Origin of the sequence: Oliverpabstia intestinalis, assembly GCF_009696065.1 — a bacterium.
Taxonomy (GTDB): domain Bacteria; phylum Bacillota; class Clostridia; order Lachnospirales; family Lachnospiraceae; genus Oliverpabstia; species Oliverpabstia intestinalis.
Window position 1 is genome coordinate 57,672 of record NZ_VUMS01000001.1, and the last position, 115,343, is coordinate 173,014.

Sequence of the window (115,343 nt, forward strand, 5' to 3'; positions counted from 1 at the left end):
AGTATAAAAAGGGGAGAAAAGGATGAAGCAGACAGAAAGTCCGGCGATCCGGGCGATACAGGAGATTAAAAAAGCGGTCATCGGAAAGGATGACTGTATCATAAAAGTGATGACTGCGATTCTTGCAGGAGGACATATTCTGATCGAGGATGTGCCGGGAGTGGGAAAGACCACGCTGGCACTGGCTTTTTCCAAAGCGCTGCATCTCGAGCAGAACCGTATTCAGTTCACGCCGGATGTACTGCCGGGAGATGTGACCGGATTTTCATTATATCAGAAAGCGACCGGTACCTTTGAGTATCAGCCGGGGGCTGTTATGTGTAACCTGCTTCTGGCGGATGAGATCAACCGTACTTCACCGAAGACGCAGGCGGCACTTCTGGAAGTCATGGAGGAAGGGAAAGTAACGGTGGATCAGATTACCCATGAGTTGCCCAAACCGTTTGTGGTTATTGCAACCCAGAATCCGGTGGGAAGTGCGGGAACATCCATGCTTCCCCAGTCACAGCTGGATCGTTTTATGATCTGTATGCACATCGGATATCCGGATATGAAATATGAACTGGAAATCGTGAAAGGCAAGATTACGACAGATCCGCTGGATCTGGTAGAACCGGTGATGAATGGAGCACAACTTCTGCGCCTTCAGGATGAGATCCATAAAATTTATATTCATGATGCGGTCTATCAGTATATCGGGAAGCTGGTCAATGCAACAAGAAAACATTCCCTGATCGAGCTTGGAATTAGCCCAAGAGGAACGATCGCACTGGCAAGGATGGTACAGGCACTGGCGTATCTGCGGGGGAGAAATTATGTACTTCCGGTGGATGTCGAGGAGGTTTTTATCGATGTGGAAGCACATCGTATCCAGCTGAATGGAAAAGCACGTGTAAACAGAGTAACCGCTGAACAGATACTGAAAGATATTCTGGAGGGAACGACAAAACCTTCCGTGGTGAGAAAATGAAGAACAAATTACTATATTTCGGACTGTTGGTGGTCACGCTGTATCTGGCCATCCTCTATGACAGTCCCATGCTTCTGGGTTTTGGCCTGATGGAAATGGTACTGCCGGTTATATCCGGCATTCTGATGTTATGGACAGCGGCACATATGAAGGCACAAATCTATCTCCCTATCGGAGTTGCCGAAAAAGAGCAGCCGGTTAATGTGGGGGTGCGGATCGAAAATAAGAGCCGGATCCCGGTATCCAGGCTGGAAGCAAAAATAAAGATACAGAACAGATTTTATCAGCCGGAAAAAGAAGTGATTTTTCAGGGAATGGCTGATGGGAGAGGAACGACCCGCCTGACAACAGCCATTACCAGCAGTCAGTGCGGGTTGGTTGCGTTATGGGTGGAACAGGTAAAAATATGGGATCTGTTTCATCTGTTCGGAAAAAGGATCGAGACAGATGGAAAAGAGGAGCTTTCAGTACTTCCGGAGTATTATGAGGCCTTGCTAGAAATCACACCGCAGATTCGGGAACAGTTGATTGAAAGTGAAGAATATGATGAGAAACGGCCAGGAGATGATCCCTCTCAGATTTTCCAGATCCGGGAGTACCGGGAAGGTGACAGGATGCAGAGGATCCACTGGAAAGCCAGTGCACGTACCAGTCAGCTGATGGTAAAAGATTACAGCATGCCGATCGGACTGGGAGCACTGTTGCTTTTTGATCTTCAGGTTCCGGAAGAATCGGGAGCAGTTTTTCTGGATCAGGCAATAGAGTACGGACTTGCTATTCTGCAGGGATTTTTGAATCAGGAATATCCGCCGCGGGCGGCGTGGTATAACTGTCGGACACAGAATATGGAACAGATAGAGATCAGGGAAACAGAAGATCTGTATCTGCTGACTTCGCGGCTGTTTCAGGCAGGATCTTACCGGGAAGAGATTCTTCTGGAAGAAGCCTATAAACATTCTTATCCGCAGGACGGATACAGTATCTGTCTGCGGATTACTACAGATGGTCAGTGGTGGGAGGATGGGATCCTGAAAGGTGAGCTGACACGTACCGGACTTGAGACAGAGGGGATCAGCGTATGAGACGACAGACAGAAGAGTGGCATCCGACGGGAATCCAGGTGGCAGGAGAGAAAAAAATAAAGATTGAATCCAGGAGACGACAACAAAAGCATGGCGTGCTGCTGCGTTGTGTATATCTGTATCTGTGCATGGTGGGAACAATTCTCACATTCAGACTGGATCTTGGAATGAAGTTCCGGGTACTTCCGGTAGCAGGAGTGTTGTTACTGTTTGTGTTACTTGCAATATTAAAAAGTATCTGGAGACCATGGGGAAGATGGGTATACCGGGGAGCATATCTGTTAATCTTTCTGACGGGAGGTCTGGGATGGAAACATCTGGCCGCAGGATGGCAGGCAGCGGAAAACAGTATCCGGCATCAGTTGTCGGTATATTATGGGGTGACACTGGCAGAAAAAACACCGTTGCTTTCCGGGGAACGGGGAGAACTGTTGCTGATCGTTATTTTTGCACTGTTTTTCTGGAGTATGGAAACAGCGGTGGTACGAAAAGGGCGGGCAGGGCTTTTGGTAGCTTCGGAGATTCTGATCGTGCTTTTGGAACTGATGTGTGGCTGCCGTTTCCTACAGCCGGGAATCTTTCTGATCGGAGGATCTCTGCTGGCATTGCTCGCGATGGGACAAAACCATGGAGTAAGCAATCAGCGGATCCTCTATCGTTCCGGGCTGTGGGCAGGAGGGCTGGTTCTTTGCCTGTCACTTCTGGCAGGACCAGCCGGTTCGATGCTGGCAAAACAGACAAACGGCTGGAATGAATGGCTGTATCAGAAGGTACAGAAAAAAACCAGTGAGATTTCCCGGGCAATGGAAAGCCAGAACGGGTTATTTGGCAATCATAATCCGACGGCGGATGGCAGTCTGAATAACTATCCGGTAGAACAGAAGGATGAGATCGATCTTACAGTACATACCTCCGGGAAACCGGTACATAATATGTATCTGCGGGGATTTACCGGCGGAACATATCAGGGGAATTACTGGAGCGGCGTGGATCAGAAAGATTTTGCGGATGCGTTTTCAGAAGCGGACAGCGGCTGGCAGGTACAGAATATTCTCTACCGTTACATCGGGTCCCGCTCTTCGGAAGGGGAAGGAACTGTGACGGTTACCAGAGAAAATCCGGGCGGTGATTATGGATATATTCCTTACGGCTGTGCGGTGCCGGATGATGAAAATGTGCAGGCGGACGGCTGTTATGCCAGTGCCGGAAAAGAGATCTCGTACCAGGGTTATGTAAACTGGACAGAATGGATGGATCCACAGCCTTCGAAAGATGCGGAGTCAGAGATCGAGAGCGCTTACCGGGAATATGTGGCGAAAGAATATCTGAAAGTTCCTGTGGAAGGACTGGATCATCTGCGTTCGTACTGTGAACAGCAGAATCTGCAGTCGGTACAGGAGGTTATCGATTTTGTGGTACGGGATGTGCAGGAAGGACGTACGTACAGCATGGATCTGGAACCGGTTCCGGCGGATCGGGATTTTGCAGAGTATTTTTTCTTTGATCAGAAAAAAGGATACTGTATTCATTATGCGACAACAGCAACGCTGATGTTCCGTCTGCTTGGTGTGCCGGCGAGATATGTTACCGGATATGTGGTGACACCGGAGGAGTTTACGGAAGATGGAGATGGCTATACGGCACAGGTACCGGATACACAGGCACATGCGTGGGTGGAAGTTTACCGTTCCGGAAAAGGCTGGATCCCGGTAGAAGTGACACCGGGTTATCAGGAGAACACCGGTGGAAATGAAAATCAGGAAGTGACCGGAGAGGAAAGCACACTGACACCGGAACCGACTGCGGAGCAGTCCCAGGATGCAACACCGGAGCTTACCGAAACTCCACAGCCGGAGCAGGAAGAGGCATCGTTGACACCGGAGAGTGAAAACGGTCAGGGAACAGAAGAACAGGAGACAAATACGGAAAATGGATCCGGAGAACAGAGACCGGAGGGAATCGGACATGCATTCCTGAAACTTTTCGTGATACTGTTGATTCTTGTCGGGCTGGCCGGTGGCAGTGTGGGTATAGTTGCTCTTCGCAGAAAACGGATATTGCAGGAGCGAAACAGTTGCTTTTTCCAGAAAGATATCAACAGGGGAATCTGTGAGATTTCCTACGCGATTTATGGGATTTTCCGGGATGCAAAGGAAGCCGGAGTGCTGCAGGAAGTCCCGGAACAGAACGATGACCGGGAATTTGCCCGCCAGACAGAAAAAATTCTCCCGTGGATGGAAGAGGGGACATATACAGCAATTGTGGAACTGGTAGAGCGGGCATCGTTCGGACCGGATCCTCTGACAAAGAAGGATCGGACCCGGTGTTATCAGTTTTATGAGAGTCTGGAGCAGCAGTTCTGGACACAGATGCCGAAACAGAAAAGATTCTGGTGGAAATACATGAAAGCGTATAAAACTTCATAAACTAGGAAAAAGGCATCGGGCAGTCTGTGAAAATATGAAAGAAAAACTTCGTATGATCCTGGCAGTGACAGGGATCTTTCTGTTGCTTCCTCTGCTTCTGACGGTTTTTCTGTCGGGCAGAGAAGTGTTGCGCATAAAAAAACAATGGAATATGGAATCGCTTCTTCCCATGATGATGTGCAGGGAAATCCCCTGGGAGTATGAGGCGGAGATGAAAAAAGTACAGGCTGTTCTTACAAGGAGCAGCCTGTACTTGCGTATAGAAGAGACTGGGATGGATGGGGAAGACTGGGAACAACTGTGGAGGGAAGTGAAAGCAGCGCAGCATCAGAAAGGGTATCAGCAGGCATACCGGAGTATGGAGGCAGCAGCCAAAGATACTGAGGGGGAGATGCTTTTTTACCGGTCGAAGGTTTGTGAGGGTGTGTTTCACCGGATCAGCAGCGGTGCGACCCGTGACGGGCTGGAAGTGTTTGGAAAGATGGAGAAAGGATATCTTCTCAGTGTGGACAGCAACTGGGATATGTATGGGGAGGGCTATCTGAGCGGTCATTATTTTTCGGAGGAAGCACTGCGAAAACAGTTGGAAAAGGCATATCCCGGGCTGGTATTTACGGAAGAATCACTGGAAAAACAGATAAATATGCATAAACGGGACAAAGTGGGACACATTTTGTCCTTGACAGTTGGGAATGAAACAATCTCAGGGGAAGAATTTCGCAAGCTTCTGGAACTGCCGTCGAGTAATTTTACGATGCAGGCGGCAGACGGGAAAATTCGCTTTTTATGTAAAGGACAGGGGCACGGGCTGGGACTTTCGCAGTATGGAGGAAATGTGCTGGCGAAAGAAGGAAAATCGTATCGGGAGATTCTGCGGTATTATTTTCCGGAGTGTGAAGTGAAAAAAGAAGATTCCTGACCGGATAGAAAAACGGTGTATACTTCTGAAAAATCAGGGAATTCTATAGATAAAGAATCTGGATGAGTAACTGGGACTGACGGGGACGGTTACTGGTTTTGTTCTTTAGTATAGAATAGCAGAGGTGAAGATGATGAAAAAAGAAAAGACATTGCGTATGGCAGTTACCGGTGCGTTGCTTCTGACTGTGGTTGCGGCGGGAATCTCCATGTACCGGACGGATACAACGCCGAAAAAAGAAAGTAAAGCACAGCAGGAGGAAGAGAGCAAAGATGTGACGAGTAAAGATGCCGAGGCGCAGGATACCGGAGAACTGGCAAAGAATACCACAGAAAATCAGGAAGCGACTCCGTCGCCAACCATGAATCAGGATAACCCGGACAATGCAATCCCTCCGGCACAGGAAGACGAAAATGGACAGGAAACCGCAGATGCCCGGGAATCTGCCGATACATCCGCAGCTGTGCAGCCGGAACTGAACTTTACCGAGGACAGCCAGATGCTCTGGCCGGTCAACGGTCAGGTAGTGATCGATTACAGCATGGATGCCACCACATATTTTCCGACACTGGATCAGTACAAATATAACGATGCCCTGATGCTTGGCTGCGAAAGCGGTGAGCCGGTACAGGCAGCAGCCAATGGTCAGGTGGTCTCCATCAGCGAAGATGTTGAGACAGGAACTACCATGGTCATGGATCTCGGAAACGGCTATCAGGCAACCTATGGACAGCTGAAAGACATCACCGTAGAACCGGGACAGACCGTGGAGAGCGGAACCATCCTTGGCTACGTCAGTGACCCGACAAAATATTATGTCAAAGAGGGCGCAAACCTGTACTTTGCCATGACCAAAGACGGCAATCCCATCGACCCGATGATCTATATCGAGACGGTGACAGAATAGAAAGATCCGTCTGTCTGGAAATTCGTTTCAGACAGGCGGATTTTGCCGTTACATTTCCTGTATGGACAGGCGGAGGGGAATGTGCTACCATAGAGCAAAGCATTATTATTTCTATCGTCTAGGAAATCTAATATCATATCTTTTTCAATTCCAGATTCCATATCCAGAAATCGGAATGCAGGTAATCAAAACAATCACAAAAACACCAATAAAAATCAAAACAGGAGGAGAGAAAACGAATATGTGTCAGGCAGTGGATGAAATGATAGAAGATGGAAGAAATGAAGGAAGAAAGGAAGCAACTGTGAGAATTCTGACTGGTCTGATAAGAGATGGAATCTTATCAATAGAGGAAGCAGCGAACAGAGCGGGGATGTCAGTGGAAGAATTAAAAATAAATATTGAAAACGCAGCAAAAAATAGTAGGGTAGAAAAAAGAACAAAAGAAAGGAACGTGTATGATGAAAAAAGCATGGTGGAAAGAGGCGATTGTTTATCAGATCTACCCGAGAAGTTTTATGGATTCGAACGGGGATGGAATCGGAGATATTCCCGGCATTATCAGCAAGCTGGATTATCTGAAAGAACTGGGAATTGATGTGGTGTGGCTGTGTCCGTGTTTTAAATCACCGAACGATGACAACGGCTATGATATCTCGGATTACCGGGATATCATGGATGAGTTTGGAACGATGGATGATTTTAAGGAACTGCTGAAACAGACGCATGAACGGGGAATGAAATTGTTGCTGGATCTGGTGGTAAATCACAGTTCCGACGAACATCCCTGGTTTGTGGAATCCAGAAAATCAAAAGATAATCCATACCGGGATTACTACATCTGGCGAGATGGAAAAGACGGAAAAGAGCCAAATAACTGGACCTCTTATTTTTACGGTCCCGCATGGAAATACGATGAGGCGACCGATCAGTATTACCTGCACATCTTCTCGACCAAACAGCCGGATCTAAACTGGGAGAATCCAACCGTACGGCATGAGATCTACGATATGATGAAATTCTGGCTGGATATGGGATGCGACGGTTTTCGGATGGATACGGTAAACATTTATTCCAAAACTCCGGGACTGCCGGATGGAAAACCGGGAGAAAATATCGGGGAAGAATACTTCCAGGATGGTCCGAGGATCCATGAATTCCTGCAGGAGATGAACCGGGAAGTGCTGTCAAAATATGACATCATGACGGTTGGTGAGCTGACCGGCGGATGTATCGAGGAATCTCTGCAGTATGCAAACAATGAGGGAACAGAACTTGGCATGGTCTTCCAGTCCGAACAGAACCTGATGGACTGCGGAGACAAACGATTCAGCTACCGGAAAGTGCCACTGTCAGAATTAAAAGTCTGCTTCAGCAAATGGCAGACGTATTTTCAGGGACGGGCGTGGAACAGCCTGTACTGGACCAACCACGATCAGCCAAGAACGGTATCTCGTCGTGGAAATGACAAAGAATACCGGAAAGAAAGCCAGAAAATGTTATACACCATGCTTCTGACCATGCAGGGAACCCCTTATATTTATCAGGAGGAAGAAATCGGTATGACCAATGTATATTTTGACAATATTGAAGACTATGACGATGTGGAGATCAGAAGCTACTGGGATCGCTATGTGGTTCACGGGGATGAAGACCCGGAAAAAACACTGGACGGTATCCACTACAGAGCCAGAGACAACGCGAGAACCCCGATGCAGTGGGATGATTCGGAAAATGCAGGATTTACCACCGGTACCCCGTGGCTGAAAGTGAATCCAAATTATAAAGAGATCAATATAAAAGAAGCTCTGGAAGATGAGAATTCGATTTTCCACTATATGCAGCGGCTAATCCGGACGCGAAAAGAAAATGAGGTTGCTGTCTACGGTGATTTTATTGAGTATGAACCGGAAAATGAAGAGCTGTATCTGTATGAGCGAAACTTTGAAGGGAAAAAACTGTTTGTGGTACTGAATTTTACGGAGAATCACGCACAGTTCCATCTTCCGGAAGCCATTGATCCGGAAGGTTCACGGCTTCTGATCAGCAATTACGATGAAACTCCTGAATTACAGAGCAGACAGCTGCGACCGTATGAGGCAGCAGTATATCTGTGGGAAAAATAAAGATAAGTGAGGACAACCGGAATCTGTTTTGAATAAAACGATTTCGGTTGTTTTTTTGATTCCCTTTTTGAAAAGGTATGTGTATAATGAATAACGGGAAGTGAACGAAATGAATTATACATATATATTACAATGCAGTGACGGAACTTATTACACCGGCTGGACGAACGATATAGCAAAACGACTGAAAACGCACAATGAGGGGAAAGGTGCAAAATACACAAGAGCCCGTCTGCCGGTGACACTGGCATATTATGAGGCATTTGAGACAAAAGAAGAAGCCATGCGCCGGGAGTGGGAGATCAAACAGCTGACCAGAAAGCAAAAGGAGAAACTGGTTCTGTGATTGCAGAAAAACTGGAATAAGAGGAAATGAAAGGAAGGAACAAATGAAGAAAAGAGGAAAATGGTTGACTGCCATGGGACTTGCGATGCTGCTTACACTTCAGACACCTGTAGCGGCTGTAGTTGAAGCAAGTACAGATGGTGGAATACAACAGGAAATGACTGTGGAAAACCAGAAGGGGACAAAAGAGGATCGAGATGAGTCTGAAGTACAGAGCGAAGAAGAACAGAGTGAAAAACAATCTGATCTGGAAATACAAAAGAATGATATAATTGACGAAGAAAGAACAGAAGTTATACCGCAGGAAGCTTCACAGATGTCGGAATCTGTAAAGAAAGAGCAGATAATCTATACCTGGAAATACGATGCAGAAATCGGCTGGCAGCTATGGAAAAGTGAGGGGGAAGAGGAAGAAAAAATCTGTGCACCGGGAGTTTATATTTTAAAAGATGGTATTTACTATCTGGGTGTGTATGAAACAGAAGATAAAGAAGTAAGCAGAATCAAAGAGGAAGAGCCAGAGCAAGGTGTGTTGAAAGAAGGAATGGTTTCTGTCACAGATACTACACCAGTGATAACGGACGAGGAAAAAGAAATTATTTTGCAGGAAGGTACATATTACTTTTCTTATGAGACCGGGGGAGAAGAGGAGAGTCAACAACCGAGAGATGGAAAATATCTTACCAATACATGGGTGCATCCGGGAGAAGATGTGTCTGTCTGGTATTATGTAAACAAAGAGGGCGTGCAGGAAGATCCTGCATTGCACGAAGGACCTATGCAGAATGAAACGGGTTATTTTTATCTGGATAAACAGGGGAAAAGTCAGTCGGGTAAGTTTAAAATTAATGGCGTTATTTATAACTATGACGGAAAAGGAAACAGAAGTCAGATTCGTGATGGATGGCAGCAGGATGGAAACAACTGGTATTATATAGAAAATGGTCAGCAGGCAACGGGATGGAAAAATCTTCAGAGCAACTGGTATTATTTGAATCCGCAAAATGGAATATTACAAAAAGGAGTTTTCAGAGATTATACAGGAACATTATATTATGCGGACAGTAACGGAAGAATGATTTCCGGAAATGGGTGGAAGCAGATAGGAACGGCCTGGTATTGGCTGCAAGCTGGCGGAGCATTGACAACCGGATGGATCAATACCGGAGGTAACTGGTATTATCTGGATCCCAATACCGGAGCAATGCATACCGGATGGTATCAGGTAAACGGAAGCTGGTATTATTCTGATGGAAGCGGGATGATGCAGTCCGGAGGCTGGATAAACCTTGGAGGAACATGGTACTATCTGGGTGGAAGCGGAGCAATGTATACAGGCTGGTTGAACCTTGGAGGGAAGTGGTATTATCTGGATCCTGGAAGCGGAGCAATGAGAACCGGTTGGTACCGGGATGGGGCAACCTGGTATTATTCTGACGGAAGCGGAGCGATGGTATCCGGAGGCTGGTTGAATCAGGGAGGAACGTGGTACTATCTGAGCGGAAGCGGAGCAATGTACACAGGCTGGTTGAATCTTGGAGGGAAGTGGTATTATCTGGATCCCGGAAGTGGAGCAATGAGAACCGGCTGGTATCGAGATGGAGCAACCTGGTATTATTCTAACGGAAGCGGAGCGATGCAGTCCGGAGGCTGGATAAACCTTGGAGGAACGTGGTACTATCTGAGTGGAAGCGGAGCAATGTATACAGGCTGGTTAAATCAGGGAGGAAGCTGGTATTATCTGGATGGAAACAGTGGAGCAATGCATACCGGTTGGTATCAGGTAAATGGAAGCTGGTATTATTCTGACGGAAGCGGAAAGGTGGAAGCTGGACGTTGGATGAATCAGGGAGAAACCTGGTATTACCTTAGTGGAAGCGGTGCCGCTTTCACAGGATGGCAAAAGATTGGAAATACCTGGTATTATTTCTATGATGATTGCCGTATGGCAGCGAATACCTGGATCAATAATTACTATGTCAATAGCGACGGTGCCTGGAGTGATACGGCTACAGTAATGCCGGGTGCAACATATAATTACGCATTCCCAACAGCACAGACCAAAAAAGGATTACAGGTAAAAGATGGCATGGAAGATGATGCCAGCAATCTTGGGGTGAAACATGCAGTTGTCAATATTGCTTTAAACCATGTGGCATCTGGAAGTGGTATTGAATATCAATATCAGGGGAAAACATATTATATGAATACCGGGTATATCCATGAACTGGATCGTCAGATTAAAGAGCTTCATAACAGAGGCATGGTTCTTACTGCTGTTATCGTTCTTCAATGGAATTACCAGCAACAGGATCTGATTCTTCCTGGAGCACGTAGTTATGGATATAATCTTTATGGATGGAATACGCAGGAGGCAACAGGGAAGCAGCATCTGGAAGCAATTTGCTCTTTCTTGGCAAATCGATATGCGGCACCGGATATGGGCGTGGTAAACTGGATTTGTGGTAATGAAGTTAATGCCTGGAAAGATTATCATTACAGCGGTAGTGTGGGATTTGATCAGTATATGGAATACTATGCGCAGGCATACCAGCTGTTATACAATTGTGTGAAACATGCATACAGTAACGGACGTATCTATATGTCAATTGACCATACATGGACGTATAACCGCAGAGCTAATTGTTATACCAGTAAGAGTGTGTTGGATCGTTTTGCGCAGCTGATGAATCAGAAAGGTATTTCAGACTGGATGATCGCATTTCATCCATATCCGGCACCGGAATTACAGTCAGATTTCTGGAATCGGACACTGGATGTAATTGACAGTGAAAATTCGCCGATTATTACCATGGCCAATCTTTCATATTTTACGGAATATGTAAAGAAAAATTATGGTGCAGGTAAAAGGATTATTCTGTCAGAATGTGGATTTACATCTGTTACAAACGGGAATGACAGACAGGATATTCAGGCTGCAGCGATTGCGTACGGTTATTATCTTGCAGAGACAAATGACATGGTGGATTCTTTTGTTGTACATCGACAGGTAGATCACAGTGCAGAAACACAGCAGGGATTTCATCTTGGATTATGGACATGTAAGCCCGGATCGACAGAAACTGCAGACAGTAAAAAACAGGCATATGATGTGTTCAAATACATGGACACAAAACAGTATATGACATATACAAAATTTGCCCTTCCACTGATTAAAAAAAACAGCTGGGAACAGGCAGTTTCAGGATTTAACCCGGCGAAATTCACCTAAGATCAGACAATAAAAATACAACAAAAAACAATTTTCATATCAAAAAGACAAGTAGTATAATAGGACTGTACCTGAGAACTAAAATTCGGGTACAGTCTTTCTTTATGTATATAACGAGTGAAAGCCTGTGTCTGCAAAAGACATGGACTTGTTTTATAAAAATGTATGGGGAAAAGGAGAAGTAAAACTATGGCAAAAGAAATTCGTATCGAAGAGGGAAAATTAAAAGTAATTTTTGAGATCCGGGATAACGGAGTGGTGGAACTGAAACAGTTTGATCCGGCAGGACGGGCGGATGTGCGGGAGAGAAAACGGGAAACGGAGGATTTTTATCCGATCACCGAAGTGCAGATGACCGGACGGGGCAGCCGCGGGATGCATGCGTATAAGCACAATGTCAGCGGCGGAGCCACAGATTTTACCTATCAGAGCCATGAGATTCTGGAGAATGAAAAAGGAAAAGAACTGGTGATTCACACTGCGACGGAATATGGTGTAAAGGCAGAGTACCATATGCAGTTTTTTACCGGTGTTGCGGCAGTGCAGGTATGGACGGTTCTGAAAAATGAGGGAACCGAAGCCATCGGTCTGGAATATGTCTCTTCCTTTATCTATCAGGGACTCTGCCAGAGCGGGGAAAAACCGTATTTTGAAAAGACGAGTGTGTATACTCCGCACAACAGCTGGGACTGTGAGAGTCAGTGGAGAAAAAATGACTGCCGGGAGATCAATCTGAGCGGCATGGCGATCAACGGGTTCAACACACCGGGATTTGGCATGAACCGGTATTGCTATGGAGGACACAGCTCCTGGTCAACCTGTGAGTATCTGCCGATGGGCATCTGTGAGGATACCGAGTGCAAAGAGACATATTTCTTCCAGATAGAACATTCCGGTCAGTGGCTGATCGAATACGGTCCGAGTAGCGGTGAACGGCTGTATGTGGCACTTTCCGGTGCGACAGAAGCAGAACACGGCTGGTGGAAAAATCTGAAACCGGGCGATACCTTTACTACAGTACCGGCAGGTTTCGGTGTGGCAGACGGTGGAGTCAACGAGGCGATGGCTGAACTGACCGGATACCGGAGAAAGATCCGCCGACCGAACGAGGATGATGAAAAATTAAACGTTGTATTTAACGACTACATGAACTGCCTGATGGGAGATCCTACAGAAGAGAAAGAGAAGGCGATTATTGATAAAGCGGCAGAAATGGGCTGTGAATACTACTGTCTGGACTGCGGCTGGTATGACAAAGGGTTCTGGTGGGACCGCGTCGGTGAGTGGAAAGAATCCCCGGAACGTTTCCCGAACACGCTGAAAGCAGTGTGCGATTACGCGAAAGAAAAAGGCATGGTAATGGGACTGTGGCTGGAGATCGAGGTCATGGGTGTGGCGTGTGAACTGGCAAACAAACTGCCGGATGACTGGTTTATCTGCCGCCACGGAAAACGCCACATCGATAACAAACGATACCTTCTGGACTTCAGAAATTCGGAAGTACGCAAATACTGCATGGATGTGGTAGATCGTCTGATCGAAGATTACGGTGTTGGATATTTCAAGGTGGATTATAACGTGACGATGGGATACGGAAGTGATCTGCATTCCGACAGCTGTGCGGATGCGATCCGGGAGCATTATCTGTATCTGTACGAATGGTATCAGGAAATCTTCCGCAAACATCCGGATCTGGTGATCGAAAACTGTGGCTCCGGCGGACAGCGTATGGATTACGGCATGCTGACACTGCTGAGTCTTCAGTCCACAAGCGACCAGACGGATTATATTTATAACTCCTATATTGCATCCAACGTGGCAAGTGCCGTGACACCGGAACAGGCAGGCATGTGGGTATATCCTTACAAGGACGAACGGGAACATGTCATCTACAACATGGTCAACGGACTGCTCCTGCGCCCGTATATGAGCGGTATGGTCTGGGATATGGGAGAGGAAAGCCTGAAACTGATGCGGGAAGGAATCGCGTTGTATAAAAAGATTCGAAATGATATAAAAGTGGGCGTTCCGGTATTTCCACTTGGATTTACCGACACCAGAGACGATGTGCTGGCGTATGCGGTGAAGACAGAAGAAAAAACGTATCTGGCAGTATTTACCCCGCGGGCAGACCGGGCAGAGATTCTGCTTGCAGCGGCAGGCATTACAGGAACAGAGGCAAAAGTGATCTATCCGGCAAGTGGGGATTGTGAGTATGCCGTTACAGATGGAACGTTGCAGGTAACCATGCCGCAGGTGACCTGTGCACGACTGTTTGAAATTTGCTGAAGATAAAGAAAATGAAGAATGAATAACGAACCCTCCGGGTATAGATGTAAAATCATACCCGGAGGGTTTTTGTAATCAGAATGTATAAAAATTTTATAGTGCCTGACACTAATTCTTCGGGATATTCCGGATTTATGCCAGCATAAACATCGTTACAAAGTGGCATGCGCTTCCGCCCATCACAAACAGGTGGAAGATCTCATGGGAACCGAAGTTTTTATGTTTTGCATTAAAGATCGGCACTTTCAATGCGTAGATGATGCCACCGATGGTATAGATAATGCCTCCTGCGAGAAGCCATCCGAACGCAGGTTTGGACAGTGCGTGAAAGATCTGGGAGAATGCCAGCACACACAGCCATCCCATGCCGATGTAGATCACAGAAGAAAACCACTTCGGACAGGTGATCCAGCAGGCTTTCACGATGATTCCGACCAGTGCCACGCTCCATACCAGGATACATAACAGCTTTCCGGTGTGACCTTTCAGAGCGATCAGACAGATAGGGGTGTAACTTCCGGCGATCAGAACGAAGATCATCATATGATCCATTTTCTGCAGTCGTCGGTTTACCTTTGCACTGATATCCAGTGAATGGTAGGTGGTACTTGCAGTATATAAAAGAAACATACTGAGAGCAAATACAGATAATGCGATCAGGTGCAGCCAGTCCGGTTCTCGGGCTGCTTTGACCAACAGAGGGATGGTTGCAAGCAAAGCCATCATCATACCAATAAAATGAGTAATTGCACTTCCGGGATCTTTTAATTTGAATGTCATATGATCAACTCCTATCTCAAATGAAATTAAAAACTCTGTTATGTAGTTTTTGAAACTACGTTATGATATTATAATATACACTTTGTCAGGAAAATACAACTACTTTTTTAAAAAATGAGAAAAAATTAAGAAGTAGAAGAAAGAAAATGAAAACAAAACCGGGAAATGCATAAAAAAATCCCGTAAATTTCACCAGGAGACAGTTCTCCTGGAAATTTACGGGACAAGTTATTGAGATATCTGTCATAAAACCTTACAGAAACAAAATTAATGATGATTTGTAACTATTCGGCAGATAGAACTGTGAAGGTGCTGAATGGTTACGATAATTTGATATTTGCAAACAGAGAGCCCAGCGTAGTAGTAGCTTCTTCTGTCTCCGGAAGTTCATAAACCTCTTCCTCGATCTCCTGTGCAGCCACATCCTGCAGTGCTTTCATGCTGAGGCTCAGCTTTCCGTCTTTCACAGCGATGACTTTCACTTTTACTTTATCGCCGACTGCCAGAACTGCGGACGGATGTTTGATTCTTTTTTCACTGATCTGGGAGATATGAACCAGACCGGAGAGACCGTTTCCGAGATTGACGAAAGCGCCGTATGGCTGCAGGCTTTCTACCGTACCCTCTGTCACAAGACCTACTTCCACATTGGATACTTTTGCGCGTCTTTCTTCCTCCGCTTTTTCTCTCAGAAGTTCTCTTGCGGAGAGGATCAGACGGTTGTCCTCTTCTTCGACATCAAAAACCTGTACATGTATCTCCTTGTTCAGGTATTCGTTCAGATCTTCCACGTAATTCAGGGAAAGTTTGGAAGCCGGGATAAATCCACGGATTCCTTCTACATATGCGATGACACCTGCGCTGACGATGCCTTTTACGGTAACGTTCAGCACGGTTTTGTCTTCTTTTAACTGACGAAGTTTGTCCCATGCCAGCACATCGTTAGCTTCCACGCGGGATAACAGGATGCAGCCGCGGCGGTTGTCTCTGCCGATCACGGTGGCTGTGACTTCATCGCCCACATGAACCGCTTCTTTTACCATAAAACCAGGCTCTCTGCTGTAATCGGAAACCTTGATGATTCCTTCGGTGTAATAGCGAAGATCCAGTGTGATCTCTTCTTCGTCTACAGCGATCACCGTACCGGTGATCATATCGCCCTCTTCGAGCTTTTTAAAAGAAGCCTCCAGCTCCTTTTCATAATCTGCCATGGAAGTTGCCTCTTCGGCAACCGCTGTTACTTTTTCTTCTTCTGCCATAGTATATTCATCCTTTCTTTGCACGAATCTGCTGTTTCTATTATTATAGCGTTGTTTCCCGGAATCTGGCAACAGAAAATAGAAAGATTCCGACACATACCGGTTGTATGTACGGGGAATAGTACATAGAAAGATAACAAATCTGTTTGCTGATTTTTTTTAAGTATGCTAAGATAAAAACCAGAAATTATAGACCAAGCAGATTCCGGCAGAAGGCAGAAGAGTTGTCTGACAGATGCCGGGAACAACAGTTAGGGGATTATTTGTGAGAAAAGATAATAAAGTTTATGTCATCGGACACAAGAATCCGGACACGGATTCCATCTGTTCTGCGATCGCATATGCCGACATCAAGAATCGAACAACCAAGGGAACGTATGTGGCAAAGAGAGCCGGACAGATCAACGAAGAAACAGAATTTGTACTGAAATATTTCCATGTGCCGGCACCCGGTTATCTGCCGGATGTGGGAACCCAGGTGAAAGACATGGATCTTCATGAGACACCGGGAGCGGCAAACAGCATGTCTGTGAAGCGGGCATGGAAACTGATGCAGGAGCATAATGCGGTAACACTGCCGATCACAGACAAAGAAGGCAAGGTTGAAGGCCTGATCACGACCGGAGACATCGCCAAATCCTATATGGATGCGTATGACAATACATTGCTCGCCCAGGCAAGAACACAGTACCGGAGTATCGCGGATACTGTGGATGGACAGATCATCGTGGGTAATGAACATGGATACTTTATCAAAGGAAAAGTGGTCATGGGATTGTCCCAGCCGGATACGATGGAAAGCTTTATCGATGAAGACGATCTGGTTATTCTCGGAAACCGTGCGGAGGATCAGCTGTGTGCCATCGAAGCCAATGCAAGCTGTCTGATCGTATGTCTGGGAGCCAAAGTCGGAAAAACGATCCAGAAACTTGCAGAGGAGAGAAATCAGGTGATTATTTCCACACCGTACGATTCCTTTACCGTGGCTCGTCTGATCCACCAGAGTATTCCGATCAAGTATTTTATGAAAAAAGACAATCTGGTGATCTTCCGGAGCGATGATTTTACCGACAAGATCAAAGACATTATGACGAAAACCCGTTACCGTGCATTCCCGGTGGTTAATACACGTGGAAAATACATCGGTACCGTTTCCCGTCGAAACTTCATGAGTATCAAGAAAAAACAGCTGATTCTGGTTGACCATAACGAGAGATCTCAGGCGGTCGACAACATCGAAGAGGCAGAAATCCTGGAGATCCTGGATCATCACAGAATCGGTTCACTGGAGACCTTCCAGCCAATCATGTTCCGCAACCAGCCGGTAGGCTGTACCGCAACCATTATGTATGAGATCTACGCGGAAAAATATCTGGAGATCCCGGAAAATATCGCCGGACTTCTGTGTGCAGCGATTCTGTCAGATACGTTGATGTTCCGCTCACCGACCTGTACGGAACGTGATAAAGAGGCAGCACAGGAACTGGCAAAGATCGCCAAGATCGAGATCGAAAGCTTTGCCAATAAAATGTTCCGTGCCGGAAGCAATCTGAGCAGTAAGACACCGGAAGAAATCTTTTATCAGGATTATAAGAAATTTATTGTGGATGACCTGGCATTCGGTGTGGGACAGATCAGCTTCATGTCCGAGGAAGAACTGCAGACGGTCAAAGACCGCCTGATGCCGTATATGGAAAAAGAATGTGGCAAACATGAAATCAAGATGGTGTTCTTCATGCTGACCAACATCATCAAGGAGTCCACGGAACTTCTGTGTTATGGAGAGGGATCGGATGGACTGGTATATGAGGCATTCGGAGAGAAAGTGGAAGACAGTTCCTGTCGTCTGGAAGGTGTGGTATCGAGAAAGAAACAGCTGATTCCGAAGTTTATGAATGCATTACAGCAGTAAAGGAAAAATATATGGCGAAACAACAGTGGAAACCCGGCAACATGCTGTATCCGCTTCCGGCGGTTATGGTCTCGGTGCGGGATAACGAAGGAAAAGACAATATCATTACCGTAGCGTGGGCAGGTACGGTGTGTACCAACCCGCCGATGGTATCCATTTCGGTGCGGCCGGAGCGCTATTCGTATCATATGATCGAAGAGAGCGGTGTTTTTGTGATCAATCTGACTACGGAAGCACTTACGTATGCGACCGATTACTGCGGTGTCCGTTCCGGAAAAGACGTGGACAAATTCAAAGAGATGAAACTGACCTGTGTGGAAGCCTCCCAGGTGAACTGTGGAATGATCGGGGAGTCACCGGTGAATATCGAGTGTAAGGTCGTAAAAACAGAGAAGCTTGGTTCCCATCACATGTTTCTTGCACAGGTAGTTGCTGTTCATGCAGACGAAGATTATATGGATGAAAATGGCCGGTTTGATCTGAACAGCGCACACCCGATGGTGTATTCCCATGGAACGTACTATGGTGTAGGAAAGCAGCTCGGTACTTTCGGGTACAGTGTGAGAAAACGTAAATCCAAGCGAAAAAGTAGGAAATAGGTCGAAAAAACGAAAATTTTTTCTTGTGTTTAACACTTTACCATGCTATAATGTCTGCGTATTCAAAAAGCAATGAGCAAATTCTAAGGAGGAACGTGTAACATGTCTTATGTAGATGAAGTATATGAAAACGTTGTGGCTAAAAATCCTAACGAACCAGAATTCCACCAGGCTGTCAAAGAAGTACTGGATTCTCTGCGTCCGGTAATTGATGCAAATGAAGAAAAGTACAGAAAAGAAGCTTTGCTGGAGCGTATCGTTGAGCCTGAAAGAGTTATTATGTTCCGTGTACCGTGGGTAGATGATCAGGGCCAGGCACATGTAAACAAAGGATATCGTGTACAGTTCAACAGTGCAATCGGACCTTACAAAGGAGGTCTTCGTCTGCATCCATCAGTAAACCTGGGTATCATCAAATTCCTGGGATTTGAGCAGATCTTCAAAAACTCCCTGACCGGACTGCCAATCGGTGGTGGTAAAGGTGGTTCTGATTTCGATCCGAAAGGAAAATCTGATCGTGAAATCATGAAATTCTGCCAGAGCTTTATGACAGAGCTGAGCAAACACATCGGCGCAGATACAGACGTACCGGCTGGTGATATCGGAACCGGCGCAAGAGAGATCGGTTACATGTTTGGTCAGTACAAGAGACTGAGAAACGTATACGAAGGAGTTCTGACAGGTAAAGGACTGACCTATGGTGGATCTCTGGCAAGAACAGAAGCTACCGGTTATGGTCTGCTGTACCTGACACAGGAACTGTTAAAATTAAATGGTATCGACATCGCAGGAAAGACTGCAGTTGTATCCGGTGCAGGTAACGTAGCAATCTACGCAATCCAGAAAGCACAGCAGCTGGGTGTAAAAGTTCTGACCTGTTCTGATTCTACCGGTTGGGTTTACGATCCGGACGGAATCGATGTAGCACTTCTGAAAGAAATTAAAGAAGTGAAGAGAGCAAGACTGACAGAGTATGTAAAAGTTCGCACAAACGCTGAATACCATGAAGGAAGAGGTGTATGGCAGATCAAAGCTGATCTGGCACTGCCATGTGCAACACAGAACGAACTGCATCTGGAAGATGCAAAACAGCTGGTAGCAAACGGAACCATCGCTGTATGCGAAGGTGCTAACATGCCTACCACTCTGGAAGCTACCCAGTATCTGCAGGCAAACAATGTGATCTTTGCTCCTGGTAAAGCAGCAAACGCCGGTGGTGTAGCAACATCCGCACTGGAAATGTCTCAGAACAGCGAGAGACTGAGCTGGACATTCGAAGAAGTAGATGCAAAACTGAAAAACATCATGATCAACATCACCCACAACATGGATGATGCAGCAAAACGTTACGGATTCGAAGGCAACTATGTAGTAGGTGCCAACATTGCCGGATTCGAAAAAGTTGCTGATGCTATGTTAGCACAGGGTATCTGCTAATTTTCAAACGCAAGTAATAAATAATGTTCAAACAATAAACAACAGAAAATCCCCGCAGTGGACGTCAAATATCCGCTACGGGGATTTCTGCATGTAGAAAAATATAACTATTCAGCCGGCAGAATTTCGCAAGGTGATCTGCATATTTAATGGATTCCCTTCTGAATCAGATCTTTCCCAAACTTTTCCCGGATCTTATCCATCGCCCGTTCCATCTTCTGTTCTTTTTCAATCGCTTTCGGGTCATAACTGAACAGATCGAGCTGTACCGGTTCATCAGCATCCGTCAGTTTTCCGGCGCGAACTCCCAGTAAACGGATCGGGTTTCCGTTCCAGAGTGTATCAAAAAGATGACAGGCTGCGTGGTACAGCTTTTTCTCATCCTGCGTCGGGGAGGAAAGCGGCATCTGACGGGTGTATTTGTCAAATGTCGAGTATTTGATCTCCACGCACAGGTTATTGGCAGACTGACCGGCTTTTTCGAGACGGTGCCCTACCTTGGTGGAAAGCTGCAGAAGAATAGAGTACGCTTCCTGTGCGGTCGTAAGATCACTGGCGAGTGTGGTGGAATTGCCGATCCCTTTTGCCTGAGACGGTTCGCTTTCGATGCTGGAATTATCGATTCCGTTTGCATATTCCCACAGCATTTTTCCGTGGCTTTTCAGATGCAGGCTGAGAATCGCCGGATCCATCCGAGCCAGATCGCCAATCGTATGGATATCCAGTTTCTGCAGAACAGCTACGGAAGCATGTCCTGCCATGAACAGACTGCTGATCGGAAGTGGCCACATTTTCTTCTGAATCTCATCAGGGAAAAGTGTGTGCGTCTTGTTCGGCTTTTCAAAGTCAGAAGCCATCTTTGCCAGCACCTTATTGGAAGAGATCCCCACATTGACCGTAAAACCAAAATGGCTGTAAATATAGTTGCGAATATAGGCGGCTCCTTCTTCGGGTGAGGAGAAGCGGGAGGCAATTGTGGTATAGTCCAGATAACATTCATCCACACTGACCTGTTCAATCTCCGATGTCAGTGAGCGGAGAAAACCGACAAACTGTTTGCTGTGGCGGCTGTAAGAGTCGTGGTCAGGAGGAATGATGGTGAGCGTCGGACATTTTTTCAGAGCATTTGCCACCGGTTCCGCAGTATGAATATGGTAAATATTTTTCGCTGACAGAGACTTTGCCAGAACGATCCCATGACGGGTCTTCCGGTTACCGCCGATGATCGCAGGAATCGTCCGGATATCCACACTGTCCGGATCTGCTTTTAAGAGATCAATTGCGCTCCAGCTCAGATATGCGGAATTGACATCGATATGAAAAATGATGCGATCCATGAATTTCCTCCTTTCTGCAAATATAATAACGCATTTTATATAAACATATAATCCACCTCTGTTATCAGAAAATATGTTCTTATATAAAATTAAGTATACGTTAGTTATGTCTCTGACGCAATCCATAACTTGATTATTTGGAAAAAGGGAAGTATAATAGTTACTATTTAAGTGTAATATTTTGCGAAACGTGTTATCGGACATGTAAATAATAGAAGAATCGAGACTGCACAGAAAAAGAGGACAAATCATGGATGGAATCAGTAAAAAAATATACCTGGAACTGAATGTTCCGACGGAAGAGGACAACCGATCGGATCAGAGACGGATTCTAGATGGATTAAGAGAACAGGGAACAGAGGCAAAGTTAAGTCTGCGGGTGCTGCGAAAGCTGTATTCGCTGTGTGAAGAGGCAGAGTGGAAAGTGACACTTTCTCTGGCATGGGATGGTCAGGAGTGGCATGGCGTGGATCTGGAAGCGGGAGATACCACCGGGGCACATTACGGTGTGGCGGTGGATCTTGGAAGTACCACGGTGGTAGCGCGTTTGGTGGATTGTGGTACGGGAAAGGTTCTGGGAGAAACCAGCACGTTTAACGGGCAGATCCCTTATGGAACGGATATTCTGACACGAATCTTTCACTGTCAGGAAGACCGTGGAACGCTGGAGATTCTCCGGAAAGCAGCGGTAAACAGTATTACCACCTGCGTGAGAGAACTGGAAGCACGACAGCAGTTGCCGGAAAACAGCTGTATCGCCATGACCATCGGCGGCAATACAACGATGATTCATTTCCTGCTTGGCATGGATGCGTTCTGTGTGTTTCACACCCCGTATGCGGTGCACGCAGATCAGCCTGGATTTCTCCCGGCAAAAGATCTGGAACTGCCGGTGAAGGGATATGTTTACATTTATCCGGCAAAGTCTAACTACCTGGGCGGCGATATCATCAGCGGTATGGTGGCTACGGGGATCTATAAAAAAGAGAAGATTAACGCTTTCTTTGATATCGGAACGAACGGAGAACTTGTGCTGGGAAACCGGGATTTCCTGTTATGTGGAGCAGGAGCTGCGGGACCGGCACTGGAAGGCGGTGTGGTAAAGACGGGTATGCGCGCGATGAAAGGCGCGGTGGACCGGGTAAAACTGGAAGATGGCAAACTGCACTGTCATGTGATTGGGGAGAAGACGGCGAGAGGAATCTGTGGATCCGGTATCGTGGATCTTCTGGCGGAACTGTTTTTACATGGATGGATTGATATCCGCGGGATCTTACAGCCGGAGAAAAGCCGATGGATCGTGGAGAAAGACGGGATGCTGGCGGTGAACTATGCACCGGAGCTGTATTTTTACCAGAGTGACATCGAAGAATTTATCCGGACAAAAGCGGCAGCGTACACGATGGTGGCGATCATGCTGCGGGAGTCCGGGATCGAACTTTCGGAACTGGAAGGATTCTATATGGCGGGTGCTTTCGGAAAACATGTGTCCAAAGAATCCGCGATCGCTATCGGCATGTACCCGGATATGGACCGGGATCGGATCATCCACGCGGGCAATTCTTCCCTGGAAGGTGCGGTATGTGCACTGCTGGATCGCAGTGTGGCAAAAGAAGTGGAGGAAATCCTGGAAAAAATGGTATATATCCAGTTTGCAACGGTGGAAGATTTCCTGAACACGATGGTGGCAGCACAGGCACTTCCCCATACCGATCTGGAGCGGTATCCTACGGTGAAGGAGAAACTGGAACGGATCAGAGAAGAAGAAAAAGCAGCAGATATTCAGAATTAGGAAGATTCAAATGAAAAACAAAAAACTTCAGCAGACGGAAGACAATTGTGCCTGCTGAAGTTTTTAATTTACGGGGAAATGCTTCTCTGTAAAGAAATACATTCTTTATTTTATGGAGTAACGATGATGGGTTGATTAATGTTGCTGTAAATTTACTAGGAAGTCCGATCACTGAAGTTATGTAAATTAATGGCTGGAATTTTCCTTCGCGATTCTTTTCAGCTCCGGCATTACCGTACACAGCATCACGATGAAGCAGGCGCTTCCGCCGAGTACATTGGACACCGGCTCTGCCAGAAAGACACCGTCGCTTCCCATATGGAACAGATACGGGAAGATGTAAGTAAGCGGAACCACGATGATGACCTTACGAAGCAGAGAAAAGAAAATTGCGAATTTCTTCTTTCCCAGTGATTTGAACATTGTCTGCCCCACATACTGAAGTGCCTGGAAAACAAAGGCTCCGAAGTACAGCTTCAGTGCCGGGATTGCATCGGTGATCAGCGCCTGGTCGGAACTGAAGATACCGATCAGGAAACGCGGCGCAAACAGGATCACACCCCAGGCAAGCAGGGTATACAGGATTGCCATCACACTCATGGTGAGCCAGGACTGGAACACTCTCTTAGGACGGCGGGCGCCATAGTTATAACTGATGACCGGGGAGGATCCCTCAGTAATTGCATGGATCGGTGTATCAATGATCTGACGGATACTGGATACAATCGTCATCACAGAGATATACAGATCTCCACCGGTGACAGAAAGTACATTGTTGCAGCAGATCGTTACCAGACTGTTGGTAAGCTGCATGATAAAACCGGCAGTTCCCAGACTGATAATATTTTTTGCCCGGTCCCGGCAGTTACGGATCTCTTTCCGGGATAAAAGACAGACTTTTAATTCTGTCTTTTTCCGCAGAAAATACAGAACAAATGCTGCAGAAAGAGTCTGCGACAACACAGTGGCGATCGCCGCACCGCGGATGCCGAGTGCGAATACAAAAATAAAAACCGGATCCAGGATCAGGTTGGCAATTGCACCGATCGCAACAGATAACATACCTGTAGTGGCGTATCCCTGAGCGTTGATAAAAGGATTCATACCGGTGGACACCATGGAAGGAAAGGTTCCGAGCAGGTAAATCATCAGATAAGGATACGCATAGATCAGACCACTTTCAGAACTTCCGAACAGGATCAGGATCGGTTTTGCAAATATCATACCGATCGTCATCAGAAGCAGGGCACAGACACAGATCAGAAAGAATGACGTATTCATGATCATTGAAGCTTCTTTTGTATCTTTTCTTCCGCGCGCAATCGAAAAAAGTGGTGCACCGCCGGAACCGAAGAGGTTACTGAAAGCAAGAATAATGGTAATGATCGGAAAACACAGCCCGACAGCCCCAAGTGCTGTGGTCCCCACATCCGGGATCCTTGCAATATAGATCCGGTCTACAATGTTATAGAGAAGACTCAAAACCTCCGCCACAAGCATCGGAATGGAAGCCCGCAGAATGTTATCGGTGATTTTTCCATGTTCAAAGTCGATTTGTTTCATGATAAAACTCCTTTGTGTATGATGTAGACGACGCAAACAACCGCCGCAGGCTCAGGAATATGTGAAAGCACATTCGTTGTTCTACTGTCATGCATCTGTGTAAAATATAAGTAAATTACTGTTGTGCTTTTAGTGTAGCACATATTATAATATATGAAAAATATTCTTTTTCTATAAATAAACAATCATTTTTATATTTTTATATGGAAACAGAAAAATGAGGAGAACTATGGAGATCAAACAGCTGGAATATTTTCGTGCAATCGTAGATGAGGGAACCATCAGTGGTGCGGCCAGAGCCCTGCATATGACACAGCCGCCGCTTAGTTACCAGATGAAAATGCTGGAAGAAGAACTGCAGGTACGCCTGTTTGCGCGGGGAAGTAAACATATCCGATTGACAGAGGCTGGAAAAGCACTGTATGTGCGGGCAGAAAGTCTTCTGACCATGACGGATCTACCTTTACACTGAAAGATGAGCTGGAAAACGGAATCCTTGATGTGACTACACTTCGTACGCCAATCGCCTTAAACGGATTCTGTTCCAAACTACTGCGACAGGAACAATTAATGGCTATGGTTCCGCAGGGACAGGAAGAAGAAGGTCTTCGGGAACTGACACTGGAAGAACTGGCCGGACATCATCTGATCCTTTCCAAACGTCACAGAAAGTATGTGTTGTCCATTTTTGAAAAACATGGTCTTTCCTGTGATGTTTATTATGAATGTGAGGATGCTAGAGCGTGTCTGAAAAATCATTTCCGCAATCTGCAAGCCCCACTTTGCGGTATATTTTACCCTCATTCGGTTGCCGTAGCCCGCTACGCCGCCCTCATTCGGATAAAATCTCCCACAAACTGGGACTCGCAGCTCACGAAAAGCCTTTTTCAGACACGCTCTAGAACAGCCATGAGTCTGGCAGCCAGTGGATTGGGAACAGCGATTCTTCCGGCTTCCATGAGAGGACAGTCGGAAAAGATCTGTCCGATTCCGATCGCAGAAAAGGAACTGATCACCGATGTGTTGCTGGTCTGGAGAAATGAAGAACATTCGGATGTAGTAGAATCCTTTATTCGTGAGTTTTAAGTTCCCTTACATGGAAAATTGTGGTATGATGAAAACAATGTGCCAGGGCACATTGTTTGTTTTCGAATAACAAACAGGAATAAAAACTTGTATTAACTAAGATAATATGATAAAATGATAAGCTGCGATAAGGATGAGAGATATGAAGAATATAGTGTTAATTGGAATGCCAGGAGTTGGAAAAAGTACAATTGGTGTAATACTTGCAAAAGAGTTAGGTTATCAGTTTGTAGATGCAGACCTTCTGATTCAGAAGCAGGAAAAGAGATTATTAAAAGAAATTATCAGTGAAGAGGGTATCGAAGGCTTTATTGCAATTGAAAATCAAGTAAACGCTTCTATTGAAGCGAATCGCACAGTAATTGCCACAGGAGGCAGCGTGGTGTACGGAAGAGAAGCTATGGAGCATCTTGGAGAGATCGCCACGGTCATTTATCTGAAATTGTCCTACAAAGCTCTGAGGAAACGGCTGGGCAACCTGAAAAACCGTGGAGTGGTTTTGCGGGACGGACAGACATTAAAAGATTTATATGAAGAACGTGTGGTATTGTATGAAAAATATGCAGATATCACAATTGATGAGGAAAACAAAAATTTAGAGGAGACTTTACAGAGTATTGTAGACAGTCTGGAACTAAACAGTGAAGGTACTGAATAGTCACGATATTCTGTAAAATTATTTGAAAAATTCAGTGGACAATATGAACAAAAAGGTAAGAAATCTTTAAAATTTATTTACAAAAGCATTGATTTGTTATAACATAAAAATCAATGAGAGAGATTATCGGGACTTGTATTGGCTGAATATAAACATAGAGGTGAACTATGGATCAGTATATTATTAAGGGTGGAAACCCGTTAGTTGGTGAAGTAGAGATTGGTGGAGCGAAGAATGCAGCACTTGCGATTCTTGCAGCCGCTATTATGACAGATGATACCGTCCGGCTGGAAAACCTTCCGGATGTCAATGATATAAATGTACTTTTAGAGGCCATCGGAGGAATCGGAGCAAAAGTGGAGCGGGTAGACCGTCACACTGCAGTGATCAACGGTTCCACTATCGGTGATATCAGTGTAGATTACGAATATATTAAGAAAATCCGTGCATCCTATTATCTGCTGGGTGCGCTTCTCGGAAAATATAAAAAAGCAGAAGTACCTCTGCCGGGTGGCTGTAACATCGGAAGCCGCCCGATCGATCTGCATCTGAAAGGCTTCCGTGCACTGGGTGCAACCGTCGATATCAAATACGGTGCCATCGTGGCATCTGCACCGGACGGACTTCATGGAACTCATATTTTCATGGATACTGTATCGGTAGGTGCAACCATTAATATTATGATGGCAGCATCTATGGCAAAAGGAAATACCATTATTGAAAATGCGGCAAAAGAGCCACACGTTGTAGATACAGCAAACTTCCTGAACAGCATGGGTGCAAATATCAAGGGTGCCGGTACGGATGTGATCCGTATCCGAGGTGTGGAGATGCTGCACAGTACAAATTATTCGATTGTGCCGGATATGATCGAGGCAGGAACCTATATGTTCGCTGCAGCGGCAACACGCGGCGATATTCTGATCAAAAATGTAATTCCGAAACATCTGGAAGCGATTACAGCCAAATTAGAAGAAATCGGATGTGAAGTGGAAGAATTTGATGATGCAGTACGCGTGATCTCTGCAAAGAAACTGCGCAGAACGCATGTAAAAACCTTACCGTATCCGGGATATCCTACGGATATGCAGCCACAGATCGCAGTAGCACTGGCTCTGGCATCAGGAACCAGCATTGTTACAGAAAGCATTTTTGAGAACCGTTTCAAATATGCGGACGAGCTGACCCGTATGGGTGCCTGTGTAAAAGTGGAAGGTAATACAGCCATCATTGATGGTGTGGACAAACTGACAGGCGCAAGAGTCAGTGCACCGGATCTTCGTGCAGGCGCGGCACTGGTAATTGCCGGACTGGCTGCAGAGGGTATTACAATTGTGGATGATATCGTATATATCCAGCGTGGATATGAGGATTTTGAAGGAAAACTGAAGAGTCTGGGCGCAGAGATTGAGCGTGTGACCAGTGAAAAAGAAATTCAGAAGTTTAAACTGAGAATCGGGTGACAGAAGAACCAAAAGGGGGACTGACTCCCGTATACATAAGAGGGGTGTTGTCGGAGGGCGGCATCCCTTTGTTCGTTCATACACATCATTTTATCCAATAACTGTCTCGGTCAGAGGACAGTTATATTTTGACAAGAAACAGGCAGTATGGTACACTTAGAACAATTATGGGTAACTGTTCAGTACTTTAACAGTTACGGGTATAAACAACTGAAAACAGATAACTGTGAAAGTATCAGACAGTTATAAATTTGATAGAAAAAGCAGAGGTGAGTACAGTGGATAAGACAGAATACCATTTGAAATTGGAGGAAATCAACAGACTTGTGGATGCACAGGATTATGAAGGGGCTCTTACGGTAGCGGATTCTATCGACTGGCGTAGAGTGAAGAGTGTGCGGACCTTGTGTATGGTAGCAGATATCTACGAAGTGAATGGTGAACTGGAAAAGAGTATGCAGATGCTGCAGCTGGCGCGTAAACGTTCATCTATCGGCAAGATGATTCTGTACCGTCAGGTGGAACTGGCTTTGAAGATGGGGTTATATGATGATGCTGTAAAATATTATAATGAATATCTGGAGACCGCTTCCAACGATACTTCCAAATATATTCTGAAATATAAGATTTACAAAGCACAGAAAGCGCCTCTGGAAAATCGGATTGCGATTCTGGAGGAATATAAAGAGCGGGAATACACAGAACGCTGGGTATATGAACTGGCAAAACTGTATAAAAAAGCAGGACAGGAAAAGAAATGTGTTGAAACCTGTGATGATCTGATTCTGTGGTTTGGTGAAGGCAAATATGTAACCAAAGCGATGGAACTTAAGATGACATACACGCCACTGTCACCGTCTCAGAAAGAAAAATATGAGAAAGCGAAGGCGGCAGGAAAGGTTGCAAAACCAACAGCAGGACCGAAACTGACAGAAGAAGTAAAAAATACAATTCTGCCGGGTGTGTCAGCAGCTGCAATGGCGGGTCTTCAGAAAGTGGAAGAAGAAAAAGAACAGGCCCAGGAAGAAGCGGCAGCAACAGCAGAGATTCCGCAGGAATCTGCAGGAACAACCGTGGAAGAAACTCCGGTGACGGAGGAAGAGCCGGTGAAACCGGAAACAGAGATTCCGCATATCGATACCGAAAAACTTCAGGAACGTCTTTCCAGAAGTTTTCAGGAGATTCTTTCCGGTTTTAACCGTACCAAGGCAGTAGATGCTTTTGAGGCACTGGGAAGAGCAGCAGGAGCAGAAGTTCTGCAGGAACCTGAAGCACAAGAAGAAAATATGGAAGAATATCACGTACAGGATCTGGAGCCGGAAGCTGTAAATGAAGGCATCATCTCTGCGGACAGCGGAGTTGCCGGAGTGAGCAGAACCGAGATGGACGAACTGGAAATGATGGAAAAACCGAAGGTGGAAAAACCGGAGGATAAAGAAATTATCAGTGTTCAGGAAGTGGATCTGGATGCATTATTTGCAGAGACTTCGTCTTCCCTGGCGAAAGAAGCAGGCGAGGATGCCGCAGAAAAAGCTGAGGAAGAACCGGCTGTGGAGAAAGTAACAGCAGAAGAAATCATCGGTGAACCGGAAGAAGTAGTTGCAGAAGAAACAGTAGATGCAGCCGGTGATGTACTGGAAGAAAGGGTTGAGGGAGCGGTTGAGACAGTAACGGAAGAAGAGCCGGCAGAAACTCTGACGGATGCGGCGGATGAAGCGATGGCAGCTTTTGAAGCAAGTCTTTCCGGACTTTCTCTGGATTTTGCAGAAGAAACATCGTCTGATGCACCGGAAACTGAAACTTCGGCGGAATCGACAGAAGAGCCGGAAACAGAAGAAGATATTACCGGATCAGAAGCAGCACCGGTGATTGAGATGGAATATCCGGAAGAAACGGAGGAAACAGAACCGGAAATCGAAGATCTGGATGCGACAAGAGTGATTCCGGATGTGACAAAGCAGGATGCATGGCATGCGACACCAGGAGATACACAGGAATTTAATCTGGAAGAAGAACTCAAAGCTGCTCTGAGCGGTATGGATGGGCTCCGGGAACAGGAAGAAGCAGAACGGTCTGCAAGCCTGGATCCGGAACCGGAGACAGCATCTGAGGAAGAAATTGCTTTTGAAGAAAAGACAGAACCGATGACAGAAGAGAATACCACAGAGGAATCTGTTGTGGAAGAAGGTTCTGAAACGGAGGCAGAGGAACCGGAAGGTGATCATATCGATAAGATGCTGGAAGAAGCAGAGATACAGCCAGATATCAGCGAGATGACTTTGGAACGGGAGACACCCGAAGAAAAACGCCAGAGGATTCTGAACAATACCAGACCGGAACGTCTGACGGCAGAACAGAAACAGCTGTTTTCATACTTTGCTAAAGTGCCGGGCATGGATGATCAGATTCTGGATGCGATTCACGGGGCATATGAATATGCCAGTGAGAAAACATCTCATCGTGGAAATATCGCAATCATGGGAAGTCACGGAACAGGAAAAACCAGACTGAGTGAAGGGCTTGTAAAAGCAATCTGCAAAGAACTGGGACTGAAAGCTGTCAAGTATGCAAATCTGGATGCATCGGATATTAACAGGAAAGATCCGGCAACAATTATCAGCAAGATGGCAGGAGGCTTTCTTCTGATCGAGAGAGCAAGTTTTATGACGCCGGAGACGATCGAAAAACTTTCTCAGGCGATGGATTTCCGTACAGACAGTATGATTCTTCTGATTGAAGATGATAAAGCAAATATGCGTAAGATGCTGGCGGATTATCCGGAATTTGCAGAAAAATTCGAAACCGTTATTTCGATTCCGGTCTTTACCAATGACGAGCTGGTAACATTTGCAAGAACGTATGCGAGAGAAAATGGTTTCCGCATGGATGAGATGGGTGTGCTTGCTCTGTACACCATGATCGGAGATAACCAGAAAGAGGATGAACCGATTACTATCGGAAAAGTAAAAGAGATGGTAGACGGTGCGATCCGTAAGGCAAGTGGCGTAAAGCTGGGAAGAAAACTTTCCAAACGTCATACAGATGCAGACGGTCGAATTCTTCTTTATGAAAAGGATTTTGATTTATAAAAGAGCATGACAACATGGGGCATGGCGACAGAAAGCTATGCCCTTTTTACACGTTTTGGAAAACAACAGGAAAGGAAGAACTATGAGTAAGAGAGAGCCTTATCTTGGCAATCCCCAGGCAACCATTGCTGTGTTGAACAAATACGGCTTTACATTTCAGAAAAAGTTTGGACAGAACTTTCTGATCGATCCTCATGTGCTGGATAAAATTATCCGTGCGGCGGAGATCACAGAGGATGATTTTGTTCTGGAGATCGGACCGGGTATGGGAACGATGACACAGTATCTGGCATATGCAGCCAGAGAGGTATATGCGGTGGAGATTGATAAAAGTCTGATCCCGATCCTGGAGGATACGCTGAGCGATTATGACAATGTAACGGTGATCAATGAAGATATCCTGAAAGTGGATATTGCAAAGCTGGCAGAAGAGAAAAATGGAGGCCGCCCGATCAAAGTGGTTGCAAATCTTCCATATTATATCACGACACCGATCATTATGGGTCTGTTTGAAAGCCATGTGCCTGTAGAATCCATTACTGTCATGGTACAGAAAGAAGTAGCGGATCGTATGCAGGTGGGCCCGGGAACGAAAGATTACGGTGCACTATCTCTGGCAGTGCAGTACTATGCAAAACCTTATATTGTTGCCAATGTTCCACCGAACTGTTTTATGCCGAGACCGAAAGTGGGAAGTGCGGTGATTCGTCTGACCCGCCATGCTGAGACACCGGTACAGGTAGACGATGAAAAACTGTTGTTTCAGATTATTCGGGCATCGTTTAATCAGAGAAGAAAAACGCTGGCAAACGGTCTGAAGAATTATGAGGGGTTGTCTTTTGAAAAAGAGACAATAGAGGCTGCAATCGCAGAGTGCGGATTTTCACCATCGGTGAGAGGAGAGGCATTGTCTTTGGAAGAATTTGCGAAACTGGCAAATGTATTGGGACGTGCAAAATAAAAAGTAACGTAAAAACGTGTTGACCAGAATGAGGAAATTCCGGTCAACACGTTTTAGTTTTATTTTTAAAGGAAGGAGTGTCGATTTTCATCGACATATGAAAAAGAAAAGTTATAAAATAATTTCTATTAATTATTTTATGGTTATAGTATATCCGGGAATTGTGAGAAAATCGTGTTGAAGTTGTGAAGATTTTATGAATGAACAGGAAAAGATTTATGAATATCTGCATCATGGAAGGAAAGTGTGTTATACTACGGAGTATCAGTCGGGAGAAGACTGAAAAGATTCTGAAAGTATATAAAGAAAAAGAGAGGTAACAGAGATGAAGATAAAGAAAGTTATGGCGGGAATGTTGGCGATGGTAACGGTAATGGGAAGCCTGATGTCACCACTGAGTGCAAAAGCAGATCAGATTGATGCACCGTATCTGGCGCTGGGAGCGGATCTGAATGAAACAGAAAAATCCACAGTACTGAGTCTGCTGGAGATTAATGAAGCGGATCTGAGCAGCTATCAGGTAATTACTGTAACGAATGCGGATGAACACAAATACCTGGATTCTTATCTGGATTCCAGTGTGATCGGAACCAGAGCACTTTCTTCTGTTCTTATTGAAAAAAAGGATAAAGGAAATGGAATTAAAGTGACAACCAGTAATATTACTTACTGTACCACAGGTATGTATCAGAATGCGCTGGCAACTGCAGGCGTCACCGATGCGGATGTACGTGTGGCTGGACCGTTTAATATCTCCGGAACAGCGGCGCTGGTAGGTGCAATGGAAGCTTACAGTAATATGACCGGCGAGACCCTGAAGGCAGAGAATGCAGATGCGGCTACAGAAGAACTGGTAACCACCAGTGATCTGGGTGAAGCTATCGGGGATAAAGAGCAGGCGGAGGAACTGGTAGGTGCAGTAAAAGAAGCTGTCGTCTCTCAGGACCTGTCTGATCCGGAAGAAATAGAAGCTGTCGTAGACGATGCAGCAAAAGAGATGAATATTCAGTTGTCTGATGAGGATAAGCAGAAGATTGTAAGTCTGATGGAGAAAATCAGCAGCCTGGATCTGGATGTGGATTCCCTGAAAGAGCAGGCGAAAGATCTGTACAACAAGCTGGAGAGTCTGGATCTGAACATTAACCAGGAACAGGTCAAAGGGTTCTTTGACAGGATAGTAAGCTGGTGTAAAAATATATGGAATTCTATTTTTGGATAAGATGTCGGGGAATAAAAAGAAATAACAGAATAACTTGATGAATCAGCACAAGAACAGGAAAAGAAAAAATGATAAAACAGTGTAAAATGGTATAAAAATAAAATAAAAATAAAATCAAATTGTGCAAATTAACTATAAGTTCATATTATGTTCATAAATTATTCATAAACTATTGATATGATAAATACAGTTCCGAAAGGAACATCTCAAAAAAGTTTGTAATGGGTTCATTACACATAGAATTTTTTCATAATAATAGCCCGGGTATCGAGAGGTATCCGGGCACTCCTCATGTTAGAGGGAAATTTTTGTTTGTTGTCTGTGTAAAGAGGAGTAACTGTTTTTTAACAGTTACTCCTCTTTTTTTGAATCCGGCTTCTCTGCTTTGCGAAGTGCCTCACTTTGGATCGCTTCGTTCAGAGAAAGCATCTTATCATCCAGTTCAGCTACAAATTCTGCGCAGGCACGGAGATCTTTGCTGATATATTCCGGTGCGCTGCCCTCGAACTTGTAGTAAATCTTATGCTCCAGGCTGGCCCAGAAGTCCTGGGCGATGGTTCGAATCTGTACTTCTACGATGATATCCACCACACGGTCTGACAGATGTACCGGGACAGCCACCAACATATGATAGCTACGGTATCCGCTGACTTTCGGGTGGGTGATGTAGTCGGTAAGTTCCACAACGCGCAGATCCGACTGCTTTGCCAGCATATCAGCGATCCGGTAAATATCCTGAGTAAAGGAACAGATGATACGAATACCGGCGATGTCGGTGATATACTTTAACATATTCTCCAGAGTCACTTCGTGACCGTGGCGTTTTAATTTTTTGACGATACTTTTCGGTTCTTTGATCCGGGACTTCACGTGTTCGATTGGATTGTAATTATGAATGTGAATAAATTCCCCATTCAAAATGTCAATTTTTGTGGACATCTGGCGAAGGGCAGCATCATAGAGAAACATCATGGTTTCCCAGGAATCCGCATCGTCAAGAATCTGTGATACATATTTTAATGCGTCCATATAATTTTCTCTGTACTTTCTGATTTATTTTATTTCGTAACTGTTCAGTACCTTCACAGTTACGAGCCAAAATGCATTTAAACGATAAAAACACGCTTTGCGAGTTTTTATCGTTATCGCGGCACTCCTCAAGGTTCCGTGCAAGCATGGACTTTGACTCGTTGCTCGCGTAAATCACCTTCGGTGATGGCATTTTGGCTTGTATGTCTCGGGATTTTGACATATTCATGTCAAAACACCTCGCGGGACAGTGGCTACTGAATAGTTACTTTATTTCATTTATTTTTCAATTCCGGGACGGGCGGGAAGACCCTGATCAAAGGGATGTTTGATTTTACGAATCTCCGAAACATAGTCTGCAAGAGCCACCAGTTCTTCACTGGGCTGCTGACCGGTCAGAATAACTTCCAGATGTGCCGGTTTCTCATTCTTCAGATAATCCAGCAGAATCTGCTCGTCGAAAAGACCCGCGCGGATCGTATAGATCAGTTCATCAAAAAACAGCAAGTCATAATTTTCTTCTGCCGCTTTTGCAGTGATTTTGCGGAATTGTTTTTCATAGTAAGTTTTCCGTTCCAGTTTTTCGGAAATTGTCATCTGGAAACTGAACTTTTCCTGTTCCAGCCCATCAACAAAAGTGATATTCGGAATCTGTTGCAGAATCTTCCGTTCACTGGTTTTGTTATTTTTCATAAACTGATAGATCAGAACTTTATATCCATAACCTGCAGCGCGGGTACAAAGTCCCATTGCAGTAGTAGTTTTTCCCTTTCCATCTCCGCAATATACATGTACATAACCTAAGTTGTCTTTCATGATCAACACCTCCAAACAGTAATATGTCACGTCCATCGTTGTTAATATTCAGTATACAGGAAAAGAGAAAAAGATGCCAGTGAAAGGAGAGAAGAACAGAAAGGTTTAAGAAAATTTTTAGAATGTGGTCTGCACAATAAGATTACGAAGGGGTTGTCTGCATAAAATACCCGCGGTTGAACAGCTGTTCAACCGCGGGTATCTTATACCGATATAGAATCTGTAGATAAATCTTAGCCGAAATATCTTTTCAGCAGACCTTCGAATGCTTTTCCGTGTCGAGCCTCGTCGCGAGCCATTTCATGAACGGTATCATGGATTGCATCCAGGTTAGCTGCTTTTGCACGTTTAGCCAGATCGAATTTTCCTTCGGTTGCACCGTGCTCAGCATCTACACGCATTTCCAGATTTTTCTTTGTGCTGTCGGTTACAACTTCACCAAGCAGTTCAGCGAATTTTGCTGCATGTTCAGCTTCTTCGTAAGCAGCTTTTTCCCAGTACAGACCGATTTCCGGATATCCTTCTCTGTGAGCTACACGAGCCATAGCCAGATACATACCGACTTCAGAGCATTCACCTTCGAAGTTTGCTCTCAGATCAGCCAGAATATCTTCCGGAACACCTTTTGCTACACCTACAACATGTTCAGCAGCCCATGTTTTTTCTCCGCTCTGCTCTTTGAACTTGGAAGCCGGTGCTTTACATACCGGACAGACTTCCGGTGCAGTTTCTCCTTCATAAACATATCCACATACAGTACAAACAAATTTCTTCATAGTGTCAGTCTCCTTTTCTTTTTTGGTAGTTTATCTTGAAAACGAATATTCTATGCAATTCGTCTTCTTGAGTTTAAATTAATAATAGTAATTATTACTGATATTAGGTTAACATATTGCTTCCTGATTGTCAAGATGATTTTAAAAATCTTTTGATTTTCGATCTTGTTTCTGACAATTCTGACAACGCAGGAAGCGTTTACATCGTATCTTTTTTCAGACAGTCGGGGCAGATGCCATAGAAGTTTGTGACATGTCCCAGAATCTTTCCTTCAAAATGTTCCGCGGCCAGAGCCTCCGGCTCTTTCATGTAATCCAGATCCAGATCCAGATCCATCACTTGATGGCAGCGGGTACAGATCACATGGTAATGAGGTCTGACCTGTCCGTCGAAGCGGTCAGCACCATCTCCGGTACAGATCTTCTGAATCTCCCCGATATCGGCCAGCAGAGCCAGGTTGCGGTAGACAGTTCCAAGACTGATATTAGGATAAATCTTGCGCAGCTGATGGTATACGGTATCAGCCGTAGGATGATCAGTACGTGTCATCAGAAACTCTTTGATAGATTCCCGCTGACGGCTGTATTTCAGAGAGGCCATAGAGATCCTCCTTTCCATAAATAATAACAGTAATTATTACTGATATTAATATAAAATAAAACGGAGAAAAAGTCAAGAGTTTTCTCCGCTTTATTAATACTCAGTAACTGTTCAGTTCCTTCACGGCAGTTACTGAATAATTACAATATTTGTAACTGTGAAGGTACTGAATAGTTACCAATATTTATTCAAAATCATTGCGTTCACAGAACAGATCAAATACGGCATTGATGAGGTCCTCGTCGTCCAGACCTTCGAATTCCATTTCATCCAGATCCAGATTTTCAGAAGTGATTCGCAGGATATGAACAGGTTCATCGTCTCCGCCGTCCGCAGGATAAAGAACAGCAAATTCCTGGTCTTCGTATTCTACAATATCCAGAAGTTCAAAGCGGACAGATTCGCCGTACTGGTCAGTCAGAGTAATAATATTTGGTTCCATAAGAGCCTCCTTTATATACAATATACAGTTTGTTTTATTGATTATAATACAGATTTAATATTTTGAAAAGTACTAGAGCGTGTCTGAAAAATCATTTCCGCAATCTGCAAGCCCCACTTAGCGGTATATTTTACCCTCATTCGGTTGCCGTAGCCCGCTACGCCTACGTTTTTAAAGCTGCACACTCGAATCTGTATCCTGCGTGTATGGTATAGTTATTTATGAAACGCTGTACCGGGGAAAATACAGGTTATAAAATGTCGAGGAAAAGATAGAAGAACATCGAGAAACAAGTAGTATTTAAGGCATATTTCTGTTATATTAAAAAAGAAAAAAGAACAGGGAGGGGTTGAGGGCTTATTAATAAGAAAAAAAGACAGGATCTGGCCAGAAATTATGTAGGGGCGATGTCAGTGTTTATTCTGGCGGTAGGAATCGGACTGATATTCTTTTATGTAGCTGCACAGAAAACGATTGACAGTAGTTCACAGGAGAGAATGAAAACAAATGTAGCCAGACAGAGCGAACATCTCCGTACAATTTTAAATATTCATTATTTATATCTGGAAGGGATTGCTGAGAAGATAGCGGAAAGCAATGAACTTATGAATGAAGAAAATAAGGAAGTACTTACTGTTTTTCAAAAAAATACATCACTGGACCGGCTGGCATTGATCGATCCGGAGGGAAATGCATATTACGATAATGGAGTAGAGAAAAATGTTTCACACCGGCGGTATTTTAAAGAGGGAATCAGTGGGAACCGGACTTTAAGCGATCCACTGGAGAGTAGTGTGGACCAGGAGACGAGAGTGGTACTGGGTGTTCCTGTATTTCATGAGGATGAAGTGATTGGTATTCTGTGTGGTTCCTGTAATGTCGGTGAACTGAGCCAGATGTTGTTTGATGATTTGTTTTCCGGCAATGGATATAGTCTGATCGTTACTAAAGAAGGAAAAATAGTTGCTCATACCGGAGAGCCGGTGGATCATAAGTTTTCTTACGGAGAAGATATATTTACTTTTTATAATTCAAAGACGACACGGGAAGGGCATAGCATCAGTGAGGTAAAACAGAACTTTGCTATGGGAGAGGACGGGCTGGTTCGGCTGTCTGGTTATGCCGATGGTTCTGATCGATATCTGGCATATGCCCCACTTGGAATCAATGACTGGATGATCTGCTATGTTGCATCGGTAACGGTTGCGCAGCAGTCTTACGCATTCGTGGAAAAGTACGAGATGGTATTTCTTGGATGCTTTGGAATTCTGGTCTGTCTTCTGATCTTATATATTATCCGAAAGAATCGTCAGAAGACGGAAGCGATTCTCCATTCTGCACAGACGGACGAACTGACACAGGTGTACAGCCGTAAATATGCGGAACAGTTTGCCGAAAATGCACTGGAAGAGGCGAAAGACGGAAGTATCCATGCGTTTTTCATCATGGATATAGACAAGTTTAAAGAAGTCAATGATGTCTACGGACATGCGGTGGGAGATGTGGTACTTCGTACTTTCGGTGTGTTGCTGGGAAGACGGTTTCGTGGGGATGATATTGTGGGACGAATCGGTGGCGATGAGTTTATTATCCTGATGCGAAATGTAACTACAAAAGAGGCCGTCAGAACAAAGGCGGATCAGTTGATGGCAGAGACGAAAAAGCTGGTGTTTGACGAGATGGATGGAAAGGGTATCACGATCAGTGTGGGAATCGCACTGGCTCCGGAGCATGGAAAAACCTATATGAATCTGTACCGAAGCGCAGACCAGGCATTATATGAGACGAAACGGAACGGACGAAATGGATTTACAATTTATGGAGAAAACCGAGATATCACGGAAAACAGATAAATTTATCGAAGTAACGTAAAAAAGGGATTGCACAGAGAAAAAAGAAGTGGTATGATATAGAAAAGCAGAACAAGGGGGTTCGAATAGTATCCTTGTTCTGCTTTTTTGTTGCATAGGAGACTCATAGTCAGTCTGAAATGAGAGGAGAGGATTAGTATGAAAAAATTCATGGAAAGATTCATAGAGGCTGTAAGAAAATATGAGGAGCTGTTATCATATGCGCAGGGAGAATTCATTCTTCCGTATCATTCCGGTGCGGGGATGATTGGGTATTATTATAGCCCGATTCCGCTTGTAAAGTAGTCTCGTAAAGGAATGCCAGGAGGCAAGGCATTATTTTTGAATCACCTGAAAATTAATTCTGTATAAATAATGGTTGAGCAAATGCAATGATTATTATTCAGAAACGAGACAGATAGAAAAATGCGCAAGAAACATCTGATTTTAATAAATATAATTACGTGAAAAACCAGCGGAAAGGCTCCCGGTTCCCGGGAGCCTTTCCGCGTCCGCTTTAGCAAAAATAACGTCTCTCTTACCAAAGCTCCGCCAGTTCATAAATCAATTTCTCGGTTTTCTCCCAACCCAGACAAGGATCCGTAATCGATTTTCCATAACAGTGTTCGCTCACTTTCTGAGCACCGTCCTCGATATAACTCTCGATCATCAGTCCCTTCACCAGTTTATGAACATCTTCTGAAACCTTACAGCTGTGCATAACATCCTTACTGATACGGATCTGTTCCGCAAACCGTTTTCCGGAGTTGGAATGATTGGTGTCTATGATAACAGCAGGATTTACCAGCTTTGTCTGAGCGGATTCGTTGACTTCCTGATAGTGTTCCAGGAGATTCTGCAGATCTTCGTAATGATAGTTCGGCATATTTCTTCCGAATTTGTCCACATAACCACGCAGAATCGCATGTGCGTAAGGATTACCGGGAGTTTTTACTTCCCAGCCGCGGTACAGGAACATATGACCATGCTGTGCGGCGATGATAGAATTCATCATGACAGAAATATCTCCGCCGGTCGGATTCTTCATACCTGCCGGGATGCCAACGCCGCTGGCGGTCAGACGGTGCTGCTGGTCTTCGACAGAACGGGCACCGATGGCAACGTAAGACAACAGATCCGATAGATATCTGTGATTTTCCGGGTACAGCATCTCATCGGCACAGGTAAATCCCGTCTCATTGACTGCTCTGGTATGCAGGTCACGGATCGCGATGATACCCTTTAACATGTCTTCTTTTTTTTCCGGATCCGGCTGATGCAACATACCCTTGTAGCCCATACCGATGGTTCTCGGTTTGTTTGTGTAGATACGGGGAATCATAAAAATCTTATCTGCGACCTTATCCTGTACGGTGCGGAGACGACTGATGTAATCGATCACCGCATCTTCATTATCCGCAGAACATGGTCCGATGATCAGCAGAAGACGGCCATCTTTCCCCTCGAAGATTTCGCGGATCTGTCTGTCACGGTCCGCTTTGATTGCTGCTATTTTTTCACTTACCGGAAACTGTTCTTTTAACTCCTTCGGGGTTGGTAGTTTCCGTAAGAATTCCATATCCATTTCCATAATTTCAAAAGCCTCCATAAAAAATAAAGAATTTTACACTTCAACGCGTTGCAGTGCGAATCTGTTTATAATCATACTTGGTTACAGACGATTCGTCAACCCTTTTTTGAAATTTAATTACTCAATCTGCCATTTACAAATTTCGTAACTCTTCAGTACCCTCACAGTTACGAGCCAAAATGCATTTCTAATCACCTTCGGTGATGGCATTTTGACTTGTATGTCTCGGAATTTTGGCAAAAAACATGGCCACCGACTGAATTGTTACCTGTTTTCTTCAAAATCATGTTCATAAAAAATACCGGGAGCTTTTCAGATTTTACAGAGAAAAGCATCCGGTGGGACAAACATATTATGCTTTTTTCCCGGAGGGAAGCTGTGCCAGAATGATCGCTGCAAACATCAGCACACATCCTGATAACTCTCGTGCGGAAAGCTTCTGATTCAGAAGGATCCAGCCTGCCAGTACCGAGATGCAGGATTCCAGACTTAAGATCAGAGAAGCCACAGTCGGGTTCATATCTTTCTGTCCGATGATCTGCAGGGTGTACGCAACACCGCAGGACATCACACCGGCATAAAGAATCGGTGCCCAGGCGGCAAAGATATCTGCCAATACGATATGTTCCGTAAAGACAGCCGGGATCGCACATAAGAATCCGCAGACAAAAAACTGGATACAGGACATTTTCACACCGTCAACCTTGGGCGAAAAATAGTCGATTACCAGAATATGTAAGGAAAACAGCAGGGAACATACCATGACCAGCAGATCCCCTTTTCCAACGGAAAAACCGTCTGTGATGCAAAGCAGATACAGTCCTGCCAGTGCAAGTGCAACAGCGATCCAGATGGTGGCGCCGCATTTTTTCCTCAGAAAGAAATGGCCAAGAATCGGAACGATAACAATATAGCAGGCAGTGATAAATCCTGCACGTCCGACCGTTGTATACTGGATGCCCATCTGCTGAAAACTGCTGGCAAGTGCCAGAAGAATACCGCAGCAGACACCGCCGAGAATCAGTGCACCGGTCTGTTCTGCCTGTTGTTGAGGCGATAGCAGTTCCTCTTTTTGGGCAGATTTTCTGTGATCCAGAAAGAAAATGCATGGAATCAGGACGATTCCTCCGATGATGCTTCGAACAGCGTTGAAAGTAAACGGACCCACGTGATCCATACCAACGCTCTGGGCTACGAAAGCCACACCCCAGATGGTGGCTGTCAGCAGCAGAAGCAGAGAATTTTTAAGCTGTGTCTTTTTCATAAAATCCCTTCCCTTCATAGTAATATCGGTAAAAGACAACTGTTCAACAGACACACAGATACCAAACAGCGTAACATATGCAATCATATCATGAGAAAAGAAAAAAAGGAAGCAAGAATAAGGAGGGTTCAGATACTTTTTGGAGATTTTTGGGGGTTTTCTATTGATAAATATTATCATTAAGGATAAAATCTACATAGTTGTCGGGAGGATTTTGAGATTCTGGAAACCTTCGGACGGATGACAGCAAGAAAATAAAGAAAAGAGGAATGCAGTCATGACATTAAGAGATTTACCGGTAGGAAAGACAGCAACGATTCGCTCGGTAGGCGGAGAAGGGGCGCTGCGTCAGCATTTTCTGGATATGGGACTGATTCCACAGGGAGAGGTAACAGTAGTAAAGTACGCTCCCATGGGAGATCCGATGGAACTGCGGATTCACAGTTATGAACTGACACTGCGTCTTGCAGATGCGGAGAAAATCGAGATTGAAAATATACGGGATGCCGGACAGGTAAAACCGGAAAAAAAAGAACGAACAGTAATCCCCCATCCGGGACTTGGAGAGGGTGGTAAATATCATGAGAAGGAAACGGAACATCCTTTGCCGGATACAGAGGTGCTGACATTTGCACTTGCAGGGAATCAGAACTGTGGAAAAACCACACTGTTTAATCAGCTGACCGGATCCAGTCAGCATGTGGGTAACTTTCCGGGAGTAACGGTGGACCGAAAAGATGGAACTATCAGGGGAAAAGAAAACACACTGGTGACCGATCTTCCGGGAATCTATTCCATGTCCCCATATTCCAGTGAGGAGATCGTTACAAGAAATTTTGTGCTGAATGAACATCCGAAAGGAATCATCAACATTGTGGATGCTACCAATATTGAGCGGAATCTGTATCTGACCATGCAGCTGATGGAGCTGGATATTCCGATGGTGCTTGCCCTGAATATGATGGATGAGGTACGGGAAAACGGCGGATCGATTCTGGTCAACCAGATGGAAGAGATGCTGGGGATACCTGTGGTTCCTATTTCGGCGGCGAAGAATGAAGGTATTGATGAACTGGTAGCCCATGCTCTGCATGTGGCAAAATATCAGGAACGGCCAAAGGAGACAGATTACTGTGATGCCAATGAAGATGGTGGTGCGGTACATAGATGTCTGCATGCGATCATGCATCTGATCGAAGATCATGCAAAGGCAACACAGATACCTGTCCGTTTTGCGGCGGCGAAGCTGGCAGAAGGGGATACGCTGATTCTCGAGGCATTGAAACTGGATCAGAATGAAAAAGAGATGCTGGAGCATATCGTGAAACAGATGGAAACAGAGCGTGGTCTTGACCGGGCGGCGGCAATTGCGCACATGCGATTTGATTTCATTGAAAATGTCTGCGATGAGACAGTGGTCAAACCACGGGAGAGTAAAGAGCATCTGCGAAGTGTGAAGATCGATAAGATACTCACCGGAAAATACACGGCGATTCCGTGTTTTATCGGGATCATGGGTCTGGTATTTTTCCTGACTTTTGGAGTAATCGGTGCTTTTTTACAGAATATCCTGGAAGTAAGTATCGATGCGCTGGGAGGTCTGGTGGATCAGTGGATGGGGGCAGCGAATGTCAACAGTGTCCTTCGGTCTCTGGTAATGGATGGAATCTTTACCGGCGTGGGAAGTGTCCTGAGTTTCCTGCCGATCATCGTTACACTGTTTTTCTTTTTATCCATGCTGGAAGACAGCGGATATATGGCAAGGGTGGCTTTTGTGATGGACAAGCTGCTCAGAAAGATCGGACTTTCCGGAAGAAGTATCGTACCGATGCTGGTAGGCTTTGGATGTACAGTACCGGGAGTTATGGCGAGCAGAACGTTGCCTTCGGAACGTGACCGTAAGATGACGATTCTTCTGACACCGTTTATGAGTTGTTCGGCGAAGCTTCCCATCTATGCGTTTTTTGCGGCGGCATTTTTCCCGAAGCATGGCACACTGGTGATGATCGCTTTGTATTTTGGCGGTATTCTGATGGGTATCCTGATGGCACTGGTATTCCGTGGGACTCTTTTTAAAGGCAATGCTGTACCGTTCGTGATGGAACTGCCCAATTACCGGATGCCGGGAGCCAAGAATGTGGGACACCTTCTGTGGGATAAGGCAAAAGACTTTTTGCAGCGTGCGTTTACTGTGATCTTTATGGCAACACTGGTGATCTGGTTCTTACAGACCTTTGATGGTCATCTGAATATCGTCAGTGATTCGCAGGAGAGTATCCTGGCGACGGTGGCCAGTGTGATCGCACCGGTTTTTGCACCGATGGGATTTGGCGACTGGAGGATATCCACAGCACTGATCACCGGATTCATGGCAAAAGAGAGTGTGGTATCTACGTTATCCGTTCTTTTCGGACAGACTTCGGTGCTGCTTGGCTGTATCACACCGGTATCGGCAGCCAGCCTGCTGGTGTTCTGTCTTCTGTATACACCATGTGTGGCGGCAATTGCATCCATTAAGAGGGAGCTTGGAAGCAAATGGGCGGTCGGTGTGGTGATCGGACAGTGCGTGATCGCCTGGGTGGCTGCGTTTGTGGTGTATTTGGTGGGAAGTATTTTATAGGATTGTGAGAGTGCAAAGTACGGAACAATCCGGTATCAGAGAAAGAAGCTGTACTGACAGAGAAAGTTGGTGCAGCTTCTTTCTGTCCGGAGATTGTTTTCCGGAAACATGTTGGAGACAGTTGACCGGAAGAACATACAACAGGTAAAATTAAAGTAATAAAAATGAGAAAAGAGAGGGTAATCGAATGAACAAATTACTGTATGGGGTGGCATATTATGATGAGTATATGCCGTGTGACCGACTGGCCAAAGATGTGGAGATGATGAAGGCAGCAGGGATCAATTTGGTGCGTATCGCAGAGTCCACCTGGAGTACCTGTGAACCGCAGGAGGGCGTGTTTGATTTCAGCCACGTGATACGGGTACTGGATGCGATGGAAGAAGCGGGCATCTCTGTGATCATCGGAACACCGACCTATGCGATCCCGACCTGGATGGTAAAATCTCATCCGGATGTACTGGCAACCACAAAGAAGGGACCAGGCATCTATGGGGCGCGTCAGATCATGGATATCACACATCCGGTATATCGTTATTATGGGGAACGGGTGATCCGGAAACTGATGGAGGTGTCTGCACACAGAAAATGTGTCATCGGCTTCCAGCTGGATAATGAGACAAAATATTATGACACTGCGGGAAAAAATGTGCAGGAACAGTTCGTCAAATACTTGCGGACAAAGTTTAACGATGATCTGGATGCGATGAATCAGGCGTTTGGATTGGACTACTGGAGCAACCGGATCAATGCGTGGGAAGATTTTCCGGATGTGCGTGGAACAATTAACGGAAGTCTTGGTGCGGAGTTCCAGAAGTTTCAGAGAACGCTGGTGGATGATTATCTGCAGTGGCAGGCGGATATTGTGAAAGAGTATGCAAGGGAAGATCAGTTCATCACCCATAACTTCGATTTTGACTGGCGGGGATATTCCTACGGAGTACAGCCGATGGTAGATCACAAACATGCAGCAAGGGCACTGACAGTAGCAGGGGTGGATATCTATCATCCGACACAGGACGAACTGACCGGTGCAGAGATTTCCTATGGCGGAGACAGTACCCGTTCACTGAAAGCAGATAATTATTTTGTTCTGGAGACAGAGGCACAGGGATTCCCGGGATGGGTTCCTTACGACGGACAGCTTCGTCTGCAGGCATTCAGTCATCTGGCTTCCGGGGCAAATATGGTGGAATACTGGCACTGGCATTCGATCCACAATTCTTTTGAGACATACTGGAAAGGACTGTTGAGTCACGACTTTAAGGAAAACGATACGTATCGTTCTGCGAAAGTGATTGGTAAGGAGTTTGCGGAGCTGGGAAACCATCTGGTGAATCTGAAAAAACACAATAAAGTCGGTTTCCTTGTGAGCAATGAAGCACAGACGGCTCTGGACTGGTTCCCGATTGACGGAACCGCAGGCGGTGGTGGCGGATGCAAATATAACGATGTGGTCCGGTATGTCTATGATCAGTTATATAAACTGAATGTGGAATGCGATTTCCTGTGGCCGGAAACAGAAAGTTTTGCGCAGTATGATCTGCTGGTAGTGCCGGCACTGTACGCAGCACCGGAAGCCCTGCTTCAGAAAATCAATGACTATGTGGCAGCAGGCGGTCATCTGTTTACCACATTCAAGACCGGTTTCACGGATGAGAATCTGAAGGTGTTCCATGACAGCCAGCCACATATTCTGGACCGGTGTCTGGGTATTTCCTACAGCCATTTTACGTTCCCGAAACAGGTAAAACTGTCAGGAGAGACGTATCACTGTGAAGATAATGAGTTGAAAAATTTTATGGAACTGGTGAACCCGGAAGGGGCACAGGTGCTTGCTTCTTATGATCATTATAATTGGAAGCGGTATGCGGCAGTGACGAGAAATGCGTATGGAAAGGGAACGGCTACTTATCTCGGCTGCTGGACCGGTGATGCGATGCTTCGGGAGATCCTTACGGATGTGCTGAAGGATGCAGGATTGTGGGGTATGGAACAGGAAGTGGAGTTCCCGGTGATTATCAAGAAGGGGACAAATGATCTTGGAAAAGAAGTTGTATATTATCTGAACTATTCGCCGGAAGTACGGAATGTGATTTATCATGGCACTGATGGAGAGGAATTGTTTGGAAAGGCTGCAGTTACTGATGGACAGGTTTTGGAAATCGGGGGCTGGGATCTGAAGATTGTGGAACGGTAAATAAAAGGGGAGCTGTCCTTCATGGATGAAAACTATGGAGGACGGCTTTTTTTGCTTTGTCTATCCCCCGGATGAGGATATAAAAAAGAAAAAAGTGCGAAAATATCGGTTGAAAAAAGGATAAAAATATAACCCCACAGGGGGCTTGCGAGGAGAGAAAAGACAGGTTATGATAGGCACACAACAGAAGAAGGTTGTAAGTTCGCTCAGACCGTACTGCCTCCTCCGCATCTAAAAGCAGTATGGGTTGGAAAGCAAATAATGTCAGAAGTGAGGAAAGAAATCCGGGAAAGATTCCTTTCCTTTCTTTTTACAGAAATCTGAAAGGGGAAACATATGAAGAAGAAAATGGTTGCGGTATTGCTCGCAGCAGGTCTGGTGATATCGCTGGCGGCCTGTGGGGGTACATCAGAAACAGGTAATACTGCGGATGTGAAGACGGGGAATGAGGAAACAGCAGATGATGAACCTGCAGAAGAAGCAGAAAATACAGAAGAATCTACACTGACATACGGATCCGGAGATTATACACGGATCAATCCTGCGATGGATGAGCACTGCGAGATCAATGTGCTGTTATTTAACGGACTGACTGCTCATGATGCGGATGATCAGGTAGTGCCGGGGCTTGCAGAAAGTTGGGATTATGATGAAGATACTTATACCTATACATTCCACATCAGAGATGGAATTAAATGGCATGATGGGGAACCATTTACGGCAGACGATGTAAAATTTACAATAGAAGCGATCATGGATCCGGACAACGGATCGGAGAATGCACCAAATTATGAAGATGTGCAGGAAATTACAGTCACAGATGACCAGACGATTGCCTTTAAACTGGCAGAACCAAATGTGGCATTTCTGGAATATATGACAATGGCGATTTTGCCAAAACATCTTCTGGATGGAGAAGATATGCAGGAGTCGGATTTCTTCCGTCATCCGATAGGAACAGGTCCATATAAGCTGGAAAGTTGGGATGCAGGGCAGTCAATTGTCATGGTGAAAAATGAAGATTACTACCTTGGCAGTCCGAAAATCGATAAAGTAATCTTTAAGATTGTAGAGGATGACAATACACAGGCAGTACAGTTACAGTCCGGTGAGATTGATATGGCTCTGTTAGATCCGAAAAATGCACAGAGTTTTAAGGATACAGAAGATTATACCTGTTATGATATGACAACTTCGGATTATCGTGGTATTATGTTTAATTTCGGCAACGATTACTGGACGGAAAATAAAGATATTATTCCGGCAGTATGTTATGGTATTGACCGGCAGGCAATTATTGATGCAGTGCTTCTGGGTCAGGGAATGCCGGCCTATGGTCCATTGCAGAGAAATATCTACAATGATGAGAAGGTGGAACATTATGATTATAATCCGGAAAAGGCAAAAGAGATTCTTGAGAATGCGGGATGTACCATGGACGATGATGGTTTCTACGAGAGAAATGGAGAAGAAATCGGCTTTGTAATCAGCGTCATGTCCGGAGAACAGGATCGAATTGATATTGCACAGGCAGCGGCACAGCAGTTGCAGGAGATCGGCATCAACTGTACGGTAGATATTCCGGCACAGATGGACTGGGGAGGACAGATGGCCTGCCTGATCGGCTGGGGAAGCCCGTTTGATGCAGATGATCATACCTACAAAGTTTTCGGAACGGATAAAGGAGCCAATTATTCCGGTTATTCCAATGAAAAAGTGGATGAATATCTGACACTGGCAAGACAGTATGAAGATCAGGAAACCCGTGCGAAATATTATGATCTTTTCCAGGAAGAGCTGGCAAAGGATCCGGCATATGCATTTATCTGTTATATTGATGCCAATTATGTGGCGGATTCGGATATCAAAGGAATCTCCGAAAAGACCGTACTTGGTCATCACGGAGTTGGTATTTTCTGGAATATTCAGGAATGGGAAATCGTGAAATAAAAAGAAAGATGAGAGATGCAAAGAGACTGGTAACAGTCTCTTTATGCAGTTTTGAGAGGTTAGTCATGAATGAGTTACTGAAGGCAGAACATCTGTCAGTAAGCTTTTTTACGGATGCCGGTGAAGTGGAAGCGGTTCGGGATGTAAGTTTTACTGTGGAAAAAGGGGAAGTACTGGCCATTGTGGGAGAATCCGGGTGCGGAAAGAGTGCATTGTGCAAAAGTATTATGAAATTACTTCCGAAGACAGCAAAAATCAAGTCCGGGAAAATACTGGTGAATGGAGCGGATATTACGGACTATACGGAAAAGAATATGTCACGGCTGCGTGGAGAACTTTTTTCGATGGTCTTTCAGGATCCGATGACATCTCTGAATCCGACGATCACGGTTGGAAAACAGATCGGGGAGGCGGTGAGGATCCATAATAAAAAAATGTCGAGAGGACAGATCAGAAAAAGAGTTATAGAACTGATGCAGTTGGTGGAAATAGACAGACCGGAAGAAAGGATCCGTCAGTATCCTCATGAATTTTCCGGGGGTATGCGTCAGAGAGCAGTTATGGCAATTGCCCTTGCCGGTGATCCGAAGATTTTGTTTGCCGACGAACCTACGACTGCGTTGGATGTGACGATTCAGGCGCAGATTCTTGATGTTTTCCGGAGAATCCAGAAAAAAATGGAGATGGCAACCGTCTTTATCAGCCATGATCTTGGTGTTGTAGCAGGAGTGGCAGACCGTGTAGCTGTTATGTATGCGGGAAAGATTGTGGAAATCGGGACAGCAGAGGAAATTTTTTATGATCCAAGGCATCCGTATACCTGGGGACTGCTACAATCACTTCCCATCCTGGCAGGAGAAAAAGAATGGCTTCCGACACTGCCTGGCATGCCGCCTACTCTGATTCATCCGCCAAAGGGTGACGCGTTTGCGGAAAGGAACGTATATGCAATGAGAATAGACTATGAAAAAGAGCCTCCTATGTTTCGGGTTACAGATACTCATTATGCGGCGACCTGGCTGCTGGATGAGCGGGCGCCGAAGGTGAAGGTTCCGACGGGAGGACAAAGGGATGGAGAATGATATTATACTGGATGTGCAGCATCTTTCACATGTGTTCCGGCTGAACCGGAAAACAAAAGTCAAAGCAGTAAACGATGTTTCTTTTCGGATAAAAAAAGGTGAAATTTACGGACTGGTAGGAGAATCCGGATCCGGGAAATCCACAGTGGCACGCTGTGTCATGAATATATACAAACCTTCCGGGGGAGAAGTCTTTTATAAAGGGATTCCTGTCTGTAAAAACAGGGAATTTCAAAAAAACCGGAAAATGTTGCAGATGACGAGGCAGATGATTTTTCAGGACTCAGCTTCCAGTCTGAATCCGGGAATAAAAGTCAGAGATATCGTGGCGGAACCGCTGCGTATTCAGTCACGGAAAATCCGTACAGATAAAAGAGAAATAGAAAAACAGCTGGAGATGGTGGGACTTGACGGTAGTTATCTGGAGAAATATCCGTATGAATTGTCCGGTGGGCAACGACAGAGAGTGGCAATTGCACGGGCACTGTTAGCAAAACCGGATCTGATTGTGGCAGATGAGCCAATCGCATCGCTGGATGTATCTATTCAGGCACAGATGGTCAATTTGTTTCGAAAATTGCAGAAAGAGCAGGGATTTTCCTTTCTTTTTATTGCACATGATCTCTCGATGGTGAGATTCCTGTGCGATCGGACCGGAGTTATGTATCATGGAGGACTGGTTGAAGAAGGAACCACAAAGGATGTGTTTTCACATCCGGAACATAAATATACAAAAGCATTGCTAGAAGCAATTCCCGTACCGGATCCGAGGGAAGAACGAAACAGAAGGGTGATGAAGTGCAATGAGGGGTGAACAGGTATTATATTATGGGAAAAAATTGCTGATTTTTATCATCAGTGTATGGGTACTGTCTCTTGTAACGTTTTATGTGTCCAGACTTGCACCGGGAGATCCGCTGATTTCTTACTATGGAGAACGCGTGGAAAAGATGAGCCCGGAAGAAAGGGAATGGGCAGAGGAGAAAATGGGGCTGAATGAGAAAATATCTGTGCAGTATGCAAGGTGGATCCGTCAGGCATTTCATGGGAATTTTGGAATTTCCTATAAATATAAAATGGATGTACTGGAGGTATTGAAAAGCAGAATCGGCAATACACTGGTTCTCGGAGGAATTGGCTTTCTGGTCATATTTTTCGGATCGTTGTTTCTGGGAGTGGTGTGTGCATGGAAAGAGGGCGGATGGACAGACCGGATGATCTGTAAAGTGGGAACGGTAATCAGCTGTGTACCGGAGTTCTGGCTGGCGCTGGTACTGATTCTTGTATTTTCTGTTTCTCTTCGATGGCTTCCGAGTTCAGGAGCTTATGCGGTAGGCAGGGAAAATAATATTATGGATCGGATTGTACATATGATTCTTCCTCTGACGGTTATTGTGACGGAACATCTCTGGTATTACGGCTATATGATCCGGAATAAAATGCTGGATGAGATCCGGGCAGAGTATGTATTGCTGGCGAAAGCAAAAGGAATGAAAAAGTCCCGGATCATGCTTTTTCATTGCATGAGAAATATCATGCCGGCGTATCTAAGTATTATGGCAATTTCTGTGGCACACATTATGGGTGGAACGTACGTGGTGGAAACGGTTTTTTCCTATCCTGGAATCGGCACACTGGCATATGAAAGTGCCCGCTATAAAGACTATAACCTGCTGATGGTAGTCAGCCTGCTGTCCGGGATTATAGTGATTGTCTGTAATATGGCAGCACAGATTATTAATGAAAGGATCGATCCGAGAATCCGCATCAGCAGACAGCCGGATATGCAGGAGGTGAGGGAATATGAATGATCCGTTTGAAATTGTCGGTATAAGGCAGGAACTTCAGAATCATCAGATGCAGGAACAAGAAAACAGACGGTACCGGGCAATTCCCTGGTTTTCTGTTGTTGTTCTGCTGATAATTGTCGGGGGATGCCTGTTTTGTGAAAAGTTTATGACAAAAGATCCGTCTTATATGGATCTGAAAAATTATACTGTCGCACCATGCAGGGAGTTTCTGTTTGGAACAGATACTATGGGACGGGACATTTTCTCCATGATATGGTATGGTGGACGGCAGTCTCTGTTTATAGGATTTGTGGCAACAATGGTATCCACCGGTATTGCAATTATATTTGGAACAGTCAGTGGTCTGGCACCGGAATGGCTGGATATGTTACTTATGAGAATGACAGAGATTTTGCTGAGCATTCCCAATCTGCTTTTGGTTATTTTTCTGCAGGCGATTCTGGGGAAGGCAAATGTGCTGAGTCTGTCGCTGGTTATAGGAGTTACAAGCTGGACCAGTATAGCGAAAGTAGTAAGAACAGAAGTGCGTCAGCTAAGAAGCAATGAATATGTAGTTGCAGCCAGATGTATGGGTGGCGGCTTTTTCTATATTCTCCGGAAACATCTTGCCCCCAACTTTTTATCTTCTATTATGTTCATGGTAGTTATGAATATTCGAAGTGCGATTGTGGAAGAATCTACGCTGAGCTTTATGGGGATCGGGTTGCCACTGGAGATCATCTCCTGGGGAAGCATGCTGTCACTGTCAGAAAAAGCACTGCTTACCGATGGCTGGTGGATCATTCTGATTCCCGGGGCGTTTCTTGTTGTAACCTTATTGGCCATTACCGGGATAGGAGATTATCTGAGAAAAGAGTTGAATAAGAAAGAGAGTTATCTGTAGAGCGGAAGAAAATGCGATATGACGGATTCTTTTCTGACATTTTTTCTCATTCTGTTGTTTTTGATTGCATCTTTTTTTGAAACAAAGTAAAATACTAATGGAAAAAATGAAATAACGTAACTGTTCAGTACCTTCACAGTTACGAGCCAAAATGCATTTAAACGATAAAATCACGCTTTGCGAGTTTTTATCGTTATCGCGGCACTCCTCAAGGTTCCGTGCAAGCACGGACTTTGACTCGTTGCTCGCGTAAATCACCTTCGGTGATGGCATTTTGGCTTGTATGTCTCGGGATTTTGAAATATTCATGTCAAAACATCTCGTGGGACAGTGGCTACTGAATAGTTACGAAATAACAATATATGCAGGAGGAGAAACATGGATAACAAAGAATTCGCTTTACAGGAACACGAAAAATGGGCTGGAAAAATCGAAGTGATTAGTCGTGCAAAACTGGATACTCCGGAAGATCTGGCTGTCTGCTATACACCGGGTGTTGCGGAACCCTGCATCAAAATATCAGAGGATGTGGATCTTTCTTATAAATATACCCGTCGTCACAACATGGTAGCGGTCGTTACAGACGGAAGTGCCGTACTGGGACTGGGTGATATCGGACCGGAGGCAGGTATGCCGGTTATGGAAGGAAAATGCTGTCTGTTCAAGGCATTTGGCGATGTGGATGCATTTCCGTTGTGTGTGCGCACCAAAGATGTGGACGAGATCGTAAAGACTGTCAGCCTGCTGGCAGGAAGTTTCGGTGGAGTTAATCTGGAAGATATCTCCGCACCGCGTTGTTTTGAGATCGAACGCAAGTTAAAAGAGTGTTGTGATATTCCGATCTTTCATGATGACCAGCACGGAACCGCAGTGGTAACAATGGCAGCTATGCTCAATGCGCTGAAAGTAGTCGGAAAGAAGATTGATGAGATCAAAGTAGTAACTTCCGGAGCAGGTGCAGCCGGTATCGCGATCATCAAACTGCTGATCAGTATGGGCTTGAAAAATGTGATCATGTGTGACCGGAAGGGTGCGATCTACAAAGGCCGTGAAGGACTGAACAAAGAAAAAGAAGAGATGGCTGAGATCTCCAACAGGAACATGGAAAAAGGAAGTCTGGCAGATGTGATCAAGGGGGCAGACGTATTTATCGGTGTATCCGCACCGGGAACGGTGACACAGGAAATGGTTCGCACAATGGCTCCGAATCCGATTCTTTTCCCGATGGCAAACCCGACACCGGAGATTATGCCGGAAGAGGCAAAGGCTGCAGGTGCAGCTGTGATCGGAACTGGAAGAAGTGACTTCCCGAACCAGATCAATAATGTACTGGCATTCCCGGGTATCTTCCGTGGCGCACTGGATGTGAGAGCGAGCGATATCAACGATGAGATGAAGGTAGCCGCTGCATATGCGATCGCAAATATTATCACGGATGAGGAGAGAAATGCAGAGTATATCATTCCCAATCCATTTGACAAACGGGTGGCAAAGGCGGTTGCCGAGGCAGTTGCGAAGGCTGCAAGAGATACGGGAGTTGCAAGAATCTAAGAAATTCAGAAGCTGCTGTGGTGATGGAGTGGCTGTGTGTATAGTTGCTCAGGCGGGAAAGTGATAGAAAAACAGAAAATCAGATGCAGGCTACAGAAATACTGTAACGGCATCTGATTTTTTACTGCAATAGATAACAAAAATTGATCTGTGGATCGATTTTGACTATTTATTTCTGGTGCTTCTGACGATAGGCTCTTGGAGAGACACCTACCAGTTTTTTGAATGCCTGTGTAAAATAGTTCTGCGAAGAAAATCCGCTGGACTCGGCGATCTGTGTGATGGAGTAGTCGGTGTCACACAACAATCGTTTGCTGTGGGTGATCCGCAGTTGTAGCAGGTAGTTGATCGGTGAGACGGAGAAGGCAGCAGAAAACTGATGGGAGAGATAGAATTTATCCCAGTGGACGATGGCTGCGATCCGCTCGAGTGTTACCGGTTCGTGGAAGTGTTCTTCGATGTAGGCTTTGGCGCGCTGACATTCATAGGGGATATCGGTTGGCGGCGCAAAGGAGAATTCTTTTCCGGTGATCCGGTGGAGCTGCAGAAGCAGAATGGACAGATAATGCTGGCAGACTTCCTCATAGGAAGTCTGTTTTTTTTGTAGTTCTTCCAGGATCGTGTGCAGGAGTGAGAGGATCATTTCCCGGTGGGAGGAGAGCTGGAAGATCTGGAAGGGGGAGAAGGTTTCTCCTTCGTGGAAGCGAAACTGTAGGTTATCGATTCCCAGCACAATATAGTGCATTTTCTTTTCCGGTGAGGAGCGCTCGGTGTGGTGGACTTTGGGGTTGACGATGACGAGGTTGTTTTTTCGCAGAGGGATCTGGGTTTCATCGGTGCACAGCCATCCTTCGCCGTCGGTTACGTAGAAGAGTTCGGTACAGTCGTGGGAGTGGAGGACGCCGTTCCAGTCGGAGCCGAAGGAGGAGGAGGTTACGTAGCGGAGGTGTTGGTGGGGCGGCTGGTGTTCGGGGGATAAGTCTGTTAAGGAATAGGATAGGGTGGACATGTGAAAGCCTCCTTGTAGGTTAGTTGATAGACGGACGAAATTGAGCACCTGCTTCTGGGGACAGACAACCGCTGGTAACGCAAATATGAACTAGTCACCAACTCCGACTATGTTCACGAGGGTCGGCTGACCCTCGCGAAAGTCTGCGTAGGTGCCGGATTTCATCTTTGCTAAGGACACCAGCAAAAGGCTGTCTGTCTCCAGAAGCAGGTGCTCAATTTCTGACAGCGGTTATGCTGCAACATTACTGTCGGGTGGACAACACTGGTATGAAAATGAAGTATAATTTCATCTGGGGAAAACAGTGGATGAAATTTTTCCATTTATATATGTCAGTATAGCAAAGAATCGCGTATACAGCAAGATATCTAATGTTTGGAACAAAAGTAGCATAGAAAGAATGGTGGGGATTGGATATAATGAATTTAGTGCAGCGGACGGGAAACAGCCGCCTGTCTGATGCAGACTGGAATAGGACTGCCGGCAGTGAGAGACAGATAGGGGAAAAGGTCATTGTCGGCAGTTGTTTCTGGTGATTTATGATTTGGGATTGGATATAAGCGGAATTGGTAAGGTTCCGAGAGTGATAATAAAGAAAGGGAGAGGTGTGTGTTATGGGTAAAGAGTGTACAACGGGCAGAGTAACGATTCCGACTGATGTGGATGTCGTACCGGAGACACTGGAGCTGGTGAAACGGTGGGGGGCGGATGCGATCCGTGACTGTGACGGAACGGATTACCCGGAAGAACTGAAGAAGGTGGATGCAAAGGTATACGCAACATATTATACAACCAGAAAAGATAATGTATGGGCGAAAGCGAATCCGGATGAGATTCAGCAGATGTATATTATGACATCTTTCCATACGGCAACGAAGGGAGAACTGTCGATTCATCTGATGGAGCATCTGTATCCGGATATGCTGAAGGTGAATTCCCGTGATGATATTACAAGATGGTGGGAAGTTATTGACCGTACGACAGGAAAAGTGGTTCCGGTGACAGAGTGGAGTTACAGTGAGGAGACCGGTGATGTGACCATCAAACCGGCGAAGGCTTTTCATGATTATACGGTAAGTTTTCTGGCTTATATTATGTGGGATCCGGTTCATATGTATAATGCGGTGACTAATGACTGGCAGGGTGTGGAAAAACAGATCACATTTGATGTCCGTCAGCCGAAGACAAAAGAATACTCCAAGAAACGTCTGAGAAAATTCCTGGAGAGTCATCCGTACGTGGACGTGGTTCGTTTTACTACATTTTTCCATCAGTTTACACTGATCTTTGATGAGCTGGCGAGAGAAAAATATGTAGACTGGTATGGTTATTCTGCATCGGTAAGTCCGTATATTCTGGAACAGTTTGAACAGCAAGTAGGTTATAAGTTCCGTCCGGAATTTATCATTGACCAGGGTTACATGAATAACATGTACCGGATTCCGTCCAAGGAACTCATGGATTTTACCGCATTCCAGAGAAGAGAAGTTACGAAGCTTGCAAAAGAGTTTGTGGATATCGTGCATGAGTATGGAAAAGAAGCTATGATGTTCCTCGGCGATCACTGGATCGGCATGGAGCCGTTTATGGATGAGTTTAAGTCCGTAGGTCTGGATGCTGTGGTAGGTTCCGTGGGAAATGGAGCGACGCTTCGTCTGATCAGTGATATTCCTGGTGTCAAATATACCGAGGGACGTTTCCTTCCGTATTTCTTCCCGGATACCTTCCATGAGGGTGGAGATCCGGTAAAAGAAGCAAAAGTCAACTGGGTAACCGCGCGTCGTGCGATCTTAAGAAAACCGATCGACCGTATCGGTTATGGCGGATACCTGAAACTGGCGGTACAGTTCCCGGAATTTATCGATTATGTGGAAAGTGTCTGCAAGGAATTCCGTACCCTGTATGAAAATATCAAAGGAACCACACCGTACTGTGTAAAAACCGTAGCCGTATTAAACTGCTGGGGTAAGATGCGTGCGTGGGGTAATCATATGGTACATCATGCGATTTACCATAAACAGAACTATTCTTATGCGGGCATCATGGAAGCGTTGAGCGGTGCACCGTTTGATGTACGGTTTATCACTTTTGATGATATCCGCAAGAACCCGGATATGCTCAAAGATATCGACGTCATCCTGAATGTGGGCGACGGTGATACCGCATATACCGGTGGGGACAACTGGACGGATGAGACGATTGTTTCTGCGATCAATGAATTTGTATACAACGGCGGCGGATTTATCGGAATCGGTGAGCCGACCGGTCATCAGTGGGAAGGCAAATACATTCAGTTAAGAAGTGTTCTTGGAGTGGAACGCGAAAATGGATTTGACCTGAACAAAGACAAATACAACTGGGAAGAGCATACCCACTTTATCACTGAGGACTGCAAGGGAGATGTGGACTTCGGAGAAGGAAAGAAAAACATGTATGCTCTGCCGGATACTACGATCATCCGCCAGATCGATAAAGAAGTGCAGATGGCAGTCAACTCTTTTGGAGAAGGAAGAGGCGTCTATATCAGCGGTCTGCCATACAGCTTTGAAAACAGCCGTGTGCTGTACCGTGCGATCCTGTGGGCTGCACACGATGAAGAAAACCTGCATCGCTGGTTCAGCAGCAATTACAACGTAGAAGTACATGCCTATGTAAAGAATGGTAAATACTGTATCGTAAACAATACTTATGAACCGCAGGATACGGTTGTTTACAAAGGTGATGGAACAAGTTTTAATCTGCATATGGAAGCAAATGAGATTATCTGGAAGGAAATCTGAGAGTAAATAGAAACTAATGCAAACAGAAACTAAAATGTAAAATATTGACTTTCTGACAGAATACAGGTAAAATAAAGTATGTTTAGCGGCTTGCCGGGAGTCAAGCCGCTATTTTCGTTGCCAAGCATACGACAAAAGGTCCGGTGGACCTTTTTAGTGATATTGTATACGAAGGGAGCTGACAGTGACAGCTTCTGCGGAGGGGATGGTATGCAAAGGCGATTTTGTGGCAAGAATGATTACGTGATGAGATTGTAAGAAAACCACAATGAAGAAGCGTAAGAAACAGGAAACTGTCAACCAGTCTGAATATCTGCAACAATCATGTGCGTGCAGTTATAGATGTTCAGATCTCTCAGGGAAACCCCGGAAAAGTAATGGGAGGAACAAGATGAAGAAAATATGGATTACCGGTGCGGAGGGACATATCGGAACCGCACTGCTCGATCTGCTTGAAGGCGTGGAATACCAGTTGCTGCCGACGGATATCGAGGAAGTGGATATCACAAAGATTGATGAGGTTACACAGTTTGTACATGTCAACCGTCCGGATGTTGTGATCAACTGCGCAGGCCTGACCGATGTACAGGAATGTGAAAACAATGTAGATGAAGCGTATCGTGTCAATGCGATCGGTGTGAGAAATGTGGCACTGGCTGCCAATGAGGTCAATGCGAAAGTGATACAGATTTCTACTGATGATGTCTTTGATAAGGAATCGCGGGTTCCGTATAATGAATTTGACAATGTGCATCCGAGAACGATCTATGGAAAATCAAAAGAAGCGGGAGAAAAGATTTTAACCCAGCTGTTAAACCGGTTTGTGATCATCCGAAGCTCCTGGATCTATGGAATCGGAAGAGATTTTGTGGATGAAGTGCTTCGCAATGTGGGACAGGGAAAGACGATGGAAGTGCCGAACAACCAGTATGCGGTGCCGACCAGCGCGAAAGAACTGGCGAAGGTGATCCGTTATTTTATTGATAATGAAGAGTATGGTCTGTACCATGTGGTCTGCCCGGGAAGCTGCAGCAGATATGAATTTGCAAGAACGATTCTTGAGTATTCCGGAAAAGCCGGAGAACTGGATCTGTATCCGGTTGTGATCGAGGATTCTGCGCGCCCGACATACTCCGTTCTGGACAACATGATGCTTCGGCTGACCGGCATCGAAGAGCCGAAAGACTGGAAGGCAGCCCTGAAAGAATATCTGGATGAGACAGGAGGGCTGGAATAATGGCAAAAAATACTGCAGAAAAAACAAAGAAGAAAATTGGTCTGTCTACGCAGATCTTTATCGCGCTGCTGATCGGAGCTCTGTTTGGAGTTGTGATCCATTACTGGATTCCTTCCAGTTATATCAAAGATACCGTCATCGTAGAAGGGGTTCTCTATGTGGTTGGACAGGGATTCATCCGTTTGATGCAGATGCTGGTTGTACCTCTGGTATTCTGCTCTCTGATCTGCGGAAGTATGGCCATCGGAGATACCAAGACTCTTGGAAAAGTTGGTGTAAAAACCATCGGATTCTATCTGATAACCACAGCCCTGGCTGTATGCGTGGCCCTGGGAAGTGCTCTGCTGATCAATCCGGGCCGGGGTCTTGATATGGATGCTGTTCAGAAAGGAACCGTATCTTCCACTACAGAAGCCACCAGCCTGGTGGATACTCTGTTAAATATCATCCCGAAAAACCCGGTACAGTCCATGGCGAACGGCGATATGCTGCCGATCATCGTATTTGCCCTGTTTGTCGGTATCATGCTGGCAAAACTGGGAACCAGAGGTTCGGTTGTAGCAAACTTCTTCAGCCAGTTTAACGATGTGATGATGGAGATGACCATGGCGATCATGAAGGTCGCACCGATCGGTGTGTTCTGTCTGATCGCGCGTACCTTTGCAACGGTTGGTTTCTCCGCATTTGCTCCGATGTTAAAATATATGGGCAATGTAACTCTGGCTCTGGCGATCCAGTGTCTGGTGGTATATCAGATCCTTTTGTTTGTTTTCACCAGACTGAATCCATTCAAGTTTATCAAGAAATTTCTGCCGGTTATGGGATTTGCATTCTCCACAGCAACATCCAATGCGACGATCCCTATGTCCATCGACACACTGAGTAAGAAAATGGGTGTATCCAAGCAGATATCTTCTTTTACTATCCCTCTGGGTGCCACCATTAACATGGACGGAACATCCATCATGCAGGGCGTGGCAGTAGTATTTATCGCTCAGGCCTACGGCATTCCCCTTACTATGGGTAACCTTGCAACCGTAGTCGTAACTGCCACTCTGGCATCTATCGGTACAGCCGGTGTGCCAAGCGTTGGTCTGGTGACTCTGGCGATGGTACTGAATTCCGTAGGACTTCCGACCGAAGGTATCGCCCTGATCATGGGTATCGACCGTATCCTGGATATGATTCGTACCGCAGTCAACATCACCGGTGATGCTGTATGTACAACGATCGTATGCCATCAGGAAGGCAGCCTGAACAGAGAAGTATTTAACAGAGATTAAGAATAAAACAAAAAAGAAAGGCACGAAGCTGTCGGAATCAGAAAATCCGATGGTTTCGTGCTTTTTTTAGGTGAAAATTTATCAAGAATGAAAGGTGTCTGATGCCAGAGATTACGGAGCGGTGACCGGGAAGGATAGCGTTACCTCGAAGAGCGTATCTGTCTGGAAAACTACAAGCTTTCCACCCATCCGCTCCATATTCCGCGTACTGCTCTTGAGACCGATGCGGTTGCTTTCTACTGCGGAATGTTCCGGTTTCACAGTATTTTTTAAGGCAAGACACAGCGCAGCATCTTTGTTGATTTCCGGCGGAAGCTGCATGGAAAGCGTGACTGTTTCCTGTTTGCTGCCATATTTCAGAATATTGGAAAACAGATTATTCAGGATCCGCTTGCAAAGTTCCGTATCAACCCGGATCGTAAGTGCATCCGGCGAAGCAATGTCGGAAGTGCCAGCATCCGGAAAATGCAGCTCCGTGTGAAACCCGGCAAGTTCCAGAAAATCCATCTGTTCCCGAAAAAGTTCGAGAAGCCGGGAAAGCGAAAAAGAGATCATCCGGATCTGTTCCGGTTCGGACGCGTCGTACACCAGCGCATATTCAAACATCCGGTCGGTGAGCCTGCGGATATCATCGGTTTTTTGCAGGCAGCGGTCGACATAAGTACTCTGCATGGCGGGATTGCGGTTTAATTGCAGGATGTCCAGATACCCGTGGAGAACGGTCAGCGGTGTGCGCAGATCGTGGGAGAGGGCGGCGATCAGTTCCCGGTTGGACTGGTGTGCTTCCTGTTCCTGACGGATATTCTGATCGAGGGTGAGGCGGAGATGGTCAAGTTCCCGGGAGAGAACACCGATCTCGTCGACACCGGAAGATACAAGCGGAGTGGAGAGATCACCGGCGGACATGCGAAGAATCTCCTGCTTTAAAAGCACAACCTGCTTCATTTTCCGGTTGATAAAAAACAGCAGGATCAGAAGGAACAGACCGACCGACACAAACAAAGAGAACAGGAAGTAAGGAAAGATAAATACGGAACTGTGATAAAAGTTGACAATCACGGTTGCGTAGCCATTTTTAAACTTTGTATTCCGTTCATATTGTTGCTCCATCACCCCGTCAGTCAGACGATATCCGATATCAAAGAAGGACTGAAACTGTTCTTTATCCATACAGCGTGGATACTGGCCGGCGCGGTAGATACCGTCTTCCATACCGTAGATAGCGAGACCGGTGTAATCATCCAGCTGATCAAACAATGGCTGTAGTTTTTTTACGGCTTCGGTATCTGCTTCGGAATCAGGAATATCGTAGTTTAAAGCTTCTGTTCCGAGCATGGTCCAGAAATTTTCATCCAGTTGCGGAATGGGGAGGGATATGGGAAGATTTGTTTCTGTGACCAGGTGAAGGACGTACCATTTGTTTGCCCACAGGGTATGAAAAAGACCGAGGCAGAGCAGTGCGGAGGCAAAAAGGAGCAACAGCAGTTTGGTTCGGATATGTCGGATCTTAATCACAGTGATACCCCCTTCCCCATGTGGTTTTTATGTAAACCGGATTCGATGGATCCGGTTCGATCTTCTGACGCAGATTCCGGATATGGACGGTAATCGTGTTGCCGGCGCCGTAATAGTAAGGCTCCTCCCAGATTGCTTCATAGAGCCGCTGTGGAGAGAAAATCTGTCTGCGGTTGGAAAGCAGTAGCTTCAGGATCTGGTACTCGGTGGAGGTGAGAGTTACCGGCTGACCCTTCAGAGTTACTTTTTCCGACCGGGGATCCAGGCACAGATCGCCGCAGGTCAACAGATTGGATGCTGACTGTCTGGCAGTCGGGGATTTTCCCTGATAAATGCGGTAACGGCGAATCAGCGCTCTGGTGCGTCCGAGAAGTTCCGTATAGGAAAAGGGTTTTGCAAGGTAATCGTCCCCGCCACTGGAAAAGCCCATAAGTTTATCGCTGTCGGAAGTCCTGGCGCTTAAAAACAGGATCGGTACGTTGGTCAGCTGCCGGATCTTCTGGCAGGTTTCGTACCCGTTTAACCCCGGCATCATGATATCGAGAATAATCAGATCAAAACTGTCTTTTTCCAGAAAATGAAGGGCTGAACTGCCATCGGAAGCCTCTGTCACCCGGATACCTTCCCCTTCCAGTAAAACATGTATGATATCACGAATTTCCGGGTTGTCGTCTACGACAAGAACCTGTGTGGTTTGCTGCTCCATGTGTTTTCCTCCGCTTTTTCGTAAAACTTCTGGTAACTATTCAGTAGCCACTATCCCGCGAGGTGTTTTGGCATAAATAGATAGTCCAGACTCTGCATTTGCAATTGCATGGTACCGGATGTTGCCCGGTAACTTTCTGCTCCTCATTATACAGGAATTTTACAGATTGTAAAAAAATCTTTAGAAATCTTAGGATTTATCTTTCGTTAATTTTAAGAAACAGGGGGTACAATGCTGAATCGAAGGAATAAAATGGATAAGTATACGTTCTGAAACGGAAAGAGGAGTGAGAGTATGAACCTGATATCAGTGATTGTTCCCTGTTGGAACGAAGAAGAGACCATACCAATCTATTATGAACATATGTGTCCGGTGATGGATGCGATAGATGCGGACTGTGAACTGATCTTTGTGGATGACGGATCACAGGATGCGACACTTTCGGAGATGAAGAAACTGTCAGAGAAGGATGCGCGCTGCCAGTACCTTTCTTTTTCGAGAAATTTCGGAAAAGAAGCGGCCATCTACGCGGGACTCTGTAAGGCAAAGGGAGATTATGTGGTGGTGATGGATGTGGATCTGCAGGATCCGCCGGAACTTTTGCCGAAGATGTATGAGATGGTCAAAAACGGAACCTGTGACAGCGTCGCTACCAGACGCTCCGACCGAACCGGGGAGCCGGTGATCCGCTCGTTTTTATCGGAAAACTTCTATAAATTTATCAACAAAATCTCAAAAACACAGCTGGTGTACGGAGCGAGAGACTATCGGATCATGTGCCGGAAAATGGTAGATGCCGTGTTGCAGATGAGTGAGTATAACCGGTTTTCGAAAGGAATCTTCAGCTGGGTTGGCTTCAAAACCGAATGGCTGGAATATGAAAATGTAGAGCGCAGCGCGGGAGAGACGAAATGGTCTCTGCGCCAGCTGTTTAAGTATTCTCTGGAAGGGATAACCGGTTTTTCTGTGGCTCCTTTATCGGTGGCGGCAGTGCTTGGTGTTGTATTCTGCGGGGTATCGTTTTTAATGATATTGTTTCTGGTGATCCGGACACTGATCTGGGGCGATCCGGTGGCGGGCTGGCCTTCGATGGTCTGCGTGATCCTGTTTATGGGAGGCATCCAGCTGCTCTGCATGGGGATCATGGGAGAGTATCTCTCGAAAACCTATCTGGAATCCAAACATCGTCCGATCTATATCGTAAGGAGTTCCAGTTATGAAAAAGAGTAATGCAAAAGAGAAAATTTGCGGACTGGCGTCTTACGCTGTACTGGCTGTTCTGACTGTGGCAGCGTGCTGGTTTTTTGCCGGAAGATACGGTGTCTTCGGGGCAAATATGGACTGGATCAGTCAGCACAGCGTGTTCCCGGAGTATTTCCGGCAGCAGTTTTATCAGACAGGACAGTTTTTTCCGGAATACGCGGCGAACATCGGCGGCGGGCAGAATATTTACAATTTTTCCTATTATGGGCTGTATAATCCGATCGTGCTGATCGCTTATCTGCTTCCGTTTATGAAAATGAGCGATTATCTGATGACTGCCGGTGTGATCTGTCTGGCGGTTTCGGTCTGCCTGCTGTACGGGTGGCTGAAAAAACGGGGATTTTCCACAGAGATTGCGCAGGGCGTGGCAGTCCTGTTTTTACTGGCGGGACCGATGATCTATCAGTCCTGTCATCAGATCATGTTTGTGCAGTATATGCCATTCTTACTGATGACGTTTCTGGGTGTGGATCGGTACTGGGAAAAAGGAAAACCAGGTCTGTATACCCTGGGTGTGTTTCTGATGATTCTGACCAGTTTTTATTTCAGCATCGCGGGAATGGCAGCGATATTTTTATATGGTTGGTACGGTTATCCCAAAGGGATCCGAAAGAGAAAACTGTTCGGATTCCCGGTTCCGATGATCGTGGCGGTACTTTCAGCCGGTGTACTGCTGATTCCTACGGCATATGCGATCCTGCAGCGAAGCGGAAGTTCCCAAAGTCAGAATCTGAAAGAACTGCTGATGCCGAATCTGCAGCTGGACAGTTCACTGTACGGCACTTACAGCGCGGGGCTGACGGTTATTCTGGTGGCGGTTTTGCTTGGCGGGATCGTGTGTGGATCGATCCGGGAGCGGGTGGTATCGGTGGTCTGCGTGGCACTTCTGACGGTTCCTGTATTTGCCTGGGGATTTAACGGGATGCTGTATGTGCGGTACAAATCACTGATCCCGTTTCTTCCATTTTTCTGTTATCTTACGGCAGTGTTTTTGAACCGTATGAAAAACGGGGAAATAGGCAGATGGAAAGGAACATTCATATTTGGCGGTACGGTGGGTGTCAGTCTGCTGGCACTTTATCTGCAGGGGGACGGATCGAGGGCGCAGAATTATCAGCTGATCCTGTTCGAAAGCGCAGCACTGTTTTTCTTCTTTCTGATCTTTCAGAAGTGGAAACGCCCGTTCCTGCTTCTGGTTCCGGCGCTGGTATGCCTGGTGCTGATCAATCATGTGGTGAACGGAAAGGCAGGCAATCTGGTGCAGAAAGAAGATTATCAGGAGATCACAGACAGTGCCTGGCAGGATGCCGTGCGTGATGCGCTGGACGGAGAAACCGGCCTGTACCGGACGGAGCAAAGCGGAGTTGCAAAGAAGCGAAAAGACAACGTAAACCGGATCTGGGATATGCGCCAGTGGACGACTTCGGTATACTCTTCCGCCTATAACACAGCGTATCAGAAGTTTCGGAACAATGTCTTTCAGGTGGAACAGCCGTTTCGAAACGGACTGATGCAGTCCGCCTCGGCCAATCCGCTGTTTCAGAAGTTTATGGGAGTCAAATATGTGATCGGACGGAGTGAAGACGGGGAGAACTTCACGACGGAGGTACAGGAGGCGGCTGCGCCGGTGATCTACGGAACGAATCGGGTGATCGCGGAAAAAACGTATCAGGCCATGAAATTCCCGTATAATCAGACCATGCTGATGCAGTATGTGGTAACAGGAAATGAAAAGATCGCCGATACAGGGGTTGAAAAGACGAAGGGTATACAGGAAACAAACGTAACGTTTACGGCGAAGCAGGGAGTGACAAAGGAAGACGATTCCTGGAAGATTAAGACAAAAAAAGAGCAGAAAGCCACACTTTCTCTTGACGAAGATGCATCGGGAAAAGAGAGAATCCTGTATCTGCAATTTGATGTGGAAAATGGACATCCGAACCGGGATGTGAGCATCGTGATCAACGGGATCAGAAATAAGCTGACGGCAAAAAGTCATCTGTATTATAATGACAACACGACATTTACTTATCTGATGAAACTTTCCGCAGATCAGGAAAAGATAAAAGTGACGTTCGGTGCGGGAACTTATCGGATCTGTAACCTGAAAAGCTATGTCAGTGATACGACGGTACTGGAAGATGCTTCTCTATACCGGTCCACATTCACACCGGATCGGAACGCAACAAAGGGAAACCAGATCAGTGGCAGTATCGAGATGGAGCAGGACGGCTATCTGATCACATCGATCCCGTACGACAGTCATCTGGAGATCAAAGTGGACGGGAGAGAGGTCGTGACGGAGAAAGTCAATACGGCGTTTCTGGGCTGCCGGATGGTAAGCGGGGGGCACTGGGTGACGATCACCTACCACGCCCCGGGACTTTCCACGGGAAAATGGATCAGCCTGCTGGGGGTCTTTTTGTGGGGAGTGATGTGTTTTCTGACGGGGAAACGCAGAAAAGCAGAGAAAGAGACAGATGAAGAAGTTGCAGAATATGCTTCCGGTGTGAATAAAGTTCTGTAAAATGTGGAAAAAATCAGGTATAAATGTTGGTAAATGTGGACAACGTGTGTGTATGACAGGTTGTAGAAAAGACCGGAACATGATAAGATATCAGGGTCAAAAGGTCTGAAATCTGACGCAAGCTTGCTTGCAGGAAGATTTCTGAACTTGGGGCCCGCCAAAAACATGAGTAAGTAGCCATTTTTCGAAGAAAAATGAGCGGATTGCGAATGTTTTTGAGGATTGTGAGAGTACGAAGTACGGAACAATCCGATATCTTAACATCATTATAATTATGTGGCAACAAACAGAGAAAAGAGGAATTATCATTATGAAATACAATTCGGTCCTGGACTTACACACTCATACAATCGTCAGCGGACACGCGTACTCCACGTTAAGAGAGATGGCAAAAGCAGCCTCCGATAAAGGGCTGGAGCTGTTGGGAATCACGGAACATGCACCGAAGATGCCGGGAACCTGTCATCTGTTTTATTTTGACAATCTGCGGATCGTACCGAGAGAACTGTATGGCATCGAACTGGTGCTGGGGTCTGAGGTCAATATTCTGGATGCGAAAGGAACCGTAGATCTTCCGCAGAAGACTATGGAAAAGCTGGATATCATCATCGCCAGCCTGCATACCCCGTGCATGGAACCGGGAAGCTGTCAGGAGAACACGGAAGCGTATCTGAACGCCATGAAGAATCCATGCGTCAATATCATTGGTCATCCGGATGACGGAAGATATGAAGTGGACTACGAGGCACTGGTACAGGGAGCAAAAGAATACGGAAAGATCCTGGAACTGAATAACCATTCCATGGATCCCGGCTGCAGCCGTATCCATGCGGTAGAGAACGATACGATCATGTTAAACTACTGCAAAAAATATCAGGTACCGGTCGTGATGGACAGCGATGCCCACTTTGATACACTGATCGGGGAATTCGATATGGCAAGAGAACTGCTGACAAAACTGGACTTTCCGGAAGAACTGGTGCTGAACCGATCAGCAGAAGAAGTGAAAAAATATCTGAAGAAGTAAAATTTACAGACTTTACAAATACAAACGTATGTGCTACGATAAACTATAGTCATAAACAAAAACACCGTGACGAAGAGAGTACATGCACGACTGTCATTACAGAGAATTCCCGGAGGCTGAGAGGGAAGTGACAAGGTGAATGGAAGATGGCTTCTGAGAGGCGCACCGAGCCGGAAGGTTAGGCTGCGACAGGATCCGCCTGTTATAGCGGCAGAGTATAGCAGTACTTGGCAAGGTTTCTTTCGTGAGAAAGAGACGAAGAGAAGTGGTAACACGGTATCATATCCGTCTTCTTACAAACAGTAAGAAGGCGGTTTTTTTACGCGAGCAACGAGCCAAAGTCCGTGCTTGCACGAGACCTTGGCGACTGCCGCGGTAACTTGAGAAACTCGCGGAGCGTGTTTCTCATAGTATGCGTGAGCAAGGAGGAACCAAACATGGCAAAAGAAAAATTTTATATGACAACGGCGATTGCCTACACATCCGGCAAACCCCATATCGGTAATACCTACGAGATCGTACTGGCAGACAGTATCGCTCGCTTCAAAAGACAGCAGGGATACGATGTATTCTTCCAGACCGGTACGGATGAGCACGGTCAGAAGATCGAGCTGAAAGCCGAAGAAGCAGGCATCACACCGAAGGAATATGTAGACAACGTATCCACAGAGATCAAGAGAATCTGGGATCTGATGAATACATCTTATGACAAATTTATCCGTACCACAGATGCAGACCATGAAAAACAGGTGCAGAAGATTTTCAAAAAACTCTACGATCAGGGAGATATCTACAAAGGACATTACGAAGGAATGTACTGTACCCCGTGCGAATCCTTCTTCACGGAGTCTCAGCTGGTAGACGGAAAATGTCCGGACTGCGGACGTCCGTGTACACCGGCAAAAGAAGAAGCATATTTCTTTAAAATGAGTAAATACGCTCCGCGCCTGATCAAATATATTAACGAACATCCGAAGTTCATCCAGCCGGTATCCAGAAAGAACGAGATGATGAACAACTTCCTGCTTCCTGGACTGCAGGATCTGTGTGTATCCCGTACTTCCTTCAGCTGGGGTATACCGGTAGACTTTGATCCGAAACATGTAACTTATGTATGGCTGGATGCGCTGACCAACTACATCACCGGTATCGGCTATGACTGCGACGGCAACAGTTCCGAACTGTTCAACAAAAACTGGCCGGCAGACCTGCATCTGATCGGTAAAGATATCATCCGTTTCCATACGATTTACTGGCCGATCTTCCTGATGGCTCTGGATCTGCCTCTGCCAAAACAGGTATTTGGTCATCCGTGGCTGTTACAGGGCGATGGCAAGATGAGTAAATCCAAAGGAAATGTGATCTATGCAGATGATCTGGTAGACTTCTTCGGTGTAGATGCTGTCCGTTATTTCGTTCTGCATGAGATGCCGTTTGAAAACGACGGTGTGATCACCTGGGAGCTGATGGTAGAGAGACTGAACTCTGATCTGGCCAACACCCTGGGTAACCTGGTAAACCGTACCATCTCCATGTCCAACAAATATTTTGGCGGTGTGGTAACAAAAACAGGTGTGGAAGAAGACGTAGACGCTGATCTGAAAGCAGTCGTAACAGGAACCAGGGCAAAGGTAGCTGCCAAGATGGAAGACCTGCGTGTGGCGGATTCTATCACAGAGATCTTCAACCTGTTCAAACGCTGCAACAAATACATTGACGAGACCATGCCGTGGGCACTGGCAAAAGACGAAGAGAAGAAAGACCGTCTGGCAGAAGTTTTGTACAACCTGGTAGAAAGTATCACCATCGGTGCTTCTCTGCTGGAATCCTTCATGCCGGAAACCACAGAAAAGATCCTGGCTCAGTTAAACGGAGAAAAGAGATCTTACGAAGAACTGGATCAGTTCGGTCTGTATCCGTCAGGAAATAAAGTAACAGACAAACCGGAGATCCTGTTCCAGCGTCTGGATCTGAAAGAAATTCTGGAAAAAGTAGAAGCCATGAAAGCTGCACAGGCAAAACCGGAAGTACCGGAAGAGCCGGTGGTTGATATCGATGCAAAAGAAGAGATCACCTTCGATGATTTCGGAAAAATGCAGTTCCAGGTTGGTGAGATCATCGCCTGCGAAGAAGTGAAAAAATCAAGAAAACTGCTGTGCTCTCAGGTGAAGATCGGCAGTCAGGTAAAACAGATCGTATCCGGTATCAAAGGACACTATACCGCAGAAGAGATGGTAGGAAAGAAAGTCATGGTTCTGGTGAACCTGAAACCTGCAAAACTGGCAGGCGTACTTTCTGAAGGTATGCTGTTATGTGCAGAAGATGCGGACGGAAACCTCTCTTTGATGGTTCCGGAAAAGAAGATGCCTGCAGGTGCAGAGATCTGCTAGAAAGTGTGAATCGACATGATATTTGAAAGTCATGCACATTATGATGATGAGGCTTTTGACGAAGACAGAAAAGAACTGCTGGATGCCCTGCCTGCGCAGGGCATCGGCAGAGTGATCAATGTATGCGCGGAAGTAGAAGGCTGGAACCGTACTCTGGATCTGATGGAACGATACCCATATATCTATGGTGCGGTGGGTGCCCATCCGGATGATGTGGGAGCACTGGACGAAGAGAAGATTCGACGGATGCATCAGATCTGCCAGATGGAAAAGACGGTGGCTGTAGGCGAGATCGGTCTGGACTATTACTGGGATAAAGAAAACCACGAAAAACAGATCTGCTGGTTCGAGCGGCAGCTGGAGGTAGCACGGGAAGAGAAACTCCCGTTTATCATCCACAGCCGTGATGCGGCAAAAGATACGCTGGATACCATGAAACGGCTTCATGCCGGGGATATCGGCGGTGTGGTGCACTGCTTTTCATACGGAAAAGAGATGGCACGGGAATACCTGGATATGGGGCTTTCCCTCGGCATCGGTGGTGTACTGACCTTTAAGAATGCAAGGAAGCTGGTGGAAGTGGTTGAATATGCTCCACTGGAATCTCTGCTCTTAGAGACGGACAGCCCGTACCTTGCACCGGTTCCGAACCGCGGGAAGCGAAATTCTTCGCTGAATATTCCGTATGTAGTGGAAAAAATTGCCGAGATCAAGGGAGTATCCCGGGAAGAGGTAGAAGAGATCACCTGGAAGAACAGTTTCCGGGTCTTTTCAAAAGTGAAATAAAGAGAAAATCAAAATTGATCCACCGGATCAATTATTGATATGCAATGCAGCAAAAACGGATAGCGAATGGTTAAAATTATTTCGGTATCCGTTTTTGTTGTTTTATATGGCAGCTGCAGATTCGGTTACTGATCGGAATTACCATCGGCTGTCAGTGCTTTTTTCTTCCAGTTTCCTTTTTTGTAGAAGAGGAATGTCAGCAGCGCACCCATACACCAGCATACCAGCAGAGAGATCCAGAGCACCTGATATCTTCCGTTTGGAAGTTCCGGGGTTCTGGTGAGGAAAGCAAGACCGTAAGCCAGAGGCACACGGATCACAACGGTGGTGATCATGGAGATCCACATGGGGGTCATGGTATCACCTGCTCCACGCATGACGCCGGAGAGGGACTGGGTGATGGCCATGGCAAGGTAGCCAACGGCGAGTATCTTCATCATGTTGGCACTGAGAGTTACCAGTTCCGAAGTATCGGTAAAGATTGCCATCAGGTTTTTGCCGAAGACCAGGATCAGAAGAGTGATCACCGCGGAGGTTCCCAGTGCAATGGCGGTTCCCTGACGGGCTCCCTGCTCCACACGGTCCATGCGATGTGCGCCCACATTCTGTCCGGCGTAGGTCGTCATGGCAGTTCCGAAAGAGAAGTTCGGCATCATCGCAAAACCATCCACACGCATGATGATGACATTGGCTGCGATGACCATCTCGCCGAAACTGTTCGTCAGAGACTGTACGATAACCATGGCCATGGAAAAGATGGCCTGGGTGATGCCGGAGGGGAGTCCCAGCCGGATGATCTCCAATGTATATTTCTTTTTCATCTTCAGATGGCGGAATTTGAAATTAAAGATATCTGTCATCCGCAGCAGTTTCCAGAAACAGAGGATAGCGGATACTGCCTGTGCGATGACGGTTGCATAGGCGACACCGGCGACACCCATCTGAAAGCGGGAAACGAAGACGATATCCAGAATGATATTCAGGACAGTTGCCACCAGAAGGTAGATCAGTGCCGAGATAGAATCGCCGAGTCCACGCAGGATACCACATAAAATATTATAATATGCACATCCTATACATCCCACCATCAGAATGACCAGATACGAGGTGCACCAGTCAATGATCGAGTCGGGCGTGTTCAGAAGTTCCAGAAGCGGCCGCGAGAGAACGGCTCCCAGAAACATAATGATCAGGGAAGAAATTGCGGTCAGTGTGACGCAGTTACCGATCGTCATGGACAGCTCTTCCCGTTGTCTTGCACCAAAATACTGAGATACCATAACGCCGGCACCTACGGAGATTCCTACAAAAAGTACCAGAAGCAGGTTCAGAATCGGGCTGGCGCTTCCTACTGCCGCCAGGGCGTTGTCGCCCACGTATTTTCCGATGACAATACTGTCTACGGTGTTGTAAAGCTGCTGAGCGATATTGCCGATCAGCATGGGGATCGTAAAAATTACAATCTTCTCCCAGGGTTTTCCTACCGTCATATCGGACGGCGCGAAAAGTTCTTTGATGGTCATAAGTGCTATACTCCTTTTTGATGTAAAATTTTGGCAGATACCGGTATTGGGTAAAACTGGCTCTCTTCATACTCATAGTATAACTCGTTATAAGGTGGAAGACCAAACGTTTTTTGGTATATATTCAAAAAAATGAATATTGACAAGGAGACAGGGATTATTGTACAATCAAACCTAATTAAAAGGAGTAACCTATGTTTGGAAATCTGCGTTTGTAGTGTCGTCAGTACGGTGGAGCCATCCGGTACTTCAGGAAAATGGTGAGACTTTTATTGCAGTATTTGATATGCAATAAGAGTTTTTTTATGTGATTTTTTGTAACTATCCGGAAAAATTCCGGGAGTACATATAAGACAAAAGAGGAGAAAGATAATGGATTTGGGTGATTTATCTATAAAAAAAATACGGGAACTTATTGTGTTTACAGCACTTCTTGTTGTTGCCCTGTGGAAGTTTGATGTAGTACTTGATGTGCTGAAAACAATAGGGCAGATTATATTTCCGTTTATACTTGGTGGAGCGATTGTATTTGTGATCAACGTGCCAATGAGTTTTTTGGAAAAGAAAATTTTTGAAAATATAAAAAAAGAAAATAAGGCAGCGAGAAAACTGGCAAGACCGGTCAGCCTGCTTCTCACGATCGTATTGGTGGTTGGCGTGATCGCACTGGTGATGATTGGCGTGATTCCTCAGCTTACGAAGACAATGGGAAGTTTGATGATAAATATCACAGATTTTATTCCGCAGATTAAAATCTGGATCCGCGATTTTTTTCATGATAACCGGGAAATTATGAAGCTGGTAGATCAGGTGCAGTTTAAACCGGATCAGGCAATCAGGTGGGGAATAAGTCTGCTTGGAAATGGTGCGGGAAACATGATGAATACAACAGTGTCAGCGGTGGGATCCGTAGTCAGCGGACTGGCAACCTTTTTCATTGCTTTTTCCTTTGCCTGCTATGTCCTTTTTCAGAAAGAAAAGCTGCATGTACAGATCAGAAAAGTACTTTTTGCTTTTCTTCCAAAACAAAAAGCAGATGCATTTCTTAAAGTCTGTTCTCTGACGTATCGGACATTCGCAAACTTTCTTACAGGCCAGTGTCTGGAAGCTGTGATTCTCGGCTGTATGTTTGTTGTTACGCTGAGCATTTTGAGAATGCCGTATGCACTTTTGATCGGAGTTCTGATTGCATTTACAGCATTGATTCCTATTTTTGGTGCTTTTATCGGGTGTGCCGTAGGAAGTTTTTTAATCTTTATGGTAAGCCCGAAGCAGGCAATTATATTCATAATAGTATTTCTGGTGTTGCAGCAGATTGAGGGAAATCTGATTTATCCTCATGTTGTCGGCGAATCTGTAGGACTTCCGTCAATCTGGGTGCTGGCAGCAGTTACGATCGGTGGAAATCTTATGGGGATTGTAGGTATGCTTGTTTTTATTCCGTTGCTGTCAGTGATCTATACTATTTTTCGGAAAGTTGTGTATCAGCGCCTGAAAAAACGACATATTAAACAGGTGACAGCGACAGATATAGAGGAATATACAGAAAAAGAAACTGCCAGTACAGATAAAATATAAAGAACTAAATTTGGGCCTTTTTCAACGGAAAAATGAAAAGCAGAGGGAGATAATCACGGCGTTTGGCTATGATTATCTCCCTCTGCTTTACTTGTGGAGCCGGAATGAATGATTATATAGCAAAGCCGATTCATGTGGATGAACCGCTGCTGATATCAAAGAAAAATTGTAACTATTCAGTAGCCACTGTGAAGGTACTGAACAGTTACGAAAAATTTTAAATAAAAAGACGAGTAAACTTTTATTTATTATGCAGAGGTGATATATTTTTTTATGGTCTTGATGTGCCCTCTTCGTTTGTGTATAGTCTGCATTATAAAACAGAAGAGCAAGGAGAAAGAATATGAGACTGGCAGCGATCGGTGATAACTGTGTGGATTTTTACGAAAAGCAGGGCTGGGCATATCCCGGAGGAAATGCGGTGAATGTGGCTGCCTACGGGCGACAGTTGGGTATGGATGCAGCATATCTGGGCTGGATCGGCACAGACAATTTTGGGGATATGATGCAGGAAAAACTGAAAGAACAAGATGTGGAAACTGTTCGCATGCAGAGAAAACAGGGGAAAACTGCTATTACATACATTGAACTTCTGGATGGAGACAGAAAATTCGGAGAAGATTTTCTGAATGTTTTGGAAGGATTTCAGTTGTCTGACGGGGATTTGCAATATCTGGCCGGATTTTTAAACAAAGCACTGGAAGGTGAACCGTTAAAAAGGTGTATGGAGGCAGGAGCTAAGAAGGCAGCTCTCACAATCAGCCATTTTGGAGCCTGGTAGAACACAGATAATTATAAAAAAGAGAAAGGAAGAGGGTCATGTTAAAATTAAACAAGGAAGAAGTGCATTTTTTAGTAACAGCAGAGATGAAAAAAGAGGTCGCAGATTTTTTGGAAGCAGTAGATGCCAAGATAGCACCTGTGCTGGAATATATAAAAGAAAACCAGGTTGAACGCGTTTGCTTTATTGGATGTGGAAGTTCCAGCGCTGCCGGAAGTGCTTGGACATCATATCGAGAACTTTGAGGCAAAAGCCATGGAAATGACAAAACCGCTTCGTAACCTGAAAGGATTCTACACTGTATCCGCCAGCTCCATGGTGCCTCTTGCTTATAAAGAAGGTGTTATTACCGGAATGGAATTTCTCTGGTCTCATGGTGCGGTGATACAGGCGGGAGAATTCCGTCATGAACCTCTGGAGATTGTGGAATCCGGTGTTCCGTTTTTGTTTTTGATTCCTACAGATTCCTCCAGAGTGATTACACAGAGAGCGCTTAAGTTTGTTGAGAAGTGGAAGGGGACAGCAATTGTTCTGGATTATGCAGACTTTGCTATGGGACTTCATGATGATCTGGCACCGTTCGTTATGTTTGTACCGCTGGAATGGTTCTGCTATTATTTTTCGATAGTAAGAGATCATAATCCGGATGACCGCAGATATTATGGGGTTGTTGAATATTAATTTGGTAAATAAATTTACTAAAGACGAAAGAAAATGGACTGTTTTATCAAAAAACAGTCCATTTTCTTTATGTAAATTTACTAAATAACAGGTATGATAAATTATACAAAAGTGATAAAAATATGTATTATACACAAAAAAACAGAAGAATAACCAATTATATTGTTGACAAATCTTATTATTTCAAGTAATGTGATGGTATAAGGAATGGAAATAAATTTACTAAATAAAAAGAAATATTAACTAAATCACATCGGAGGTAAATGTACAGTCAGACGATGTGTGTGAAGTTAATCAAGAGGTGGGAATATGGCTACAATACGAGATGTCGCCCGGAGAGCCGGGTATCTGCAGCATCTGTATCCAGAGTTCTGAAAAATGACACTACCTTTTCTGTATCTCAGAAGACAAGGGAAAGGATTCTGGAGGCGGCAGGCGAACTGGGATACAACAAATGTTTTGAATACTCAGCCATTCAAGGTGCAAGAGGAACCATAGGAGTTATGCTTTTGTATGGCGAGGAAGAAGAAGTGGAAGATAAATTTTATCAGATTATCCGCGTGAATATAAAGATGGAACTTGAAAAAAACGGGTTCAAAGTAAAAGAGGTCTTTGAATCTATGCTGGATACCAATGCATCGAAGATATCCGATTATCAGGGGTTGATCTTTGTAGGATATTCCACACTCTGGTATCAAAAGAAGGTGTTCAGACAGGCTGTTCTGGATTCCGGATTGCCGGTGGTATGTGCGGACTTTCACCTGAAAGATGGATCGCTTACAGCTGATTGCGTGATAAACGATTTCAAACAGGCAGTAAAGAAAGTTATAAATATTTTCCTGAAAAAAGGATTTGATTCTATCGGATATATGGGGACATACGGGCTGGAAGCGAATGGCAAGATTCACAGAGATGAACGTTTTCTTTATTTCTGGCAGATTATGAAAAGCCTTGGAAAGTATGATGAGAAAAATATCTACCTGTGTCCATCCAATCACACACAGTTTGGATATGAGCTGGGAAAAGAAATTATCCGAAAAGGAAGGCTTCCACGAGCGGTATTTGTGGAAAACGATACCATGGCTATCGGTTTTCTGAAAGCTTTGAAAGAAGAGAAAATTTCTGTTCCGGGTGATGTGGCGATTGTCGGGTGTAACGATGATCAGGTGGCATCCTTTGTAACTCCTGGGCTTTCCACTGTGAAGTCACATAATGACCTGGTCGGAATGATGGCAGCAAAGACATTGATGGAATGTCTTTACACGAAAAGAGAACAAGGTTTAAAAATCATTGTACCAAATCAGTTGATTCTCAGGGAAAGTTGCCCTGAATAAAAGTAGAAAGGGGAAAGATATGGAATACGTATACAAACACATGGATTGGAGTAACATAGAGGTCCTTGGAAGAAATCGTCTTCCGGTCAGACCGTTTTATTGTGGTTATCCGAATAAGGAATCGGCAAGACAGGGAAGAAGAGAAGAATGTTCCAATTACCGTCTGTTGAACGGACAGTGGAAATTTGCTTATTATGAGTCACCGTTTTATGTTCCTGACACATGTATGGAGAAGGAATATGACGATCGGGAGTTTGGCATGATGCCGGTTCCCGGACACTGGCAGCTGAATGGTTATGATTATCCACATTATAATGATGCGATAGCATTGTTCCCGATTCTGGATAATCCGGGCATACAGGCGGACAATCCTACGGGTGTTTACCGGTACACATTTCAGGAGGAGAAACAAAAAGACAGGGAATATATCCTGAGGTTTGACGGGGTTGAAAGTGCTTATCACGTATGGCTCAACGGTACATTCATAGGATACAGCCAGGGGCCTCGTAACACAGCTGAATTTGATGTGACAGAAGCATTACAGGATGGGGAAAACGTGCTGGCGGTGATTGTCTACAAATTCAGTGATGGCAGTTATCTGGAAAATCAGGATATGTGGTGGTTTGCCGGAATTATCAGAGATGTATCTCTGATCCGGAGACCGAAACATCATATGCTGGACTGGCGTATCGTATCTGATCTGGTTATGGAACAGAAGGAGGCGACCGGAAAGATTTGCCTGGATGCAGTGTTTGAAAATCATACGGAGGATGAGACGGCACTTACTGTTGAGATGGAAGTAATGGACGGCGAACAGGTCATCTTCAGTGAGAGCCGCGAGATAAGTGGTAAAAAAGGCGAGACAGAATATGTGACAGAGGTAATTCTGGAGAATATAAAACCCTGGTCAGCAGAACACCCTGAGTTATATCGGGTGATCCTTACCCTGAAGAAACAGGGAGAAGTTCTGGAATCCTATGGAGAGTGGACAGGATTCAGAAATATTTGTGTAAAAGACGGATTATTCCTGGTAAATGGAAAGGCTATCAAATTAAAAGGAGTAAACCGACATGACTGGAATGAAAATACAGGACGATGCATTACAAAAGAGGATATGCTGGCTGATCTGTATCTGATGAAACAGAACAATATCAATGCAGTACGAACCTCGCATTACCCGCCACATCCTGATTTTCTGGATATGTGTGACCGTCTTGGACTTTATGTGATGGAGGAAGCTGATCTGGAGTGTAACCAGATGGCTTATACCAAAAACATGAATAAGATCAGTGATGATACGATCTGGGAAAAAAGCTATGTGGATCGTGCGGAACGTATGGTAAGAAGGGATAAGAACCATCCAAGTATTCTGTTCTGGTCACTGGGAAACGAATCAGGATTCGGAAGCAGCTTTGTAGCCAGCGGAAGATTTATAAAAGAGTATGATCCAACCAGACTGGTTCATTACGAGGAAGACAGGGATGCTTCTATAGCTGATGTGTACAGTACCATGTATACCAGACATAAGGCATTGGAGATCCTGGGAAGAGACACTGCAAAGAAGAAACCTCATGTAGTATGCGAGTACGCACATGCAATGGGAAATGGCCCGGGAGGATTAAAAGAATACTGGAAAATATTTGAACGATATCCAAGGCTGCAGGGCGGTTTTATCTGGGAGTGGGTTGATCACGGTATTAAAAAATATGACAGCAACGGCAAAGCTTACTATACATATGGCGGAGATTACGGGGATTATCCAAACAGTGGGGCATTTTGTTGTGATGGACTGATCCAGGCAGACAGAAGACCGACGCCAGGTATTTTACAGGTAAAAAAAGTAATGGAGCCGGTAACATTTATCGATTTTGATAAAACCACAGGTGAAATTACAGTTTGCAATAAATATGATTTTACTGACCTGTCTCATCTTGAAGGTACATTCAAGGTTCATACACTGCAGGGAATTCTGCTGGAAGGTAAGGTGGATCTGAGTGAGGTAGCACCACATGGATGCAAACGCATCACGGTATATGATTCTGCAGAGTCAGGAGCATGGTGCGATGAACAGGATATCTGGCTGACGATCACAGTATGTTACAAAGAAAAACAGATCTGGTCTGAGGAAGCTCATCATGAGGTTGCGTTCCATCAGGAATGTCTCAATAAAGCAGTTCGGAAGACAGTGAAAGAGCCGGCAGATAACGGAAGCTCCGGAGAACTGCATATGGTGGAGAAATCAGGAATTATTTATGTGGAAGGCCAGAATTTTACTGCCGAGTTTGACCGGGTTCATGGATATTTAAGTGGTTATACATTGAATGGCGAACGGTTAATCTGCAAAGGACTGGGGCTGAACTTCTGGAGAGCACCTGTTGACAATGACAAGAATGTGGCTGAAATCTGGGAAAAAGCGATGTTGAAAGCCATGACAAACCTTGTTGAAAAGGTGACGGTAGAGGAGAAGAAACAGGAAGTGGTTATCTCCGTTTCACAGATCTATGCACCGATAACGGTTGACTGGAAAATCATTGTGAAGGCTGAATATCACATTCAGGCAGATGGTCTTATAACCATGAGTTATCACGGAGTGCCAACCGGTGTGCAGCTTCCGGAGAGTTTTCCGCGGATCGGTATGCGGTTTGTGCTGGATAAAGCCTGTGAACAGGCAGTCTGGTACGGAAGAGGACCTCTGGAAACATATCCGGACTGTAAAGAAGGCAACGCGATAGGCTGCTGGGAGAAGAACGTGGAAGATTTCTATTTCCCTTATGTACTGCCTCAGGAGACAGGTAATCATGAGGATACTCGCTGGGCTGCGTTTGTGACAGAGGCGGGTAACGGAATCTGTATCGCATCGGATAAAGAATTCTCTTTTGGAGCATTACATTATACACAGGAAAACCTGACACAGGCGACACATACAAATGAACTTCACAGAACGGAAAATATCCAATTATCTGTTGATTATGCACAGCATGGTCTGGGAAGTGCAAGCTGGGGTGCCGAGTGTCTGGAAAAAGATAAACTGTATCCGGAACCGTTTACATTTACCTGGAAGATTTTCGGAACCGGGAAGGAATCGCTGGCAGAGCGGGCCGAGCAATACAGAAGAAAGTAAGAAAGGAAGGGAAAAGATGGAAGGAGGAAATGAAAGCCAAATTCGGCAAATAGAAGCATAGTCATATTTATAAACAAAGCATAATAAAACGGGTGTCTGAAGTATATTCAAACACCCGTTTTAAAAAGGATGGAGGTTTCTGTGTACGGAAAAAAAGTTATAAAACGAGATATTTATCAAATCATTATTCCGATGATACTGGAAAACATACTTCAGATTTCGGCAAACCTGGTAATCACGGCAATGGTTGGACGGTTGCTTGCAAATGACATTTCCGCACAGGGGATCTGTATTCGGATTACGGATACATTATGGTGTTTTTATAAGGGGGTGGCAATTGGTGCTACGGTTTTGATCGCCCGGGCATACGGTGCGGGCAGACATCAGGATTGCAGGAAGATTGCGGAGCAGACCATTCTTACGGAAATGATTATTGTGTTTATTTTTCAGGTGGTGTTATACTTTAAGGCACCGCTTTTTCTTGGATTTTTTTCAAAGGATCCCCAGATCCTCTCTCTGGCAGAGGGGTATATGAAGACCATTATATTCGAATTCCCGTTTGTGGTGATCACGACGGTGGTTACAGCCTCTTTCCAGGGATACGGCAATACAAAGATTCCTATGTATATTGCGGTTCTTATGAATGTGGTCAATATTGTCTGTGGTTATTGTTTTATCTTTGGTGCCTTCGGTATTCCGGGCATGGGAATAAAAGGTGCGGCTACCGCTCTTTTGACGGCACAGGCAGTTGGTGCAGGTACAGGACTGTACCTTTTATATAAAAAGAAGGGTGGACTGTTTCGAAAAGTACCATCTGAGCATAGATTTTTCAGTTTTGATAAAAAATGTATCTACGAAATCTATACTACAGGAATTCCGGCAGCATTGGAAACCGTATTCTGGCAGGTTTCTGCTATCATTTTGAGTAAAGTGATACTATTTTACGGAAACCAGGCATTTGCCGCATATCAGCTGGGTATACAGGCAGAGGAAATTACGGAGATGCCGGCCATTGGTTTTAGTACGGCATCCACTACACTGGCAGCCAGAGCAATTGGTATGCAGGATGAGGAACTGCGAAAAGTTTACTTTAAAGAACAACTGAAAGTGGGAGTATTTATCAGCTCGATAACTTCGGTGCTGCTGATTTTCCTTCCGCGGTTCTTTATGACTCTGATGACGGACAAACCTGAATTACAGGCCATAGGTGTTGTATATGTGTTTGTTATGGGATTTATTCAGATACCTCAGAATTTGTCCAGGATCTACAATGGAACCATCAGAGCTATGGGGTATAAGAATGCTCCTATGCTGGTGGCGGGATTTGGCATATGGATCATAAGGATTCCTCTGTGTATGCTGGCTGCGTATGTGTTAAGGCTGCCTTTGACAATAATCTGGATTATTATTGCGATGGATCAGGTGTCCAGATTCCTGCTCAGTGTAGGATTGTATTATCGGATCAACAAAAAGCGTGAGCAGACGATGAACGCGGTATAGAACGGAAAAAAGGAGTAAGAATACATATGAACAGAGAATTTTTATATGAATTACTGGAAACAGAATCAGTTTCCGGCTTTGAGGAAGAGATTCAGAGAAAAGTTATAAAGTATGCAAGAGGATTTGCGGATGAGATCTACACGGATGAAATTGCCGATGTGGTAAGTATTGTAAATCCGGATGCAGAGATCAAGGTTATGCTGTCGGCACATATGGATGAGATTGGTCTCATGGTATCGCATATTACGGAGAAAGGAATGCTCCACGTATCCAAGGCGGGTGGTATTTATCCGGGAACTTATCTTGGACAGAAAGTCAGAATCATGCATGAAGGAAATGTGGTTTACGGCGCAGTCCGAAACCATGGCTCTCTGAATAAGAAAGAGTTGGAAATTACAGATATCATCATTGATATCGGTGCCGTTTCAAGGGAAGATACCATGGGTCATGTGGCCTGTGGTGATCCGGTGAGCTTTGACACGGATTACAGAGAACTTTTAAATGACAGACTCTGCGCAAGAGGCCTTGATGACCGTCTGGGAGGATATATTATCCTGGAGGCTGCGAAAAAGGCCAAGGAAAGAGGGTGCACATGTGGAATTTATGCGGCAACTACTGTAGGGGAAGAACTGACAAAGCACGGAGCTGCCTGGTGTGCATCCCGAATCGCTCCGACTCTGGCTGTTGTGCTTGATGTTACATATACCAGCGATTATGAGGGAACAAGAGCCATCGAAAACGGAGAAATCCTTCTGGGAGGCGGACCTGTTTTCCTCCATAATTCTTTCAGTCATAAAATGGTGGTGGAGCGACTCAAAAAAGCTGCCCGGAATGTACATATAAAATATCAGTGGGAGAACGGATGTGAAGAACCTGTACGGACGCAGATGCTATTCATATGGCAGGCAGGGGGATACCTACAACAGTTATGTCCATACCTCTTCGCTATATGCATAATCCGGCAGAAGTGTGCAGTATGGAGGATGTGCAGGGATGTATTGACGTGCTTGCGGAATTTTTATGTGGAATCGGGTCTGATATTTGTCTGAAACCTCTGGAAGGATAAGGTGATTTATGAAAAAATATATGGCGATTGCCGGATTGGTATTAGTTACTGTTATCTGGGGAGGTGGATTTGTGGCCAGTGACATGGCTCTTGACAGTCTGTCGCCTTTTCAGATCATGACCATTCGTTTTCTGTTGGCTTCCGTGCTTATGGGTGGGATAAGTATCCGGAATCTTAAAGGAATAAAAAAAGAGGAAGTAACTGCAGGAGTTTTTATGGGCGCAGCTCTTTTTATTGGGTTTTCTCTTCAGATCATAGGACTGCAATATACGACTCCGTCAAAGAATGCGTTCCTCACAGCCACAAATGTGGTGATTGTTCCTTTTATTGCTTTTCTGATCTGCCGGAAAAAAGTAGGATTCAGAGGTATAATAGGAGCAGTGCTGGCGATAGCAGGGGTGGGGCTTCTGTCCCTGGATAAAGATCTGTCCCTGGGACTGGGTGACGGACTGACACTTATATGTGCAGTGGGCTTTGCTTTTCAGATTTTTCTGACAAGCATCTTTGTGAAGAAGTACAGGGCATCTGTGTTGAACTTTATTCAGATGTGTACGGCAGGTATTTTATCATTGATATTCATGATTGCCTCCGGGCAGGTGTATTTTCAGGTTACTGCAAAAGGATGGTGGAGTGTTCTCTATCTCGGCATTATCAGCACAACGGTCTGCTATCTTCTTCAGACAGCATGCCAGAAGTATGTGGATGAGACAAAGGCGGCAATTATTCTGTCTATGGAGTCTGTCTTCGGAACCTTGTTCTCGGTCATGATTCTTCATGAAAGTATCACATTGCGCATGATATTGGGATGTATCATTATTCTGGCGGCGGTTATTCTGGCGAATTCAGCCACGGAGGAGACAACGGCATAAGGGCAGCGTCGTGTAACTGTTCAGTACCTTCACAGTTACAGCGTCGTAACAATTCGTTGCGTGGTTGAGGGCAATATGGTAAGATAAACCATGAAATGCACTGACATAGCTGATGCGATTCGAAAAATATTGAAAAGTATCATGCAGAGAGGGATTTAAGATGGCTACAATAAAAGATATCGCAGAGCGTACCGGCTTTTCCGCAGCGACGGTCTCCAGAGTTTTGAACCATGATGAGACGTTGAATGTGCAGGATGAGACCAGAATGAAAATATTTGATGCTGCCAGGGAACTTCAGTATCAGGCAAGGGAAAGAAAAAGCAGGAAGCGACACCTGACGGTTGGGGTTTATTATTCCTATTCCAGAGAGGAGGAGCTGAGAGATACTTATTATCTGACGGTCCGTCTGGCGGTAGAAAAAAAACTAGAGGCAGAGAATATGGAACGCTGTCAGATCCAGAATCTGGAGGAGCTGAAGAATCTTGGAGGACTCGATGGCCTTTTGTGCCTTGGAACGTTCAGCAAGAGTATGGTAAGGCAGATAGAAGCCTTCAAAAAGCCTACAGTATTTCTGGATGCTATGCCAAAAGGAGATCAGTTTGATTGCGTAGTCAACGATCTGGACAGTTCTGTGGAAGCGGTGATGGATTATCTGACAGGACTGGGACATAAAAAGATAGCATTTATTGGCGGCTATGAAGTCGACAAGGATGGCGAGGAAGTGCATGATGAACGAATGGTAACTTACAAAAAATATATGGAGCGAATCGGTGAATTCTCTCCGGCACTTGTGCGGGTGGGAAGCTTCACGCCGGAGGACGGTTATGTGCTGTGCAGGGAAATCCTGGAAGGGAAGGAGAAACCTACAGCGATATTTGCAAACAACGACTCTCTGGCAGTGGGCTGTTATCGGGCAGTCAGTGAAAAGGGACTCCGGATTCCGGAGGATGTGAGTATTGTGGGATATAATGATATAGCGGTGGCAAACTATCTGGTTCCGCCGCTGACTACAGTGCGCCTGCATATGGAATTATTGGGTGAGGAGGCGGTTCGCCTTCTTCGTGAACGCATCACATCCTCCAGGGAGATAGGGTTAAAAGTGATCGTACCTGCGAAGCTTATTGTACGTGGCAGCGCAGACAGGGTAAAATAAAAAGCGAAGCGATGTATTAATTAAAAAAGACAAAAAATATATTTGACAGAACAGAAAAAAATAATTATACTTGGGTTGTCAAATAAATAGAACCGGGGAGCTTATGTGATAGGCTGAGAGGAAGTTGAAAACTTCGACCCGTATACCTGATTTGGATAATGCCAACGTAGGAACGTTATGTAAGAGAGTCTGTAACTGTGAAGATACAGAAGAATTACGACAGATTTAACGGGAGATACTTTGGTATCTCCTTTTTTACGCGAATCCAGGTATAAAAGAATGAGATTGAGCGAGAGTTCATGAAGGGGCGCACCACCGAGGGTACGTTTCTTTGTGGACTCTTTTTTAGCTTCAAGGAGGTGAGATGCAGGTGATCAAAGTAAACGGAAAAGAAATCGAACTGGAGAAAGCAACTTCTGTAGAAGTGTATCTTGAAAGTGCAGGATACCAGATGAAGCGGATTGCAGTAGAACTGAATGGCGAGATCCTTCCCAAAAACGAGTATGCGGACAGGATGTTAGAAGACGGAGACTGCATGGAGGTGGTGACATTTGTAGGAGGAGGCTGAAAATGGAGACAACGAAGGTTTTGACAAAAGAGGAAATACAGGCTGCACTTGAAGAACGTCATTCACCGGAAAAGCAAAAGAAACTGTCCGAAGGCCGGGTGACGATCGCAGGTCTCGGAGGTCTGGGATCCAACGTGGCATATGCACTTGCGCGTATCGGCGTGGGTCATCTTCATCTTATTGATTTTGACGTGGTGGATATTACGAATCTGAACCGGCAGCAGTATTTTACAGAACATATCGGTATGTATAAAACAGATGCTTTAAAGTCTCTGCTTCAAAAGATTAATCCGTATATCGATATTCAGACGGATTGCATCAAAGTGACAGAAGAGAATCTGATTTCACTTTTTGAGAATGCAGGAATTATATGTGAAGCATTTGACAATCCGGAGGCAAAAGCCATGCTTGTAAATGGAATTTTGGAGCATTTTCCGGAGAAAAAACTGGTGTCCGCATCCGGAATGGCCGGGTATGGAAGCAGCAATACAATTCGTACCCGGCGATTGATGAAAAACTTCTATCTTTGCGGGGATCAGGTTACGGAACCGACTTATGGACATGGATTGATGGCTCCGAGGGTTGCGATCTGCGCAGCCCATGAAGCCAATATGATCACCCGTTTGCTGCTTGGAGAAGAAGAAATATAGCAGCTATTCAGCAGACATTGTGAAAACAGTGAACCATTACGAAGTATAAAGAATACAGGTAACTATTCAGCAGATATTAAGTAGACAATGAACAGTTACGAAGAAGGAGAAATAAACCTATGAGTACAAAAGATACATGGAGCCTTGGAGGACATGAATTCACATCAAGATTTATCTTAGGATCAGGAAAATTTTCTTTGGATCTTGTGAAAGCCTGTATTGAAAAAGCAGACGCACAGATCATCACACTGGCACTTCGCCGTGCAAACGAAGGGGGGCTTGCCAATATTTTGGATTACATTCCGGAGAATGTAACCCTGCTTCCGAATACATCCGGAGCGAGAAATGCCCAGGAGGCAGTGCGAATCGCCAGATTATCAAGAGAAGTGGGATGTGGGGATTTTGTAAAGATCGAAGTTGTACACGATTCCAAATATTTATTACCGGATAACTATGAGACGATCAAAGCAACAGAAATCCTTGCAAAGGAAGGATTTGTAGTTATGCCTTATATGTATCCGGATCTGAATGCGGCAAGAGCTCTGAAAGATGCCGGAGCAGCCTGCATCATGCCACTGGGAGCACCCATCGGATCAAACAAAGGTCTGGCGACAAAGGAGTTTATCCAGATCCTAATCGATGAGATGGATCTGCCGATCATCGTTGACGCAGGAATCGGCCGCCCGTCTCAGGCATGTGAGGCTATGGAAATGGGAGCGGCTGCCGTTATGGCAAATACAGCAATCGCGACAGCCGGAGACGTGCCGGTTATGGCAGAGGCATTTAAAAAGGCAATCGAAGCAGGACGAAGCGCCTACCTTTCCGGTCTGGGAAGACAGATCGAAAGAGGAGCAAGTGCATCATCACCGCTGACCGGATTTCTGGAGGACTAGACCATGGAAAATCAGCATATCAATGAAAGTATCTTAAGCGAAGAGATTCTGGAAGATCAGAAGAAAAACAGAATCGATCATATGAAATATATGCCGGGTATGGAAGATATCGGGTCTGAGATCCTGGATCAGGTCGTAGATGCCATGCATGCGTATGATTATGACAAATACACAGCGGCTGATGTAAAACAGGCCATCGTACACAGTTCCAGAACACCGGAAGATTTTGCGGCACTTTTATCACCGGCAGCACTGCCTTTCATCGAAGAGATTGCCCAGGCAGCACAGATTGAGACAAGAAAACATTTTGGAAACAGCGTCTATATGTTCACACCGATCTATATTGCGAATTACTGTGAAAATTATTGCATTTACTGTGGATTCAACTGTCATAATAAGATCAAACGTGCCCAGTTAAATGAAAGCGAGATTGAAAAAGAAATGCAGGCGATCGCTGCGACAGGCTTGCAGGAGATTCTGATCCTGACCGGAGAAAGCAGGAACAAATCCACAGTGGAATATATCGGAAATGCCTGCAAGATCGCAAGAAAATATTTCAAAGTGATCGGACTTGAAATCTATCCGGTGAACTCTGATGAGTATGCGTATCTGCATGCATGTGGCGCTGATTATGTAACTGTCTTCCAGGAGACCTATAATTCCGATAAATATGAAACACTTCATCTGGCAGGCCACAAACGTATCTATCCGTATCGTGTCAACGCCCAGGAGCGTGCCATAAGAGGAGGCATGCGCGGAGTAGGATTTGGTGCACTGCTGGGTCTGGATGATTTCAGAAAGGATGCATTTGCGACCGGATACCATGCATATCTTCTGCAGAGAAAATATCCGCATGCAGAAATCGCATTTTCCTGTCCGCGTCTGCGCCCGATCATCAATAACGATCGCATCAATCCTATGGATGTTCACGAGAAACAGCTTTTGCAGGTTGTGTGCGCATATCGGTTATTCATGCCATTTGCAAGTATCACAGTGTCAACGAGAGAGTGCGCGCGGGTACGTGACAACCTTGTAGGTATCGCGGCAACCAAAATCTCCGCCGGAGTCAGCACCGGAATCGGAAGCCATGTGGATGACATCGAGGATAAGGGCGACGATCAGTTCGAGATCTCAGATGGAAGAAATGTAGAAGAAGTCTATAATGCACTGCTTTCTAACAATTTGCAGCCGGTGATGAGTGATTATATTTATGTGTAGGGAATAATCTGGGAACAGTAACTAATCATTTCCACGTTGCCCTGGTATATAATAAATTCATGGATAAAACAGAAGTTATTAACCGTCTGCGGTATGAAAAGCCGAATATACAGATGTGTTTCCGCACAGAGAAAGCATTGTCTCTGTTACATTTCGAAGGGAGTGAGATGTTATGACAGCCAATCCGATTTTACTTCAGAAAAAATATAGTCGTGTCATAGAGTGTTTTGCCAGACAGCAGGAAATTTCATTGGACGCTGCATTGGATTTCTTTTACCATTCCCAGGTATATCAGCTGATTCGAGATGGTGTTTCAGATATGCACTGTATGAGCGATGCATATCTTGCGGAAGAATTAAAACAGGAATATGCTGAATTAGGATGCAGTGACAGATAGTATGATAGCATGTGTGTAAATAAACCTGTATTATTCACGAAAAAAGCTGTGGATAATACAGGTTTATCATTATAAATTTGTAATAGTGGCCTGTTTTACATCAGGAAATTTTACCGATTCGCACGAATTACCCTACAGGGATTACCAGCTGCGATCACATTGTCGGGAATATCTTTAGTTACAATACTGCCGGATCCGATTACAACATTATCTCTGATCGTAATGCCCGGTAAAATAATAGCACCGCCACCAATCCATACATTGTTCCCAATGATAACCGGTGCTGTGTGCGTTTTACAAAATTCGAATGAGCCATCTTCTTTTGGCTCACCAAAACGAGTTATTGCATCAGTCGATTGCCGTCAGCTTATGGATCCATTTGTAGCTTTTGAAGCGCAGGAATATAGGCAGACATTTAAAGATCTGATCGGATTGCACGGCGATCACTACAAGTTCTACCGGCAGCTTCCAGTAGAATGCGGCCAGGAAGGACAATGGCATTACAATGCACCAGACGGAAATCAGGTTCAGATACATCGAAAATTTGGTATCTCCGCCACCCTGGATGATACCGACTCCGACCGGCATCTGATACGACATTCCAACCATGATTACACTCATAATAATCATGAAGTGGTCTGCATATAAAGTAGCCTGAGGGGTCAATCGGTACATGGATAACAGTGGACTTCGAAGTAAGAATAATACAGTTCCAAGCAAGAGCCCGATAGCCAGATAGAGTACGGAAAGGGTACGCCCGTTGCAGCGTACTTTTTCTTCGTCATTGCTTCCGATATCTTTTCCGATCACGACAGCAGAAGCACCGGCTATCGCAATGACGATTACCTTCAGATACTGAAAAAAGGTGCTTGATACGGAATTGGCTGCAATCGCATCCGAAGAAAGATGCCCCAATATCGCTGTCTGCATAGGAAGGGAAACTGCCCACAACAAACCGGAAGTCAGGATGGGAATACACACTTTAAAAAAGGTTTTCCAGACAGTACCACTGCCTTTTCCGATAATACCATCCCGGAATTTTTCATCAAACAATTTGACTTTTGTATCTTTTTTCCATACATAGAAAAGAACGATTCCCAGTTCCAGTATGCGTGCTGCAAAAGTTCCGATGGCAGCACCTTGGATTCCCATTTCCGGTGCACCGAATCTTCCGAAAATCAGGATATAATTGATTCCGCCGTTCACCAACAGGGATATGACGGATATAAGGAATGCGATTTTTACGGTCTCCACGCTGCGGAGCATGGCCAGTAAAAGGTTGCTGATCATGAAAAATAAAAAAGTCCATTGTATGATATGAAGGTAAATAGTACCTTCTCTTATGATATCCGGTGAGGTCGTAAAAAGACCAATCAGTGTATTCGGAATACGAATACATAAAGTGATAATTCCGGCAGAAATTGCCAGGCTGAATAACAGTGCGGCTTTTGTTACCTTTCGGATAGGTTTTGTCTGATGGCTTCCCCAGTATTGGGAACTGATTGCAATTAATGCATTGCCGATCGCCAGTGCAATCTGATTTACGATAAAATAAATCTGGTTTACCGTCGCAGCGCCGGAAAGTGCATTCTGGCTATAACTTCCCAGCATGATATTGTCCAGCATATTCACGCTGTAGGCCACCAGGTTTTGCAGCGCGATTACTGTCATTAATTTGAAAAAGGAACGGTAAAAAGAAGGGTCTTTCGTAAAAAATGTTTTTTCCATGTCGTTGGTTCACCTGTAAACTGTAAAAGTATAGAACAGTTACACTACTCCTTTGAGTGGTTAATACGTCGTTAATATATTTATTATATAAAGTCAATAGAGGATTCGTCAATCAGCAGATTTTGCAAATGAGTTTAAAAAAGAGCTGAAAAGGTCAGATGACCTCTTCAGCTCTTTTTAATGCAGCGGATATATTTGACTGAAAGTTTTCTTTTCCGACAAGTTCCACAAAACCGGCTTTTTCCATGACGTGCATGGGCTGTTCATTGACGTGGGAGAATACAAGTGTAATTCCTTTACTCTCGCAGGTTTTTACCAGGTTCTGAAGTGCATTCATGGCGGTGCTGTCAAGTGCAGGGACGCCTCTCATACGAAGAACCAGACATCTGGTAAAGTCTTTGACAACAATATGTTCAATGGCATCGGCGGCACCAAAGAACAGTGGTCCGGTGATCTCGTAAACACGGATCTGCAGCGGTAATTTCTGCAGATGTTCATCGATATCCGGAGTGTCATCGTCTGTGTACACCCAGCTGTCTGCATGGGTTTCTTCGCTCATACGTTTGATGAAAAGCAGACAGGCAAGCACCATACCGATCTCGATAGCAACGACCAGATCAAAGATAACTGTCAGTACGAATGTTACTATCAGTACAAGAATATCACTCTTAGGAGCTGTCCTGACCAGGTCGCGGAAGGTTCGCCACTGACACATATTATAGGCAACGATAAAAAGAATCGCAGCAATGGTCGGCATAGGAATCATTCCGGCGTAAGGCATCAGAACGACCAGCACGATGATGAGTGTGACGGAGTGTACCATTCCGGCGATGGGAGTCCGTCCGCCATTTTTGATATTGGCAGCGGTTCTGGCGATGGCACCTGTTGCGGGGATACCTCCAAAGAGTGCGGAAGCGATATTTCCTGCGCCTTGGGCAACCAGTTCCATATCTGAACGATGTTTGCTGTTGATCATTCCATCGGCAACTACACAGGATAGCAGAGACTCGATTGCGGCAAGCACTGCAATCGTAAATGCATTTGAGACGGAAGCACTGATGGTGCTGAATCTGATCGCCGGCATATGAAAACTTGGAAGAGAGTTACTGATCGTATACAGATTTCCGATCGTGGATACCTTCAGCGGAAGAAACTGAACCATCAGGATTCCGACGATGACTGCAATCAGAGAACCGGGAACTTTCTTAAAAATATAAGGAGCAAGGATCAAAATCGCAAGACTTATAATGCCAACGATCAGGGCATCGGTATTTGCGGAAGAAATATTCGGGACAAAGGCTTTTATTTTCTCCGCTGTCTCGATTGGTTTTACACCATCCGGATAAGTAACTCCGAAAAAATCTTTCAACTGGCCGATCACGATGGTCACAGCGATTCCGGAAGTAAAACCGGTCGTAATGGTATATGGAATAAATTTAATCAGACTGCCGAAGTGGAACAGTCCCATCAGAATAAGAAATATACCCGCCATTATAGTGGCGATGATAAGTCCATCCATTCCGTCACGTGCTACGATACCGGCAACGATGGTTGCAAATGCAGCAGTCGGTCCGGCAATCTGTACGCAACTTCCGCCAAGAGCTGAAATCACAAAACCGGCTACAATGGCAGTAAAGATACCGGCTTCAGGGCCAACTCCGGAAGCGAGCGCAAGTGCAATAGATAAGGGGAGTGCGATGATCGCGACGATGATACCTGCAGTCACATCTTTGATAAACTGTGACTTGTCATAGGACTTCAGACAGGTTAACAGCATTGGTTTTAGAGAATTCATAGAAGTATAAGACCTTTCATATTAATTTTGCTGATCCAGAGCGTGTCTGAAAAATCATTTCCGCAATCTGCAAGCCCCACTTTGCGGTATATTTTACCCTCATTCGGTTGCCGTAGCCCGCTACGCCGCCCTCATTCGGATAAAATCTCCCACAAACTGGGACTCGCAGCTCACGAAAAGCCTTTTTCAGACACGCTCTAGTATAGCATAGAAAAAAGGGAAAAATAACATAAAACGGTTATGTTTGCATTTATATACAAAATTGGCAGCTGCTCAGCCTCCGCCCGGTGGTTGCTGAATAGTTGCCATCATGCTGCAAAAAAGTTGGTTAAATATTGTGATTTTTGTATATTCATTTGCTATAGAATGGTATTATAAAAAGAGAATAATAGAAGATAACTAACTGAATTGAATGGATAATGAAAAAGAATCGGGAGGTTGGAATATGTATAAATTGGATGATCTGTTTGATTTTGACGGAGATGGAGAACTGGATTCTGTAGAACGGATGGAAATGTATCAGTTCATGGATAATACAGCGAACAGAGACAAGAACCGCTTCTTTGAGGATGATGAAGGGCTGAACTTATTCGAAGATCCGGAAGATGAAGAGGATGAGTTCGAGGATGATGACGAACAGGATCCATTTGAAGATCCGGATGAAGACGAGTGGGATGAATTCGAGGATGAGGATGATGATGAAGATGAGGATGACGACGAAGATGAGGATGAGGATGACGAAGACGATGATGTGGATCCGTTCGGAGAAGATGAAGTGAGGGCTGAACTTGAGGATGCAGGACTGGATTATGATGAACTGGAATACATGGATCCGGATGAAAGAAGAGAGATGATTGAGGATGCAGGGCTGGATCCGGATGATTATGATTTCTGACCGGGTTATTATAAGGAGTGATTGTAATTATTCAGCAGTCATTGTCCCGCAAGGCATTGGGGTTCGTAACTGTGAAGGTACTGAACAGTTACATAAATTGTCATAATCTTAATTGAAAATATCCGTGGAGATGTTTTTCGGAATTACATGTAGTTGTTCAATTCTAAAAGAAAATTATCTCCACGGATTTTTTGCTGTTCTTTGATGTTATTGTTTACTGGTAATATCCCGCGAGGTGTTTTTGTGAGCGAAGGTCACAGAAAACTCGAGACATATCGCGCGAATTTATGCGATCAGCATAAATTCTGTGCATCGCGCAGCGTGTTGCTGGGCACGGAGTGAACAGTAACTCTTTGATTTTTCGATGAGAATGATAGTTTGTAAACAGTTGACTTTCGGAAAAAAGTTCTATATTCTTTAAATAGGATAAAAAGGTTAATATATGAAAATCGTCAGCTGCGGAATGAAGCTTCGGATCAGTGTAGGAAACAGCAGCGACCATGAATGGGGAAGCAGTGAGATATATATTTAAGTATAAGGAGAAGGAAGAGACCGATGAAAGACTTTGAAAAGGATTTGATTTATTATCCCAATCCGGATCCGATTGAGGAACCGAGATTTGTCTTAAATTCTGTAGATGAACTGGAGAAATCAGAAAAATACAGTGTAATCTGCAACGGAACAGAACGTGTGGTATACCATACAGACTCATTCGATTATGTAGTAGTAGTAGACAATGAGGCATATGATCTGGAAATTTCTATCCATACACCATTTGAAAAACTGGCCATCCGGCCCACCAGTTTCGGAATAGAGCCTTCCGTAAAAGGAGAGACCGTTCATATTCATCTCGATGAACCGAGAAAATTCACAGTAGAGACAGACGGTGGTCTTCATGACGCCCTGTTTGTATTCTGTTCTCGCAGAATCGAAAAACCGGAAAATACCACCATCTGTTTTGAAAAAGGTAAGGCATACAATGTAGGAGTTCTTACCCTGAAATCAAATGATACGGTCTATATCGAGGAAGGTGCTGTTGTTTCCGGATGTATCTATGCAGAACACAGCGAAAATATTTCCATTGTGGGAAACGGAATTGTCAACGGAGCCTGCTGGCATCTGCCGGACAGCAATGCACATCGTTTCTTTATTTATATCAAATGGTGCAAGAATGTTCTCTTAAAAGGATTTACTGCAGTAGACGGACCATCCTGGCATGTGGTTCCGGCAGCCTGTGATCATGTTGTCATTGATGATATGAATATTATGTCAAGAATCGTAACAGGAGACGGAATTGATATCACCAGCAGCCAGGATGTGGAGGTGAAAAACTGCTTTGTCCGTTCCACAGATGACAGTATCTGCATCAAATCCCAGGGGCTGTTCAAGGATCCTTCAACAGTAAGGGATGTGACAAAAGTGCGCGTTCACAATAACGTAATCTGGAATGCAGAACCTGGTAATGCCATAGAGCTTGGTTATGCTCTCCAGAGTGAGATTCATGATCTGGTATTCGAAGACTGTGATATCATCCACTGCCAGTACGAAGGAAATATGGGCGGTGCCGCACTTTCTATCCACCAGGCAGATGGAGGTCACATTCATGATATCCACTATAAAAATATCAGAGTAGAACAGGCGGAACAGAAACTGTTTGATATCAAGGTTCTGCTTTGCAGATATACAGAGCAGATGGCAAAAGGAGAGATCCATGATATCTATTTTGACAACATTCAGGTATTAAACGGAGATATCCCTGTTTCCACGATCCGTGGATTCCAGACACCGACAGAAGAAGTACGTGTCCATGATATTCACTTTGATAACATTACCTTTATGGGAGAAAAGTGTGAAACCTGGCAGGATATGCGGCTTGTCACAGAACTGGCAAACGATATCTACGTCAATGGCGTCAGGACATGCAAACAGATGAAATTCTGATGATGTAAAGAAAAATGGAGAGTAAGGAGGCACTTATGGAACAAAATAGCATACTTTTCCGGAAAGACGGAAAGAATTTTTTGCAGCTGGACTGTGAAAATGCAAAAGAGCTTTCTTTAAAGTGGGATGATAAGACCTATTCATTTGTAAAAGACGGAGAAAAGTGGATTCTGGAACTTCCGTTTTCCACAGCTGTGAATTATGTGCAGATCTGTGTGGACGGACAGGAGGTTTTGCTTCCTGAGCTGCCGATCGGACATGGATATGGCCGTTTATACAATTATATTGAACTGCCGGATGAAAAGAAGCTGGCTGAGATTCGTGACATCCCGCATGGAACGCTGACACATGAATTCTATAAGTCTGAGATTTCCAATAACTGGGAACGATTCATCGTTTACCTTCCACCATGCGTACCATCCGCAGGTCTTCCGGTTCTATATCTGCAGCATGGATTCGGTGAGAGTGAGATTTCCTGGACAACAACCGGAAAAGCCAATATCATACTGGATAACCTGATCGAAATGGGAAAAATAAAACCTTTTGCACTTGTGATGAGTGACGGCATGGTACAGGAAAAGGTCGGCTCAGAAGAACGATTAAACCATGTTTTGCTGGAACGGATGCTGGTAGAGGAAATTATTCCGATGGCAGAGAAAAAATATCAGTTTGGCGGTTGTAAGGAAAAGAGAGGTATGGCAGGCTTGTCCATGGGATCTGTACAGACAACCCGGACGATATGCGACCATCCTGACCTGTTCAGCGAAGTCGGCATCTTCTCAGGTTTTATAAGAGATAACATCGAAGGCAATCCGGACCGGGATGCGGTCGGAAGAAAACCTTATGAGCAGACCCATCTGAAGGCGATGGACGATCCGGACTTTAATAACTATTTTCATACCTTTTTCCGATGTATCGGAGATAATGACTGTTTCCTTTCCAGATTTTTGGAAGAGGATGCAATCATCCAGGAGAAAGGTGTCCATGAAATCAGGAAAATCTATCCGGGCGGACATGACTGGAATGTGTGGAGACCGTGCTTTACGGACTTTGCGCAGATGATTTTCCGGTAGGATTGTATAAAGTAAGAAAATATAGTCGGGCAGGAGCTGTCCGACTATTGTATTTTACGCGAGCAAGGAGCCAAAGTCCGTGCTTGCACGAGACCTTGGCGAGTGCCGCGATAACGAGAGATAGCGAGTCTACGGCGAGCAAGGAGCCAAAGTCCGTGTTTGCACGAAATCACTGCCCCTGCGTGCCTCTCGCTTCCCGATAAGCAGAAGGGGACATCCCCAGTTTCTTCTTAAAACTGTTGCTGAAATAATATTGATTCGTATAACCACACTTTGTGCTGATCTCTTTTAACGAAAGACTGGTGGATTCCAGATAATGACAGGCACTTTCGATGCGAAGCGCAGTGATGGTATCACTGATGCTTTGTCCGGATACCTTTTTGAACAGAGAACTCAGGTATGCAGGGCTGATGTTGGCATGTCGTGCGATATCATTCAGGCACAGGGTGTTGGTTTCAAAGTTTTCCCGGATATATCCAAGAGCCATGGTATATATCTGATTGTGATAGTTCTGTAAGGACGAATCCATCTTTTCGCATACGGAGGCACATAACTGCGTCAGCCATTTTACAAATTGTTCGTAGGTGCGGAAGGAATCAAACCGGGTATAGACCTGGATGATTTCCCTCTCCAGATCTCCGGTATCCAGGTTCATCTCGTATAAGAATTTCAGAATTCGTCCCAAAAGGGAGTAGATTCGGATGAAAACCAGATTTTTGTCCTGAACCTGTCCTAACAGATTCTGAAAATAGCAGGTAAGCCATTCTTCGATAGCAGTCATGTCTTTGGAACAGATAAGACGTATCAGTTCTTCGTCGGTATTTTCGGAAAAGGACAAAAGACTGAATTCTTTACCAAGTGCTTCTCTCGCATCGAAAATATTTTTGTGTGGGAAGAAAAATCGGTATTTCAGCGAGTGGGAAGCACTGGCAAAGGACACCGGGAGCTTCCAGATGCTGTCAGCAAGACTTCCGATTCCGATGTTCAGAGAAAGTACATTGTTTTTGCAGAACTCGACAATAGTGGAGGCTACTTTGTGTATGGATTGGAGAAAATGCTGGGGATGTTTTGTGTTCTGGCCGATGATGCAGACGATCCCGCTGAATTCTTTTAAATAAAAAACATGGTCAAAAATCTTCATTTCTTCTTTTACCAGATCCAGGATATTCAGAAGCTGGATCTGGTATTGGGTAAAGTCCAGTTCGGACTTGGCAGGATCGGGTTCTGTTTCCAGGATCAATACGTGAAAAAAGTCATAGTCTGATCTCAGATCCAGATATTTCAGATACTGGCTCAGATGAGTGGCCGGATCCTCACCGGGATAATGGAGCAGATCATGAAAGAATTTTTCTGTCATAACAGGCCGGCTTGCTTTTACCAGCTCCGTATTTTTTTGTGTACGGTCGATATCCGTAAAAGCATTTTTGATTTTTTCCGTAAGATAATGATAATCCAAGGGTTTCTCGATATAGTCATATACACCAAGGCGGATCGCCCGTTTGGCATATTCGAACTTGTCATAGGCACTTACAAGAATAACTTTTATGAAAGGCTGGATCTCCAGAGCTTTCTGACTCATGGAGATCCCATCCATATCCGGCATCTCAATATCCGAGATGATCAGATCCACATGGGTGCCTTTCAGGATGTCCAGAGCGGAAAGACTGTTATATTCTACGGCGATCACAGTGGCATCCAGAGCACTCCAGTCAATATTTTTTTCGATGCCTTCTGCGGTGAGGGAGTTGTCATCTACAATCATTACATTCTTCATCATATTCCTCCATCTGATCAAATTCAATGGTAATGGAAGTGCCTTCATACAGATAACTTTCTACAGATATCCTACCATTTCCAAAATAAGGATTGGAGATTCGTTTGTTTACATTTCCAATGCCAAAGTGTTTTTCATAATTAACAATTTTTTCATCCAATGTTTTCTGCAATTCTAAAAGCTGTTCTTTTGCCATTCCGATTCCGTTATCCGTGATCACAATAATAACCGTATCGTCTCCGTAGGAAAGATCGATGGAGATATGAACCTCCGGCGTTTTCTGAGAGAGACCATGCAAAATACTGTTTTCCAGAAATGGCTGCAGGGTGAATTTGCAGATCAGGAAATTATCAATGCCGTCTTTCATATTGATCTCCCAGGTAAGATTATCATTATGGCATAATTTTTCCATTTCCAGATAAAGCTGTGCGATGGTCAGTTCGTCCCGGATGGAGATCAGGTCTTTCGACTTTCTGAGTGTCATGCGGTAAAAACGTGTAAGATTCGTCAGCATCTGATTGGCAATATCCAGCTTTCCAAGGGACTGACAGGTCTGGATGGATCCCAGAATATTATAAAGAAAATGCGGGTTGATCTGGGATTGGAGAAGCTGGTATTTTAACCGTTCTTCTGCCAGTGACAGTTCCAGGATAGACTGGAGATTGTCATTCAGGGAATGTTGCATTTTTTCAAAGGTTACCCCCAGTTTATCAATTTCATCGAAGGTTTCAGGTGCGCGATCCTGTGGTACCAGTGCCTTCATATTGGTGTCGGATGCATCTAATTGTAGTGTTTCCATAGCCCTGGATAGTGTCTCGATTCGTCTGGTAAGATTCTTCGAGATCAGAACCACAACCAGAATCGTCAACGGAAGAGAGATCAGGATTGTCAGGAGAATACTTTTGATCAGTATATGCGTGTTTTGCATGATATAAGAATCCGGTATCTCTGTCACCTGAAGCCAGCCGTTTCGTAAAGTAGTAGTGTGATAATTAGTGTGAGATCTCTTTTTTAGAGAATCTTCCTTGTGATATAAGAAATCCAGTTTTTCTTCGTCAAGAGAGGCGGAAAGCAAAGAAGGATTGTTGCTGGCAACGATTTTTCCGTTGTCTGTAAGAATATAGCTGGTGATCTGATTATTCTGGAAACTTTCCTGCAAAATGGAGGAAAATTCAGATGCGTCCAGATGAATTATATAAGCATACTTTATGCTGTCTGTACCCGGATGTTTTAAAACTCTGCAACAGGAAACCGAATTCGTCATACGGTAGCTGTTATTCATAAGAAACGGAACAGACAGAAGATCCTGATAAAACCAGACAGAGGATGTTCCCGGATTTTCCAGAGCTTCTTTTGGAATCTGAAAGTCAGAAAGTTTGGACACAGGAAAAAAGTATAAGTTTTCGCTGGATGCCATATGCTCGTCCGGAAGAAATATATTGATATAGGATAGATCAAAGGATGTCTTAAACATGGACAGATTGCTCCGAATCTCAGAAAGTGTAGCCAGAGTGTCCATGGGTGCATCTGTCTGCATCAGGTTGTACATATTATATTGAAGCGTATCGGCTATATTTTCCACTTGCTGCAAGCGGTTATCAAATTGTGTATGCAGCTGTGCATCAGCGGAAATAGATGCATTCAGAATCTTATCTTCAGCAATGTTATAGGAAACAGCATAGGAAATTCCACCTATGATGAAAATAGGAATCAATGTGCACAGCAAAAACGCACATAAAAGCCTGTTTTGAAAATGGGAAAAGTATAATCGTGGACCTCTGGAACCTTTTTTTGAATGTTTCATAAAATCTCCTTGTATTGTATCCGGGCAAAATCTATCAAAAACGTTTTCGTCAATGAAATCTTGCATGTAATCGTTTGGATTTCGGCATGCTCATGCCAGAACACTATTATATATGATCAATTTCTGTTCTTATTATAAAAGATAAAAAAAATGCTTTCAACAAAGATAAAAATAATATAAACGAATCGAAAAATATTGTATTTTGAGAAAACAGACTTTTTGATATCCTTAACTCATCAAAGAAATGGGCGTGAGGCCACAAACAAACGGGAGGTAATGAAATGAAAAAGAAATTAGTGAGCGTGTTACTGGCAGGCGTTATGGCAGTGGGAATGCTGGCAGGATGCGGAAGCTCCAAAGGAAGTGAAGGGGAAGAAAGTACAGGAAAATCTGAAGATTATGATCTGACTTTGTACAGCATCAATACAACAGATCCTGATTTTGATGACTGGCTGAAAAATGTAGAGGATGCCACAGGACTGAACATCAATGTGATCGCAGCTCCGACAGATTCCGATACCCGTCAGCAGAAAGTTACGACAATCTTATCTACAGGAGATGATTCTGTTGATATTATCGAAATCAATGATGAGATGAGTGCGGCATTCAAAAACTCAGGCTGGCTGGAAGGTCTGAACGATACAGTTATGACAGAAGATGTCCGTAGTCAGTTTGCACAGGGTTATCTGGAGGATATGATCACAGATAAAGACGGCAACATTGTCGGTGTTCCGGGATATTCCGGATACTTGGCTTTCTGGGTAAATCAGGAAATCATGGATGAAGTCGGAATTACAGAGATCGATACAAAAGAAGACTTCATGAAATATATGGAAGCAGCTTCTGGCGACGGAAGATATGGATACGGCGGATCCTGGGAAAAAACCTATGTATTCAATGAGATCGCACAGTTTGTAAATATGTTCGGTGGAGATTATTTTGACTGGACAAAGGCTGAAAACAAAGAAGCCATTCAGTTCCTGAAAGATATGGTGGATAATAACCAGACACCGATCGATCAGATCGCAGACAAATACGAGCAGATGAACCCGAAGGCCAATGATGGAAAATATGGAAGCTTTTTCATGTGGGGACTTGGAACTGATTACGAGAAAGCAGGTATGCTGGGAGAGGACAAGATCCATATGGCTATGGTTCCTGACTTCAGCGGTAAAGGAGAGAGAGCAATCTTTACAGATTCCTGGAGTTATGTTCTGAATTCCGCTTCCAAGAACAAAGAAGCAGCCATCAAATTCCTTCAGTACATGGCAGACGAAGGCGGAATGGAAGCATCCTACAAAGCATTTGACAGATATCCAGCAAGAGCAGATGTAGCAGAAAAAGTTGTTCCGGATACAGATCCTGCAAAAGAAATGTATTCCCGCTATGCTTCTGAGTGCAACGTTTCCGGACGTCCGATGCTTCCTCAGACAATGGAATTTATCACAGATATGGGAACTATTTTCCAGTCCTGTATGAAAGATGAGATCTCTGTAGATGAGTTCTGTGAGAAAGCTCAGGGTCTGGTTGAAAAATACAGCGAGTAATATAGCTGAACAATGATTGAAATAACTGGTGAATAACAAAACAGTTGGCAACAGGCAATGAATGCGGATTGAAAATATCTGCTTGGTAAAAGGAAACGCACCGTAGCAAACACAATTTACGGTGCGTTTTCTTAAGATGACAGGAGGAGAAAAGAGTGACAATCAGTAAAAAATCGATGAAATGGATTCCATGGATCTTAATTCTTCCGGTTGTGATTATCCGTGGTTTTACTACTTTATATCCGATTATAGTAACTTTGAAAAATAGTTTATTTGACATAAAGGTTTTATCAGGAGTCAACGAATTTGTCGGACTGGCAAACTACGTTAATGTATTTAAAGATCCCAAAGTGCAGACATCCATATCCTTTACCGTGATATTTGTGGTTGTTTCCATGGTATTCCATGTGGTTTTAGGTGTGATCCTGGCTTTGATCCTGAATATGAAATTTAAGGGCAGAAGATTCTTAAGAACCATCGTACTGATCCCGTGGGCTATGCCGGCCGTTGTTATCGGTATGGCAGCAAAATGGGGATTCAACAACGATTACGGTCTGGTGAACGATTTTATAAGACGTTTTGTATCAGATTTTCAGTATAACTGGCTGATCAACACCAGTTCCGCCAGAGCAGCGGTTATCGCCATGGACCTGTGGAAAGACCTTCCGTTCTTTGCAATCCTGGTATTGTCCGGACTTCAGTTTATTTCCGGGGATATCTACGAAGCTGCAAAGGTGGATGGGGCAAACGGAGTGCAGAGCTTCTTCCGTATCACATTACCGTTGATCCTGAAAAATGTTATTACTTTATGTATTCCGTTTACACTTTGGAGACTGACAACTTTCGACCTGGTATATGCTATGACTTCCGGTGGTCCTGGTGAGGATACATCCCTGATCGCATACAGAATTACCACAGAAGCATTTACCAATCTAAATGTGGGTTATGCATCTACACTGGCAGTTATGTTGTTCCTTGTAATGGCGGTCTTTAGCTTTATCAACATCAAATTCATGAATAAACTGGCAGATTAGGAGGTATTGACATGCAGGATACTAATAAATATACAGTATATAAAGCCCTTACTGCAGTAGGCAGATGGCTGTTATTTGCAATCGTTTCCTTTTTGATCTTATTTCCGGTTCTGTGGATTTTCGTATCATCGATCACACCGCCGGGTGAATTGTTCAAGATGCCAATCGACTATATTCCGGATCACCCGACACTGGAAAGCTACAAATTCCTGATAGAGAACGTAGGGCTTTTTGATAAAATCGGAAACACAGTTCTGATCGTAGGTATCACAATTGTGGTAAGTACTGTTCTTTGTGCCATGGCGGCATATGGATTTTCAAGATTCAGAACAAAGGGGATCAGCATTGCCTTCGCATTCATTGTTGCAACAATGTTGATTCCGGAAGTTGTAACAGCAAGACCGTTGTATGAATTCATGAGAGCAGTAGGACTGTATGACACTTATCCGGGTCTGATCATTCTTTATATCAGCGCAGTCGTTCCATTTACTGTATTGGTCTTAAAGAACTTTGCATCGGAGATCCCGGTTTCCCTGGAAGAAGCAGCAGCCATTGACGGAGCGAATTTTATTCAGAGATTATTCAAAGTGATCTTACCGCTGATGAAACCTGCAATTGCTACAGTTTGTATCATTAACTTTATCACCTGTCTGAATAACTTCTTTACTCCGTTGTATTACTCCAATGATATCCAGGTGCTGTCTGTTGCAATTGTACAGCTGCCACTTAGAGATAACATGTATGGTGTTCCGTGGGATCTGGTAAGTGCCATGGGTTGGATCATCCTGTTACCGATTATTATTTTCGTAGCAGTCTTTGAAAAACAGATTATGGATGGTATAATGGCAGGAGGAGTAAAAGCATAATTGGTAATTGTTCATAGGAGCATTAACCTGTGAAACGAGTTCTTGTGAATGAAGTGAACAGTAGTACTAAACCTGATATTATTTGCAAACCAGAAGGAGGATGTAACAATGTATAACGAATTTGGTGGGACTTTAAGTAATTTAGCATTAGCGAAACATAGAAAAAGCCGCGCGATCAATGCGGAAAATCCAAGAGGAGAAAAAGGAAAAGGCGGTATGGCAGCCAGTGATCTTGGACCATCCAGAAAGGGAAGCCCGTGTCTTAGAGATATTGCAAGTGGTCAGACAGTGACACTGGCAGAGATTGAAGGACCTGGTGCAATCAACCATATCTGGATTACAGTGGATGCAAAAACCACAGACGCAGATTGCTTTGTACTGAGAGATCTGGTTCTTCGTATGTACTGGGATGATGAAGAGGAACCGTCTGTAGAAAGTCCGCTGGGAGACTTTTTCTGCTGTGGTTTTGGTAGAGAATGCAATGTAAATTCTATGCCGATCGCAGTAGTGCCAAGCAGAGGATTGAACTGTTATTTCCAGATGCCTTTCAGAAAAAAAGCAAGAATCACTCTGGAAAACCAGCATGTCAATTCAATTCCAGCATTCTTCTACCAGGTGGATTATTGCCTGTATGATGAGGGACTGCCGGAGGATATCGCTTACTTCCATGCACAGTGGAGAAGAGAAAAGATCACCCAGCTGCAGAAAGATTATGTAATCCTTGATAATGTCAAAGGAAAAGGTCACTATGTAGGTACTTATATGGCACTGACAACACTGGAGCGTTACTGGTGGGGTGAAGGTGAGGTTAAGTTCTATATCGACGGAGATGAAGAATATCCTACTATCTGCGGAACAGGAACAGAAGATTATTTCGGTGGTTCCTGGAGCTTTGCTAAGCAGGTAGACGGTAAGACCGTGGAACAGAATTATTGCACACCTTATCTGGGATATCCATATTATTCTTCCCATGATGAGCTGATTCACAATTTTTATCACAATAACGATGTTATGCCGATGAGAGGTTTTTACCGCTGGCATATCCAGGATCCAATCTGTTTTGATGAGGATCTGAAAGTGACGATCCAGCAGATCGGTGTGGGTTACAGAGGATTATTTGAGAGACAGGATGACGTGGCAAGTGTGGCATACTGGTATCAGGCAGAACCACATAACAGCTTCCCGGAACTTCCTGGAAAAGAAGATCGCTGGCCTAGATAGGAGCAGAACTTGAAGAAGTATGTATTGGGTGTTTTTATTGGATTTTTGTTGCTGATGTCCGGATGTGGGGATCAACAGGATGGAGTCCATACAGAGGATACAGATTCGCAGAAAGAAAAATTAACTATCATGCACGTGGATGCAGAATCTCCCAGATTCAGGAAATTTATCGAAAATGCAGAAAAGGAACTGGATCTTGAGATAGAGACGATAGCCTGCCCTGCAGATGCAGATGTGCGGCAGGCTAAAATCTCCACGATTCTGGAAGCCGGAGATTCTTCCGTCGATATCTTCTCTGTCAATGATGAGATGATCAGTGAATTTAAATACAAAGATTATCTGAAACCACTGAGCGATACGGTGATGACGGAAGAACTGTTATTCAGTTATCCGGAAAGTTATATGCAGAATATACCGATGAAAGATGGGGAGGTTTATTCTGTTCCGTACCTTATGGATATTATGGTATTCTGGGTAAACCGGGAAGTCACAGGAGATCGGGAGATCCGGACGCAGGAAGATTTTGTTGCTCTTTTGAAAGAAAACCTGGGCAATGATGTCTACGGATATGGAGGAGCATGGGATCAGTCCTATGCGTACAATGAACTTTCGGAATTTGTAAATCTCTTCGGAGGCGACTATTACGACTGGGAGAATAAAAACACGAGAGAAGCACTCAGCTTTCTTCATGATCTGGCAACAAAAGGAGAAGTTCCTGTTTCGCAAGTGGTAGATCGGTATGAACAAATGGAACAGAAATTTTTGGATGGTAAATACGGCAGTATTTTTATGTACAGCGGAGCCATAAACACTTTTGAATGTGCCGGAGCTTACAGAATGGAAAAAATCCAGGTGGCACCATTACCGGGATTTCGAAAGAATGCTACCAACATCGCTACATGGCAGTATGTGTTAAACAAGGCATCTGAGCATGAGAAAGCGGCAATAAAATTCCTGAAATATGCCGCAAGCAGAGAAGGAAATATTGCCTATGCAGAATGCATGAAATGTCTTCCGGCCAGACTTGATGTGATTCGCGAAGAAAAACTGGATATTCCGGGATTTCAGGTTTTGCAGGATTATGTGAATCATGTTGAATTGAAGGAACGTCCGTTTTCTTCCGATCCAATGAAGGATATCTCTAAGACCGGCATATTATTTCAACAATATGTGATGAATCAAATATCTCAGGATGAATTTTGTGAGAAAATGGAAGAAATGCAAAAGAATCAGAGATAGCAAAAAACAGAGCAAATCGAAAAGCAACGATTCGCTCTGTTTTTTTTGTTATCGTGTCCCCATCTTACGCACCACACACAAAACTGCTCCGATCACATTCATGAACAAAAAGGATTTGCCCAGATCATCCACGATATGGAAGAACAATTTGGCTCCTTCCAGCGGAGCCGGGCTAGCGGGAAGGACGGGATAGGCATAAGTGGATACAAATGCCAGAAGAACCAGAACAACGAAACCGAACAGCCCCCGTCCCATATCTACCTGGCGGATCTTGCCGTGATCCGGCATCCGTTTTCTGCTGGCGATCCACAGTGCCTGGATACAACCAAAGCCCACACAGATCAGTGCCCCAATCAGATAGATTCCCTGGGCATAATTCTTTTCATGGACTACTCCGGCGATGGAGCCAAGGGTCACCCGGTTGGCCCAGAAGTTCTGTGCCATACGAAGGGTGGACAAAGCCATCAGGACTACGCAGATCCACTGGATCACAAGATAAAACAGGGTGCCTCCCAGTTTTACGCTTCCAGTGGTTAAAGAAGTGGCTGCAGATAGGAGTCCGCCTCCTTTTTTCTTCTTTTTTCGCTTGGTTTTGGTTTTCTGCGTGGTAGTTTTATGAATCGTATGCTGGTTTGTGGCAGTATTTCTGGATCTGCCGGAACCGGAGTTTGGATTTTTTTTGTTCTCTTCCCGACGTCTGGCAGCGGGAGTCTCATTTTTACCGGAAGCAGGACTACCGGTACCGTTGCCATTATCAGCGACTGGTTTTGATAAGTTGCGATTTACATAATCATCGAAGGACTGCCAGTCATCCACCAGACGATCGGTATCTGTATTTTTTGTGACTGAAGTATTGTCATTGGAAGCGGCCGGAAGCGGTGCACCGCAGTAGCTGCAAAAACGACCGGTGACTTCAGCACCACAGGATGGACATTTCATAGTTCACTCCCCCTTGTTAGAATTTCAGATTTTATTGTACCACAAATACAGGAAAACATATCTGAAGATTTTGTGAAAATTAATGAAAAATAATTACTTTTTTTGGTAAAAAAGCAAGAATCAGAAAGAGAAGATTGCGTTGACACCTTATATACCGATTGGTATAATATAAAAAGACAGGGGATTACCCTGGAAAATTACGGATCAACAGCTGATAAATATAAGGAAAGGGGCTGAGACAGATGGATAATCGGCAGCTGATCATGGAAAAAGCGCTGGAACTGTTTTGTGCCCGTGGATATGATGCGGTTGGGGTGCAGGAGATTGCAGAACAGTCCGGAATTACAAAACCGACGTTGTATTATTATTTTGGAAGCAAGCAGGGACTGATGGAAACGATCCTTGAGGAGAACAGTCGTATTCTGGAAGAGATGCTGGAAAAAGCAGTGGAAGAACCGGGGGATGTCCCGCAGGTGTTATATCGTGTGGCGAGAGCATATTTTGATTTTGCGGGAAGCCACTGGCAGTTTTATCTGTTTATGATGAGTCAGTTTTATTCCGGAAAAAAATCGGAAGGATTCCGTACGGTGTATCCGCTGATCCAGAAGTATTACCAGCTTGTGGTGCGGATCTTTGAGGATTCTGCAGATCGTCTGGGAAATATGGGCGGCCGTCAGGAGCAGTTCGCGGTCAGCTTCATGGGGATTCTGGATTCCCATATGATGATGCTGGGAAGAGAGCAGGATGAAGAACACGGACTGGTGATGACGGATCAGAGAACGTATGAGATCGTCCGGCAGTTCCTGTACGGTATTTATTCATAACTGCGAAAGTATGGAACAGTTGCATGTATGAGTGTGAAAAATAACTGGAAAGACAGTTAAGATAAAAGAAAAAGGAGACGGGGATATGGCAAAGATGGAGTTTGGGGAACTGGATCAATATTTGTTTGGTCAGGCAACGCATTATGATATTTATAAGAAACTGGGAGCGCATCCGGTAACACAGAATGGAAAAAGCGGCACGTATTTTGCAGTATGGGCACCGAACGCAGAGGATGTTTCTGTTGTCGGTGAGTTTAATGACTGGGATCCGGAGCGCCATCCGATGAAAAAGACAGGACCGATCGGTGTCTGGGAGACTTTTGTTGCAGGAGCCAAAGTGGGAGATCTGTATAAATTCTGTATCCGTGCCATGGACGGAAGACTGCTGTACAAAGCAGATCCTTATGCAAACTGGTCTGAGATGCGTCCGGGCAATGCATCACGTATCGCGGATATCACAGGCTTCAAATGGGGCGATGCCGCATGGTTGAAAAAGAGAAAAGAGACGGATCCGAGAAGAGCTGCTCTTTCCATCTATGAAGTACATCCGGGTTCCTGGAAAAAGCATCCGGCTTCCGATGGAGATCCGGACGGCTTCTACAGCTATCGGGAACTGGCACATGAGCTGGCAGATTATGTAAAACGTATGGGTTATACTCATGTGGAACTGATGGGCATCGCGGAGCATCCGTTTGACGGCTCCTGGGGTTATCAGGTTACCGGTTACTATGCACCGACCGCCCGTTTCGGATCTCCGAAAGAATTCAAATATCTGGTCAATTATTTACATAAAAATAAGATCGGTGTCATCCTCGACTGGGTACCGGCACATTTTCCGAAAGATGCTCACGGACTGGCAGAGTTTGACGGAACCTGTATCTACGAGCATTCTGATCCACGTCAGGGAGAGCATCCGGACTGGGGTACCAAGATCTTTAATTATGGAAAAAACGAAGTCAAGAATTTCCTGATCGCGAACGCACTGTACTGGATCGAAGAGTTCCATGTAGACGGTCTGCGTGTGGATGCAGTGGCGTCCATGCTGTATCTGGATTATGGAAAGAAAGACGGACAGTGGATCGCGAACAAATATGGCGGTAACGAGAACCTGGAGGCTATTGAATTTTTCAAGCATCTGAATACTCTGATTCTTGGAAGAAACAAAGGAACCATGATGATCGCTGAAGAGTCTACTGCATGGCCGAAAGTAACCGGAGATGTGGAAAAAGAGAACGGTCTCGGATTCACGTTTAAGTGGAACATGGGATGGATGCACGATTTCCTGGAGTATATGAAACTGGATCCGTATTTCAGAAAATTCAACCATAATAAGATGACCTTCTCCATGACGTATGCCTTCAGCGAGGAGTATATTCTGGTACTGTCTCATGATGAAGTTGTCCATCTGAAATGCTCCATGATCAACAAGATGCCCGGAGAGTACGATGACAAATTTGAGAATCTGAAAGCCGGATATTCCTTCATGATGGGTCACCCGGGTAAGAAGCTGCTTTTTATGGGACAGGAGTTCGGACAGTTTCAGGAGTGGAGTGAGGCGAGAGAGCTTGACTGGTATCTGCTCCGTGAGGCAAGACATCAGCAGTTACAGGATTATGTAAGAGATTTGCAGATGATGTATAAAAAATATCCGGCACTGTATGCGGATGCCAATGGCTATGATGGTTTTCAGTGGATCAATGTCGATGATGCAGACAGAAGCATCTACAGTTTCATCCGCTGGTCACCGACGAAAAGAAACAACCTGCTGTTTGTCTGCAACTTTACTCCGGTAGAACGGAAAGACTACTGGGTAGGTGTACCGCAGAAGAAACAGTGTAAATTAATCCTGAGCAGTGCAGACCCGGCTTACGGCGGACAGCATCATGTGGACAATCCGGTATTCAAACCGGTCAAGGGAGAATGTGACGGACAGCCATACCATGTGGCATATCCGCTGGCTCCGTATGAAGTTGCAGTGTTTGCATTTAATTAAGGAAAAAGAATAAAGATAAAAAAGAATGACAGAACCTGTCAGCAGAGAATTATGAACTGCTGGCAGGTTCTTTTTTTGCATTGCATATCAATAATTGCCTGCAAGTTCCATGGCGAGCGAATGCTGTGATAATGAGCAAAGCGTGCGGAGCGTATTTGGTTCGTCCGCAATGCCCAAATAAAAGTTCTGTAAATTGTATGTGAATTACAAAAAATTAACACAACTTTACAAAACCACGATAGAAGCACCCCGCCCGGGCATGATACTCTGTCTTTCGGAAAGGAGAACGAAAAAGATGTTTAAGATGTTAAATCCGAGACGGTTTTATCATGCCGTTGGAAAGAAGAAGTTTCTGGAATTTATCCTGCTGGCCGTATTTATCTTATTCTTTTATGAACCGCTGTTGAATATGCTGATGTTAGCGTTTGCAAATGAATATAATGTGCCGTCAGTACTTCCAAAGGAGTGGGGCTTTAAGTGGTGGGGGTATGTGTTCGGACAGAAGAGTCTGGTGTCTTCGATGATCCAGTCCTTTATCATCGCGATTGCGACGACTGTGATCTCGATGATCTTCTGTATTCCGGCGGCGTACTCACTGGCGAGATTTCAGTATCCGGGAAGAAAAGTATTTATGCTGTCCTTCCTGCTGACCAATGCATTTCCGAAGCTGGGAATCTACACTTCCATCGCCGTTTTATTTTACAAATACGGACTGATGGGAACATATGCCGGAGTAATTATCATTCACATGATCAACTCCATGATGTTTATGGTATGGCTGCCCTCGAGTGCGTTCCGCAACGTACACCGGCAGCAGGAGGAAGCTGCGAGGGATGCTGGTGCAAGTCCGGTCCGTACCTTCTTCAAGGTGACACTGCCGATGGCGATGCCGGGAATCGCAGTTGCTACCCTGTACACCTTCCTTGGTTCCATGGAAGAGGCACAGGGAACGATGCTGGTAGGTCTTGCGAGAATCCAGACCATGCCGGTAGCCATGTACGGAATCGTGCTTGACAGCTCCGCGATCCAGATCGGTGCGGTATTTGCCATTCTGCTGATCATTCCGTCGGCACTGCTGATCTTTGTGATGAGAAAATATATCGGACCGGAAGCAATTGCCGGTGGTTTCAAGATGAAATAAAAAGTGAAAGAATATCCAGGAGGATAGAAAGAAGTTAGTATGGAAGAACGAAAAGTAAAACTGGAATTAAAAGATATGGCAAAAAAATACGATAACGGAGACGGTGTGGAACACATTAATCTGAAAGTGTACGAAGGAGAAATCGTAACCTTCCTCGGACCTTCCGGATGTGGAAAATCCACGATCTTAAGAACCATCGGTGGGTTCATGGATGTGACTGACGGGGATATTCTGGTGGACGGACAGTCCATTGTGAATCTGCCACCGGAAAAAAGACCGACCGCTATGGTGTTTCAGAGTTATAATCTCTGGCCGCATATGACCATCTATGAAAATCTGGCATTCGGCTTAAAACTGCGGAAGGTTCCGAAAAAGGAGATAGATGCAGAGATTAAAAAGATGCTGGAACTGGTTTCCATGAGCGGTTTTGAGAAAAAATATCCGGGACAGCTCTCCGGTGGTCAGCAGCAACGAATCGCGATTGCCCGCTCCCTGTTGTTAAAACCATCTCTGTTACTGTTGGACGAGCCATTTTCCGCGCTGGATGCGAAGATCCGCCAGCAGATGCGTGAGGAGCTGAAAAAGATCCAGAGCGACCTCGGTATCACGGTTATTTTCGTAACCCATGACCAGGAGGAGGCGATGGCACTGTCCCACCGGATCGTGGTTATGAACAAAGGAAAATTTGATCAGGTAGGAACACCGGGAGAAATCTACGACAGCCCGGCAACCCTTCATGTGGCATCCTTCATCGGGGAGATGAACTTTATCCGGAATGGCGGCAGCACGATTGCAGTCCGTCCGGAGGATATCGTAGTCAACAAGGGACACGGTCCGATGGAAGCAGTTGTCCGCACGATCATGATGCTCGGTCATTATGTGGTTCTGACAGTACAGCGTGGAAATGAGATCATCAAATGTTATGTCGACCGGGAACTGAGTGATCAGCTTCGCGAGGGAGATCTGGTAAATCTCACGATCGGAAAACACACGGTATTTTCCCGGGCTGCGTAAGACAGTGAGACAATAAGCCGGGGGCAGCTAATGTCTGCTTCTGACATCATCATATAGAAGAATCTATAACAAAAGCAAATGAGGAGAAATGAAAAAATGAAAATGAAAAAAGTAATGGCAGCGATGCTTGCCGGAATGATGCTGGTATCTATGGCAGGATGTGGAACAGGTGCACAGGGAGGTTCTGACAGTGCAGGTACAGACAGTGCACAGACACAGGAAAGTACAGATGGAAAATCAACACTGACGATCTGGGCCAGTGGTTCTGATAATGTACGTCAGGTTTTTGAGACACTGATCGATGATTTTAATAATAATTCCGAATATGCAGACAAATATCAGGCAGAACTGCAGTTTATGCTGAGTGGTACCGGAACACAGTCCATGACAGATATGCTGGCAGCCGCTTACAAAGCAAAACAGACGGATACAGATTATGATCTGGTAGATCTGGGTGGTGATGATCTGTCCAAAGTGATTTCCCAGATCGGAGAGGAAGCTTTTGTAAAACTGGATAAGAACAAAATCCCGAATTCTGAAAATGTAGAAGCAAAAAGCGCTCTGGCAACGGATTATGTACAGCCTTATCGTGGAACTACCGTTATTCTGGCTTACGATTCCGAAAAAGTACCGACACCGCCGAAGACTATGGATGAGCTGGTACAGTGGATGAAGGATAACCCGGGAAGATTCGCCTACAATGCACCGGGAACCGGTGGCGCCGGAGATTCTTTCGTACGGACATCTGTATACAACTATATGCCGGAAGAGGCCATTACTTCAGATGATCCGTCCTGGGAAGACCAGTGGACCGAAGGATTTGATTTTCTGAAATCCATTCATCCATATATGTATCAGTCCGGCGGTTCTGTGGTTTATCCGAGCAAGAATCAGGGTACGCTGGACCTGCTGAACCAGGGTGAGATCGATATGTGTCCGAACTGGGCAGATATGGTACTGTCCCAGAGAGCGGAAGGAACCTTAAAAGACACCATTAAGATCACACAGATCGATCCGTCTCTGACCGGTTCTCTCCAGTCTCTGGCAATCCCGACCTTCGGTTCCAACGAAGAAGGCGCTTACGCATTCATGAACTACATCCTTACCACAGCTGCACAGGAGATTCTGGTAAAACAGATGGCAGCAATTCCGCTGATCGATACCGCACAGCTGGATATGACCGGTTATGAAGATGTGGAAAGCCTGGATGTCAGCAACTTCCGTATCATGTCTATCGGAGATCTGTCTACAGACTTCAACGAAAAATGGGATAACGAGATCGGAACTCTGAACTAGAGTCAGATCCAAAGGAGCAAATATGAAGAATAAGACAAAAGGACTGCTGGCAGCGTACGGAATGGTGCTGCCGGCATTCCTGGTGGTAATGCTGACGGTCGCTTATCCGATCGTATCCGCAGTGATCCAGAGTTTTCAGGATGAGGATACCGGCGCATTTACCACAGCAAACTATACCTACTTTTTTACCGAAACCGCACAGAGAAACAACCTGCTGTACACCCTGTTTGTCGTCATCGTGACGGTTGTGATCGCCATTGTGCTGGCATATCTTCTGGCACTGTATCTGCGGTTTGTCAAATCCGGGATCTCGAGAGCCATCGGCATGCTGTACCTGCTTCCGCGATTTGTACCGACCATGTGTGCCGTGTATGCGATGATCACGATCATCCGTGATTCGGGACTGATCAACCGGATCGGTCTGCTGTTCGGACTGGACATCAAGCTGGGGCTGATGTATCATGCAAGTGGTATCATCGTGATGAATATGTGGTTTAACATCCCGTTTGCAACCATGATGATCGCCGCAGGGCTGGGAGCGATCCCGGATTCGATCATTGAGGCATCGAGAGACAGCGGTGCGGGAAGATGGAAAACCTTCACCAGCATGATCCTGCCACTGTCCATGAAAGATGTGGTGGTGGCATCCACGTTTGTATTTATGTCCAATGTGGGTTCCTTTACCACTCCGTACCTGATGGGCGGCAACTCACCGAAGATGCTCGGTATCGCTCTGTACGATCAGTTTAACAAATATCTGTCCTACAATCGTTCCGCAGCACTTTCTGTGATCATGTTCCTGATCTGTTCAGTGTCTGCAGCAGTTTATATCTACACAAATCTGAAAGAAAAGGACTGGGAAAAATAATGGGAGAGACTATGATAACCGCCCATTCCGGAGCGGACGGAACGAAAGAAAACAGTCTGGAATTCGTAGCGTATGCGATGCAGACAGGAGCCGATGCACTGGAAGTAGATGTGCGGATGGGAGAAAACGGAATTCTGATTCTGTCCCACGATAAGACAGATGAAGATGCGGTACGTCTTGCCGATGTATTCCGTATGATGGGAAAATATCCGGGGATGCGGATCAACTGCGATTTGAAAGAGTGTGGGCTGGAAGTGGCGGTTCGTCAGCTGGCCCTGATATCCGGACTGAAGACAGAGCAGATCCTTTATTCCGGAAGTGTCCGCCCGGTTCCGGTGACAGAATCCTGTATCTGGAGAGATGTGGAAGTGTTCTGGAACATCGAGGAATATCTTCCGGATATTTATAAGGAACAAAAAGAGGATCTTCTTTTTGAACAGGCGGCATACAAAATCAGCAGAGCCTGCAGAAAATACGGAATACATACCGTGAATGTAAATGAAAAGATTGCCACAGAAGAATTTATCCGTGTGACCGGTGAAAATGATATTGATCTGTCCGTCTGGACCGTCAATGATGAGGAACGGTTCCGGGAGCTTCTGGGACAGGGCGTAAAAAATATAACAACAAGAAATGTGAAGATGGCATGTGAAGTCAGAAGCTGTGAAAAAAGAAGCTGATGACCTGAGAAAAGTCCGGAAACCGGAAAAATCACCGGTTATTTCCGGGCTTTTTTCGATTTGTGAGAACAATACAAAAACACCTCGCGGGATATTATCAGTGAACGGATCAGGAACATACCAAAAAACTATGTTTATGGCGAAAATGAATTGACAAAGCTAACATGATACAGTATGATTGTTAAAAAATCAGGCCAAATAAGGAGGAGAAAGAGTAAAATGAAAAGATTCAAAAAACTTGTATCTGTACTTACTCTGACAGCGATGCTTGCAGCAAGTCTGACAGCCTGTGGCGGAAAAGATCCGGTTGCAGAAGATGACAGCACAGCAGGCACAACCACTGCCGACAGCAGTACAGTTACCACAGAGACTTCTGGTGACAGCACATTTACCTATGCCATCTCCGGGGACCCTACAGAGACTGTCAATGTTATTACAACATCTGACCGTTGGGGATTATCTACTGTAAAGATGATCTACTCCCCACTGTATATGAATAATGCCGATGGAATTAACTGGTTCCTGGCTACAGATTATAGCGTATCCGATGACAATCTGACCTATACATTTAAACTGAGAGATGATGTGAAATGGTCTGACGGTGAACCATTTACCGCAGATGACGTGGTATTCACATACGAAGCCATGGAACAGGAGGATAACCTTGGCTGGGCTTATTCTCAGCTGGTTTACGATCAGGGAACGGTAAAAGTGGAAAAAGTGGATGACTACACCGTATCTTTCACATTCCCGTTCGTAACACCTACGGCTATCGAGATGTTAAGTCAGATTTTCATCATGCCGGAGCACATCTACAAAGATGTCACAGATTTTGAGCATAACGATTACAACATGAACTCCGTAGGAACCGGTCCTTACAAACTGGTAGAGTATCAGTCAGGCTCATATCTGAAGTTTGAAGCAAACGAAAACTACTACAAAGGTGAACCGTCTGTTAAAAATATAGTATTCCAGATCATCGAAAATGCAGATACCGCGATCCTGGCTCTGCAGAACGGTGAAGTGGATGCTTATCAGATGACACCACAGCAGGTGAAAAAACTGGATCTGGATGCAAGCAACCTGACTGCTTATTCTTACACAGAGGGTCGTGTCGGTTACCTGCAGATCAACTGCAACCGTGTAACAGACGAAAACGTTCGTAAAGCCCTGCTGTTTGCCATGGACAGAAAAGCAATGGATGATGCAGCCTTCGAATCTGACGAATACTACAGCATTCCGTATACCTTCCTGCCAACCAACAGCCAGTTCTACACAGAAGACGGTGTGGAAAAATACGAGCAGGATATAGACAAAGCAAAGAGTATGTTAGAGGAAGCCGGTGTGAGTGGTCTGAAACTGAAACTGGGTTACATCTCCAGTGATACCGTACAATCCGCACAGGCACTGCTGATTCAGGAACAGCTGCAGGAAGTTGGTGTGACGGTAGAACTTGCCGGCGGAGACGGAACAGCCATTGCAAACGCAATGAAGGATCCGGATAACGAGTACGATATGTATCTGGGCGGTTATATCATGGGTATTGACCCGGATACCTTCTCCAGCCTGTTTGAAAATGATGGTGCTTACAACTACATGCACTACAGTGGATACGATACCATCGATCAGCTGTTTGAGGAAGGTCGTTCTGAATTGGATGAGTCTGCAAGAAAGGAAACCTATGCAAAACTGCAGGCAGCTGTCCAGGATACAGGTGCTTTCTATCCGATCATTTCCAACAACAAGATCTTGGTTGTAAACAACAGAATCCAGGGTGTGGAAGATGCAGGACTTGTTCCGGTATATACCTTCGAGGATACTTCCAGTCTGAAAATTTCTGAATAAGTAATCATCAAAGATTAGACACTATTTATAATGAGGGCGGAATTCTTCTGAAA

General features: G+C 45.0%; 93 protein-coding genes, 5 pseudogenes and 1 riboswitch. Of the genes and pseudogenes, 75 read left to right on the plus strand and 23 right to left on the minus strand.

What is annotated here, in order from left to right:
• Positions 1–22 precede the first annotated feature (22 nt).
• From FYJ57_RS00265 to FYJ57_RS00305, 10 genes are all read left to right on the plus strand, one after another.
• Positions 23–970 (plus strand): AAA family ATPase, encoded by a 948-nt coding sequence (locus tag FYJ57_RS00265; RefSeq protein WP_154431093.1) that lies wholly within the window; start codon positions 23–25, stop codon positions 968–970.
• Positions 967–2,052: a DUF58 domain-containing protein gene (locus tag FYJ57_RS00270; RefSeq protein WP_154431094.1), complete on the plus strand. Its 1,086-nt coding sequence runs from the start codon at positions 967–969 to the stop codon at positions 2,050–2,052. The genes FYJ57_RS00265 and FYJ57_RS00270 overlap by 4 nt, the downstream gene beginning before the upstream one ends.
• Complete coding sequence (locus tag FYJ57_RS00275; RefSeq protein WP_154431095.1) at positions 2,049–4,478, plus strand: transglutaminase-like domain-containing protein; 2,430 nt, start codon at positions 2,049–2,051, stop codon at positions 4,476–4,478. The genes FYJ57_RS00270 and FYJ57_RS00275 overlap by 4 nt, the downstream gene beginning before the upstream one ends.
• Before the next feature lie 34 nt (positions 4,479–4,512).
• A complete protein-coding gene (locus FYJ57_RS00280; protein ID WP_154431096.1) occupies positions 4,513–5,397 on the plus strand; it encodes a SpoIID/LytB domain-containing protein in 885 nt (294 codons plus the stop codon).
• Positions 5,398–5,527: 130 nt separating this feature from the next.
• On the plus strand, positions 5,528–6,304 hold the full coding sequence (locus FYJ57_RS00285; protein WP_235904295.1) for a M23 family metallopeptidase: 777 nt from the start codon (positions 5,528–5,530) through the stop codon (positions 6,302–6,304).
• A 79-nt stretch (positions 6,305–6,383) separates the two neighbouring features.
• Positions 6,384–6,902: a hypothetical protein gene (locus FYJ57_RS15210; RefSeq protein WP_235904298.1), complete on the plus strand. Its 519-nt coding sequence runs from the start codon at positions 6,384–6,386 to the stop codon at positions 6,900–6,902.
• Positions 6,823–8,430: a glycoside hydrolase family 13 protein gene (locus FYJ57_RS00290; protein WP_235904304.1), complete on the plus strand. Its 1,608-nt coding sequence runs from the start codon at positions 6,823–6,825 to the stop codon at positions 8,428–8,430. The genes FYJ57_RS15210 and FYJ57_RS00290 overlap by 80 nt, the downstream gene beginning before the upstream one ends.
• A gap of 109 nt (positions 8,431–8,539) precedes the next feature.
• Complete coding sequence (locus tag FYJ57_RS00295; protein ID WP_106491170.1) at positions 8,540–8,776, plus strand: GIY-YIG nuclease family protein; 237 nt, start codon at positions 8,540–8,542, stop codon at positions 8,774–8,776.
• A 43-nt stretch (positions 8,777–8,819) separates the two neighbouring features.
• Positions 8,820–12,008 carry a DUF5722 domain-containing protein gene (locus FYJ57_RS00300; protein WP_154431097.1) on the plus strand — a complete coding sequence of 1,063 codons (3,189 nt, stop codon included), beginning with the start codon at positions 8,820–8,822 and terminating at the stop codon, positions 12,006–12,008.
• 189 nt (positions 12,009–12,197) lie between these two features.
• On the plus strand, positions 12,198–14,297 hold the full coding sequence (locus tag FYJ57_RS00305; RefSeq protein ID WP_205839872.1) for an alpha-galactosidase: 2,100 nt from the start codon (positions 12,198–12,200) through the stop codon (positions 14,295–14,297).
• A 132-nt stretch (positions 14,298–14,429) separates the two neighbouring features.
• Here the strand turns inward: FYJ57_RS00305 and trhA are convergent, their stop codons facing one another.
• On the minus strand, positions 14,430–15,077 hold the full coding sequence (gene trhA / locus FYJ57_RS00310; protein WP_106491151.1) for a PAQR family membrane homeostasis protein TrhA: 648 nt from the start codon (positions 15,075–15,077) through the stop codon (positions 14,430–14,432).
• A gap of 320 nt (positions 15,078–15,397) precedes the next feature.
• Positions 15,398–16,336, minus strand: coding sequence for a S1 RNA-binding domain-containing protein (locus FYJ57_RS00315; protein ID WP_154431099.1), 939 nt, complete (start codon positions 16,334–16,336; stop codon positions 15,398–15,400).
• A 265-nt stretch (positions 16,337–16,601) separates the two neighbouring features.
• Here FYJ57_RS00315 and FYJ57_RS00320 point away from each other — a divergent pair, with 265 nt between their 5' ends.
• The 3 genes from FYJ57_RS00320 to gdhA all read left to right on the plus strand — a co-directional run bounded on the left by FYJ57_RS00320 (position 16,602) and on the right by gdhA (position 20,284).
• Positions 16,602–18,248: a putative manganese-dependent inorganic diphosphatase gene (locus FYJ57_RS00320; RefSeq protein WP_277663728.1), complete on the plus strand. Its 1,647-nt coding sequence runs from the start codon at positions 16,602–16,604 to the stop codon at positions 18,246–18,248.
• 11 nt (positions 18,249–18,259) lie between these two features.
• Positions 18,260–18,847: a flavin reductase family protein gene (locus FYJ57_RS00325; RefSeq protein ID WP_022171012.1), complete on the plus strand. Its 588-nt coding sequence runs from the start codon at positions 18,260–18,262 to the stop codon at positions 18,845–18,847.
• Between the two features lie 102 nt (positions 18,848–18,949).
• Positions 18,950–20,284, plus strand: a complete 1,335-nt coding sequence (gene gdhA / locus FYJ57_RS00330; protein ID WP_022171013.1) for an NADP-specific glutamate dehydrogenase — start codon at positions 18,950–18,952, stop codon at positions 20,282–20,284.
• A gap of 146 nt (positions 20,285–20,430) precedes the next feature.
• On the opposite strand, the gene FYJ57_RS00335 is transcribed toward gdhA, so the two are convergent.
• Positions 20,431–21,621, minus strand: coding sequence for a DNA polymerase Y family protein (locus tag FYJ57_RS00335; protein WP_154431101.1), 1,191 nt, complete (start codon positions 21,619–21,621; stop codon positions 20,431–20,433).
• A gap of 247 nt (positions 21,622–21,868) precedes the next feature.
• On the opposite strand from FYJ57_RS00335, the gene FYJ57_RS00340 reads away from it, so the two are divergent.
• Entirely contained in the window at positions 21,869–23,413 is a 1,545-nt protein-coding gene (locus tag FYJ57_RS00340; RefSeq protein WP_408636452.1) for an ASKHA domain-containing protein, read from the plus strand.
• Positions 23,414–23,599: 186 nt separating this feature from the next.
• Here the strand turns inward: FYJ57_RS00340 and FYJ57_RS00345 are convergent, their stop codons facing one another.
• Positions 23,600–24,976 (minus strand): MATE family efflux transporter, encoded by a 1,377-nt coding sequence (locus FYJ57_RS00345; protein WP_154431103.1) that lies wholly within the window; start codon positions 24,974–24,976, stop codon positions 23,600–23,602.
• 229 nt (positions 24,977–25,205) lie between these two features.
• On the opposite strand from FYJ57_RS00345, the gene FYJ57_RS15080 reads away from it, so the two are divergent.
• Complete coding sequence (locus tag FYJ57_RS15080; protein WP_205839873.1) at positions 25,206–25,448, plus strand: LysR family transcriptional regulator; 243 nt, start codon at positions 25,206–25,208, stop codon at positions 25,446–25,448.
• 29 nt (positions 25,449–25,477) lie between these two features.
• A pseudogene (locus tag FYJ57_RS16105) lies at positions 25,478–25,828 on the plus strand (DUF6783 domain-containing protein); the annotation flags it as partial.
• On the opposite strand, the pseudogene FYJ57_RS16110 reads toward FYJ57_RS16105, so the two are convergent.
• A pseudogene (locus tag FYJ57_RS16110) lies at positions 25,769–26,026 on the minus strand (DUF6783 domain-containing protein); the annotation flags it as partial. The pseudogenes FYJ57_RS16105 and FYJ57_RS16110 sit on opposite strands and share 60 nt — an antisense overlap.
• A 178-nt stretch (positions 26,027–26,204) precedes the next feature.
• Here FYJ57_RS16110 and FYJ57_RS00355 point away from each other — a divergent pair.
• From FYJ57_RS00355 to FYJ57_RS00375, 5 genes are all read left to right on the plus strand, one after another.
• Positions 26,205–26,720 carry a shikimate kinase gene (locus FYJ57_RS00355; RefSeq protein ID WP_154431104.1) on the plus strand — a complete coding sequence of 172 codons (516 nt, stop codon included), beginning with the start codon at positions 26,205–26,207 and terminating at the stop codon, positions 26,718–26,720.
• A gap of 167 nt (positions 26,721–26,887) precedes the next feature.
• On the plus strand, positions 26,888–28,183 hold the full coding sequence (locus FYJ57_RS00360; RefSeq protein ID WP_154431105.1) for a UDP-N-acetylglucosamine 1-carboxyvinyltransferase: 1,296 nt from the start codon (positions 26,888–26,890) through the stop codon (positions 28,181–28,183).
• A 278-nt stretch (positions 28,184–28,461) separates the two neighbouring features.
• Positions 28,462–31,272: a tetratricopeptide repeat protein gene (locus tag FYJ57_RS00365; protein ID WP_154431106.1), complete on the plus strand. Its 2,811-nt coding sequence runs from the start codon at positions 28,462–28,464 to the stop codon at positions 31,270–31,272.
• 82 nt (positions 31,273–31,354) lie between these two features.
• Positions 31,355–32,233, plus strand: a complete 879-nt coding sequence (rsmA, locus tag FYJ57_RS00370; protein WP_117523099.1) for a 16S rRNA (adenine(1518)-N(6)/adenine(1519)-N(6))-dimethyltransferase RsmA — start codon at positions 31,355–31,357, stop codon at positions 32,231–32,233.
• 325 nt (positions 32,234–32,558) lie between these two features.
• Positions 32,559–33,452, plus strand: a complete 894-nt coding sequence (locus tag FYJ57_RS00375) for a DUF1002 domain-containing protein (RefSeq protein WP_173885949.1) — start codon at positions 32,559–32,561, stop codon at positions 33,450–33,452.
• Positions 33,453–33,803: 351 nt separating this feature from the next.
• Here FYJ57_RS00375 and FYJ57_RS00380 read toward each other — a convergent pair whose 3' ends face one another.
• The 5 genes from FYJ57_RS00380 to FYJ57_RS00400 form a co-directional block, all read right to left on the minus strand.
• Positions 33,804–34,481, minus strand: a complete 678-nt coding sequence (locus FYJ57_RS00380) for a GTP pyrophosphokinase (RefSeq protein WP_154431107.1) — start codon at positions 34,479–34,481, stop codon at positions 33,804–33,806.
• A gap of 279 nt (positions 34,482–34,760) precedes the next feature.
• Positions 34,761–35,297: a cob(I)yrinic acid a,c-diamide adenosyltransferase gene (locus tag FYJ57_RS00385; RefSeq protein WP_117523097.1), complete on the minus strand. Its 537-nt coding sequence runs from the start codon at positions 35,295–35,297 to the stop codon at positions 34,761–34,763.
• A gap of 233 nt (positions 35,298–35,530) precedes the next feature.
• Complete coding sequence (locus FYJ57_RS00390) at positions 35,531–36,073, minus strand: NADH peroxidase (RefSeq protein WP_154431108.1); 543 nt, start codon at positions 36,071–36,073, stop codon at positions 35,531–35,533.
• Positions 36,074–36,272: 199 nt separating this feature from the next.
• Positions 36,273–36,674 carry a Fur family transcriptional regulator gene (locus FYJ57_RS00395; protein WP_154431109.1) on the minus strand — a complete coding sequence of 134 codons (402 nt, stop codon included), beginning with the start codon at positions 36,672–36,674 and terminating at the stop codon, positions 36,273–36,275.
• A gap of 184 nt (positions 36,675–36,858) precedes the next feature.
• Complete coding sequence (locus FYJ57_RS00400; protein WP_106491163.1) at positions 36,859–37,116, minus strand: DUF1292 domain-containing protein; 258 nt, start codon at positions 37,114–37,116, stop codon at positions 36,859–36,861.
• Positions 37,117–37,178: 62 nt separating this feature from the next.
• Here FYJ57_RS00400 and FYJ57_RS16120 point away from each other — a divergent pair, with 62 nt between their 5' ends.
• The 3 genes from FYJ57_RS16120 (at position 37,179) to FYJ57_RS00410 (ending at position 39,272) form a co-directional block, all read left to right on the plus strand.
• Positions 37,179–37,331 (plus strand): DUF6783 domain-containing protein, encoded by a 153-nt coding sequence (locus tag FYJ57_RS16120; RefSeq protein ID WP_321069585.1) that lies wholly within the window; start codon positions 37,179–37,181, stop codon positions 37,329–37,331.
• Between the two features lie 192 nt (positions 37,332–37,523).
• On the plus strand, positions 37,524–38,969 hold the full coding sequence (locus FYJ57_RS00405) for a sensor domain-containing diguanylate cyclase (RefSeq protein ID WP_154431110.1): 1,446 nt from the start codon (positions 37,524–37,526) through the stop codon (positions 38,967–38,969).
• A 156-nt stretch (positions 38,970–39,125) separates the two neighbouring features.
• Positions 39,126–39,272, plus strand: a complete 147-nt coding sequence (locus tag FYJ57_RS00410; protein WP_154431111.1) for a hypothetical protein — start codon at positions 39,126–39,128, stop codon at positions 39,270–39,272.
• 232 nt (positions 39,273–39,504) lie between these two features.
• Here the strand turns inward: FYJ57_RS00410 and FYJ57_RS00415 are convergent, their stop codons facing one another.
• Positions 39,505–40,557: a 3-deoxy-7-phosphoheptulonate synthase gene (locus FYJ57_RS00415; RefSeq protein ID WP_022171812.1), complete on the minus strand. Its 1,053-nt coding sequence runs from the start codon at positions 40,555–40,557 to the stop codon at positions 39,505–39,507.
• Between the two features lie 352 nt (positions 40,558–40,909).
• Positions 40,910–41,821, minus strand: a complete 912-nt coding sequence (locus tag FYJ57_RS00420) for a DMT family transporter (RefSeq protein WP_154431112.1) — start codon at positions 41,819–41,821, stop codon at positions 40,910–40,912.
• Positions 41,822–42,098: 277 nt separating this feature from the next.
• Here FYJ57_RS00420 and feoB point away from each other — a divergent pair, with 277 nt between their 5' ends.
• From feoB to FYJ57_RS00460, 8 genes are all read left to right on the plus strand, one after another.
• Complete coding sequence (feoB, locus tag FYJ57_RS00425; protein WP_154431113.1) at positions 42,099–44,441, plus strand: ferrous iron transport protein B; 2,343 nt, start codon at positions 42,099–42,101, stop codon at positions 44,439–44,441.
• 187 nt (positions 44,442–44,628) lie between these two features.
• Complete coding sequence (locus FYJ57_RS00430; protein ID WP_022171815.1) at positions 44,629–46,641, plus strand: beta-galactosidase; 2,013 nt, start codon at positions 44,629–44,631, stop codon at positions 46,639–46,641.
• 336 nt (positions 46,642–46,977) lie between these two features.
• On the plus strand, positions 46,978–48,591 hold the full coding sequence (locus FYJ57_RS00435; protein ID WP_154431114.1) for an ABC transporter substrate-binding protein: 1,614 nt from the start codon (positions 46,978–46,980) through the stop codon (positions 48,589–48,591).
• A gap of 65 nt (positions 48,592–48,656) precedes the next feature.
• Positions 48,657–49,673: an ABC transporter ATP-binding protein gene (locus FYJ57_RS00440; protein WP_154431115.1), complete on the plus strand. Its 1,017-nt coding sequence runs from the start codon at positions 48,657–48,659 to the stop codon at positions 49,671–49,673.
• Positions 49,663–50,487, plus strand: a complete 825-nt coding sequence (locus FYJ57_RS00445) for an ATP-binding cassette domain-containing protein (RefSeq protein WP_154431116.1) — start codon at positions 49,663–49,665, stop codon at positions 50,485–50,487. Before FYJ57_RS00440 ends, FYJ57_RS00445 begins: the two co-directional genes overlap by 11 nt.
• The gene (locus tag FYJ57_RS00450; protein WP_154431117.1) at positions 50,477–51,484 is read left to right on the plus strand and encodes an ABC transporter permease; all 1,008 of its coding nucleotides are present in this window, start codon (positions 50,477–50,479) and stop codon (positions 51,482–51,484) included. The genes FYJ57_RS00445 and FYJ57_RS00450 overlap by 11 nt, the downstream gene beginning before the upstream one ends.
• Positions 51,477–52,367, plus strand: a complete 891-nt coding sequence (locus FYJ57_RS00455; RefSeq protein WP_154431118.1) for an ABC transporter permease — start codon at positions 51,477–51,479, stop codon at positions 52,365–52,367. The genes FYJ57_RS00450 and FYJ57_RS00455 overlap by 8 nt, the downstream gene beginning before the upstream one ends.
• A gap of 378 nt (positions 52,368–52,745) precedes the next feature.
• Entirely contained in the window at positions 52,746–53,918 is a 1,173-nt protein-coding gene (locus FYJ57_RS00460) for an NAD(P)-dependent malic enzyme (protein ID WP_106493447.1), read from the plus strand.
• A gap of 169 nt (positions 53,919–54,087) precedes the next feature.
• Here the strand turns inward: FYJ57_RS00460 and FYJ57_RS00465 are convergent, their stop codons facing one another.
• On the minus strand, positions 54,088–54,762 hold the full coding sequence (locus tag FYJ57_RS00465; RefSeq protein WP_227338809.1) for a helix-turn-helix domain-containing protein: 675 nt from the start codon (positions 54,760–54,762) through the stop codon (positions 54,088–54,090).
• Here FYJ57_RS00465 and FYJ57_RS15710 point away from each other — a divergent pair.
• The 4 genes from FYJ57_RS15710 (at position 54,691) to FYJ57_RS00480 (ending at position 60,227) form a co-directional block, all read left to right on the plus strand.
• Positions 54,691–54,897, plus strand: a complete 207-nt coding sequence (locus FYJ57_RS15710; protein WP_287890380.1) for a hypothetical protein — start codon at positions 54,691–54,693, stop codon at positions 54,895–54,897. The genes FYJ57_RS00465 and FYJ57_RS15710 overlap by 72 nt on opposite strands.
• Positions 54,898–55,541: 644 nt before the next feature.
• Positions 55,542–57,707 carry a 1,3-beta-galactosyl-N-acetylhexosamine phosphorylase gene (gnpA, locus tag FYJ57_RS00470; RefSeq protein WP_154431119.1) on the plus strand — a complete coding sequence of 722 codons (2,166 nt, stop codon included), beginning with the start codon at positions 55,542–55,544 and terminating at the stop codon, positions 57,705–57,707.
• A gap of 391 nt (positions 57,708–58,098) precedes the next feature.
• Positions 58,099–58,944, plus strand: coding sequence for a dTDP-4-dehydrorhamnose reductase (rfbD, locus tag FYJ57_RS00475; protein WP_154431120.1), 846 nt, complete (start codon positions 58,099–58,101; stop codon positions 58,942–58,944).
• Positions 58,944–60,227, plus strand: a complete 1,284-nt coding sequence (locus tag FYJ57_RS00480) for a dicarboxylate/amino acid:cation symporter (protein ID WP_154431121.1) — start codon at positions 58,944–58,946, stop codon at positions 60,225–60,227. The genes rfbD and FYJ57_RS00480 overlap by 1 nt, the downstream gene beginning before the upstream one ends.
• A gap of 111 nt (positions 60,228–60,338) precedes the next feature.
• On the opposite strand, the gene FYJ57_RS15715 is transcribed toward FYJ57_RS00480, so the two are convergent.
• Complete coding sequence (locus tag FYJ57_RS15715; protein WP_154431122.1) at positions 60,339–61,742, minus strand: histidine kinase dimerization/phospho-acceptor domain-containing protein; 1,404 nt, start codon at positions 61,740–61,742, stop codon at positions 60,339–60,341.
• A complete protein-coding gene (locus FYJ57_RS00490; RefSeq protein WP_154431123.1) occupies positions 61,735–62,448 on the minus strand; it encodes a response regulator transcription factor in 714 nt (237 codons plus the stop codon). The genes FYJ57_RS15715 and FYJ57_RS00490 overlap by 8 nt, the downstream gene beginning before the upstream one ends.
• 294 nt (positions 62,449–62,742) lie before the next feature.
• Between FYJ57_RS00490 and FYJ57_RS00495 the strand changes: the two genes are divergently transcribed.
• From FYJ57_RS00495 to FYJ57_RS00515, 5 genes are all read left to right on the plus strand, one after another.
• Positions 62,743–63,678 (plus strand): glycosyltransferase family 2 protein, encoded by a 936-nt coding sequence (locus tag FYJ57_RS00495; RefSeq protein ID WP_154431124.1) that lies wholly within the window; start codon positions 62,743–62,745, stop codon positions 63,676–63,678.
• The gene (locus tag FYJ57_RS00500) at positions 63,665–66,238 is read left to right on the plus strand and encodes a YfhO family protein (RefSeq protein WP_154431125.1); all 2,574 of its coding nucleotides are present in this window, start codon (positions 63,665–63,667) and stop codon (positions 66,236–66,238) included. Before FYJ57_RS00495 ends, FYJ57_RS00500 begins: the two co-directional genes overlap by 14 nt.
• Positions 66,239–66,548: 310 nt before the next feature.
• Entirely contained in the window at positions 66,549–67,265 is a 717-nt protein-coding gene (locus FYJ57_RS00505; RefSeq protein ID WP_022170865.1) for a phosphatase, read from the plus strand.
• Positions 67,266–67,702: 437 nt separating this feature from the next.
• Positions 67,703–69,655 carry a methionine--tRNA ligase gene (gene metG / locus FYJ57_RS00510; protein ID WP_154431126.1) on the plus strand — a complete coding sequence of 651 codons (1,953 nt, stop codon included), beginning with the start codon at positions 67,703–67,705 and terminating at the stop codon, positions 69,653–69,655.
• Positions 69,656–69,670: 15 nt separating this feature from the next.
• A complete protein-coding gene (locus FYJ57_RS00515; protein ID WP_154431127.1) occupies positions 69,671–70,441 on the plus strand; it encodes a TatD family hydrolase in 771 nt (256 codons plus the stop codon).
• A 125-nt stretch (positions 70,442–70,566) separates the two neighbouring features.
• Here FYJ57_RS00515 and FYJ57_RS00520 read toward each other — a convergent pair whose 3' ends face one another.
• Entirely contained in the window at positions 70,567–71,964 is a 1,398-nt protein-coding gene (locus tag FYJ57_RS00520) for an MATE family efflux transporter (protein ID WP_154431128.1), read from the minus strand.
• Positions 71,965–72,336: 372 nt separating this feature from the next.
• Here FYJ57_RS00520 and FYJ57_RS00525 point away from each other — a divergent pair, with 372 nt between their 5' ends.
• The 17 genes and pseudogenes from FYJ57_RS00525 to FYJ57_RS00600 all read left to right on the plus strand — a co-directional run bounded on the left by FYJ57_RS00525 (position 72,337) and on the right by FYJ57_RS00600 (position 87,773).
• Positions 72,337–73,542, plus strand: a complete 1,206-nt coding sequence (locus FYJ57_RS00525) for an AI-2E family transporter (protein ID WP_154431129.1) — start codon at positions 72,337–72,339, stop codon at positions 73,540–73,542.
• 62 nt (positions 73,543–73,604) lie between these two features.
• Positions 73,605–73,763 (plus strand): hypothetical protein, encoded by a 159-nt coding sequence (locus FYJ57_RS00530; protein ID WP_154431130.1) that lies wholly within the window; start codon positions 73,605–73,607, stop codon positions 73,761–73,763.
• Between the two features lie 122 nt (positions 73,764–73,885).
• Positions 73,886–74,323: a PfkB family carbohydrate kinase gene (locus FYJ57_RS00535; protein ID WP_154431131.1), complete on the plus strand. Its 438-nt coding sequence runs from the start codon at positions 73,886–73,888 to the stop codon at positions 74,321–74,323.
• 38 nt (positions 74,324–74,361) lie between these two features.
• Positions 74,362–74,568 (plus strand): hypothetical protein, encoded by a 207-nt coding sequence (locus FYJ57_RS00540; protein WP_154431132.1) that lies wholly within the window; start codon positions 74,362–74,364, stop codon positions 74,566–74,568.
• Between the two features lie 10 nt (positions 74,569–74,578).
• Complete coding sequence (locus FYJ57_RS00545) at positions 74,579–75,004, plus strand: hypothetical protein (RefSeq protein WP_205839874.1); 426 nt, start codon at positions 74,579–74,581, stop codon at positions 75,002–75,004.
• Positions 75,005–75,267: 263 nt separating this feature from the next.
• Complete coding sequence (locus tag FYJ57_RS00550; RefSeq protein WP_154431133.1) at positions 75,268–76,338, plus strand: LacI family DNA-binding transcriptional regulator; 1,071 nt, start codon at positions 75,268–75,270, stop codon at positions 76,336–76,338.
• A 19-nt stretch (positions 76,339–76,357) separates the two neighbouring features.
• Positions 76,358–79,459, plus strand: coding sequence for a glycoside hydrolase family 2 TIM barrel-domain containing protein (locus FYJ57_RS00555; protein ID WP_154431134.1), 3,102 nt, complete (start codon positions 76,358–76,360; stop codon positions 79,457–79,459).
• 141 nt (positions 79,460–79,600) lie between these two features.
• The gene (locus FYJ57_RS00560; protein ID WP_205839875.1) at positions 79,601–80,959 is read left to right on the plus strand and encodes an MATE family efflux transporter; all 1,359 of its coding nucleotides are present in this window, start codon (positions 79,601–79,603) and stop codon (positions 80,957–80,959) included.
• A gap of 230 nt (positions 80,960–81,189) precedes the next feature.
• Positions 81,190–81,756, plus strand: a pseudogene (locus tag FYJ57_RS16125) (M42 family peptidase); the annotation flags it as partial.
• Between the two features lie 131 nt (positions 81,757–81,887).
• Positions 81,888–82,025, plus strand: coding sequence for a hypothetical protein (locus tag FYJ57_RS16130; RefSeq protein WP_268878788.1), 138 nt, complete (start codon positions 81,888–81,890; stop codon positions 82,023–82,025).
• Positions 82,026–82,033: 8 nt separating this feature from the next.
• Positions 82,034–82,894 (plus strand): DMT family transporter, encoded by an 861-nt coding sequence (locus tag FYJ57_RS00570; RefSeq protein WP_154431136.1) that lies wholly within the window; start codon positions 82,034–82,036, stop codon positions 82,892–82,894.
• 160 nt (positions 82,895–83,054) lie between these two features.
• Positions 83,055–84,047 (plus strand): LacI family DNA-binding transcriptional regulator, encoded by a 993-nt coding sequence (locus FYJ57_RS00575; RefSeq protein ID WP_154431137.1) that lies wholly within the window; start codon positions 83,055–83,057, stop codon positions 84,045–84,047.
• 83 nt (positions 84,048–84,130) lie between these two features.
• Positions 84,131–84,238: riboswitch (TPP riboswitch) on the plus strand.
• 173 nt (positions 84,239–84,411) lie between these two features.
• Positions 84,412–84,615, plus strand: a complete 204-nt coding sequence (gene thiS, locus FYJ57_RS00580) for a sulfur carrier protein ThiS (RefSeq protein ID WP_022172107.1) — start codon at positions 84,412–84,414, stop codon at positions 84,613–84,615.
• A 2-nt stretch (positions 84,616–84,617) separates the two neighbouring features.
• On the plus strand, positions 84,618–85,265 hold the full coding sequence (gene thiF / locus FYJ57_RS00585; protein WP_022172108.1) for a sulfur carrier protein ThiS adenylyltransferase ThiF: 648 nt from the start codon (positions 84,618–84,620) through the stop codon (positions 85,263–85,265).
• A 119-nt stretch (positions 85,266–85,384) separates the two neighbouring features.
• Positions 85,385–86,158 carry a thiazole synthase gene (locus FYJ57_RS00590; RefSeq protein ID WP_022172109.1) on the plus strand — a complete coding sequence of 258 codons (774 nt, stop codon included), beginning with the start codon at positions 85,385–85,387 and terminating at the stop codon, positions 86,156–86,158.
• 3 nt (positions 86,159–86,161) lie between these two features.
• Complete coding sequence (gene thiH / locus FYJ57_RS00595) at positions 86,162–87,376, plus strand: 2-iminoacetate synthase ThiH (protein ID WP_154431138.1); 1,215 nt, start codon at positions 86,162–86,164, stop codon at positions 87,374–87,376.
• Positions 87,377–87,548: 172 nt separating this feature from the next.
• The gene (locus FYJ57_RS00600; protein WP_118576149.1) at positions 87,549–87,773 is read left to right on the plus strand and encodes a DUF3791 domain-containing protein; all 225 of its coding nucleotides are present in this window, start codon (positions 87,549–87,551) and stop codon (positions 87,771–87,773) included.
• Positions 87,774–87,883: 110 nt separating this feature from the next.
• Here the strand turns inward: FYJ57_RS00600 and FYJ57_RS00605 are convergent.
• The 4 genes and pseudogenes from FYJ57_RS00605 to FYJ57_RS16135 all read right to left on the minus strand — a co-directional run.
• Positions 87,884–88,126, minus strand: a pseudogene (locus FYJ57_RS00605) (DapH/DapD/GlmU-related protein); the annotation flags it as partial.
• A complete protein-coding gene (locus tag FYJ57_RS00610) occupies positions 88,122–89,501 on the minus strand; it encodes an MATE family efflux transporter (protein ID WP_154431139.1) in 1,380 nt (459 codons plus the stop codon). The pseudogene FYJ57_RS00605 and the gene FYJ57_RS00610, both read right to left, overlap by 5 nt.
• A 154-nt stretch (positions 89,502–89,655) precedes the next feature.
• Positions 89,656–91,296: a SulP family inorganic anion transporter gene (locus FYJ57_RS00615; RefSeq protein WP_154431140.1), complete on the minus strand. Its 1,641-nt coding sequence runs from the start codon at positions 91,294–91,296 to the stop codon at positions 89,656–89,658.
• Between the two features lie 16 nt (positions 91,297–91,312).
• Positions 91,313–91,426 (minus strand): annotated as a pseudogene (locus tag FYJ57_RS16135) (DUF6783 domain-containing protein); the annotation flags it as partial.
• Between FYJ57_RS16135 and FYJ57_RS16140 the strand changes: the two are divergent.
• The 4 genes from FYJ57_RS16140 to FYJ57_RS15220 all read left to right on the plus strand — a co-directional run bounded on the left by FYJ57_RS16140 (position 91,385) and on the right by FYJ57_RS15220 (position 95,205).
• Complete coding sequence (locus FYJ57_RS16140) at positions 91,385–91,507, plus strand: DUF6783 domain-containing protein (RefSeq protein ID WP_328597414.1); 123 nt, start codon at positions 91,385–91,387, stop codon at positions 91,505–91,507. The pseudogene FYJ57_RS16135 and the gene FYJ57_RS16140 sit on opposite strands and share 42 nt — an antisense overlap.
• A gap of 234 nt (positions 91,508–91,741) precedes the next feature.
• On the plus strand, positions 91,742–92,191 hold the full coding sequence (locus tag FYJ57_RS00620; protein WP_154431141.1) for a hypothetical protein: 450 nt from the start codon (positions 91,742–91,744) through the stop codon (positions 92,189–92,191).
• A 555-nt stretch (positions 92,192–92,746) separates the two neighbouring features.
• A complete protein-coding gene (locus FYJ57_RS00625; protein WP_154431142.1) occupies positions 92,747–94,132 on the plus strand; it encodes a glycosyl hydrolase family 28 protein in 1,386 nt (461 codons plus the stop codon).
• Positions 94,133–94,167: 35 nt separating this feature from the next.
• Positions 94,168–95,205, plus strand: coding sequence for an alpha/beta hydrolase-fold protein (locus tag FYJ57_RS15220; protein WP_235904299.1), 1,038 nt, complete (start codon positions 94,168–94,170; stop codon positions 95,203–95,205).
• A 169-nt stretch (positions 95,206–95,374) separates the two neighbouring features.
• On the opposite strand, the gene FYJ57_RS00640 is transcribed toward FYJ57_RS15220, so the two are convergent.
• Both FYJ57_RS00640 and FYJ57_RS00645 read right to left on the minus strand, forming a co-directional pair.
• Positions 95,375–96,982: a response regulator transcription factor gene (locus FYJ57_RS00640; protein WP_331466609.1), complete on the minus strand. Its 1,608-nt coding sequence runs from the start codon at positions 96,980–96,982 to the stop codon at positions 95,375–95,377.
• A complete protein-coding gene (locus FYJ57_RS00645; protein ID WP_235904300.1) occupies positions 96,954–98,783 on the minus strand; it encodes a sensor histidine kinase in 1,830 nt (609 codons plus the stop codon). The genes FYJ57_RS00640 and FYJ57_RS00645 overlap by 29 nt, the downstream gene beginning before the upstream one ends.
• Before the next feature lie 281 nt (positions 98,784–99,064).
• Between FYJ57_RS00645 and FYJ57_RS00650 the strand changes: the two genes are divergently transcribed.
• The 5 genes from FYJ57_RS00650 to FYJ57_RS00670 all read left to right on the plus strand — a co-directional run bounded on the left by FYJ57_RS00650 (position 99,065) and on the right by FYJ57_RS00670 (position 104,690).
• On the plus strand, positions 99,065–100,330 hold the full coding sequence (locus FYJ57_RS00650) for an ABC transporter substrate-binding protein (RefSeq protein ID WP_154431144.1): 1,266 nt from the start codon (positions 99,065–99,067) through the stop codon (positions 100,328–100,330).
• Between the two features lie 176 nt (positions 100,331–100,506).
• Entirely contained in the window at positions 100,507–101,364 is an 858-nt protein-coding gene (locus FYJ57_RS00655; protein WP_154431184.1) for a carbohydrate ABC transporter permease, read from the plus strand.
• An 11-nt stretch (positions 101,365–101,375) separates the two neighbouring features.
• Positions 101,376–102,230: a carbohydrate ABC transporter permease gene (locus FYJ57_RS00660; RefSeq protein ID WP_154431145.1), complete on the plus strand. Its 855-nt coding sequence runs from the start codon at positions 101,376–101,378 to the stop codon at positions 102,228–102,230.
• Positions 102,231–102,338: 108 nt separating this feature from the next.
• Positions 102,339–103,451, plus strand: coding sequence for a glycoside hydrolase family 172 protein (locus tag FYJ57_RS00665; protein ID WP_154431146.1), 1,113 nt, complete (start codon positions 102,339–102,341; stop codon positions 103,449–103,451).
• Between the two features lie 9 nt (positions 103,452–103,460).
• The gene (locus FYJ57_RS00670; RefSeq protein ID WP_154431147.1) at positions 103,461–104,690 is read left to right on the plus strand and encodes an ABC transporter substrate-binding protein; all 1,230 of its coding nucleotides are present in this window, start codon (positions 103,461–103,463) and stop codon (positions 104,688–104,690) included.
• Positions 104,691–104,738: 48 nt separating this feature from the next.
• On the opposite strand, the gene FYJ57_RS00675 is transcribed toward FYJ57_RS00670, so the two are convergent.
• Positions 104,739–105,629, minus strand: a complete 891-nt coding sequence (locus tag FYJ57_RS00675) for a zinc ribbon domain-containing protein (RefSeq protein WP_154431148.1) — start codon at positions 105,627–105,629, stop codon at positions 104,739–104,741.
• A gap of 242 nt (positions 105,630–105,871) precedes the next feature.
• On the opposite strand from FYJ57_RS00675, the gene FYJ57_RS00680 reads away from it, so the two are divergent.
• The 8 genes from FYJ57_RS00680 (at position 105,872) to FYJ57_RS00715 (ending at position 115,290) form a co-directional block, all read left to right on the plus strand.
• A complete protein-coding gene (locus FYJ57_RS00680) occupies positions 105,872–106,453 on the plus strand; it encodes a TetR/AcrR family transcriptional regulator (RefSeq protein ID WP_154431149.1) in 582 nt (193 codons plus the stop codon).
• Between the two features lie 85 nt (positions 106,454–106,538).
• Positions 106,539–108,446, plus strand: coding sequence for a 1,4-alpha-glucan branching protein GlgB (glgB, locus tag FYJ57_RS00685; protein WP_154431150.1), 1,908 nt, complete (start codon positions 106,539–106,541; stop codon positions 108,444–108,446).
• Between the two features lie 295 nt (positions 108,447–108,741).
• The gene (locus FYJ57_RS00690) at positions 108,742–109,587 is read left to right on the plus strand and encodes an ABC transporter permease (protein WP_154431151.1); all 846 of its coding nucleotides are present in this window, start codon (positions 108,742–108,744) and stop codon (positions 109,585–109,587) included.
• Between the two features lie 39 nt (positions 109,588–109,626).
• The gene (locus FYJ57_RS00695) at positions 109,627–110,601 is read left to right on the plus strand and encodes an ABC transporter ATP-binding protein (RefSeq protein ID WP_154431152.1); all 975 of its coding nucleotides are present in this window, start codon (positions 109,627–109,629) and stop codon (positions 110,599–110,601) included.
• A 96-nt stretch (positions 110,602–110,697) separates the two neighbouring features.
• Complete coding sequence (locus tag FYJ57_RS00700) at positions 110,698–111,897, plus strand: extracellular solute-binding protein (protein WP_154431153.1); 1,200 nt, start codon at positions 110,698–110,700, stop codon at positions 111,895–111,897.
• Positions 111,898–111,919: 22 nt separating this feature from the next.
• Positions 111,920–112,765, plus strand: a complete 846-nt coding sequence (locus FYJ57_RS00705) for an ABC transporter permease (protein ID WP_154431154.1) — start codon at positions 111,920–111,922, stop codon at positions 112,763–112,765.
• 11 nt (positions 112,766–112,776) lie between these two features.
• Entirely contained in the window at positions 112,777–113,445 is a 669-nt protein-coding gene (locus FYJ57_RS00710; protein ID WP_205839876.1) for a glycerophosphodiester phosphodiesterase, read from the plus strand.
• A 219-nt stretch (positions 113,446–113,664) separates the two neighbouring features.
• Positions 113,665–115,290, plus strand: coding sequence for an ABC transporter substrate-binding protein (locus tag FYJ57_RS00715; RefSeq protein WP_154431156.1), 1,626 nt, complete (start codon positions 113,665–113,667; stop codon positions 115,288–115,290).
• Positions 115,291–115,343: the final 53 nt, after the last annotated feature.

Coding starts and splice junctions, on each gene's coding strand:
- FYJ57_RS00545 (WP_205839874.1), top strand. CDS start 74,579: ATGGAAATGACAAAACCGCTTCGTAACCTGAAAGGATTCTACACTGTA.
- FYJ57_RS00645 (WP_235904300.1), bottom strand. CDS start 98,783: ATGAAACATTCAAAAAAAGGTTCCAGAGGTCCACGATTATACTTTTCC.
- FYJ57_RS00415 (WP_022171812.1), bottom strand. CDS start 40,557: ATGGAAATGGATATGGAATTCTTACGGAAACTACCAACCCCGAAGGAG.
- FYJ57_RS00430 (WP_022171815.1), top strand. CDS start 44,629: ATGAACAAATTACTGTATGGGGTGGCATATTATGATGAGTATATGCCG.
- FYJ57_RS00360 (WP_154431105.1), top strand. CDS start 26,888: ATGGATCAGTATATTATTAAGGGTGGAAACCCGTTAGTTGGTGAAGTA.
- FYJ57_RS00615 (WP_154431140.1), bottom strand. CDS start 91,296: ATGAATTCTCTAAAACCAATGCTGTTAACCTGTCTGAAGTCCTATGAC.
- FYJ57_RS00515 (WP_154431127.1), top strand. CDS start 69,671: ATGATATTTGAAAGTCATGCACATTATGATGATGAGGCTTTTGACGAA.
- FYJ57_RS00275 (WP_154431095.1), top strand. CDS start 2,049: ATGAGACGACAGACAGAAGAGTGGCATCCGACGGGAATCCAGGTGGCA.
- gdhA (WP_022171013.1), top strand. CDS start 18,950: ATGTCTTATGTAGATGAAGTATATGAAAACGTTGTGGCTAAAAATCCT.
- FYJ57_RS00375 (WP_173885949.1), top strand. CDS start 32,559: ATGAAGATAAAGAAAGTTATGGCGGGAATGTTGGCGATGGTAACGGTA.
- trhA (WP_106491151.1), bottom strand. CDS start 15,077: ATGACATTCAAATTAAAAGATCCCGGAAGTGCAATTACTCATTTTATT.
- FYJ57_RS00525 (WP_154431129.1), top strand. CDS start 72,337: ATGGATTTGGGTGATTTATCTATAAAAAAAATACGGGAACTTATTGTG.
- FYJ57_RS00650 (WP_154431144.1), top strand. CDS start 99,065: ATGAAAAAGAAATTAGTGAGCGTGTTACTGGCAGGCGTTATGGCAGTG.
- thiF (WP_022172108.1), top strand. CDS start 84,618: ATGGAGACAACGAAGGTTTTGACAAAAGAGGAAATACAGGCTGCACTT.
- FYJ57_RS00435 (WP_154431114.1), top strand. CDS start 46,978: ATGAAGAAGAAAATGGTTGCGGTATTGCTCGCAGCAGGTCTGGTGATA.
- FYJ57_RS00410 (WP_154431111.1), top strand. CDS start 39,126: ATGAAAAAATTCATGGAAAGATTCATAGAGGCTGTAAGAAAATATGAG.
- FYJ57_RS00610 (WP_154431139.1), bottom strand. CDS start 89,501: ATGGAAAAAACATTTTTTACGAAAGACCCTTCTTTTTACCGTTCCTTT.
- FYJ57_RS00315 (WP_154431099.1), bottom strand. CDS start 16,336: ATGGCAGAAGAAGAAAAAGTAACAGCGGTTGCCGAAGAGGCAACTTCC.
- FYJ57_RS00665 (WP_154431146.1), top strand. CDS start 102,339: ATGTATAACGAATTTGGTGGGACTTTAAGTAATTTAGCATTAGCGAAA.
- FYJ57_RS00380 (WP_154431107.1), bottom strand. CDS start 34,481: ATGGACGCATTAAAATATGTATCACAGATTCTTGACGATGCGGATTCC.
- FYJ57_RS00535 (WP_154431131.1), top strand. CDS start 73,886: ATGAGACTGGCAGCGATCGGTGATAACTGTGTGGATTTTTACGAAAAG.
- FYJ57_RS00640 (WP_331466609.1), bottom strand. CDS start 96,982: ATGATGAAGAATGTAATGATTGTAGATGACAACTCCCTCACCGCAGAA.
- FYJ57_RS00280 (WP_154431096.1), top strand. CDS start 4,513: ATGAAAGAAAAACTTCGTATGATCCTGGCAGTGACAGGGATCTTTCTG.
- thiS (WP_022172107.1), top strand. CDS start 84,412: ATGCAGGTGATCAAAGTAAACGGAAAAGAAATCGAACTGGAGAAAGCA.
- FYJ57_RS00395 (WP_154431109.1), bottom strand. CDS start 36,674: ATGGCCTCTCTGAAATACAGCCGTCAGCGGGAATCTATCAAAGAGTTT.
- FYJ57_RS00660 (WP_154431145.1), top strand. CDS start 101,376: ATGCAGGATACTAATAAATATACAGTATATAAAGCCCTTACTGCAGTA.
- rfbD (WP_154431120.1), top strand. CDS start 58,099: ATGAAGAAAATATGGATTACCGGTGCGGAGGGACATATCGGAACCGCA.
- FYJ57_RS00695 (WP_154431152.1), top strand. CDS start 109,627: ATGGAAGAACGAAAAGTAAAACTGGAATTAAAAGATATGGCAAAAAAA.
- FYJ57_RS16130 (WP_268878788.1), top strand. CDS start 81,888: ATGTCCATACCTCTTCGCTATATGCATAATCCGGCAGAAGTGTGCAGT.
- FYJ57_RS00625 (WP_154431142.1), top strand. CDS start 92,747: ATGAAAGACTTTGAAAAGGATTTGATTTATTATCCCAATCCGGATCCG.
- FYJ57_RS00550 (WP_154431133.1), top strand. CDS start 75,268: ATGTACAGTCAGACGATGTGTGTGAAGTTAATCAAGAGGTGGGAATAT.
- FYJ57_RS00680 (WP_154431149.1), top strand. CDS start 105,872: ATGGATAATCGGCAGCTGATCATGGAAAAAGCGCTGGAACTGTTTTGT.
- FYJ57_RS00505 (WP_022170865.1), top strand. CDS start 66,549: ATGAAATACAATTCGGTCCTGGACTTACACACTCATACAATCGTCAGC.
- FYJ57_RS00300 (WP_154431097.1), top strand. CDS start 8,820: ATGAAGAAAAGAGGAAAATGGTTGACTGCCATGGGACTTGCGATGCTG.
- FYJ57_RS00400 (WP_106491163.1), bottom strand. CDS start 37,116: ATGGAACCAAATATTATTACTCTGACTGACCAGTACGGCGAATCTGTC.
- FYJ57_RS15080 (WP_205839873.1), top strand. CDS start 25,206: ATGGAGATCAAACAGCTGGAATATTTTCGTGCAATCGTAGATGAGGGA.
- FYJ57_RS00705 (WP_154431154.1), top strand. CDS start 111,920: ATGAAGAATAAGACAAAAGGACTGCTGGCAGCGTACGGAATGGTGCTG.
- FYJ57_RS00620 (WP_154431141.1), top strand. CDS start 91,742: ATGTATAAATTGGATGATCTGTTTGATTTTGACGGAGATGGAGAACTG.
- FYJ57_RS00355 (WP_154431104.1), top strand. CDS start 26,205: ATGAAGAATATAGTGTTAATTGGAATGCCAGGAGTTGGAAAAAGTACA.
- FYJ57_RS00455 (WP_154431118.1), top strand. CDS start 51,477: ATGAATGATCCGTTTGAAATTGTCGGTATAAGGCAGGAACTTCAGAAT.
- FYJ57_RS00270 (WP_154431094.1), top strand. CDS start 967: ATGAAGAACAAATTACTATATTTCGGACTGTTGGTGGTCACGCTGTAT.
- FYJ57_RS00570 (WP_154431136.1), top strand. CDS start 82,034: ATGAAAAAATATATGGCGATTGCCGGATTGGTATTAGTTACTGTTATC.
- FYJ57_RS15220 (WP_235904299.1), top strand. CDS start 94,168: ATGGAACAAAATAGCATACTTTTCCGGAAAGACGGAAAGAATTTTTTG.
- FYJ57_RS00390 (WP_154431108.1), bottom strand. CDS start 36,073: ATGAAGAAATTTGTTTGTACTGTATGTGGATATGTTTATGAAGGAGAA.
- FYJ57_RS00335 (WP_154431101.1), bottom strand. CDS start 21,621: ATGGATCGCATCATTTTTCATATCGATGTCAATTCCGCATATCTGAGC.
- FYJ57_RS00675 (WP_154431148.1), bottom strand. CDS start 105,629: ATGAAATGTCCATCCTGTGGTGCTGAAGTCACCGGTCGTTTTTGCAGC.
- FYJ57_RS00265 (WP_154431093.1), top strand. CDS start 23: ATGAAGCAGACAGAAAGTCCGGCGATCCGGGCGATACAGGAGATTAAA.
- FYJ57_RS00305 (WP_205839872.1), top strand. CDS start 12,198: ATGGCAAAAGAAATTCGTATCGAAGAGGGAAAATTAAAAGTAATTTTT.
- FYJ57_RS00590 (WP_022172109.1), top strand. CDS start 85,385: ATGAGTACAAAAGATACATGGAGCCTTGGAGGACATGAATTCACATCA.
- FYJ57_RS00460 (WP_106493447.1), top strand. CDS start 52,746: ATGGATAACAAAGAATTCGCTTTACAGGAACACGAAAAATGGGCTGGA.
- FYJ57_RS00490 (WP_154431123.1), bottom strand. CDS start 62,448: ATGGAGCAGCAAACCACACAGGTTCTTGTCGTAGACGACAACCCGGAA.
- FYJ57_RS00600 (WP_118576149.1), top strand. CDS start 87,549: ATGACAGCCAATCCGATTTTACTTCAGAAAAAATATAGTCGTGTCATA.
- gnpA (WP_154431119.1), top strand. CDS start 55,542: ATGGGTAAAGAGTGTACAACGGGCAGAGTAACGATTCCGACTGATGTG.
- FYJ57_RS00445 (WP_154431116.1), top strand. CDS start 49,663: ATGGAGAATGATATTATACTGGATGTGCAGCATCTTTCACATGTGTTC.
- FYJ57_RS00480 (WP_154431121.1), top strand. CDS start 58,944: ATGGCAAAAAATACTGCAGAAAAAACAAAGAAGAAAATTGGTCTGTCT.
- feoB (WP_154431113.1), top strand. CDS start 42,099: ATGACATTAAGAGATTTACCGGTAGGAAAGACAGCAACGATTCGCTCG.
- FYJ57_RS00690 (WP_154431151.1), top strand. CDS start 108,742: ATGTTTAAGATGTTAAATCCGAGACGGTTTTATCATGCCGTTGGAAAG.
- FYJ57_RS00540 (WP_154431132.1), top strand. CDS start 74,362: ATGTTAAAATTAAACAAGGAAGAAGTGCATTTTTTAGTAACAGCAGAG.
- FYJ57_RS15210 (WP_235904298.1), top strand. CDS start 6,384: ATGTGCTACCATAGAGCAAAGCATTATTATTTCTATCGTCTAGGAAAT.
- FYJ57_RS00715 (WP_154431156.1), top strand. CDS start 113,665: ATGAAAAGATTCAAAAAACTTGTATCTGTACTTACTCTGACAGCGATG.
- FYJ57_RS00710 (WP_205839876.1), top strand. CDS start 112,777: ATGATAACCGCCCATTCCGGAGCGGACGGAACGAAAGAAAACAGTCTG.
- FYJ57_RS00290 (WP_235904304.1), top strand. CDS start 6,823: ATGGATTCGAACGGGGATGGAATCGGAGATATTCCCGGCATTATCAGC.
- rsmA (WP_117523099.1), top strand. CDS start 31,355: ATGAGTAAGAGAGAGCCTTATCTTGGCAATCCCCAGGCAACCATTGCT.
- FYJ57_RS00655 (WP_154431184.1), top strand. CDS start 100,507: ATGAAATGGATTCCATGGATCTTAATTCTTCCGGTTGTGATTATCCGT.
- FYJ57_RS00575 (WP_154431137.1), top strand. CDS start 83,055: ATGGCTACAATAAAAGATATCGCAGAGCGTACCGGCTTTTCCGCAGCG.
- FYJ57_RS00500 (WP_154431125.1), top strand. CDS start 63,665: ATGAAAAAGAGTAATGCAAAAGAGAAAATTTGCGGACTGGCGTCTTAC.
- FYJ57_RS00440 (WP_154431115.1), top strand. CDS start 48,657: ATGAATGAGTTACTGAAGGCAGAACATCTGTCAGTAAGCTTTTTTACG.
- FYJ57_RS00405 (WP_154431110.1), top strand. CDS start 37,524: ATGTCAGTGTTTATTCTGGCGGTAGGAATCGGACTGATATTCTTTTAT.
- metG (WP_154431126.1), top strand. CDS start 67,703: ATGGCAAAAGAAAAATTTTATATGACAACGGCGATTGCCTACACATCC.
- FYJ57_RS00285 (WP_235904295.1), top strand. CDS start 5,528: ATGATGAAAAAAGAAAAGACATTGCGTATGGCAGTTACCGGTGCGTTG.
- FYJ57_RS00700 (WP_154431153.1), top strand. CDS start 110,698: ATGAAAATGAAAAAAGTAATGGCAGCGATGCTTGCCGGAATGATGCTG.
- FYJ57_RS00450 (WP_154431117.1), top strand. CDS start 50,477: ATGAGGGGTGAACAGGTATTATATTATGGGAAAAAATTGCTGATTTTT.
- FYJ57_RS00555 (WP_154431134.1), top strand. CDS start 76,358: ATGGAATACGTATACAAACACATGGATTGGAGTAACATAGAGGTCCTT.
- FYJ57_RS00385 (WP_117523097.1), bottom strand. CDS start 35,297: ATGAAAGACAACTTAGGTTATGTACATGTATATTGCGGAGATGGAAAG.
- FYJ57_RS00345 (WP_154431103.1), bottom strand. CDS start 24,976: ATGAAACAAATCGACTTTGAACATGGAAAAATCACCGATAACATTCTG.
- FYJ57_RS00520 (WP_154431128.1), bottom strand. CDS start 71,964: ATGACCATCAAAGAACTTTTCGCGCCGTCCGATATGACGGTAGGAAAA.
- FYJ57_RS00420 (WP_154431112.1), bottom strand. CDS start 41,821: ATGAAAAAGACACAGCTTAAAAATTCTCTGCTTCTGCTGCTGACAGCC.
- thiH (WP_154431138.1), top strand. CDS start 86,162: ATGGAAAATCAGCATATCAATGAAAGTATCTTAAGCGAAGAGATTCTG.
- glgB (WP_154431150.1), top strand. CDS start 106,539: ATGGCAAAGATGGAGTTTGGGGAACTGGATCAATATTTGTTTGGTCAG.
- FYJ57_RS00295 (WP_106491170.1), top strand. CDS start 8,540: ATGAATTATACATATATATTACAATGCAGTGACGGAACTTATTACACC.
- FYJ57_RS00325 (WP_022171012.1), top strand. CDS start 18,260: ATGGCGAAACAACAGTGGAAACCCGGCAACATGCTGTATCCGCTTCCG.
- FYJ57_RS00495 (WP_154431124.1), top strand. CDS start 62,743: ATGAACCTGATATCAGTGATTGTTCCCTGTTGGAACGAAGAAGAGACC.